This is a genomic window from Microbacterium sp. SORGH_AS_1204, assembly GCF_030818935.1.
In the GTDB taxonomy this organism is placed as follows: Bacteria; Actinomycetota; Actinomycetes; order Actinomycetales; family Microbacteriaceae; genus Microbacterium.
Genome location: NZ_JAUTBD010000001.1, coordinates 3314821 through 3430163 on the forward strand (window position 1 = coordinate 3314821; position 115343 = coordinate 3430163).

The window sequence follows — 115343 nt, forward strand, 5'->3', positions numbered from 1 at the left end:
GCGGGAACGTCACGACCGGCTCGCCCCCCTCGACGATCGGGAGGGTGCCGTGCAGGATGCCGTCGCGCTCGGCGACCGCGGTGAACACGCTGACGTTGTGCTCGCCGCGCGGCAGTTCGCCCACGAGTGCGCCCTTGCCGTGGCGGTTCGAGATGACGCCGTACGGCACGCGCGGGACGAGCGTCTCGACCGTGATCTTGAGCAGGTCTCCCGGGTGGGCGCCGGCGACGTGCACCGGACCGACGACCACGTGGGGGCCGTCGGCGAAGGGGTCTCGAGCGACGGATGCCGCGATCTCGATCGCGTCGTCGAGCACCTGGCTTCGCGGCACACCGTGGCGCGCGAAGAACGAGGCGGGGTCTTTGCCCTGGTCGTCGAGAATGCCCTCGTGGCTCACCGTGTCGAAGGTGACGCTCTCGCCCGAGGCGATCTCGAGCACGGCGTCGTCGGAGGAGCAGGGCAGGCGCCCCCAGAGCACCGTGTCGGCGGTGGCGCGGAGGTAGTGGTCGCCGGGGATGGGACCGACACCGGGTTGGAGGATCGGGACGGGGGTGGGGCGGCGGTCGCCCGGCGCCTCGGTCGCGTCACCGGGCGCGACCCCGCCGACGGGCTCGGGAACCGGGGCCGTCAGGGCGCTCACGACTGCACCGCCGCGGGCGCGCGCAAGATCTCGCGGCCTTCTCGCTCGGTCACGGGCGCACCGCGACGGTAGGTCGACTCCCCGCGCAGCCAGGTCTCGCGCACCACGCCGGTGAGCGTCTTGCCGTGCCACGGCGAGACGGGGTTGCGGTATTCGAGCGCTGCGGCATCGACGACGAACGTCTCGTCGGGGGCGAAGGCGACGAGGTGGGCCGGAGCACCGGGCTCGATGACACCGAGCCCCTCGAGGCCGGCGATGCGCGCCGGTCCCGTCGTGAGCAGCGGCACCAGGCTCTCGAAGGCCAGGCCGCGCTGGCGCGCCGTGGTGTGCACGGCCGACAGGCCCGTCTGAAGGCCCGCGATCCCGCCCCAGGCGAGGCCGAAATCGGGGTTGCCCTTCAGCTCCACGGTGGCCGGTGAATGGTCGCTGACGATCGCATCGATCGTGCCGTCGACGACGCCCGCCCACAGCAGATCGCGGTTGTCGCCGCCGCGGATGGGCGGGCAGCACTTGAAGGCGCCGGCGCCGTCGGGCACGTCTTCGGCATCGAGGGTGAGGTAGTGCGGACACGTCTCGATCGTGAGGCGCACGCCCTCGGCCTTGGCGGCGCGCACGTCGTCGAGCGCCCCACCGTCGGAGACGTGCACGATGTGCGCGCGGGCGCCGGTGCGCCGGGCCGCGTCGATCACCCGGCGGATGGCGGCACGTTCGCTGACCGGCGGACGGCTGGCCTCGAAATCGCGGTAGCGCGGACCGAGTGCGCCGTCGGCGTGCAGGTGTGCCGGATCTTCGGCGTGAACGATGAGGAGCCCGTCGAAGGCGGCGAGTTCGGTGAGGCACCGCTCGAGCTGATCGGCGTCGAGGTGGACGAACTCGTCGATGCCGCTCGGCGACAGGAAGCATTTGAAGCCCACGACCCCGGCGGCGGCGAGCGCACCGAGCGACCCGAGGTTCTCGGGGACTGCCCCTCCCCAGTACGCCACGTCGACGGCGAGCTTGCCCACGGCGGCGGCGCGTTTGGCATCCAGCGCCTCGACGGAGGTGGTGACGGGCGAGCTGTTCAGCGGCATGTCGACCACCGTGGTGATGCCGCCGGCGGCCGCGGCAGCGGTGCCCGTGGCGAAGCCCTCCCACTCGGTGCGGCCGGGTTCGTCGAGGTGCACGTGCGAGTCGACGAGTCCGGGAAGCAGCACGGCGTCGCCGGGCAGTACAGTGTCGGCCGTCGCGTCGAACGGCTCGACGGCGGCGATGACCCCGCCGTCGATCACGACCGTGGCGGCGGTGAACGCACCGTCGAGGTAGACCCGTCGTGCGGCGATCCGTGTGCTCATGTCGTTCACGCTATGCGTCCCTCGTTTCGCCAATGTAACCGTCATCAACATTCAGGCGAAAACCGTGGCATCCGACGCCTGGGGAGGAGGCGTCGATGCCGCCGAGCCGGCGACCCTGACGTCGGCGTTCGGGGCGACATCCGCACCGTGGGGCGGGAAATCCACGCCCCGAACGGCGGATTCCGCCCCGAACCCCTCGTTGGAAGCCACCCCCGCACCCGGCGCACCCGCGCCGGCATCGGCGACAGTCCCCCGCCCCGCGACGAACGCCCGCGCGGGCGTGGCGTACTCGTCGCGCTTGCTCGTGCCGAGGCCCATGCGCACCATCCCGGATGCCATGCCCACCGCCGCTGCGACCCCGTCGACGACCGGCACTCCGATGCGCGCCGTCAGCTCGGTGCACAGGTCGGCCATGCCGGCGCAGCCGAGCACGATGACGTCGGCCCCGCCCGCGGCGGCCTCGACGCCGTGCCGCTCGATCAACGAGACCGCCTCGGATCCCGTGTCCTCGAGGTCGAGCACCGGGATGCCGGTGGCCGCGAGCGACACGCACGCCCGTTCCATGCCGTACCGCGCGACGAGGTCGTGGGCGCGGCCCAGCGTCCGGCTGAGGGTCGTGACGACGCCGAAGTGCCGGCCCGACACCGCGGCCAGGTGCATCGCGGCCTCGGCGATGCCCACCACGGGCGCCTCGACCAGTTCTCGAGCGGCGTCGAGACCCGGATCGCCGAAGCACGCGATCACGTAGGCGTCGGCGGGGTCGACGCGGGCGAGGTCGGCCGTGATCGCCTCGATCACGGCCGCTGCCGCCGCGATCTCGTCGGTGTGGCTCTCGATCGCCGCAGCGCCGTTCGCGGGACACACGGCGTCGATGAGCACGTCGGGTCCCGCCACCCCCCGGGCGGCTTCCGCGATCTTCGCGGTCATCGCCCGGGAGGTGTTGGGGTTGATGAGCAGGATCCTCACGCGGTGGCATCCGTTCGCGGTGCGTTCGGCGACGCCTGCACGGGAACCTCGGCCGAGATCGCGGCCGGCTCGGATGCCGCGGTCGCGGCGGCTCCGTCGACGGTGCCGTCGGAGATGCCCTCGGTCTCACCCTCGAACGTCGGGATGCGCGGGTCGAGGCGCTCGAAGAGCAGGAACAGCACGTAGCCGAGGCCGCAGCCGATGAACCAGCTGTAGTCGCTGATCGCCGAGAGGTTGAACAGGCCCAGGTCGGCGAAGAGCTTCGGGAAGATCGCGATCGCGACGGTCGGCACACCGGCGGCGACGACGGCCTTGACCGCGTTCGGGTTGAAGCCGTTGCGGTACCAGTAGGGGCCGGCAGCGTCCATCGTGAACATGGCGTCGACCTTCACGCGCTGACGGGCCGAGATGTAGTAGCCGGCGATCAGGATGCCGAAGAGCGGGCCGATCAGCGCGCCGAGCACGCCGAGGGAGTAGTGGATGGCGTCGGCGTTGGAGTACCAGTTCCAGGGCATGAGGAACGTGGAGCCGACGGCGGCGATCATGCCGCCCGCGCGCCACGAGATCTTCTTGGGGGCGACGTTGGAGAAGTCGAAGGCGGGCGAGATGAAGTTGGCGACGATGTTGATGCCGACGGTGGCGGTGACGAAGGTCAGGCCGCCGAGCAGGATCGCGAAGGGCGTGTCGATCTGCTCGACCGTCTTGATCGGATCGGTGATGAGCGCGCCGAAGACGGGCACGGTGGCCGACGCCGTGATGACGGTCAGCAGCGAGAAGAACATGAAGTTGATCGGCAGGCCCCAGAAGTTGCCCTTCTTCACCGCCTCGAAGCTCTTGCCGTAGCGGGCGAAGTCTCCGAAGTTCAGCATCGGACCCGAGAAGTACGACACCACCAGCGCGATCGCGGCGAACATCACGGGGATCGACGCCCAGAAGTCGAGCTGGGTGGTCGACAGGGTGAAGGAGATGTTCTGGATGCCGGCCTGCGACACGAGGTAGATCGCCAGGATGATCATGACGACGTAGACGGCGGGACCCGCCCAGTCGATGAAGCGGCGGATGACCTCCATGCCGTTCCAGAACAGCAGGAACTGCGCCACCCACAGGATCGCGTACGAGATCCACCCGAGCGCCGACAGCCCCGCGAACGAGACGTCGAGCAGCGCCGCGGAGCCGGGCACGAACTTCAGGAAGATGATGTTCAGCGACTCAGCCGCGAGGAACGTCTGCACGCCGTACCAGGCGATGGCGATCAGGCCGCGGATGATCGCGGGGATGTTCGCCCCCCGGATGCCGAAGACCACACGGTTGATGACGGGGTAGGGCACGCCGGTCTTCTGACTGGGCTTGGCGACCATGTTGGCGAAGACCTGCACGATGACGATGCCGGCGATCAGGGCGACGAACACCTGCCACGACTGCAGGCCGAGGGCGAAGAGCGAACCCGCGGTGACGTAGCCGCCGACCGAGTGCACGTCGCTCATCCAGAACGCGAAGATGTTGTAGCTCGACCACTTCTGCTTCCGCAGCGGTGCGAGGTCTTCGTTGGCGAGACGCTCGTCGTAGTGGGGCTTCATGTTGCCGCCCCCGTGGGGGTGGCCTGCGGCCTCCACGAGATCGTGGGGGCCGGTGAGCGGGGTGGAACTCATGTCATTCCTCTCAGGGCGATGGATGCCACGACGTGGAGTCCGCGGCCGGAGTGGAGCTCTGATGTGAAGTTATGGGTTCACACGACCGCGATGGTTTCGTCCATGTAACAGGTATGTGAAGTCGATCCTTCACATGCCCCGCCTCCTTAGACTCGGGACATGCCGCAGCCGCACCTCGCCGAAGACGCCGTCGAGCACCACACCGTCGCGGCGATGGAGGCCGACACTCCCCCCGAGCCCTCGGCATCCGTCGGCGCCCGCGTCCGCGACCTGCGCCAGGCCCGCGGCATCTCCGCCCGCGCCCTCGCCAAGACGCTGGGGATCTCCCCCAGCGCGGTCTCGCAGATCGAGCGCGGCGTGATGCAGCCGAGCGTCTCGCGGCTCATCGCCATCACCGACGCCCTCGGCGTTCCGCTCGTCGCCGCCTTCGATCCGGCATCCGACCGCGCCGTCGAGCCGGTGGGCCCCTCGGGCTTCACGCTGCAGCGCGCGGGACAATCGCCCGACATCGTGCTCGACAGCGGCGTCTCGTTCCGCCGCCTCACTCCTGGCTCGGCCCCCGGCGTCGACTACTTCGAGTCGGTCTACCCGCCCGGCACCTCCGCGCACGGCGCCGACGGACTGTTCCACCACGAGGGATACGAGGTCGGCACCGTCGTCTCGGGCGAACTCACCATCGACTTCGAGGCCGAGCGCGTGATCCTGCGGGCGGGGGATGCCATCAGCTACCCCTGCTCGGTCCCCCACCGCCTGCACAACACCGGCACCGTGGATGCCGTGGCGCACTGGCTGATCGTGCACGCCTGAATGTGACGTAGCGCCCGCTGCTCCATGCTTCGGGGCGGATTTCGCCGCTCGGGGCGTGAGAAATGCGCCCCAAGCCGCCGAATCCGCCCCGAGCCGGAGAGGGACCCCACCGGCCAGCTCTCCCCGCATCGCGGCGAGAGCGCCGAAATGTTCCTCACAGCAACATCGCCGACACATCCCGCCACAGCGTCGTAACGCGCACGGCATAGCGTGGCCGGCATGCACCTCTCCGACTTCAACGCCGCCGACGACGCCGAAGCGGTCGCCGTCGTGCGCGTGTGGGCCGACATCCCGGGGTGGGTCGACGCCGTCGTCGCGGGCCGCCCCTACGCCGACGTCGACGCCCTCGCCGCCTACGCCGGCGACCTCGCCGCGGCCTGGTCACCGCAGGACCTCGAGGCGGCGCTGCACGCCCACCCGCGCATCGGCGCGAAAGTGTCGGGCGGCGGCGCCGAGGCCGTGGCATCCCGTCGCGAACAGGGCTCGATGGCCCACGCCGCCGATGACGACGTCGCCGCGATCGCCGCCGGCAACGCTCTCTACGAGGAGCGCTTCGGTCGCGTCTTCCTCATCCGCGCCGCGGGCCGCACCCCGAGCGAGATGCGCGCCGAGCTCGAGCGGCGCCTCGGCAACGATCCCGACGCCGAGACCATCGAAGCCACCCGCCAGCTCGCCGAGATCGCACTGCTGCGCCTCGGCACGACCTTCGCCGACGACGCCCCCGCCGAGCCCGAGGACGCCGAATGACCCACCTCACCACGCACATCCTGGATGCCACGGCCGGCACGCCCGCGGTCGGGGTGACCGTGACGCTGGCCCGACTGGGCGGCGACACGATCGCCGAAGCCACCACCGACGCCGACGGGCGCCTGGCGCTCGGCCCCGACCGGCTCGACGACGGCGACTACGCCCTGACGTTCGCGACGGGCGCGTACTTCCGCTCGCGGGGCGTCTCGTCGTTCCACCCGATCGCGACGATCGCCTTCACCGTCTCGGGGGAACAGCACCTGCACGTGCCGCTGCTGCTCAGCCCCTTCGCCTACTCGACCTACCGCGGCAGCTGAGGAGAACGCTCCATGAAGGTCATCGTCATCGGCGCCGGCGTCGGCGGAACCTCCGCCGCGCTCGCCCTGCAGAAGCTCGGGCACGAGGTCGTCGTGTACGACCGCATGCGCGAGAACCGCCCGGTCGGCGCGGCGCTGTCGCTGTGGTCGAACGGCGTGAAGGTGCTCAACTGGCTCGGCCTCGGCCCCCAGGTCGCCGCCCTCGGCGGTCGCATGGACGACATGGCCTACTACGACGGCCACACCGGCGAAGAGCTCTGCCGCTTCAGCCTCGCCCCGGTCACCGCCCAGACCGGCCAGCGGCCCTACCCCGTCGCCCGCGCCGACCTGCAGCAGCTGATGATGGATGCCGTCGGCTCGGCGAACATCCACCTCGGCAAGCAGCTGGTCGAGGTCGCCGACGACGGCGAGACCGTCACCGCCACCTTCGCCGACGGCACCACCGACACCGCCGACATGCTCATCGGCGCCGACGGAGCCCGCTCGATCGTGCGCGACTACGTCACCGAGCCCACCGGCATCCGCCCCGAGCGCACCTACTCCGGCTACGTCAACTACAACGGCCTCGTGAAGGCTGATGAGCGCATCGGGCCAATGGATCAGTGGACGACGTACGTCGGCGACGGAAAGCGCTGCGCCGTCATGCCGGTCGCCGGCGACCGCTTCTACTTCTTCGTCGACGTGCCCGGCCCCTCGGGCGTCGTCGAAGACCGCATGGCCGCGATGGAGGAGGCCTTCGGATCGTGGGGAGCGCCCGGCGTACGGGCCCTCCTCGACGGCATCGACCCCGACGAGTCGCTCAACCGGGTGGAGATCTGGGACATCGACCCGTTCGACACGTGGGTGCGGGGGCGCGTGGCGATCCTCGGCGACGCCGCGCACAACACCGCGCCCGACATCGGCCAGGGAGCCTGCTCGGCGCTGGAAGACAGCTTCGCCCTCGGCATCGTCTTCGCCACCGCCACGCTCGGCGTCGAGGACTCGCTGAAGCGCTACGAACGCATCCGCACCGAGCGGGCGGGCGACCTGGTGCTGCGCGCGCGCAAGCGCGCTCATGAGACGCACGCGTTCGACGTCGCCGCGACGCAGGCCTGGTACGACGGCCTTCGGCGTGAGGACGGCAGCGGGGTCATCCGCGGCATCGTCGGCAACATCGAGGGCAGCCCCGTCGAGCTGGGTGCGAGCGTGATGCGCTGACGCGTCGGCGCGGCCGGAGAACCGTGTCGCCCCTTGTGCTGTCTGAGGGGGCACCAGCCAGCAGAGAGCGGGACATGGTCCACGCACCCGGGGACACGGTCCACGCACCCGGGGACATGGTCTGCACACAGCGGGACACGGGGAGGCCGGCGCGCGCGAGACGTGTGACCCCGCGTGACACCCGCGGACGGGCCCGCCGCACTGCGCGTGGCACCGTGGGAGCGACGCAACCGACGCCCCCGGGAGGCACCATGTCCGAGTACTTCGACCGCACCGCCGACAAGACCTACACGAAGGTCTACAAGGCCGAGACACCGGACATCCTCGCCGCATTCGCCGCGTTCGATCAGGCCGTCTTCGCACCCGAGGGCCGGGCGATCCCGCTGAAGTACCGCGAGCTGATCGCGCTGGCCGTCGGCATCACCACGCAGTGCGTGTACTGCATCGACGGGCACTCGCAGAACGCCGTCAAGGCGGGGGCGACCGAGGCCGAGCTCGCCGAGGCCGCGTGGGTCGCGACGGCGATCCGCGCGGGCGGCGGCTACGCGCACGGGCGCCTCGCGTTCAAGCTCGCCGACGACGCCCGCCCCCACCAGCACTGATCGCCGTGCCCGACGCCACCTCGCCCCCGCCAGGCCCGCTCGAGATCGAGGCGCTGGCGCACATCCGCGCGCTCATCCGCATCGACAGCGTCAACACGGGCGAGGCCGCGACCATCGGCGACGGCGAGACGCGCGCCGCACGGTACGTGCAGACGCAGCTCGAGGAGGTCGGCTACGACACCGTCTTCGTCGAGCCGCGTCCGGGGCGCGCGAGCGTCATCGCGCGGCTCGCCGGGTCGGATCAGGATGCCGGGGCCCTCGTGGCCCACGCCCACCTCGACGTCGTGCCGGTCGACGCCGCGGACTGGACGCACCCGCCCTTCGGGGCGGAGATCCACGATGGCATCCTGTACGGCCGCGGGGCGGTCGACATGAAGGACTTCGCCGGGATGCTGCTCGCGGTCGCCCGCGCGTTCCGACGCGACGGCGTGATCCCCCGACGAGACATCGTCTTCGCCTTCTTCGCCGACGAGGAGGCGGGCGGCGTCTGGGGCGCGCGGTGGCTCGTGGACAACCGCCCCGAGCTCTTCGCCGGGGCCACGGAGGCCATCAGCGAAGTCGGCGGCTTCTCGATCCCGCTCGCCGGCGACCGCCGCACCTACCTCGTCGCGACAGCGGAGAAGGGCGTGACCACCGCCACCCTGACCGCACGCGGACACGCCGCCCACGGCTCCCGGCCGACCGCCGACAACGCCGTCGTCCGTCTCGCGCACGCGGTCGCAGCCGTCGGCGCGCACCGCTTCCCGGTCGCACGCACCGCCACGCTCGAGCGCTTCCTCGACGTCTACGCGCGGGCGGGCGGCGACCTCGGCGACCTGGGCTTCGCGGCATCCCTCATCGACGCGGGCAGCCGCAACACCGCATCCCCGACGGTGCTGGCGGCCGGCGGCAAGGCCAACGTCATCCCGGCCGCGGCGAGCGCGACCCTCGACGTGCGCATCGTGCCCGGTCAGGCCGAGGTCGTGCGCGAGCAGCTCGCCGCCGTCGTCGGCGCCGACATAGAAATCGCCTGGGCGCGCGACATCCCGGCCATCGAGGCACCCGCTGACGGACGGCTCGTGGGCGTGCTCCAGGATGCCGTGACCGCCGAGGACCCCGACGGCACGGTCGTGCCGTACCTGCTGCCCGCGAGCACCGACAACAAGCACCTCGCTCGCCTCGGGATCCGCGGTTACGGCTTCGTGCCGCTGCGCGTGCCGGCGGACTTCGACGTGTTCGGGCAGTTCCACGCGGCCGACGAGTGCGTGCCGGTGGAGGCACTGCACTTCGGGACGAGGGTGACGGCGCGCATGCTGCGAGAGGCGTGAGGACTCCGGGCCGCCGAGGCCGCAGCGCCGCCGCGAGGTGCTCGACGCCCGGGGCCCGGAATCGGACGGCGAGAATGGATGCCATGACCTCGTCGCCCGTGTCGTCGCTCACCATCCGACTCGTCGCCCCGCACGAGTACGCGGGTGCCGGGGCGCTCACCGTCGAGGCCTACCGTCACAGCTACGAGGGTCTCTCCGAGGGCTACCTCGTCTCGCTCGCCGACGTGGAGGGCCGCGTGGCTCAGGGCGAGGTGTGGGTGGCGCTCGACGGTGACGAGATCGTCGGAACCGTCTGGACTCCCCGGCCCGGCGAGCGCCTGTCACCGCTCGCCGCCGACGGCGAGCTCGATTTCCGCCAGCTCGCGGTCGCGCCGTCGGCGCGCGGCCGGGGCGTGGGCGAAGCCCTCACGCGCCACGTGATCGCGCTGGCCCGCAGCAGGGGCGCGCGTCGCGTCGTGATGAACAGCGGCCCCGAGATGCTCGGCGCGCACGCGCTGTACCTCAAGCTCGGCTTCTCCCGGCTCATCGAGCGGGAGCATCCCGTCGAGGTGGAGCCGGGGCGGTTCCTCGATCTGCGGGCGTTCGGGTTCGACCTCTGACGCGCGACGTCTCGTCAGGCTGCCGTCAGCCGCGACGCCACCCGCGCGATGCGCGAGCGCAGTTCGGCGACCGTGTCATCGAAGGCCGCGGTGCTGCCGATGCGCGCCGGGTCGCGGATCGACCAGTGCACGTCGTCGCGTCCGTCCAGCTTCTCGTGGGCGTGGTCGCAGACGCTGATGACGAAATCGCCCGATGCGGCGACGTCGCCGAGCGCCTGCGGAGCGGCCGCTTCGTCGAGCGCGATGCCGTGTCGGCGGGCGGCGGCGATGGCGCCCGGGTTCACCCGGTCGCCGGGATCGGTCCCCGCGGAGGCGGCGGGGATGGAACTGTGGGCGGCCCAGATGGCCCGAGCCAGCTGCGAGCGCGCGGAATTGGCCGTGCAGACGAAGACGACGCGGCCCTTCACCGGGCGGGGGCCGAGCGCGAGAGTCGAGAACGCCTCGGGGATGAGCTGCAGGTAGCTGCGGCGACCGTCGGATTCCGATCGGACGCGACGCGCGATGCCGCGGTCCTGCAGCACGTTGGCGTGGAACGCGACGAGGTTGGACTTCACACCGAGCGCGGACGCGATCTCGCTGGGTGACATGTCGCCGACCGAGAGCAGGTCGACGATGCGCAGGCGAGCGGGGTCGCCCAGCGCGGCGAAAGCCTCCGCCCGCCGGTGAAGATCGTCCATTATGCACCCCCCTCAGCCATCGTGCCACGGGTCGGCGCGGACACAGTTAGCTCAGTAGCGTTTGAGCGACCAAGACGGTGGCTCCACGGCCCGTCCGTTGCAGCCACAGCTCGAAAGGATTCCTCATGGGTATCGGAAGCGGCATCGCTCTGTTCGTCATCGGAGCCATCCTGGCCTTCGCCGTGGATCTCGACCTCGGGGGTGTCGCCGACCTCACCGTGATCGGGTACATCCTCATGGCGGCCGGCGCGCTGATCTTCGTGCTCAGCCTGATCTTCCTCCTGCGGCGTCGCTCGGTCGACTCGACCACGCGCACGACCGTCGACCCCGCCAACGGAGAACGAGTCACCACGCGTCGCACCCGCGACAACGGCGACCCGATCGTGTGAGTCAGCAGATCACTCGCGACCGCAGCCGCGGACGCCCCCGGAGCACGTGGCCGCAGCCTTTCCTCGGCGACGTGTTCGCAGGACGGTACCGCCTGACCGGGCCGCTCGGAGACGGCGACGGTGGTCGACACCTGTTCCGCGCGCGCGACGACGTCCTCGCCCGCGACGTCGCGGTCGCCGTCTTCCCGGTGGATCCCACGCGGCGCCGGCGCCTCTCGGGCGCGAGAACCCTCGCTGCGCTCGACCATCCCGCTCTCATCACGCTCTACGATGCCCAGGTCATCGGCGACGGGAACGCCTACGTGATCATGGAGTTCATCACGGGACCGTCGCTCGCACGCCGCATCGAGACCGAGGGTCCGGTCGCGGCGGGCGTGGTGGCCGGCGTCGTGCAGGACCTGGCCGGTGCCCTCGCGACGATCCACCGGGTCGGCATCGTGCACGGGAGGGTCGACTCGTCGACTGTGCTCCTGCGCCCTCGTCGCGACGTCGACCGTGCTCTCGCGCCCGTGCTGACCGGCTTCGACATCACGCATCTCGGCGGAGCACACCCGGCATCCCCCGATCCCGGCCCACTGTCGTCGTACCTGACGCCGGAGCAGGTGCGCGGCGAGCCGGCGCGCGCCGCGTCCGACGTCTACGCCCTCGGGCTGCTGGCCCTCGACGCGCTGACCGGTGAGCCTCCACTCCGCGGCGGCCCGATGCAGGAACTCGTGCTCGCGCCCCTCGCGTACGACCCCGAGATCCCCGCCCGCGTGGGGCACGGCTGGCGCACGCTGCTGACGGCGATGACCGATTCCGACCCCGCCTCGCGGCCCACCGCCGCGGAGGTCGAGAGCCTCGCCGGGGAACTGCGCGAGAACGGCGGCGTCTCACGCGACGCGCCTGACGCCGCGGCATCCGTCTCCGAGCCGGTCCCGGCGCTGCGGGCGGTTGACCTCCTGCGCGCCACGTCGCGCCGGCGCCCGGCGATCTGGCAGTGGGTCACGCACTACCGCTGACGCCGACCCCACCTCGGCGCCCGGCGATCCAGCCGTTCGCCATGGGCCGGCGCGCTATCGTTGCCCGTCGGTCGTCCGCTCCCGCCGCGCATGCCCCCACCGCGCCAGGAAGTACAGCCCCACGCCGACGGCGAGCAGCACCGCGCCGAAGATCCACACCGTGCCACTCTGCTGACTGAGCAGCAACAGGCACGACGCGATGCCGAGCACGGGCACGACGGTCCACACCCGGAAGTGCGCGTGATCGACCCTGTCGCGGCGCAGCACGAGCACCGAGACGTTCGCGCTCAGGAAGACGAACAGCAGCAGGAGCACGACCGTCTCGGCCAGCAGACTCAGGTCGCCGACGAGCGTCAGCAGCATCGCGACGACGGTCGTGGCGAGGATCGCGACCCAGGGCGTGCGGCGCTTCGGCAGCACGCGCGACAGCACGCGGGGCAGCAGACCCTGCTCGGCCATGCCGTAGGTGAGGCGACTCGCCATGATCATCGTCAGCAACGCACCGTTCGCCACGGCGATCAGGGCGATGAGGCTGAACAGCCACGACGGCACGCCGACGCCGCTCGCCTCGACGACCGCGAGCAGCGGCCCGCTCGAGGCCGCGAGCTCTTCGGGCGGCAGCGCGATGCTGCTGGCGAGTCCGACCAGCACGTAGACGAGGCCGGCCGTTCCGAGAGCGGCGAACAGCGCTCGCGGATACACCTTCGACGGCTCCTTGACCTCCTCGATCATGTTCGCCGAGGTCTCGAAACCCACGAACGAGTAGTAGGCGATGATCGCCCCGGCCAGCACCGCGGCGCCCACACCGGTCCCCTCCGGCGGCTGCGCGATGCGGGCGAGGTCTCCGCCGCCGTTGCCGACGAGCACCGCGACCACCACGACGACGATGACCAGTCCGCTCACCTCGATCACCGTCATCACGACGTTGGCACCCAGCGATTCCCGGATGCCACGGGCGTTGAGCGCCGCGACGACGGCGAGGAAGACGATGGCGACGGGGATCACGGGCAGGTCGACGAAGGTCGAGAGGTATTCGCCCGCGAAGGCGATCGAGAGCCCGGCGGCGCTGGTCACCCCCGCGGCCAGCATGCTGAAGCCGATCAGGAACGACACCAATCCGTTCTTGAACGCCCGCTCCGCGAACACGGCGGCACCCCCCGCCCGGGGGTACTTCGTCACCAGCTCGGCGTACGATCCGGCGGTCAGCAGAGCCAGCAGAAGGGCCGCCAGCAAGGGCGCCCACAGCATGCCGCCGACCCGCTCCGACAGCACGCCCATCAGCGCGTAGATCCCGGCGCCGAGGACGTCGCCGAGGATGAACGCGAACAGCAGCGGACCGCCGATTCCGCGCCGGAGGGTCGATGGCTCGGAGGTCTCGGTGCTCATTCCGCCGACCGTAGGTTGGGCGCGGGCGTTCCCCGAAGCGGGTTGACGCGGCACGCGCCGGGTGTTCGCCCGCGGCGGGTTCGTCACGTGGCGTCGCGAAACGTCACGCACCGACCACGGAGCACCGCGGGTTTGCGCGCCCGCGCCGACCGGCGCAGAGTGTCTCGGTGACCGCCACCTCGCCCTCCGTCATCCCGCACGCCGACGCCACCGTCCTCGACAACGCCGCGTGGCATTCGCTCGCCGGGCCGCACGCGCGCTTCGCCACCGGCGGCGACCTGGTCAAGCGCTACCCCGACGACGTCGCTCCCTTCGTCGCGGTGCGCACATGGGACGAGCCCGGGGTGTGGGACGCCCTGCGCGAGCTCGTCGGGCCGGGCGCCGACGTCGGCCTGTCGGGTTACGACGGCGAGATCCCGGCGGGATGGCAGTACGTCGGCGGCGGCGAGGGCGTGCAGCTCGTCGAGACCGATGCGCTGCAGACGCGTCCCGACGACGAGGCGATCGAATTGGATGCCGCCGACGCGGCAGACATGCTCGCGATCGTCGACCGCAACCAGCCCGGGCCCTTCCGCCCCCGCACCTACGAGCTCGGCCGGTACATCGGCATCCGCCGTGAGGGTCGCCTGGTCGCCATGGCGGGCGAGCGCCTGCACCCCGCGGGGTGGACCGAGATCAGCGCGGTGGCGGTGGATGCCGATCATCGCCGCCAAGGGCTCGCGTCGCGCCTCGTGCTCGACGTCGCCTTCCATATCCAGCAGCGCGGCGACCGCGCCCTGCTGCACGCGGCGGCGACGAACGTCGGCGCGATCGCAGCGTACGAGCGGCTCGGCTTCGCACTGCGGCGCCGCAATCGATTCGCGGCCGTGCGGACGCCGGCATGAGTCGTGTGGCTCGAGCACGTTCACACGAACCACCCGAACGAGACGAAGTAACGCCTCAGTCCCGCGCTGCAGAGAACGGCACGACGTTCGACGTTGTCACCGTGACGGTGCATGACCGGGCTCTGCGCCCCGAAGCGCGCGCCCGGCTAGCGTGACCGAATGACCCGCCCGCTCCGCTCCCTCGGCTTCCTCACCATCGGCCTGTTCGACCGCGAGAACCCGCGCGCCGGGCACGAGACGACCCTCTCGATCATCGAGCGCGGCGAGCACCTGGGCTTCGACAGCGCGTGGCTGCGCGACCGCCACCTGCAGTACGGCATCTCCTCCCCCGTGGCGGTACTGGCCGCGGCGTCCCAGCGCACGAGCCGCATCCGCCTCGGAACCGCGGTGATCCCGCTCGGGTGGGAGAACCCGCTGCGCCTGGCGGAAGACCTCGCGACCGTCGACGTGCTGTCGGGCGGGCGCCTGGAACCCGGCTTCTCGGTCGGGCCGCCGCGCCGGTTCGACGAGATCGCCCCCGCGCTGTACCCCGACACCGCCGACGGCGAGGACTTCGGGTACGAGCGCCTCGCGCGCCTGCGCCGCTTCCTCGCGGGCGAGCGGGTCAGTCCGTTCTCGGGCACCGAGGGCATCGAGGAGTACTCGGAGCGCATCGAACCGCACTCCCCCGGTCTCGCCGAGCGCCTCTGGTACGGCGCCGGGAGCCCGGCATCCACCACCTGGGCCGCCGAGAACGGCTTCCACCTGCTCACCAGCAGCGTCATCCAGGCGGTGGACTCGACCGACTTCGACGTCGAGCAGGACGCGCAGATCCGCCTGTACCGCGAGACGCACCCCGATGGCGAGAACGCCCGGGTGTCGCAGGGGCTCGTGGTCGTGCCGACCGACTCGGCGACGCCGGATCAGCGCCGACGCTACGAGGCATATGCGGAGTCGCGGCGCGGGCGGGTCGGCATCCCCCAGGGTCCGCGCCGGATGCTGTTCGCCGAGGACATCGTCGGCACCTCGGAGCAGATCGCCGAGCGCCTGCTGTCATCGCGGTCGTTCCCGCAGGTCGACGAGGTGGCCTTCGCGCTGCCCTTCGCCTTCGCCCCCGACGACTACGCGCAGATCCTCGAAGACACCGCGGGGCGGCTCGGACCGCTGCTCGGGTGGGCGCCGGCGACCTGATGCCCGGGACGGGCTCTTACGCCCGCGGCCTGAGCGATCGGCGAGGCGAGCGCGAGCCCCTCGCGTCAGGCAAATTCCCGCAGCTCGGCGGTCATCTCGCCGCCCGCGTCCCCCGTGTTGACGGTGCCCTGAGGCTCGAACAGGAGGGCGTGCACTTCCTCGGTGGCCCGGGGGCAGTGCTCGACGCCGCGGGGGACGACGAAGACGTCATTCGGCCCCAGGACGACATCTCGGTCGCGGAGCTGAATCGTCAGCTCGCCACTGATCACCATGAACAGCTCGTCGGTGTCGGGGTGCGTGTGCCAGACGAACTCACCCTGCAGCTTGACGACCTTCACGTCGTAGTCGTTGATGCTCGTCAGCCGGTGGGGCTGCCAGTGCTCGCTGATCGTTGCGAGTGCCTGCGCGATGTTCCGAACGTCGTCCGCCATGGGGGCGAGCCTAGCGACCCGCGTCGAGCGAACTCCGCGAGCCGGTGCGCCTGCGACACAGTCCCCCCGCCCGCGGCACGGTCACCGCACGGGGGCGCGCGTCGCGAGGCCGACGCCCACCACCGCGGAGCACGCGGCGACGCCCGCCATGACGCCGAGCGCGACCGGCAGGACGGATGCCGCGGCCACGGCGCCGACGACGATCGGGCCGCACGCGTCGCCGATCTCGCGCCCCAACTCGGCACTGCCCATCGTGCGCCCCATGCGGTCTTGCGGGGTGGTGGCCACGAGGCGGGCGAAGCCGAGAGGGGTGATGACGCCGACACCGAGCCCGACGAGCACCGCGGCAACGAACAGCGTCGGGAGCGACGGTGTGAGAGCCACCAGCGCGAGTCCCGCGACGAGGAGCGCGGCGCCGAGGACCATGGCCCGCCCCACCAGGTGGACGGCGGAATCGTGGATGTCGCCGACGCGAGGCTGCACGACGGCCGACACGACCGCGATGACGCTCATGATGCCCATGCCGACCACGGGGTTCACGTCGAGCTGCGCTGCGATGAGCGGAAAGAGGCCCACCGCAACGCCGAGCGTGGCGGTCGCCGTGGCGAGCAGGACCACCGGCCCCAGGAACCCGGGTGCGGTCGACTGCCGGAACAGCTCGACGACCGTGACGCGCTGCTTCGGCAACACCGGCAGCGCGGGGATGCGCCACGCCGTCAGCGCCGCGGCGACCAGCGCGAGCACGGCGAGCGCGATGAACAGCGCCGGCAGCCCGAGCCACAGGATGAGCGCCCCACCGAGCAGCGGTCCACCGGCGTAACCGAGGCTCTTCCACGAGCCGTAACGGCCGAAGTACTGCCCGGCTTGCCCGGGGCCGACCAGCCGCGCGACCGCGGAAGAGGATGCCGGTGAGAACGCCGCCGCAGCTCCGCCCTGCGCGAGGCGGGCCAGGGCGAGCAGCACGGGGGTCGTGGCGAACGCACCCAGCACCGACGCCGCGGCGAAGACCAGCAGGCCCCCGACGATCACGGGCTTGGTGCCGATGCGGTCGCTGAGTGCGCCGAACAGCGGCTTGAGGATGACCTCGGCGATGTCGTACAGCGCGAGGATCAGCCCAAGCCCCCAGAACGTCAGGCCGATCTCCTCGGTCTCGGTGCCGAGAGCCGCCGCGACGCCGTGCGCCCCGAATGCGGTCGTGAAACCGGCGAGGTACAGCGGGCCGAGTCGTGGAGGGGCGGTCACTTCCCTCATCGTAGGGAGCAGAGGTGCCGTGGGGGACGCGCAGGTGGCACGCGCGATGAGGGGGCGGCGCGGCCCAGGCATCCCGTGGCCCGCACCACCTGGCCCGGCGCGGCGCGGCCGCGTAGAATTGCGTCCCACCACGGCGCGAAAGGACACACGATGAAAAGCACGGTGAGTCCGGACGCCCTGCGCCGGGCTGTCGAGCGGTCCACCCGTCTCAGCGCCGCGTTGGAACGTCGGTCGGTGCCCCCGGGCCACGAACGGTCCGCCAATGTGCAGAAGTTCCTGGCGTCGCGCCGCTCGGCGTGAGTCCTCTTCAGCCCGGCTACGGCGAAACCCCCCTCGATCCTGACGAGGCAGATGCTCTTACCCCGCGCGCGCGAACACTTCTGGGTGACGACCCCACCCGAGCCGACATCTACGACGCGGAGCAGGCGATCAGCGATGAAGTGGCTCTGGAGCTCGCGGGTGCCGTGGTCGAGGGTCGGCTCGATCTGACAGACCTTCTCAGCGACGCGTTCGTTCGAGATCTTCACCGCCGACTTTATGAAGACATCTGGCAGTGGGCGGGTGTCTACCGCCTGACCGAGAAGAGCGTCGGCATCGATCCGGCGTACGTCCCCGTCGAGGTCCGATCGTCACTCGACACGATCATGTATCGGTGGACGCACACAGAGGACTGGAACATGCGGCAGCTCGGGATCGCGGTCCACGCCGAGCTGGTCCGCATCCACCCGTTCGTCGACGGCAACGGAAGGACCACCCGACTTCTCGCAGATCTCGTCTTCTACGCCGCCCAGAGCCCGTCGGGTGGTCTGCTGACCTACGACTGGGACCTCGACAAGAAGACGTACATCACGCTGCTGCGGAAGTATGACCAGACGCGAGACCCTACCGCTCTGGCGGCGTTCATCCCTGTCGCTGAGGTCGTCTGACAGGGCCGCCGCACCCCCTCAGCGCTGCCGCGCCACCGCCCGCGCCAGCCGCGCCGCCGCCTCGCGCAGCAGCTCCTCCGACGTGTCGCCGTAGGCGAGGCGCAGGTGCCGGTCGGCATCCGTTCCGGGACCCGAGGGGAAGAAGGAGCCGCGCTGATACTCTACGCCCCCGGCGCTGGCGTCGGCGGCGAGGCGGTCGGCATCCAGGGAGTCGTCCCTCAGACGCGGCCACAGGAACAGCCCGCCGTCGGGCACGGTGACGTCGAAGAAGCCGGATGCCGAGAGCGCGTCGGCCAGAGCGTGCGCCCGCGACCGGTACAGCTCCCGCGCCGCCCCCAACACGCGCGGGAACAGTCCGGCATCGCTCGTCAGCAGCTCGGCGACGACCGCCTGCACGAGAGTCGACGAGTGCGAGTCCTGGCGGCTGCGCAGGGCCACGGCATCCGGAATCAGGCGCTCGGGCAGCACGACCCAGCCGAGGCCCAGTCCCGGGCCGAGGGTCTTGGTGAAGGTGTTGACGTGGATGACGTGGTCGGAGTCGTGGAACGGCGCGAGCGACTCGGGCTCGCCGTGGAAGCGCAGCTCGCGGTACGGGTCGTCGGCGAACACGACGAAGCCGTACTTCTCGGCGAGATCCACGAGCTCCCGACGCCGGGCGGTCGGCAGCGACGACTGCGAGGGGTTGTGGAACTCCGGCACCGTGTACACCGCGGCCGGGCGCGCGCCGGCGCGCAGCTCGGATGCCAGGGCGTCGACGTCGAGCCCGTCGGCGCCGACGCGGATGGGCAGCACGCGCGCGTCGGCGAGCTCGAGCCCGCGCAGGAACAGCGGGAACACGGGGTTGTCGACGGCGACGAGGTCGCCGCGCTCGAGCACCGTCTGCACGGCGATCGCGAGGCCGTGGAAGCCGCCGTTGGTCACGAGCACGCGCTCCACGGGCACGCCCTCGTGAGCGGCGATCCACTCGCGCAGGGCGGGGATGCCCTCGGTGCGCGAGTACTGCAGCGACGGCGCCCCGGCGCAACCGAGTACCCGGGCGGTCGCCTCGGCGAGCTCGGCGCTCGGCAGCACGGAGGGGTCCGGGATGCCGCCGAGCAGCTCGATCGCATCGGGGCGGCGGTCGCGCAGGGTCTGGTCGCCGAAACCCTTCGGCGCGGTGAACGCCTCGATGAGCGCGGGGCGCGAACGGGGCGGGGAGAGGAGGGTCATGAGGGACTCCGGAGGTCGGGGGTGGGGATGGCGGCGACGAGGGCGCGCGTGTAGTCCTCGCGCGGGTGCGAGAGCACGTCGGCGACGCGGCCGGCCTCGACCACGCGACCGTTTCTCAGGACCGAGACGGTGTCGGCGATCTGCCGCACGAGCGCGAGGTCGTGCGAGACGAAGAGGTAGGTCAGCCCGCGCTCGCGCTGCAGCCGGAGCAGCACCTCGAACACCCCCGCCTGCACGGTCACATCCAGCGCCGAGGTCGGCTCGTCGAGCACGATCACGTCGGGCTCGAGCACCAGGGCGCGGGCGATCGCGACGCGCTGACGCTGACCGCCCGACAGCGCGTCGGGGCGGCGGCGGGCGAGCTGCGGCGGCAGGCCAACGGCATCCAGGGCCTCCGCCACCTTCGCCGACCGCTCGGAGCGGGTACCGACGCGGTACTGGTCGAGGGGTTCGCGGACGATGCGCCCGACGCTCCAGGTCGGGTCGAGCGAGGTGAAGGGGTTCTGGTACACGAGCTGCAGGTGGCGACGGATGCCGCGCAGCTCCGCCTCGGTGCGCCCGGTCGCGGCCTCGCCGTCGACGAGGATCTCGCCGGCGTCGGGGGTCTCAAGGCCCAGCAGCAGCCGCACCGTGGTGGTCTTGCCCGAGCCCGACTCCCCCACGAGGGCGTGGGTCGTACCCGGCCGCACACGGAACGACACCGCCGACACCGCCGGCCGGTCGGCTCCGTCGACGACGAAGCTCTTCGAGACCTCGCGCACGTCGATGCGGGTGGAGGTGGTGTCGGTGGTCCAGGCGTCGACGCCCCGGTCGGCGGAAGGCCGCCGGTAGCGGTCGGGGTTCAGTGCCGGAGCGTCGGCCTGCAGCTGCACCGTGTACGGCGCGGTCGGCGCCGCGAAGACCTCGCGGGTGCGCCCGGCCTCCTGCACGCGCCCGTCTTTCAGCACGACGATCTCGTCGGTGCGCTCGGCGGCGATTGCGAGATCGTGCGTGATCAGCAGCAGGCCGATGCCGAGCTCGTCGCGCAGGTCGCCGAGCAGGTCGAGGATGCGCTTCTGGATGGTGACGTCGAGCGCGCTCGTCGGCTCGTCGGCCACGAGCAGCTCGGGTCGCGGCAGCACCGCGAGACCGATGAGCACGCGCTGCAGCATGCCGCCCGACAACTGATGCGGGTACGACTCGTAGACGCGACCGGGGTCGGGCAGGCCCACGCGGGCGAAGACGTCGAGGATCGCTTCGCGCCGGGCGTCGGCATCCGTGATTCCGGCGAGCGCCGCGGCCTCGTGCGCCTGCGAGCCGACGGTGCGCACGGGGTTGAGCGCGTTCGAGGGGTCTTGCGGCACGAAGCCGATGCGCCGGCCGCGGAAGGGGCGGAACCGCGCCTCGCTCAGTCCGAGCAGCTCGTCGCCGCCGAACTCCACGCGCCCTTTCGCCCGTCCCGTGGCGCGTGGCAGCAGCCGCAGCACCGATCGCGCGATCGTCGACTTGCCGGAACCCGACTCGCCGATGAGGGCGAGGCTGCCGCCCGCCGCGATCGAGAACGACACGTCGTGCACCACGGGGGTACGGCCGTACGCGACCGAGAGGTCGTGCACGCGCAGAAGGGGTGCCGGTGTGGTTGGTGTCTCCTCGCGGAGAGGCAGGGTGATGGTCATGACGTCCTCCGAAGCCAGCGGCTGATGCGGTTGATCGACAGCACGGTCGCCACCGTGACCAGCGCCGGCCACACGACGAGCCACGGCGCGCGCGGGTAGTCCTTGCCGGCCGAGATGAGCAGACCCCAGTCGGATGCCGGGGGCGGATCGCCGTAGCCGAGGAACGCGAGTCCCGCGATGACGAGGATCGACAGGCCGAACTGCAGCACGGCGAGCGGGATGAGCGAGCGCGGCGTTGATCGTCTGGAAGCCGAGCGAACTGACGATGACGACCGCGAGCAGGAACGCCGGGATCGCCAGCAGCACGTCGACGAAGCGGGCGAGCACGGTGTCGGTCCACGACCCGAGGAAGCCCGCGAGCAGCCCGATGAGCCCGCCGACGACGACCCCGATCGCCACCGCCACGAGCGCGCTGGTCACCGAGGACTGCGCGCCGAACACGATGCGCGCGAACAGGTCGCGACCGAGGTGGTCGGTGCCGAGCAGGTGCGCGGCGCTCGGCGGCTGCAGCTTGTCGGCCGGCACGCCCTGCGCGGGGTTCTGCGACGTGAACAGGGTCGGCGCGATCGAGAAGGCGAGCACCACGGCCACGACCGCGAACGACACGACGACGCCGACCGGGACGGCGAGACGGATGCCGCGGGCCCGGGCGATCGCGGGGCGCGACGGCGAGACGAGCGCGGTCATACGATGCTCACCTCTTCGCGCAGCAGCGGTGCGGGCTCGGGCCGGGTCGCGACCGCGGTGGAGCGGGAGCCGATGGAGACGCGGGGGTCCAGCAGCGGATACGTCAGGTCGGCGAGGAGGTTCACGACGACGAACACGATGGCCGCGAGCGAGACGACCGCCTGCAGCACCGGGAGGTCTTGACCGGCCACGGCCTGCTCGACGAGGGTGCCGATGCCGACGCGGCCGAAGATCGCCTCGGTGATGAGCGCCCCGCCGAGAAGCTCGCCGACGATGAGCGCGAGCACGGTCACGGTCGGCAGCGCCGAGGGCTTCACGAGGTGACGCGCGAAGAGCGCCCCCTGCCGCAGGCCCCGCGAGCGGGCGACCGCGACGTACTCCTGCCGCGACTCGTGGTCGAGCGAGGCGATGAGCACTTCGGCCAGCTGCGCCGAGACGGGGATGCCGAGCGCGACCGCCGCGAAGAACGTGCCCCAGGGGGTCTCGGTGTCGATCATGCTGAACAGTCCCAGCCCGAACGCGAACACGTGGATGAGCAGCAGGCCGATGACGAAGTTGGGCACCGACAGGAACAGCGAGGGCAGCGAGCGCAGCACGCCCTGGCTGAACCGCGGGGGGAGGAACTGCGTGCCGTACGCGATCGCGACGGCGAGCACCACGGCGACCAGCAGCGCCGCGGCGGCGAGACTCAGCGTCGACCCGAGCGCGTCGAGCACCAGGGCGCCGACGGGCAGGTTCGACCGCAGCGAGACGCCGAGGTCGCCGACCACGAAGCGTCCGAGCGACGAGCCGAGCTGCACCCACCAGGGCTGGTCGAGGTCGTAGTACGCCACGATGCGGGCGATGTCGTCTTCGGTGAAGCCCGCGTCGGGCGTGCGCAGGATGCTCGAGATCGGGTCGCCGGGCAGGATGCTGAGCACGAAGAACGTGAACAGGTACGCCAGCAGCACGACGACGAGCGCGTGACCGGTGCGCCGCAGCGCGAAGCGGCCGTAGGTGCGGAGCATGGTTTCCTCCTCTCGGGTCGGGAGGGGCGGACGCCGTGGCATCCGCCCCCGGACGTCAGTCGTTCAGCCAGGCGTCGAGGTAGTACGCGTAGGCGAGGCCGTTGTAGGCGACGCCGCTGACGTCGGGCGCCTGCACGTAGACGCGCTGGACGATCTGCGTGAGCGGCACGAAGTACCCCTGATCGAGCACGTAGCCCTGCAGCTCGTCGGCGACCTTCGCGCGGGCATCGCGATCGGTGGCCGTGGCGATCCGGGTCGACAGGTCGTTCAGCGTGGCATCCGAGGTTCCTACCTTGAACCAGTCCTCGTCGCCCTTCTTCTGCGAGGTGAGCACGCCCGCGACGGTTCCGACGTCGACGAAGCTGCGCGTGATCTCGTTCGCGGGGATGCCGGCGTTGCCGATCACCTTCTCGCCGTAGGTGGGCACGTCGTAGGTCTCGAGGTTCACCTCGAAGCCGAGCGTGGTCAGCTGCTGGTCGACGAGCTCGTCGACCGCCTGGGAGGCCTGCAGGTACGGGTTGGGGTAGAGCGTGAACGAGAGCTTCTGACCGTTCTTCGTGCGCACGCCGTCGGGACCCTTCACCCATCCGGCCTCGTCGAGGAGGGATGCCGCCTCGTCGGGGTCGTACGCGAAGTCGGCGCTGTGGTCGGTCGCCTCGGGCACCGTGCTCTGGATGAACGACTCGGCCGCGAACCAGTCGTCGGTGTAGACGGTGGAGAGGATCTCGTCGCGGTCGATGCCGTGCTGCACCGCCTGGCGCACCGCGATGTCGTCGAACGGCGCCACCGAGGTGTTCAGGGCGTAGCCGTTGACGAACCCGAGATAGCGGGGGGTCTCGACGGTCAGCCCCTCCTCCTTGAGGGCGTCGAGGTCTTGCGGGCTGGCGTTGTACGCCACCTGCGCCTGGCCCGACTCGACCGAGGCCGTGCGCAGCGTCGGCTCGGCCACCTGCTTGTAAGTGATCGTGTCGAGGTAGGCGGGGCCGTCGTGGCCGAGCACCTCGGGACCCCAGTCGTAATCGTCGCGCTTCTTCAAGACGACGCTGTCGCCGTCGGCGACCTTCTCGACGACGAAGGGACCGCTGCCGATGTCTTTCGTCAGGTCGGCCTGCTGGTCGGCGGGGAGAGCCAGGGCGGTCGGCGAGATGAGGATCGAGCCGTGATAAGCCAGGGTCGGGATGAAGCTCAGCGTCGGAGCCGAGAACGACACCTTCACCGTCGTGGCATCCACCGCTTCTGCCCCCACGTAGTTGGCCGAGGGGAACAGACCGATGCGCTTGATGCCCTCATCGGGGCGCCCCTTGGCCCAGATGTCGATGTTCGCGACGACCGCGGCGGCATCCAGCGCCGTGCCGTCCGAGAAGGTCACGCCCTCCTTCAGGTGCAGTGTGAACTCCGTCTTGTCGGCGTTCTCGTCCCAGCTCTCGGCAATCCACGGGCTGAGGTTCCCCTCGGCATCGACGTAGATCAGCTTGTCGGTCAGGTGACCCCAGATGTGGCCCTGGTAGCTCGAGATGGAGCTGTTGTTCGGGATCCAGGTGGCACCGAGCGAGTCGATGAGGAAGACGAGGTCGCCGCCGGGTTTCGGCGTGGAGCTCGTGGCGGGCGCGGCGCCGGTGGAGGCACCGCATGCGCTCAGCACGAGCGCACCGACGGTCAGGGCGGAGGCGACGCCGGTGAGGCGTCGAAGGCGAGTGGTCATGAGGGTCCTTGTGCTGTGGGATGCGGTTACAGGGCTTTACCGGGGTTGAACAGGCCGCTCGGGTCGAGCGCGTCCTTCACCGCGAACTGCGCCGAGCGCACGCGCGCGGCGAGTTCCTCGGCGGCGAGCGCGCGCTTGACCGTGCCGATGCCGTGCTCCCCGCTGACCGTGCCGCCCACGGCGAGCGCCGCGCGCACCAGGTCGTCGGCAGCGTCGTGGAGGGCGGCCGGGACGACCGCGGGGTCGGCGCCGGCGGGGATGGGCAGGGTGACGACCGGGTGCAGGTTGCCGTCGCCGGCGTGGGCGACCGCGCTGAGTGCGACGCCGTGGCGGGCCTCGATCGTGGGGAAGCTCGCGAAGATCTCGGCGATGCGCGACTTGGGCACGGCGATGTCACCGCCGGCGTACCAGGAGCCCTCGTCGAAGCGACGGCCGGAGCGCCGCAGCTCCCAGAGCACCTCGGCATCCGTGTCGCTCTCCACCCGCACCCGGGCGCCGGCGGCCTCGAGAGCGGCGGTCAGTTCGGCGGTCTGCTCGTCGATGCCGAAGCCGTCGAGCTCGATGAGCAGCAGCGCCGCGCCGCGGGCCCGCAGCCCCGATCGCTGAGCGGCGTCGATGCCCTCGAGGGTCGGCTGGTCGAGGAACTCGATGACGCTGGGCCGCACGCGCGAGGCCGTGATCGCCCCGATGGCAGCGGCACCGGCCGCGGTGGAGTCGAAGAAGGCCGTCACCGTGCGGCGGGCGACCGGAAGCGGACGGATGCGGACGGTGGCCCCGACGACGATGCCGAGCACGCCCTCCGAACCGACGAACAGCGAGACGAGGTCGAGGCCCGTGACGCCCTTGATCGAGCGGTGGCCGACCGAGACGAGGCTGCCGTCGGCGAGGACGACGTCGAGGGCGAGCACCGACTCGCGGGTGACGCCGTACTTCGCGCAGCGCAGGCCCCCGGCGTTGGTGGCGATGTTGCCGCCGATGGTCGAGATGCGCCAACTCGCCGGGTCGGGGGCGTAGAACAGGCCGAGGGGGGCGAGCCGGTCGTTCAGCGCGGCGTTGAGCACGCCGGGTTCGACGACGGCGACCTCGTCGGCGGGTGAGATCTCCACGATCCGGTTCAGGCGCTCGGTCGAGACGACCAGTTGGTCCGACGTGGCGACCGCACCGCCCGACAGACCGCTTCCGGCGCCCCGCGGCACCACGCTCACGCCGTGACGGGCGGCGAGGCGCACGAGCCGCTGCACCTCGGCGACCGTGGTGGGGAAGGCCACCGCCGGTCCGTCCGCCAGGGGCGAGCCGTGGCGCGGGGCGGTCCCGGCGTCGTGGCCGAACACCGCCGTCTCGCCCGAGGGCGGCCGCACGTCGATCTCGGCGACGTCGCGCCCTACGTCGTCGAGCAGGGCGGACAGGCCCGTGAACGGGGCGGTCGCGGTGGGAGCGCTCATCGGCTGGCCTCTCTGGGTGGGGACGGGAGTGCAGCCGAACGTAGGACCAGGCGGCGGCGGGTTCACCTCGTCGGGAAACGGTGCGTCGCGAGGCGTCACCGATCGACGCGGGGTGTCGCGCGGCGTCACAGTCGCGCGCTCCGCGAGCCGGGCCGCTAGGTTCCGCGGCCTCCCTCGCGTGGCGCCGTGCACCCCCGGCATCCGTGACGCCCGCGCCGCGTTGCCGGCGGCGCGACTGCCTTTCATGACGTTCATGACGCCGTGAGGCGTTGTGTGACGACATGCGTTGAGACCCGCTGCGCGCCCGGCGACAGTGATCAGCACCCCGCCCGAGAGAAGGAGCCGCCGATGCCCGACCGCATCCACCTCGCCGTCGCCCTGGACGGCACCGGCTGGCATCCGGCCGCCTGGCGCGAGCCGTCGGCCCGGCCCACCGAACTCGCCTCGGCGCGCTACTGGCGCGACCTGGCCGCCACCGCCGACAGCGGCGGCATCCTCTTCGCCACGATCGAAGACGCCCTCTCGCTCGGCGGGCGCTCGTTCGAGCCGGGTGCCGAGACCCGGCGCGACCGCGCCCGGGGACGTCTCGACGCGGTGCTGGTGGCGTCGTTTCTGGCTCCGGCCACGCGCCGCCTGGGCCTCGTGCCGACCGTGACCACCGCGCACCCCGAGCCGTTCCACCTCGCCACGGGCCTGCAGACGCTCGATCATGTCAGCCGGGGCCGTGCGGGCGTGCGGATCGTCGCCGGATCGACGCCGCAGGAGCGCGCGAACTTCGGCCGCCGCGCCGACGGTCCCACCGTGCGCCCCGCGTCGGGGCGCATCGAGGACGATCCCGCGATCGTCGCCGCGTTCCGTGAGGCGGGCGAGGTCGCCGACGTCATCCGTCGCCTCGCCGACTCGTGGGAGGACGACGCGATCGTGCGCGATCTCGAGTCGGGCAGGTTCCTCGACCGCGACCGGGTGCACAACGTCGAGTTCGCGGGCGAGTTCTTCTCGATCACGGGCGCCTCGATCGTGCCGCGCTCCCCGCAGGGCACGCCGCTCGTCACCGCGCTCGCCCATCAGACGGTGCCGTACCGCCTCGCGGCCGAGCACGCCGACCTCGTGTACGTCACCCCCTCCGACGCGGCGGCGGTCGCCGGCATCCTGAACGAGATCGCGGATGCCGCCGACGCGGTGCGCACGCTCGACGAGCCGCTGCGCGTGTTCACCGACCTGCTCGTGCTCGTCGAAGAAACCCCGGCCGCGGCCGCCTCGGCCTTCGCGCGACTCCAGGACCGCGCGCCGCTCACCACCGACGCCCGCGTGGTCGTGGGAACCGCCGACGATGTCGTGGACGAACTGCGCGCCCTGGCCGAGGCCGGTGTCGACGGTGTCCGTCTGCGTCCCGCCCGGCTCCCGGCCGACCTCGAGGCCATCGCCAACCGGGTCGTGCCGCGCGCGGCGGCCGCCGGCATCCTGCTCCCCGACGACGGTGCTCCGACGCTGCGCGAACGCCTCGGACTCCCCCGCCTCGCCAGCCGTTACGCCCGTCAGGAGGTCGGCGCGTGACCCGTCGTCAGATCCATCTCGCCGCGCACTTCCCGGGCGTGAACAACACGACCGTCTGGACCGACCCGACTGCGGGCAGCCAGATCGACTTCGCATCCTTCGAGTACTTCGCCCGCACCGCCGAGCGCGGCTTCTTCGACTACCTCTTCCTCGCCGAGGGGCTGCGTCTGCGCGAGCACCGCGGACAGCTGCACGACCTCGACGTCGCCGGCCGCCCGAACACGCTCGCGATCCTCACCGCCCTGGCCGCGGTGACCGAGCACATCGGCCTCGTCGGCACGCTCAACACCACCTTCAACGAGCCCTACGAGCTCGCCCGTCAGCTGGGCACGCTCGATCTGTTGTCGAACGGGCGCGCCGGATGGAATGCCGTGACCAGCTCCGACGCGTTCCATGGCGCGAACTTCCGCCGCGGCGGCTACCTCGACCACGCCGACCGGTACGTGCGGGCCTCGGAGTTCGCGGCGCTGTCGAAGGCGCTGTGGGCGTCGTGGCGCGACGACGCCATCGTGGCGGATGCCGAGACGGGTGAGTTCCTGCGGGAGGACGCCATTGCGCGGGTGCGGCACGCATCGCGCCTGTTCGACATCGACGCGGTGTTCGACGTCCCGCGGTCGCCGCAGGGCCGGCCCGTCATCGTGCAGGCCGGCGACTCCCCCGACGGCCGTGACTTCGCCACCGAGCACGCCGACGTCGTCTTTTCGATGCACACGGCGTTCGACGACGCGCAGCAGTTCTACCGCGACGTCAAGGGGCGTCTGGCGGCGAACGGCCGCGACGAGGACTCGCTGAAGATCCTGCCCGCCGCCACCTTCGTGCTCGGCGACACCGCCGACGAGGCCCGCGAGCGCTCGCGCCAGATCGCCCTGCAGCAGGTGCGGCCGCAGACGGCGATCACCTACCTCGAGCAGATCTGGAACCGCGACCTCAGCGGGTACGACGCCGACGGCCCCCTGCCCGACGTCGAGCCCGACACCGGCATCGAGACGGCGCAGGGCTTCGCCGGACGCCACGCGGCGATCCGTGCCCGCGTCGGCCAGCTGCGCGAGCAGGCGGTCGCCGAGAATCTCAGCATCCGCGAGCTCGTCATCCGCCTGACCGCGAAACACACCTTCGTCGGCACGCCCGAGCACGTGGCATCCGAGATCGACCGCTACGTGCAGGAGCGCGCCACCGACGGCTTCACGGTGGTCGGTCACGTCACCCCGCACGGCCTCGACGAGTTCGCCGACCGGGTGGTGCCGCTGCTGCAGGAACGCGGCTCGTACCGCCGCTCGTACGACGAGGGCGCGACGCTGCACGACCTGCTGGGCCTTCCCCCGGTGCTCACCCCGGCGCGGCGATGACCGACGTCGTCCTCGTGGGTGCGGGCCCGCGCGCGGTGATGCTCGTCGAGCGTCTGCTCGCGCGGCGGCTGCCCGGCCCCCTTCGTCTCACACTCGTCGACCCCTACCCGCCGGGGGCCGGCCGACTCTGGAGACACGACCAGTCGCCGCTGCTGAAGCTCAACTCGATGGCGCGCGACGTGACCGTCTTCACCGACGACTCGTGCACGATCGCGGGGCCGATCCGCCCCGGGCCCTCGCTGATCGAGTGGGTAGAGCGCGTGCGCGAGGGCCGCGTCCCCGATGCCGCGATCGACCCGTCGCTGCTCGACGAGCTGCAGGCGCTCCGCGCTGACAGCTTTCCCACCCGGCGTCTGCAGAGCGCCTACCTCGAGTGGTTCTGGCGCCGCACCATCGCGATCGCGCCGCCCGGAGTCGAGGTGCGCTGGCACCCGGGCACGGTGCAGTGGGTCGAAGACGTGCCCGACGGGTACGAGGTCGCCCTCGCCGACGGCATCCGTCTGCCCGCCGACCTCGTCGTCTACGCGCTCGGCCACAACGGGCGCGAGCCCGACAGCGACACCCTCGACCTGCTCGAGGCGGCAGCGCGCTCGGGCCTGACCTACCTCGCGCCCACGTTCACGGCCGACGCCGACCTGTCGGTGCTCCCCGCGGGCGCCGACGTGATCGTGCGCGGGATGGGCCTGGCGGCGGTGGATGCCGTGGTGCTCCTCGCCGAGGGACGCGGCGGCCGCTTCGTGCGCGCGGAGGACCGGCTGCGGTACGAGCCGTCCGGGCAGGAGCCGGTCCTGCACCTCGGGTCGCGGCGCGGCGTGCCGTACCGCTCGAAGGTGTCGTCGCAGGTGCGCGGAGAGGCGCCGGTGCGCGAATTCCTCACTGCCGACGCCATCGCCGGGCTGCTGGCTCGCCCCGGCACCGTCGACTTCCGCGACGACGTGTGGCCGCTCATCGCGCGCGAGCTGGTGTGGGGCCACTACCGCGAGCTGTTCACGGGCCATCCCGAGCGCGTGACGACGACGTGGGCGCAGTTCCGCGAGACCCTCCGGGCAGTGGATGCCGACACTGTCGCCCTCCGCCGCGCGGTGGCCGAGGTGGTCCCCGACCCGCTCGACCGCTTCGACGTGCCCGCGCTCGATCGCCCGCTCGCCGACGAGGTGTTCGCCGACGCCCACGCCGCCCACGAGCGGGTGCGCCGACACATCGTCGACGACCTGCACCTGCGCACGGCGCCGGAGCGCAGCACCGCTCAGGCGGTGTTCCTCACGACACTGCTGGCATTCCTCGCGCTCGCCGAGATCCCGACCGAGCGATGGAGCGCCCGCTCCCGCGCGGTGGACCTGCCGGTGACCTGGCACACGTTCTTCAGCTACGTCGCCTCGGGCCCCCCGGCCCACCGCCTCGAAGAACTCCTCGCCCTGGCCGACGCCGGCGTGGTGCGCTTCCTCGGACCCGACGTCGACGTACGCGTCGATGACCGCCGCGGCTTCGTCGCGGCCTCGCCCCGCGTCCCCGGCGAGACCGCGACGCGACACCTCGTCGACGCGTGGTTGCCCGCCTCGGGCGCCGCCGCCAGCGTCAATCCGGCGCTGCGCGAGCTCGCCAGCCGACACGGCCGCGAGGTGCACATCGCGGATGCCACGTTCTCGGGCTCGCTCGGACGCATCGACGTCGACGCTGACGGGCGCGTGATCGCCCGCGACGGCCGCGCGCACGAGTCACTGTTCGCGCTGGGGCCCTTCACCTCGTTCACCGAGGCGGGCGCCTTCACCCGCCCCGGATCGAACGCCCTCTCGCTGCGCCAGACCGACCGGGTCGCCGGTGCCGTGGCCGCGGCGATCGCGGCACGCGCGGTGGTCGCCACGCACTGAGGCGTATTCGCCCGGGGTCCCCACTCGAGACCGGCGCCGCGCAGAACGCCGCGCGACATCGGCCCCGCCCCGCCGCGCAGCCTCAGCGATCCGCACGACCTCAGCCCGAAACCCCCGCCGCGACTGAGGGTGCGCAGATCACCGAGCCGACGCCGCGCCCACGCGCGGCCCACACAGCCTCACCGGCATCCGGGACCGACTTCGGGTAGATCAGAGAGGTCACGCCGACGCCCGCACCCCGCGCGGTCACCGCGCAATGCGCCTCGTACCGCGCGGGTCAGACGTGGAAGACCGCGTGCACGTCGCCGCCGAGCGCCTCGCGCCCGCCGAGGCCGTCGATCTCGAGCAGCGTCGCGATGCCCACGACCTCGCTGCCGACCGCCTCGAGCAGTTCGCGCCCCGCGGCCAGCGTGCCGCCGGTGGCCAGGACGTCGTCGAGCAGCAGCACCCGGGCGCCGGCGGCGTTGTCGTCGTGCATCTCGATCGTCGCGGAGCCGTACTCGAGGTCGTACTCGACGCTGGCCGCCGGCCGGGGCAGCTTCCCGGCCTTCCGGATCGGCATGAGCCCGACGTTCGCGACGATGGCGGCGGCACCCGCGAGCAGGAACCCGCGCGCCTCGACCCCCGCGACGGCGTCGAAGCGTCCGGCGAACGGCTCGACGAGCGCCTCGACGACGGTGCGCAGGGCCGCGGCATCCGTCAAAAGGGGCGTGATGTCGCGGAACACGATCCCGGGCTTCGGATAGTCGGAGATGCTCGTGATGAGCGATTCGGCGCGGGTGAGGGCGGAGGCGTCGGGCACGGCCCCAGCCTAACCGCGCCCTCGCTCCCGCGCCCCTGCCCGATCGCGCCCCCGCGCCCGCGCAGCGCGCGCCTCCAAGCACGGCCCCCGTCGTGACGTGCGCCGAATGCCCACCGGAACCCACCCGAACGACATGCGACGCAACCAACCGCAGCCGGCCGAAACGCCAACGCGTCCCCGCACGGGCTAGCCGTGACTTGCGCCACATGCTCGCCGGAACGCACCACGCGCGAACGTATGACGCAACTCACCGCCGATGGCGAACGGCGACGCGAGCGCGCACCGGCGACGGCGACGGCGACGGCGACGGCGACGGCAGCGACAGCGACAGCGACAGCGAGGGACGGCTTGACAGGAATGCAAGCGCTTGCACTAACGTTGCCGCATGACTTTCACGCAGGAAGACGCGCGCACCGACCTCGCCTCGGCGCCCGGCTCGGAGTGGTGGCGCACCGCCGTCATCTACCAGATCTACCCCCGCTCGTTCGCCGACGCGTCGGGCGACGGTCTGGGCGACCTGCCCGGCGTCACCGCGCACCTCGACGACCTGCAGACCCTCGGAGTGGATGCCATCTGGCTCAGCCCCTTCCAGACCTCGCCGCAGAAGGACGCGGGCTACGACGTCGCCGACTACCGCGACGTCGACCCGATCTTCGGCACCCTCGACGACTTCGACGCGATGCTCGCGGGCGCGCACGAGCGTGGCATCCGGGTCATCGTCGACCTCGTCCCCAACCACTCCAGCGACCAGCACGTCTGGTTCCAGGAGGCTCTGAAGGCCGCGCCCGGCAGCCCGGAGCGCGCGCGGTACATCTTCCGCGACGGCAAGGGCGAGAACGGCGAGCTCCCCCCGAACAACTGGGAGAGCGTCTTCGGCGGCGGCATGTGGAAGCGCGTCACCGAGGCCGACGGCACTCCGGGCCAGTGGTACCTGCACATCTTCGACGAGAGCCAGCCCGACTTCGACTGGACCAACGAAGAGGTGCGCGCGGAGTTCCGCGACATCCTGCGCTTCTGGCTCGACCGCGGCGTCGACGGGTTCCGCGTCGACGTGGCGCACGGCCTCATCAAGGCCGACGGCCTGCCCGACTTCACGCCCGACCCCGACGGCGGCTCGATGGGCGGCGACGCCGAAGAGGTCCCGTACTGGGGCCAGCCCGGTGTGCACGACGTGTGGCGCGAGTGGCACGAGGTGCTCGCCGCGTACGACGGCGACCGCGCGCTGTGCGCCGAGGCGTGGCTGCCCACCGTGAAGCAGACGGCGCTGTGGGTGCGCCCCGACGAGATGCACCAGGCGTTCAACTTCCACTACCTCGAGACGAAATGGGATGCCGCCGCGCTCCGCGCCGTGATCACCGAGTCGCTCGAGGAGTACGGCGCCGTCGGCGCGCCCAGCACGTGGGTGCTGTCGAACCACGACGTCGTGCGCCACGCGTCGCGCCTCGCGCTGACGGCCGAGAACCCGCAGGGCGCCGGCATCGGCCCGAAGTCGCCGGGGCAGCCCGACCCGGTGAAGGGCCTGCACCGCGCCCGCGCGGCGACCTCGCTCATGCTCGCCCTCCCCGGCTCGTCCTACCTCTACCAGGGCGAGGAGCTCGGCCTGCCCGAGGTCATCGACCTGCCCGATGACGCCCGTCAGGACCCCACGTGGTTCCGCACGAACGGCGAGCGCTACGGGCGCGACGGATGCCGCGTGCCGATCCCGTGGACGGCCGACGCCCCGGCGTACGGCTTCAACACCACGGGCGAGTCGTGGCTGCCGCAGCCCGCGGAGTGGGCCGAGCTCGCGCACGACGTGCAGATCGACGACCCCTCATCGACGCTGACGCTCTACCGTGCGCTGCTGGCCGAGCGCCGCAGCCGCAACCTCGGCGCGGGCGACATCGAGTGGCTCGACGGCTTCGGCGACGACGTCGTGGCGTTCCGCAACGGCGGCCTCACGGTCATCGCCAACCTGGGTGACGACGTGGTGGAGCTGCCCGCGGGTGAGGTGCTCGTGGCGAGCGCCCCGCTCGACGGCCACCGGCTGCCCACCGACACGACCGTCTGGATCGCGGCGGCGTAAGCCGCGGCATCCCCCTGCGACACCGTGGTCGGCATCGACGACGTCGCGCGCGCGGCGGGTGTGTCGACGGCCACGGTCTCGCGGACGCTGAGCGGGCGCGGACCCGTCTCGACGGCGACGCGCGACCGCGTGCTCGCCGCCGCCGACCGGCTCGGGTACGTCGTGTCGGCCGCGGCGTCGAGCCTGGCCACCGGGCGCACGCGAGCGGTCGGGGTGGTCGTGCCCTTCCTCGACCGATGGTTCTTCAGCACGGTGCTCGCGGGGATCTCCGACGCGCTCGTGCGTCGCGGCTACGACATCACGCTCTACAGCGTGAGCGCCGACGCCGCCGAGCGCCGCCGCGTCTTCGACGACCATCTGCGGCGTCGCCGCATCGACGCGGTCATCACCATCGCCCTCGAACTGGATGCCGAGGAGTCGGCGTCGCTGCGCGGCCTCGGCGTACCGATCGTCGCGATCGCCGGGCCCCACCCCCTGCTGACCACGCTCACCGTCGACGACCTCGCCGTCGGTCGCCTGGCGACGGCGCACCTGCTCGGGTTGGGTCATCGCCGCCTGGCGCACATCGGGGCGGATGCCGTGACCGACGCGGCGTCGTCGGTGCCGACGCTGCGGCGCCGCGGATTCGAGGACTCCCTCGCCGAGGCGGGGATCACGCAGTACGACGTCGAACCGGCCGACTTCACGATCGACGGCGGTTCGAGGGCGGCGGCGCGCCTGCTGGCGCGCGATGATCGCCCGACGGCTCTGTTCGCCGCCTCCGACGAGATGGCGATCGGGGCCATCCTCGCCGCGCGCGAGCTCGGCCTGCGTGTACCCGACGACGTCTCGATCATCGGCGTCGACGGCCATGAGCTCGGCCGGTGGTTCGGTTTGACCACCGTCGACCAGTTCGCCCGCGGTCAAGGAGAACGCGCGGCCGAGGCCGTGCTCAGCGCACTCGACGGCGCACAGCCCGCACCCGGTCGGGGAACGCTGCCTTTCGAGCTGGTCGACCGCGGCTCCACCGCTGCGCCGCACGACTGACGACGTCACCCGGGCGTCGCCTCGGCGCACGCCGGGCATCACCCTCGGCGCACGCCGGGCGGTGCTCCCGAGGCGCCGAGCCGCTCGGCTCAGCGCGCCGCGCCGCGCAGGGTCGCGGTGACCGGCCCCACCGGGTCGGTGACGAAGCACGACACGCTGCGGTCGCCGATGGGCCAGGACTTGCGGCTGGGGCTCAGGTAGACGTAGTCCAGTGCGGATCGGTCGTAGGCCAGGCCGACGAACCCGGCGAACGCCTCGACGCAGCCGGCTTCGGCGCTGTGCGCGACCTCGTCGTCTCCCGGGTAGGCGTCCGTCTCGCCCGCCACCGGGAACCGGGCATAGTCGCACGACGCGACCCCGGCCGCCCCCGCGTCAGAGCCCGGAACCGGCCAGCGAGCCCGTCGTCTGCTCGACCTCGGGGTCGTAGAGCAGGCAGAAGATCTCGCGGTCGCCGACGGCCCACGTCTGCTCCGTCGGGCCCACGAAGTAGTAGTCGAGGCGCGAGTCCTGGTACGACACCCCGACGTACCCGGTGTAGGCGGCCTCGCAGCCGTCGAGGGCCGCCGCCTCGATCGCCGCGTCGCCGGGGTATGCCGAGCCCGGCACGTCGAATCCGCCGAACGCCTCGTACGAGTGCGGCAGCGCGCAGTCGACGATGTTGTCGGAGGTCACGAACCCGCCGGGCAGGTCGTCGAGGCAGGCGCCGACGACGAGGGCGGAGGGGTCGAACGGGGCCTGCTCGTCGGGTGCGACGGACACGCCGCCTTCCTCCGGCGGCGCGTACGGGTCGGCCGACCGACCGGCGGCCGTGAACACCGAGAGCAGCAGAGCGCCGATGATGACGGTCGCCAGGAACAGGGTGAGCACCCCGCCCGCGACGATGCCGCCGAGGGCGAGACCACGGCCCTTCTCACCGGTGCGCTTGATCTGCGACAACGCCACCGCGCCCGTCACGATGCCCGCGACCGGGACGATGACACCCAGCACGAGGGCGACGATCGCGAGCACGTTGGTGCGCGCCGTCTCCGGAGCCGCGGGGGCCGCCGGCCTGTCGACCACCGCGGTGGCCGACGCGGGTGCCGAGGAGGCGCCCGGGTAGCCCGAGACCGAGGGGAACGCCGATCCCGTGTCATGCGGCGCAGCCGGAATGGGCGGGAGGCTGCCGGCCGCGGGGGCGGCGAAGGCGAGCAGGCCCTGTTGCGCCAAGCGCGCGCCGACGAGGCGGGCGGCCTCGTGGGCCTCGGCGTCATCGCCCGCCGAGCCGAAGACGGCGAGCGTGCCCTCGGGCGCCTCCGACAGGTGCACCGCGAGGGCGACGGGTGCGGCGCCGCCCGCATCGCGGGACACGGCGAGCGCGTTCGACGACGCATCGACGTCGAACCCCTGCTCGGTCAGCGCTGCCACGACGGCATCCTTCGCGCGATCGACGGGAAGGGAGAGACGCAGTTCGGCGGCTGCCATCGGTGCTCCTGACTTCGCTCGCCGCGGGCGTGCAGCGTTCGTCCAGGGTAGCCCGCCCCTCGCCGGCCTCAGCGGATGCGGCCCACCAGGTCGTCGCGGGTCAGGGTGTCCGACGCGGCGAGCACCGAGCGGGCGGCATCCCGTGCATCTTCGACGTTCCACAGCAGCACGCCGACGACCCGGTCGTCGTCGAGGTAGTAGACGACCCCGCGCTCGGCGTCGATCCAGTCTTCGACGGTCTCGAGCGAGGAGTCCAGGGTGCCGACGGCCTCGTACCGGATGCCGAAGACCGCGGAGTAGTAGTACGGCGTGTGCGTGTACGCCTCGGCGGCGCCGGCGAGGTTGCGGCCGGCGGCCTTGCCCTGCTCGTTGGCGTTGTCGACGTGTTCCACGCGACGGCGGCCGAGCAGCCGGTCGGGGTAGCTGGCGACGTCGCCCGCGGCGTAGACGTCGTCGACCGATGCCCGCAGCTGCGCATCGACGTGCACGCCGTCGTCGACCTCGAGCCCGGCCTCCTCGGCCAGCTCGGCGGCGACCTCGATGCCGAGCCCGCTCACCACGGCATCCGCGCGCACCTCGTCACCGTTGTCGAGCTCGAGGCGGGCGCCGGTGGCATCCACGTCTCCGCCGGCGACCTTCGACCCGGCGACGATCTCGACGCCCGCGTCGCGGAACAGCTTCTCGAAGCGCTCGGCGAGGGCCGCGGGGAACACGGCGTCACCGAGCACGGCACCCGTGTGCACGAGGACGGTGTCGACGCCGTTCTGCACGAGCGCGGCGGCGAGCTCCGAACCGATGTAGCCCCCGCCGACGACGGCGATGCGGTCGACCTCGCCGGCGAGCGCGCGCAGGCGCCGGTAGTCCTGGGCGGTGCGGAAGCTCAGGGCGCGCTCGCCGTTCGAGCGATCCTCGACGGGCAGGGGCACGGGCTTTCCCCCGGTGGCGAGCAGGAGCTTGCCGTACGAGAACGTGTCGCCTGCGGCATCCACCTCGTGCGCGTCGGGGCGGATCGCCGTCGCGCGCGTCTGCAGCCGGATGTCGGCGCCGGTGTCGTCGGCCGTGCCGAGCGGCACCTCGTCCCACGTGAACTCGTCGTCGGTCCACAGCTTCTTGCTCAGGGCGGGGCGCGTGTAGGGCTCGTCGACGTCGTCGCTCAGGATGCCGATCGACCCGTCCGCGTCGATCTCGCGGATGCCACGGGCAGCGGTGTCGGCGACCATCCCGCCGCCGACGATGAGGTAGTCGAAGTGTGTCGTCGTCATGCGGCCAGCATCGCCGCCGCGCATGGCCGAGCCGGACGGCTTGCGGGCGCCCACGGCATCCGGTAGCGGATGGGGCGACCGCGGCGCCGCCGCCGCGGAGACCGTCACGCCACGCGGACCCGCGCCGCTGTCGGGGGTGCGAACTAGGCTCGGGGCATGAGCGTCGACCTCGAGAGCCTGTACACCGACCTGCACTCCCATCCGGAGCTGTCGTTCCAGGAGACGCGTACGGCCGGCATCATCGCCCGCCATCTCGCCGACCTGGGGCTCGAGGTCGAAGAAGGCATCGGGCGCACGGGCGTCGTCACGCGCATCGACAACGGCGACGGACCGGTCGTGTGGTTGCGCGCCGACATGGACGGCCTCCCCGTCGAAGAGCAGACGGGTCTGGCCTACGCCAGTACGGCCCGCGGCACCGACCCCGCCGGCAACGCGGTGCCCGTCATGCACGCCTGCGGTCACGACATGCACGTCACCGCCCTCATCGGCGCGCTCGAGAAGCTCGTCGCGACGCGCGATGAGTGGTCGGGCACGATCGTGGCGGTGTTCCAGCCCGCCGAGGAGTACGGCGCGGGCTCGCAGGCGATGATCGCCGACGGCGTGCTCGAGCGCTACCCGACGCCCGACATCGTGCTCGGGCAGCACGTCACGCCGCTGCCCGCCGGCGTGATCGGCGTGCGCCCGGGCACCCAGATGGCGGCATCCGACGGTCTGACCGTCGTCATGCACGGCCGCGGGGGCCACGGCTCGCGCCCGCACTCGACGATCGACCCGATCGTCATGGCGGCCGCGACCGTCATGCGGCTTCAGACCGTCGTCTCGCGCGAGGTCGACCCGCGCGATGTCGCCGTCGTGACCGTGGGATCGATCCACGCAGGACTCAAGAACAACATCATCCCCGCCGAGGCGAAGCTCGAGCTGAGCCTGCGCTACCCCGACGACACCGCCCGCGCGCGCGTGATGAGCAAGGTCGAACGCATCATCCGGGCCGAGGCGCAGGCCTCCGGCGCCGAGAAGGAGCCGACCATCTCCACCGACCACACCCTGCCGCCCACCATCAACGACGCGGATGCCACGGCCCGCCTCACCGCGGCGTTCCGGCGCTCGTTCGGCGAGGCGTCGGTGGTCGACCCGGGCATGTTCACCGGCAGCGAGGACGTGTCGTGGTTCGCCCGCGAATCGGGCGCTCCGCTGGTGTTCTGGTTCTGGGGCGGCGTCGATCCGCAGACCTTCGCCGACGCGCTGGCCGGCGGCACGATCGAGCGCGACATCCCGACCAACCACTCGCCCTTCTTCGCGCCCGTCATGCAGCCGACGATCGACCGGGGCGTCGAGAACCTCGTGGTCGCCGCCCGCGAATTCCTCGGCTGAGGGCGCTGGCTCGGCTGGTTCCGATCCCTCCGAGAAGCTCTCGGACCTCCCCGTCAGACGGCTGAGCCCGTCGAAGCCACCGGGCCCCGCGTACCGCGGCGCGGTCCCTTCGACACGCCAGGGCCCTCCCCGCCAGGTGGCTGAGCCCGTCGAACCACCGGGCCCCGCGAGTCACTTGATGCCGCTGCGCGCGAAGCCCGCCACGAAGTACCGCTGGAAGACGAGGAACACGATCGCGATCGGCACGACGTTCAGCAGGGCGTAGGCCATCGTCGCGCCGTAGTCGCTGCCGAACTGCCCCTGCAGGTACAGCAAGCCGATCGGCAGGGTGAACAGCCGGTTCTCCCGCAGCGCGATGAGGGGCCAGGCGAAGTCGTTCCACGACGACAGCAGGCTCATGAACACCAGCACCGCGATGAGCGGCTTCGACAGCGGCAGCACGACGCGCATGAATGTCTGCAGGTGTCCCGCACCGTCGAGGCGCGCGGCCTCGATGAGTTCGCGCGGGATGCCGAGCATGAACTGCCGCGCGAGGAACAGACCGAACGCGGATGCCGAGACCGGCAGGATCACCGCCCAATAGGTGCCGTACAGCCCCGACGCCGTGACGATGCGGAACAGCGACACCATGATCACCTGCACCGGCAGCACGAGGGTCGCCAGCGCGAGGAAGAACAGCGCCGTCGACCCGCGGAAGCGCAACTGCGCGAAGGCGTAGCCCGCGAGCAGGCTCGTCGTGACCGAGATCAGCGTCACGACCACCGCGATCGCGACCGAATTTCCGAACCACGTCGCCACGGGGAACGACGAGAACACCCGCTCGAAGTTCTCGAGAGTGACCTCGCGCGGCCAGAGCCGCAGCTCACGACCGCCGAGCAGTTCGGCGCGCGACGAGAAGGCGACCGCGAGCATCCAGTACAGGGGCGACACCGACGCGAGCCCGATCACCGCGACGATGAGCGTGCGCACGAGCAGTCCCCCGCGCCGCGACCGGTCGCGGGTACGGCGGCTCGGACTCCCCGCGGGAGGGGCGAGAGGAGCCCCGGATGCCGTGGCATCCACGCGCTCGCCGATGCTCACTCGACCACGTCCTTCGTGCGGCTGGCGCGGTACTGCGCGGCGGCGAACACGAGCGCGAAGACGAACAGCACCATGCCGATCGCCGCGGCGTACCCCTGGTCGCGCGTGACGAAGCCCGTCTCGTACGCGTAGGTGACGAGCACGCTGGTGGCCCCTCCGGGCCCTCCGCCGGTGAGCACGAACACGATGTCGAACACCTGGAACGAGAAGATGACGTTCAGCACGACGAGGAAGAACGACGTCGGCCCGAGCAGCGGCACCGTCACGTGCCGGAAGCGCTGCAGCCGGTTCGCCCCGTCGAGCGTGGCGGCCTCGACGAGGTCGGGGCCGATGCCCTGCAGCCCCGCGAGGTAGATGAGCATGTTGAAGCCCGTGCGCCACCACACCGTCGCCAGCACGATCGTCGCGAACGCGGGAACGGCATCCGACTGCCAGGTCACGGGCGAGAGCCCGACGGCGGTGAGGATGCGATTCAGGATGCCGGAGTTCTGATCGAACACGAGCACGCCGATCAGGGCGGTGGCCACACCCGACACCGCCATCGGCAGGATCAGCAGCGAGCGCCAGAGCGGCCGGGCGGGGAGCGCCGTGTTGAGCAGCGTCGCCGCGATCAGGCCCAGGAGCATCGACAGCGGCGTCACGAGCAGGGTGAACAGCACGGTGTTGCCGAGCGCCCGCCAGAACAACGGGTCGCCCGCGAGCCGCGCGTAGTTGTCGAGGCCGGCGAAGGTGCCCGCACCGAAGCCGTCGGTGCGCTGCAGGCTCACGAGGAACGCTCCCCCCAGCGGCACCAGCACGAACACCAGCAGCAGCAGGTAGTTCGGGGCGACGAACCCGTACGCGGCGAGCAGCTCGCGCCGGGCGCCGGGGCGGCGGGCGCGAAGCCGCTCCCCCGACGTCGGGCGACCCGGTCGCGACACGCGCGCCCGGGCGACCGCGGTGTCAGCCACCGGTGGCCGCCCCGATCCCCACCTGCAGGTTGGTCACCGTCGTCGCGGCATCCTGCGCCCCCGTGAAGGCGAGGTCGAGCTGCTCCTTCAGCACCGGGATGATCGCCGACATCGACGGACTCGCGACCTGTGCCACGTCTTGCGGCTGCACCAGTGACGCCTGGCCGGCGAACACGGGTCCGAGATCGGGGCGCACGTCGAAGGTGAGGTCGTCGGTGAGCAGGTCGGCGCGGGTGGGGAGGAGGGATGCCGCGCGGCAGAAGTCGCGCATGGGGTCGGCGTCCGTGACGAACTCGAGGAAGGCCGCCGCGAGTTCGGGCTGCTGCGTGTTCGCGGTGGCGACGAGCGCGTTGCCACCGAAGTCGCTGCCGGCGCGGACGTTTCGCGGCGCGAACGTCGCCGTCCATTCGAAGTCGGCGGTCTGCTCGGCATCCGGGATCTGGAAGGCTCCCGACCACACCATCGCGACCGACTGCGAGAACCACGATTCCGCCGCGTAGCTCGACGAGGCGATGGTGTTGTTGGCGGGCACGTAGTCCTTGGTGAAGAACGAGCTCGAGAACTCCACCGCCTGTCGCGCGGCGTCGGAATCGATCGCAGGAGTCTTCTGGTCGGATTCGAGGAACGCGCCGTCGGACTGGAACAGCAGGCTGAACCAGCGCGTGACGCCGTTGCCCTGCCAGTTGTAGGCCCACGGCCAGCGGTCGGCGGCCAGGCCCGCGCGCAGTCGTGCGCCGAGGGCGTCGAGCTGGTCCCAGGTCCAGGCGTCCTCGGCCGAGGTGGGGATCTCGGAGGCGTCGATGCCCGCCTGCCGGAACAGGTCGAGGTTGACGAGGATCGCCGAGGTGTCGGTGTGGTGCGGAAGGCCGAAGGTGCCGTCGCCGTTCTGGACCGCGGCCCAGGCTTGAGGGGTGAACTGGCTCTCACGGTCGGCCGTGAGCAGCGGCTGCAGGTCGAGCAGCTGCCCCCGCCCCGCGTACGCGCCGAACGTGTAATACGGCACGCGGAAGATGTCGGGCGGGTTGCCCGCCTGCAGCTGCGCGTCGATGTTGGTGAACATCTGCTCGTACGGCACGGCATTGAGCTCGACGGTGACGCCGTCGTTCGCGGCCTCGAAGGCGGCGATGGCGGCGCGGAAGCCCGCGAGCTCGGCATCCGTACCCCAGGTGGTGAAGGTGAGTGTGCCCTGGCGTCTCTCGGCGGGGGCGGACTGGACGAACCCGCAGCTCGCGAGGACGAAGGGCAGCGCGAGCGCCCCGGTTCCGGCGAGGAAGGTACGGCGTGTGACTGGCATGGCGATCTCCGTGTCTCGTCTCGAGGAGCGGACGCCGGGGCCGCGTTGCTCCTCGGGTGCAGACGCTACGCCCGCCCTGTGGCGTCCCCGAGGGGTTGCGCGCAACGCCCGAGACTGCGCCGACCACGTGCCGATCGAGACGATGTTTCGGCACCCTCCCGCGAGGCGGCGTCGTCGCGGCCGAGATGGTTCGGCTCGCCGCCCGCTACCGCACAACGCGCTCCGGTACAGCCCCTGTCGCGAGAAGAAATCGAGCGAGTACCGTGACCGTCGTGACATTCAATGACAATGCGCGCGTGGGCGGGAACAGTGCCAAGCGTCGGGGCGGGACCGTGGCGGCCATCGGCGGCGGCACGGTCGGCCTCGGGGCGATCGTGGTGCTGCTCATCCAGGCGTTCACCGGCGCTGACCTGAGCGGACTGGTCGGCGGCGGAGCCCCCGCCGGCCCTCAGACCGGCGGGGAGCGAATCGCCAGCTGCGAGACCGGACAGGATGCCAACCGCGACGACGCCTGCCGCCTGGCCGCGGCGTCGCTCAACATCGACCAGTTCTGGGCCGAGCGCCTGGAGGGGTACCGCGAGCCGCAGTTGATCATCGTCGACCAGGCGACGTCGAGCTCGTGCGGCACGGCGTCGAACTCGACGGGCCCGTTCTACTGCCCGCCGGATGAGGCCGTGTTCGTCGACCCGACGTTCTTCTCGATCCTGCGCGAGCAGTTCGACACGACGGCCGGCCCCCTCGCGCAGCTCTATGTGCTCGCGCACGAATACGGCCACCACGTGCAGAACCTCACCGGCGTGATGCAGCAGTACCCGAACAACGGCACCGGCCCCGACAGCAACGGCGTACGCACCGAGCTGCAGGCCGACTGCTACGCCGGGGCGTGGGTCGCCGCGGCGGGCGAGCAGGTCGACGAGAACGGCACGCCCTACCTGCAGCCGCCCACCCCGCAGCAGATCACCGATGCCCTCTCGGCCGCCGCCGCCGTGGGCGACGACCACATCCAGGCCGAATCCGGCGGGGTGGTCACCCCCGAGAGCTTCACGCACGGCTCCAGCGAGCAGCGCACGCGCTGGTTCGACGTCGGCTACGACAGCGGCGTCAACGCCTGCGACACGTTCTCGGTGCCGGGGCAGAGCCTCTAGCTCGCGCAGGACGCCGGCGTCCCCGGCGGGAGGCCCTTCGCGCATCACTCCGCGAGATCGCGCTCATCCGACGGGATGTGTGAACTCCCGGCGCACGCGCGAGATGCTCAGGAGCAGGCTCGCCCCGTATCCACCGTGGCAGTCGACCTCTGAAGCACGAGGGCGGGCCCGGAGACGGGATTGCCGTGCTGGCCGACCTCCCACGTGGCGGCCAGGGGGTCGGCATCCATCAGGGTGGCGACAGACGGGAAGAATCCCGCACCCATCCCGCTGGAGGAATCGGACCAGCTCAGGACGAGCTCGTCGTCGAACGAGGTGTGCATCGAGGGGTAGCGCGAGAGCTGCAGCGACGACGTGAAGGCGCCCTGGAGAGGGTTTCGGGAGCCGGCGGCCGTCAGCGCGGGCGCGCACGTGCCGTCGCTCAATGCGACAGCTGATGTCGCATTGGCGATCGCGCCGTGCAAGAGGTCACCGGTGGCTGCCGCGTCGAGCGTCACGACCACACGAAGGGACTCCGTGGTGTCATAGTCGTCATCGCCCGCGTAAGGCGTGATCTCTCCCACGAGAACGGCCCCGCCGAGGACGTGTGCGAGCGTGACGCCGGAGGGAACGGTCAGGACCGGAGTCACGGACGTCACCGTGCCGTCCGAGACCTGTGCCTGATAGATGCTGATCGCATATGCGTCGCCCTCCAGCACGCTGTCACGCGCACTGTCGGTCATCGCGAGGCGGGCACCCGTGCTCGTGACGAACTCCTCTCCCCCGCGCGCGACGGCTCCGACCGCGCCGGCGGCCGTCTCGGGAAGACGTACCGCCACCCCCGTGTCGTACGGGCGTTCGCACGTCGGCGGGGTCGTGGTGGTCGACACGGAGGCGCACGCGGACGACACGTCGACGGGCTGAGCCGGTGCAGCGCAGCCCGAGAGCAGGACTGCACTGAACAGCGCGAGCGCGGCGAACGAGGGCAAAGCGACGGATGTCTTCATGGATGACTTTCTGCAGGGAGCGACGGAAGGGTGTGGAGGCGCCGCAGACAGCGCGACGACGGACACTATCGCGCTTCGGCATGCTCGTGAACGCCTCGCCTTGTCCGTTCATGGCCGGCAGCGCGCCGATTCTTCCATGGAGATCGCCCGAATCTTCTCGTCCGTCGCGCGGGAGGTGAGCGGCTCAGGGGCCGCGACGTCAAGCGCGTGAAGCTCGCCAGTCGGACGGATGAGGCCCAGAGAGGAGCAGGCCCTCCGCGTACTTCGTGATGACCTGCCGACGATCGCGGCGTCTCACCACCCATGCCATGACCCGGCGCCCGCCACGAGCGCCGGGTCATGGCATCCGAGGATCAGTCCTTGCGCGTGCGCAGGATGACGACGATCAGCACGCCGACGAGCACCACGACGCCGCCGCCCAGCACCAAGCCCAGGGTCAGGCCCGAGATCCCGCCGGTGTCCCGCGGCGCAGCCGCCTCGGCGACACCGCTCGCGCTGGCGCAGGGTGACGCGTCCGAACCGGCCGACACGCTCTCGCCCGTGGAGGTGAACGGGATGACGCCCGACACGGGGTGCCCGTCGCTCGACACCGCGCGCCACTCGACCGAGTACTCCCCCGGCGCGCCGAGGGCGACGGGCACCGTCAAGGTGGGCCCCGCGAGTTCCGCACAGGCGTCCTCGTAGTGACGCCCGTCAGGCCCCACGACGATGACGATGTTGCCGCCGTCGGCGCCCAGCAGGTTGGCGCTGAAGTCCAGCCGTACCTCCGACAGCGCCGAGACGGACTCGCCCTCGGCCGGCGTCGACGACACGAGGGAGTCGTGGGCGGATGCCGCGGACGCCCCGCCGAGGGCGGCGGTCAGCGCCGCGCCGACCACCACCGCCCCGGCGAGCGCCCGGCGGAACAGATCGCGCGAGGCCACGATCAGCCGCGCTTCGGACGGCGCGTGAAGGCGAGCGCGCCGAGCACGGCACCGGCCGCAGCCACCACCAGCGCGGCGATGCTGAGCCCCAGCGCGACGCCGGACGAGTCGCTCGGGGCCGCAGCCGTGGCATCCTCCATCTCGGGCGCCGCGGAGGCGGTGCCGTGGCCGTGGCTGTGCTCACCGCTCGGCGGGGCGTCGTTGACGTAGAGCACCGGGGCGGGCTCGAGCGTGTCATCGGCGGCGACCTCGTCAGGCGTGGCCGCCCAGTCGACGACCTCGCCGTCGGAGTAGGTCTGCGCGGCGGGCAGCACGAGGTGACCGGTGTCGGGCACCGGGCCGAGCACGGCCGAGAAGATCTGGAACTGGTCCTGACCGATGCCGACGCCGGGGTCGGCCTGCCAGACGATCTTCAGCGGGGCGTCGGTGAGGGTGTTGCCGTCGACCTCGACGGGGGCCGGCAGCGCCCCCTTCTCGACCGTGGCGGTCCAGCCGGCGACGGGCTGCACGAGCACGGCGCTCAGCGGGGTGTCGGTGGGCAGCGTCACCTCGAGTCTGACGGTGGATGCCGTCTCCGACTCGGTCGGGACGCGGAAGTTCACCGTCGCGTAGCTGCCCGGAGTGGCGGTGTTCGGGTTGACGGTGACGTGGGCGGATGCCGCCAGGGGCGCGGCCAGCGCGAGTGCGGCGCCGGCGGCCAGGCCCACGAGGGCACGACGAAGAGTGGTCTTGCGAGACATGGATGCTGCTTTCGGAATCTGCGCACGCCAAAGGGGCGTCGAGCGCGAGGGATGAGGGTCGGGGTGTCACGCCGCGAGCGGCGGACCCCGGTGCCTCATCGTCGACAGCACGGTGAGCGCCCGCGGCAGCACGAGGGGCGCGGGCGCGGGAGGCGCGGCATCCGTCGGTCCGAGACCGCGCACGGGGCGGAGCACGCGCAAGGCCCGCACGAAGAAGCGCGCGACGGCGCGGAGCGTCTGCTCCCCGCGGCCGACAGCCAGCACCGTGACGACGGCGGCGAGCGCGTGCGCGGCCCACATCCACGGGGAGTCCGTGTGGGCGGTGGCCGCGTGCGCAGGGGCGGCCTGCAGGAACGTCGTCGTCGCGTGGTGGCCCCCGCCGACGACCTCGGCGCCCTCGAGATCGAGCACGAGCAGACCGTGGAACAGCGCTTGGCTCACCGCCACCGCGAGAGCGAGCCGCCCCCACGACAGCGCCCGGCCCGCGAGCATCACGCAGACGGGAGCGGCGAGGCAGAGCGCGAGCACGATGTTCGCGAACGGCGGCAGCTCGCCGCCGACCGCGGAGTGCGAAAGCGTCGCCACGAAGGTCGCCACGGATGCCGCGGCGACACCGCGACCCACGCGCTGCGCGCGCCCTGCTCTCGACGACATCCCGTCCAGCCTAAGCGGCCGGTCAGGCGCCTCGGCCCCGGTGCACCGGCGTCGAAGCAGTCCGGCATTCGAGCATGCCCGGTGTGCAGTCGGCATCGCGTCCGGGCGCGACGCGGGTCCGACGGGCCGGCGTCGAAGCAGTCCGGCATTCGGGCGTACCCGGTCTGCGGCCGGCATCGCGCCCGGGCGCGCCGCGGGTTCGACCCGCCGCCGTCAGCGCCGTCGCACCGCCGCACCGCGGTCGGCCGTCGGGCTCACCACACCGGCCCGATCGTCGACGAGGCGGCGACGGCCCAGCCATCCGGTGAGTCCCCGGCCGTCGCGCCAGACGAACAGCAACGCGACGGTCGCAACGCCCAGCACGAACGCCGACAGCGACCACGGCGCCGGCAGGGCACTGAGCACGGTGAACGCCCCGGCACCCGTGACGAAACGCAGCGGCCGTGCCACCCACCGCGGCAGCACGCCGTCGGTGAAGCGCACGCGCGTGGCGATGTCGCCGATCGAACGTCCCGTCGTCAGCACCACACCCAGCCAGAGCCCGGCCGAGACCACCGTGCCGGCGCCTGACGCGACCTCGTCGGTCGCGAAGGTCGCCGCTTCCCCGAGAGCGAGGCTGATCACCGCCTGCACGACGACGCCGACCGCGAAGCCGACGAGCCAGATGCCGACGACGTCGCAGACGATGCCCAGCACGCGACGGCGACGGGTCACCGGGCGGGGCTTCTCGGCATCCGGGGTCTTCTGCACCCCGCGGTGCTGCGCCGGTACGGCGAACGCGAGCACCGACCCGAGCAGTGCCCCCGACGTGTTGGCGATGAGGTCGTCGACGTCGAAGACGCGGTAGGCACACGGGAAGAGGCCCCAGACACCCGTGAGCTGCGTCGTCTCGATCACCGCCGAGATCGTCAAACCCGCGAGACCCGCGATGAGGATGCCACGACCCCCGAGCACCCGCAGGAAGAAGCCGAGGGGCAGGAACAGCAGCACGTTCAGCGCCACCTGCAGCACGACGGGGTCGGTGAGATAGCGCCCCGACACGGCGACCGCGGCACGGATGTCGTCGATGAACTCGAACGGTCGCAGGTTCACCCCGCGGCAGCGGTAGTCGTCGGACTCGGGAAGCGGAATGAGCGTGTAGGTCCAGATCGCCCAAAAGTACACCGCCGCACCGGCCCACGCCGCGGTGCGCAAGAGGGTGAGGCCCCCGCGACGGCGATAGCTGATCGCCACGAACGGCACGAACGCGAGCACCGCGACGACGGCACCCGCCCCCACGGCGAGCAGACCGGATCCGACGATGTTGTCCACATCGCGAGCATAGGGAAGCGCCGCACGTCGGGAGACACTGTCAGAATGACCCGCGCCGAAGACCTCCGAGACACGATCGCCGCCCGCATCGACGAGACGGGCTTCGTGGCGCACGGTCTGCACGTGCGCGTGGGCGCCGACAGCGCGACCCGGCGGTGGGCCCCCGACGAGCGCGAGGAGATCCACTCCGTCGCGAAGGCCGTCGCCGTGCTCGCGGCGGGGATCGCCGCCGACGAAGGACTCGTGACCCTCGACACCCCGGTGAGCGACCTGCTGCCCACCATGCACGACCTCACGCTCCGGCACCTGTTGACGATGACCAGCGGCATCGACTTCCCGTACTCCGAGACGATGATGACCGACTGGCCTGACCTCGCGGCCGAGTTCCTCTCCCGCCCGTCGCGCGGCCGCGTCTTCCAGTACTCCAACGCGAGCACCTACACCGCCATGCACGCGTTGGCCCAGCGGGTCGGCGACATCGAGACGTATTTGCGCCCCCGCCTGTTCGCCCCTCTCGGCCTCACCGACGTCTCGTGGCGCCGATGCCCCCACGGTCGCGTACTCGGCGGCGAGGGGATCTCCCTGCGCACCGACGAAATGGCACGCCTGGGCGTGCTGATCCGCGACCGCGGCATCTTCGACGGCCGACGCCTGGTGTCGGCTGAAACCGTGGATGCCATGCACTCGGGCTGGGTGCCCACGGGCAGCGACACCGACGGGTACCGCCGCTACGCCCTCGCGGGGTGGGACGGCCCCGGCGACGCCGGGCGTCTGCACGGCGCCCACGGCCAGCTGATCGTGTTCGCCGGCGACGCGGTCGTCACCGTCACCGCCGACGACCACGGCGGCGCCGACGCGCTGTCGGCGTTCATCGCCACCCGCGCGAGCGGCGGCTGAGCTCGCCGACGCACCCCCGGCGCACCGCCGGGCCCGCCGCTTCGACGAATTCGGCGACCGCGCGCGGCGGCGCACCGAGCGACCATACGATGAACGCCGAGCGCGCCGGATTGCGCAGAACCCCCGGTGCGCGTAATGTCGCGCGCCGTGACTGACGAAAGTCGCGAGGCCGGCGAAGAGACGCCGATCGCGAAACGCATCCTGATCGGCGAGCCCCTCACCTCAGAGAAACTCGACGAGCAGCTCCTCCCGAAGAAGATGGCCCTGCCGATCTTCGCCTCCGACGCACTGTCGTCTGTCGCCTACGCGCCGCAGGAGCTGCTGATGATCCTGCTCATCGGCGGAACGGCGCTTCTGACCCTCAGCCCGTGGGTCGCGATCGCGGTCGTGGTGCTGCTGATCGTGGTGGTGCTGAGCTACCGGCAGCTCATCAAGGCCTACCCCTCGGGCGGCGGCGACTACGAGGTCGCGAGCAAGAACCTCGGCGAGGTGCCCGGTGTGGTGGTGGCCGCGGCCCTACTGGTCGATTACGTGCTCACGGTCGCCGTGTCGGTGGCATCCGGTGTCGACAACATCATCTCGGCATTGCCGGAGTTGAACCCGTTCCGCGTCGAGATCGCCGTCGGCTTCGTCATCCTGATCGTGATCGTGAACCTCCGCGGCGTGCGCGAGGCGTCGAGCGTCTTCGCGATCCCGACGTACCTCTTCATCGGCTCGGTCGCGGTGATGATCGTCGTCGGACTGGCGCGCACGCTCGCCGGCGACGCCCCCGTGGCGTCCAGTGCGAACTACGACGTGCAGGCGGAGTCGCTCACGCAGGCGGCCCTCATCCTGCTCGTGCTGCGCGCCTTCTCGAGCGGCTGTTCGGCCCTGACGGGCGTGGAGGCCGTGTCGAACGGCGTGCCCGCGTTCCGGATGCCGAAGATCCGCAACGCCCAGACCACGCTGACGCTCATGGGCGGCATCGCCATCCTGCTGTTCGCCGGTCTGACCGCCCTCGCCCTGATCGCCAAGGTGCACTACGCCGAGAACCCCTGCCACCTCATCGGCTTCGACTGCGTCAACAACCCGCAGCCCAGCCTCATGGCGCAGGTCGCCGCCGCGACCTTCGGTGCGGGCAGCATCTTCTTCTTCGTCATCCAGGCCGCCACCGCGTGCGTGCTGCTGCTCGCCGCCAACACCGCCTTCAACGGCTTTCCGCTGCTGGGTGCCGTCCTCGCCCGCGACGGCTACGCGCCGAAGGCGCTGAACACCCGCGGCGACCGACTCGTGTACTCCAACGGCATGATCATCCTCGGCATCGTCGCCATCGGCGTGCTGATCGTCTACCAGGCCAACCTCACGACGCTGATCCAGCTGTACATCATCGGCGTCTTCGTCTCGTTCTCGCTCGGGCAGATCGGCATGGTGCGGCACTGGCGTCGCGTGCTGCGGGGCCTTCGCGACCTCCCGCCCGAGGCGGCGAAGCAGCAGTCCGCCGCGATCGAGCGCCGCTCCGCCATCTCGGGCCTGTGGATCAACTCGCTCGGCGCGGCGATGACCGTGCTCGTGCTGCTCATCGTCACGATCACGAAATTCACCCACGGCGCGTGGCTGGTGTTCATCGCGATCCCGATTCTCGCCGTGCTCATGGTCGGCGTGAACCGCTACTACCGCGACGTCGAGCACGAGATCCAGATGGATGACACGGTGCACTTCGGTTCGTCGGGCGACGTCGCGATCGTGCTGGTCAACCGCCTGCAGAAGCCCACGTCGAAGGCCATCGACTACGCCCTCGCGGCCAAGCACGACAAGACTCTCGCCGTGCACGTCGCGATCACCGAGGAGGAGTCGGCCAAGCTGCAGAAGGACTGGGCCGAGCACGAGGTGCCCATCCCCCTCGTCATCATCGACTCGCCCTACCGCACGTACACGTCGCCCGTGTCGGCCTTCATCAAGAAGTACCGCGAGAAGAACGGCTCCGCCGTCGTGACGGTGTACCTGCCGCAGTACATCGTGGGGCACTGGTGGGAGTCGATCCTCCACAACCGCCGCTCGCGCCGCCTCGCCCACCAGCTCATGCTCGTGCACGGCGTCACCATCACCCTCGTACCGTGGCTGCTCGACTCCTCCGAGCTCATCTACGGCCGCCGCTCCCGGCCGCTCCCCGGCCAGCAGCGCGGCGGGCAGCCCGTGGCCAACGCCCCGGCCCCGCGCGCGCGGAAGACGCCGCCCGGTTCGGCATCCTGAGTCCGCCCCGACGCCCCCGCCCTCGTGGTGGGGGCGTCGGCGTTGCGGGCGCCGACGCCAGACCGACGAGCGGCTGAGTCGTCCCGCCCCGGGGCGCCTCCCGCAGGGCGGAGGTCAGTCGGTCGGCCGCTGACGCATCCGCTTGACGTCGGTGCGACGCTGCTTCGCCTGCAGGCGGCGCTCGGTCGAGCCGCGCGTCGGCTTCGTCGCGCGGCGGGGAGGCGCCGGCGGGCGCACCGCCTCGGCGATGACGGCGGCGAGCCGGTCGCGGGCGGCGTCGCGGTTGCGCAGCTGGTTGCGGTGCTCCGACGCGGCGATGGTCAGCACGCCGTCGACCAGGCGCGTGCGCAGCCGATTCAGAACCCGCTGGCGCTGCGCCGGCGAGAGCGCGTGCGATGCGGCGGCATCCCACATCAACTCGACCCGCGAGTCGGCCGTGTTCACGCCCTGGCCGCCCGGCCCCGACGACCGCGAGAACCGCCACGACAGCTCGGATGCCGGGATCACGAGCGCCGCCGTGACCCGCACACCGGGGTCGTCGGACGCGCGCATGCCTCCATCTTGCGCTGACGGCATGCTCGGGCGCGAGAGCACGACTCCTGCGCACGCCCACGACCGCGCCCTCCGCCCTGCCGGAGCGCGCATTCTGCAGGAGTCGTGCCCGCGGTCCCCACCGCACCGACCGGAGGTCGGCGGCCGCGCCGGGCAGGACCCGCGAACGGCGGTCGTCGGCCGGCACGGGGGCCCTGCCGGGCAGGACCCGGGAACGGCGACTGTCTGCCGGCACGGCGGTACCGCCCAGGCAACGCGGCGCACATCTCCTGCAATTCCGCGCGCCAGGCTTTCTGACCCGCGCCGGCGATCCTTTCTGCAGGAGTTGTGCTGAATCTCCCGACGAGAGCCAGGTGGCGGCGCGTAAGCACCCCGTATGCGTCCGTCGGCGACCCGTAGGGAAACCGTTAGGACGCCCGGATGCCGTGCCCCGGCCGAGTTGTATCGACACACGTGCCGCCCCGCGGCGCCCGCGGTCCGCCGCGGACACCTCCGAACCTGGAGTCGTCGTGCTCGATGCCGTCTTCCTCGCCGTGACCGTCGCGCTGTTCGCGCTGGTCATGCTCGTCGCCAAGGGGGTCGAGAAGCTGGGCCTCGAGGCCCGCCCCTCGTCCGCCCGCCCCGCCGGACGCGGAGGCGACCGCCCGTGATCTTCTCCGTCCTCGCCGCCGCGCTCGCGGTCGCCGCCGTGGTGTACCTCGTCATCGCGCTCGTCCGCCCCGAGAAGTTCTGATGGATGCCGGCACCATCTGGTCCATCGTCCTGACCAGCCTCACCCTGGTCGTCGCCCTGGGCCTGGCCTATCGCCCGCTCGGCGACCACATCGCCCGCATCTACACCGGCGAGCGCGATCTCGCCGTCGAACGCGTCACCTACCGCCTGATCGGTGTCGACGCGCGCAGCGCGCAGACGTGGCAGGCCTACCTGCGGTCGGTGCTGCTGTTCTCGTTCGTGGGGGTCGTGCTCGTCTACGCGCTCATGCGTCTGCAGGCGGCGTTGCCGTTCTCGCTGGGTCTCGAGGCCCCGGGCGAAGCGCTGTCGTTCAACACTGCGGTCTCGTTCGTCACCAACACGAATTGGCAGTCGTACGGGGGCGAGTCGACGCTCGGCTACACCGTGCAGTTCGCGGCCCTGACGGTGCAGAACTTCGTCTCGGCCGCCGTCGGCATCGGCGTCGCCGTCGCCCTCGTGCGCGGCTTCGCGTACCGCCGCAGCGGTGTCATCGGCAACTTCTGGGTCGACCTCGTGCGCGGAACCCTTCGCCTGCTCCTGCCCTTCTCGGTCGTCGCGGCGATCGTGCTGCTCGCGGGCGGCGTCATCCAGAATCTCAACGGATTCACGGATGCCACGACCCTCGCGGGCGCAGCCCAGTCGATCCCGGGTGGGCCGGTGGCCTCGCAGGAGGCGATCAAGCTGCTCGGTACGAACGGCGGCGGCATCTTCAACGTCAACTCCGCGCACCCGTTCGAGAACCCGACGCCCTGGACGAACCTGTTCCAGATCTTCCTGATGCTCGTCATCCCGTTCTCGCTCCCCCGAGCCTTCGGCCGCATCGTCGGCGACGACCGCCAGGGCTACACGATCCTCGGCGTCATGGCCGCGATCTTCGCGGCATCCACCGCCCTGCTCACCTGGGCCGAGACGACCGGTGCCGGTACCCGCGCCGACGCTCGCGGGCGGCGCGATGGAGGGCAAGGAGGTGCGCTTCGGCATCTTCGGCTCGACCCTCTTCGGCTCCACGAGCACGCTCACCTCCACCGGTGCCGTCAACTCCATGCACGACAGCTACACGGCGCTGGGCGGCATGATGCCGATGCTCAACATGATGCTCGGCGAGGTCGCGCCCGGCGGGGTCGGCTCGGGCCTCTACGGCATGCTCATTCTCGCCGTGATCGCGGTGTTCGTCGGCGGTCTGCTGATCGGCCGCACGCCGGAGTACCTCGGCAAGAAGATCGGCCCGACGCAGATCAAGCTCGCGAGCCTGTACATCCTCGTCACACCCACGCTCGTGCTCGCGGGCACCGCGCTGAGCTTCGGGGTTGCCGGCATCCGTTCCGACGTCGAGGCCACGTCGATCCTCAACCCGGGCGTGCACGGCCTGAGCGAGGTGCTGTACGCCTTCACCTCGGCAGCGAACAACAACGGTTCGGCTTTCGCGGGTCTGACGGCGAACACCCCGTGGTTCAACACGGCGCTGGCCGTGGCGATGCTGCTCGGGCGCTTCCTGCCGATCGTGTTCGTGCTGGCTCTCGCCGGCTCGCTCGCGGCCCAGGATGCCGTGCCCGCCACCGCAGGCACCCTGCCGACGCACCGCCCGCAGTTCGCGGGTCTGCTCGCCGGCGTGGCCGTGATCGTCACGGCCCTCACCTACTTCCCGGTCCTTACCCTGGGGCCCCTCGCCGAAGGACTTGCGCTCTGATGTCCACGCTCACCCACGCTCCTCACCAGCCGGCCCCTGAGCCTGTCGAAGGGTCCGGCGCCATGAGCAGTGCCCCCCGCCGCGCGTTCAGCGCCGCGCAGATCGTCGCCGCCCTGCCGGGCGCCGCCAAGAAGCTCAACCCCGCCGCGCAGTGGCGCAACCCCGTGATGTTCCTCGTGTGGGTCGGTGCGGCGCTGACCACGCTCATCGCTGGGGCCGAACCGTTTCTGGGCGACCCTTCGACAGGCTCAGGGTCCGGCTCAGCGTCCGACGGCCTCCCGTTCGGGTTCACGTGGGGCATCGCCGTGTGGCTGTGGCTCACGGTGTTCTTCGCGAACGTCGCCGAGTCGGTCGCCGAGGGCCGCGGCAAGGCGCAGGCCGCGACCCTGCGCAAGACCCGCACGACCACCTCGGCCCGCCGCGTGGTCGCGTACTCCGCCGCCGAGGACCCCGCGGCCGCGAACGCCGCAACCGACGACGTCCCCTCGGGCGACCTGCGCGTCGGCGACGTCGTGCTCGTCGAGACGGGCGAGCTGATCCCCGGCGACGGCGACATCGTCAACGGCATCGCGACCGTCGACGAGTCCGCGATCACCGGCGAGTCCGCCCCTGTCGTGCGCGAGTCGGGCGGTGATCGCAGCGCCGTCACCGGCGGCACGCGCGTTCTCAGCGACCGGATCGTGGTGCAGATCACGTCGAAGCCCGGCGAGACGTTCGTCGACCGCATGATCGCGCTCGTCGAGGGCGCATCGCGCCAGCGCACATCGAATGAGATCGCGCTGAACATCCTGCTCGCGAGCCTGTCGATCGTCTTCGTGATCGTGGTGTTGGTGCTGAATCCGATCGCCTCGTACGCCGCGTCGCCGGTGTCGATCCCCGTTCTCGTGGCGCTGCTGGTCTGCCTGATCCCCACGACCATCGGCGCGCTGCTGAGCGCGATCGGGATCGCGGGCATGGACCGTCTGGTGCAGCGCAACGTCCTCGCGATGTCGGGCCGCGCGGTCGAGGCCGCGGGAGATGTCACGACCCTTCTGCTGGACAAGACCGGCACGATCACCTATGGCAACCGCCGCGCCTCGGCCTTCGTGCCGCTCGACGGTGTCGGCGGGCCGATGCTCGCCGAGTACGCCTCGCTGTCGTCGCAGGCCGACCCCACGCCCGAGGGCGTCTCGGTGGTCGAGCTCGCGGCCTCGCAGGGCATCGTCGCCGCGATGCCGCGCGGTGCCGAGCCCGTGCCCTTCACGGCGCAGACCCGCATGTCGGGGCTCGACCTCGTCGACGGCACGCAGGTGCGAAAGGGCGCCGCATCCGCCGTCGTGGCGTGGCTCACGGCATCCGGATCCCCCGTTCCCGAGGCGCTGCGGGCGCAGTTGCAGAGCGAGACGGATGCCATCGCCCAGTCGGGCGGCACGCCCCTGGTCGTGGCGACCTGGATCCCGGCGCTTCGCCCCGCAACCCAGGTCCCTGAGCTCGTCGAAGGGACCGCAACCACGCACAGCCCGGTGGCTTCGACAGGCTCAGCCACCTCCGTCGCAACCGAGGTCCCTGAGCCTGTCGAAGAGATCGCAACCACGCACAGCCCGATGGCTTGGACAAGGTCAGCCACCTCCGTCGCAGCCCAGGTCCCTGAGCCTGTCGAAGGGACCGGACGCGTGCTCGGCGTCATCCACCTCAAAGACGTCGTGAAAGACGGCCTGCGCGAACGCTTCGGGGAGTTGCGCGCGATGGGCATCCGCACCGTGATGATCACGGGCGACAACCCGCTCACCGCCAAGGCCATCGCCGCCGAGGCAGGGGTCGACGACTACCTCGCCGAGGCGACGCCCGAAGACAAGCTGGCGCTCATCCAGCGCGAGCAGGAGGGCGGCAACCTCGTCGCCATGACCGGTGACGGCACGAACGACGCTCCCGCCCTCGCGCAGGCCGATGTCGGCGTGGCGATGAACACGGGGACCTCCGCCGCGAAAGAGGCGGGCAACATGGTCGATCTCGATTCCGACCCGACCAAGCTCATCGACATCGTGCGCATCGGCAAGCAGCTGCTCATCACCCGCGGCGCCCTGACGACCTTCTCGCTCGCCAACGACATCGCGAAGTACTTCGCGATCATCCCGGCGATGTTCATGGGCGTCTTCCCGGGTCTCGCGGTACTCAACGTCATGCAGTTGTCCTCACCGGCATCCGCCGTGCTCAGCGCGATCATCTTCAACGCGATCGTGATCATCGTGCTCATCCCCCTCGCCCTCCGCGGAGTGAAATACCGCGCGGCGAGCGCGTCGAGCATCCTCAGCCGCAACCTGCTCGTCTACGGGCTCGGCGGCGTCCTCGTCCCCTTCCTCGGCATCAAGCTCATCGACCTCGTCGTGAGCCTGCTCCCCGGTTTCTGAAAGGCCCCGTCATGCGCACCACCCTGCGTACCGCCAGCGTCGCCGTTCGCGCGATGCTCGTCTGCACCGCCGTGCTCGGTGTCGGCTACATGCTGCTGATCACGGCGATCGGGCAGGTCGCCCTGCCGTTCCAGGCGAACGGGTCGCTCGTCCGCTCGGCCGACGGCACGGTCGTCGGCTCGCAGCTCATCGGGCAGTCGTTCCAGGATGCCGACGGCCAGGCGCTCCCGCAGTACTTCCAGTCGCGGCCTTCCGCCGCCGACTATGACTCCGCCGCCTCGACCGGCTCGAACCTGGGGCCCGAGAACGCCGACCTCGTGGCGTCGATCGCCTCGAACCGTTCCGCTTTCGAGGCGCTGAACGGCCCCGGCGCGATCCCCGCCGACGCCGTCACCGCCTCGGGCTCGGGGCTCGACCCCGACATCTCCGTCGCGAACGCCGAACACCAGGTCGCGCGCGTCGCCGAGGCTCGTGGCATCCCGGTGTCCGACGTGGAGGCGCTGGTCACGGAGCACACGCTCCCCCGCGATCTGGGCTACCTCGGCGACCCGCGCGTCAATGTGTTCGAGCTCAACCTCGCGCTCGACACGCTGTGAGCGACGAGAATCGCTGACATGCCCGTGTCGCCCCTCGCCGCCGTCGCACCCTCCGTGCGGCGGCGGCGGCGCCGAGTGCCGGAAGCGGCAACAGAGCCCGGGAGCCAGTTGATTGAGCTCACAGGCCAGGTGGCTGAGCCCGCAGGCCAGGTGGCTGAGCCTGTCGAAGCCACAGGAACCCTCTCGGCACCGGTCCCTTCGACAGGCTCAGGGACCTCCCGACGCACGAGTGCGGGGGCGGACGCGTGAAGCGCGGACGCCTCCGCGTGCTGCTCGGCGCGGCACCCGGTGTGGGCAAGACGTACGAGATGCTCGAGGAAGGGCGCCGCCTCCGCGACGAAGGGCACGACGTGGTCGTCGCCATCGTCGAGACGCACGGCCGCGCCGCCACCGCCGCCCAGGCCGAGGGGCTCGAGACCGTCCCCCGCCGCGCCGTGGCGCACCGCGGTGTCGCACTCGACGAGATGGATCTGGATGCCGTGCTCCAGCGGCATCCGCGAATCGCGCTCGTCGACGAGCTCGCGCACTCCAACGCGCCGGGCTCTCGCAACGACAAGCGCTGGCAAGACGTCGACGAGCTGCTCGCCGCGGGTATCGACGTGATCACGACCGTGAACGTGCAGCACATCGCCTCCCTCAACGACGTGGTCGAGAAGATCACGGGGGTCGTGCAGCGCGAGACGGTCCCGGATGCCGTGGTGCGCGCCGCCGACCAGATCGAGGTCGTCGATCTGGCGCCGCAGTCGCTGCGCGACAGGCTCGCGGCCGGCTCGGTGTACCCGGCGGAGCGGATCGACGCGGCGCTGTCGAACTACTTCCGTCTCGGCAACCTCACGGCGCTGCGCGAACTCGCGCTGCTGTGGCTGGCCGACGAGGTCGACTCCGCGCTGCAGCGGTACCGCTCGGAGCACGGCATCGAGGGGTCGTGGCAGGCGCGCGAGCGCGTGGTGGTGGCCCTCACCGGCGGCCCCGAGGGCGAGACGCTGCTGCGCCGGGGTGCGCGCATCGCCGCGCGCTCAGCCGGTGGCGAGCTGCTGGCCGTGCACGTGTCGACGCAAGACGGCCTGCGCCGCGGCTCGCCCGGCTCGCTGCACGAGCAGCGCGCTCTGGTCGAGACGCTCGGCGGCTCGTACCACCAGGTGGTCGGCGAAGACCCCGCGACCGCCCTGGTCGAGTTCGCCCGATCCGTCAACGCCTCGCAGCTGGTGATCGGCGTGAGCCGCCGGGGCCGTCTGGCCGCGGCCCTCACCGGACCCGGGCATCGGCGCGACCGTCATCCGCCTGTCGGGCGACATCGACGTGCACATCGTCAACCACGCCCGTGCCGGCGGACGTTTCACCCTGCCGCGCCTCACCGGCCCCGCGCTCAGCGCGAAGCGTCGCATCCTGGGTTTCGTCACCGCCCTCCTCGGCGGGCCCCTCATCTCCCTTCTGCTGCTGTCGACGGGCTCCGACGACTCCATCACCACCGATGTGCTCGCCTACCAGCTGCTCGTCGTGGTCGTGTCGCTGATCGGCGGCATCTGGCCGGCGATGTTCGCGGCGGTGCTGTCGGGGATCACGCTCGACTTCCTCTTCATCGAGCCGTTGTACACGGTGACCATCAGCGATCCCGTGCACGCGCTCGCGCTGGGGCTGTACGTGGTCATCGCCCTGCTCGTGAGCATCGTCGTCGACCAGGCCGCCCGTCGCGCCCGCGCCGCCCGCCGGGCCGCAGCCGAAGCCGAACTGCTCGCCACCGTCGCGGGCAGCGTCCTGCGGGGCGAGAGCGCCGTGCCCGCGCTGGTGAGTCGTGCCCGCGAGGCGTTCGGTCTCGCGGGGGTGCGGCTCGTGGCATCCGATGGGTCGACGCTCGCCACCGACGGCGAGCCGGTGCGCGACGGCCGGTCGACGGGTGTTCCCGTGGGCGTCGATCGCGCGGTGCTCGAGTTGCACGGGCGGGATCTCGATGCCGGCGAGCGCCGCCTCCTCGACGTCGTCGTCGCGCAGCTCGCCGCCGCCCTCGAACGCACCGATCTCGCCGAGACGGCCGCCGAGGCCGACGCCCTCGCCGAGACGGATCAGGTGCGAAGCGCCCTGCTGTCGGCCGTCAGCCACGATCTGCGCCGCCCGCTCGCCGCCGCCGTCGCCTCGCTCGGGGGTCTCCGCGCCGCGGGCGACAACCTCTCCGACGACGACCGCCGGGAGCTCCTCGAGACCGCCGACGAGAGCCTGGCGACCCTGTCGGTGCTGGTGACCGACCTGCTCGACGTGAGTCGTGTGCAGGCCGGGGTGCTCGCGGTGTCGCTGACGGAGGTGGATGCCGCCGGGGTCGTGCTCGCCGCCCTCGACCAACTCAAGCTGGGCCCGGATGCCGTCGAGCTCGCCCTCGACCCCGACCTGCCCGCGCTCCGCGCCGACCCGGTGCTGTTGCAGCGCGTGATCGTGAACGTGCTGACCAACGCCGACCGGTACACCCCCGATGGGCAGCGCGTGCGAATCGCGACGAGCCGACTGGGCGGCATCGCCGAGATTCGCGTGATCGACCACGGCCCCGGGATCGCCGCGGAGCGGCGCGACGACATGTTCTCGCCGTTCCAGCGCCTGGGCGACACCGACAACACCGCCGGTCTCGGCCTGGGCCTCGCGCTCTCGCGCGGCTTCGCCGAGGGCATGGGCGGCACGCTCACGCCGGAGGACACCCCCGGCGGCGGGCTCACGATGGTCGTGGCGTTGCCGGTGGCCGCCGACCGGCCCGCGGATGACCCCTACACGGTGAGCTCCGCCACGCCGACGACGCGGCTCGGGCGATCCGTGACCAACGACCGCTCGCCTGCGGCCCAGGGCGAGGGACCCGCGGCATCCGGCCCGCCCGCGTCCGGCGACCGCACCCCACCCGAGCCGGGCGGCGCGCCCGTGGCATCCCGATTCCGAGAGGACGCCCCGTGAAGATCCTGATCGCCGACGACGACCCGCAGCTCGTCCGCGCGCTGCGCATCACCCTCGCCGCGCACGGCTACGACGTGGTCGCCGCCGCTGACGGCGCCGCGGCCATCACCCTTGCGGCCCAGTCCCACCCAGACATCGTCTTGCTGGATCTCGGGATGCCGCACCTCGACGGGGTGCAGGTGATCGAGGCCCTACGTGGGTGGACGACCGCGCCGATCATCGTCGTCTCGGGTCGCACGGGGTCGGCCGACAAGGTGGAGGCCCTCGACGCGGGCGCCGACGACTACGTCACCAAACCGTTCCAGATCGACGAGCTGCTGGCCCGCCTGCGGGTGCACGGTCGGCGGTCGGTGCCCGCGAGCGGCGAGTCGGTCGTCCGCTTCGGCGACGTCGAGGTCGATCTGGCCGCCAAAGCGGTGTTGCGGGCGGGAACCCGCGTGCACCTCACTCCGACGGAGTGGCGGATGTTGGAGTTCCTCGCCCGCAACCCCGGCTCACTCGTGACGCGTCAGACGCTGCTCAAGGAGATCTGGGCGAGCGAACAGGTCGCCGACTCGGGCTACCTGCGCCTGTACATGTCGCAGCTGCGCAAGAAACTCGAGGCCGACCCTTCGAACCCGGTGCACCTGCTCACCGAGCAGGGGATGGGGTACCGGCTGCTCGTTCAAGCTGCCCCTCAACCAAGAACCACCGGTCCCACCTGAGCTTCGCCTCGTCGGTATGACACCCGACGCAAGGTCCGACCATGCTCTGGTTGGCTCTGCAAGTCCACACCCGGCGGTCCTTGCGATGAAGAAGCGGAAGGGTAATCAGTTGCGACCTCCCTCCCGCTTCTGAATCAGCAGGTCGTTGACGATTGCGTGTAGATCGCCAGCCCGCTCCCCGCTGCGATGGTCGGGGCATTCCCCGAAACGCGCGTCCAAGCTCCTGACTGCGTCGTCATCGTCCACACGTCGGAGTCGCTCGTTCGAGCAACGAGACGCATGTAACCACCCGAACTGGTCGTCACGACCACCTGGTTGAAAGTTCCCGGCTGCGAACTGCCGAAAACACTTCCCGTGGACGCGTCCAAGACGAGACCATTCCGGATGTACACCGCCAACCCATCCGCCGCAGCGATGCCCGTTGTCTCATTCGTGATCTTCACCCACTGCCCGGACTGCGACGTCATGCGCCACAAGAAATTATCCGACGTCAGACCGAGCAAATATTTGTATCCCGCTGCATCCGTCGTCACGACGGCGCGAGCAAATGTCCCCGGCTGAGAACTGCCGTAAGCAAGTCCCGTGGACGCATCCAAGACAAGACCATTCCGAATGTACACCGCCAACCCATCCGCCGCAGCGATGCCCGTAGTCTCATTCGTGATCTTCACCCACTGCCCGGACTGCGACGTCATCCGCCACAAGAAATTATCCGACGTCAGACCGAGCAAATATTTGTACCCCGCGGCATCCGTGGTCACGACAGCACGATAGATCGTCCCCGGCTGCGCGGTTCCGAATGCAGTGCCCGTAGAGGCGTCGAGAACCAGACCATTCCGGATATACACCGCCAGCCCATCCGCCGCAGCGATGCCCGTAGTCTCATTCGTGATCTTCACCCACTGCCCGGACTGCGACGTCATCCGCCACAAGAAATTATCCGACGTCAAACCCACCAGGTATTCGTAACCCGAGGCATCCTTGGTGATGGCAACGAGCGACAGCGTCGAGGGCTGGTTCGATCCGTAGACGCTCCCGCTCTCTACATTGAACACTGTGCCCCCAGCAGGCGACGCAGAAAGCGACGACGATACTGAGGCACCGTTGCTCACCGCGGAAATGGTACCGCTGCCCCCCTGCATCGGGATGTTAATGGCGGGCGCCGAGACAATTCCCGAAGACGATGTGACCCCTGAGTAGGTCGTGCCCGACCCTGCAAAGCTATATCCCGCTGAAAGCGTCAAAGTCACCGGGGCTCCGGCACTCGCCGCGCCGTTCTTCGATACTGTGACAGAAACTCCGGTGATGCTCGAACAACCGACTCCCGAATACCGCGCGCTGTTGAATTGCACGACGCTGCCCGAGGAAGCGAAGGCGGGAGTTGCAACGGCCATGGTGACCGCTGGGATGGCCCAGGCTGCTCCGGCTACGATAGTCCGCCGGCTCAGCACACCATCAGGGGATAGCGGTTCACCGCTGCCTCGAGCGTGAGCGTATCCTGCACGCGTCATGTCGTGATCGACATACTTCGGATCTTTGTCCTTCATGTTTTCCCTTTCGCTTTGTTCTCATGGCATTCGGGGTCGCGGTATGGCGCCAAGGATTGGATGCGCGGCAGCAGAAGACTGTCGCCCGCACTCCCGTGTGCCTCGCCCGACATCTGTTCGATGCTTGACGGCCGGCCTCCGGGGACGCAACGACGCAGGCGCCATCGGCGAGGGCAATGGGCTCATCGGCGTCGGCCTAGGGTCGCCGCACCGGTGACCACGCCGACGCGAGTCGCGAAACACTTGGGCTGCACAGCGGCGGGCTGAGCACACACAGTCAGTAGCGACGGCGCAATCTCGGCCGAACCGGATGAAGAACCCCATGCGGGCGGGTGGTTTCAGCGCCTCACAGTCTTAGGCGCGCTTGGCACCTTGAGAATTTTGAAGTGCTGATCACGCATGGGGTCTACCCCGAGCGGCGCACAACTCGGGAGAGAGGAAGACCGCCGATGGTCATTGGAGCTGCTTCCGGTGGCGCCGAGGCCTGGTCATGGAATCGCATCAAGCTGCATGGGCCAGAGGCTGCACAGTGGTTCAGCGGCTCTCTTTGGTCCGTTCACGACACGGCGCGCGCGGAACAGCACGTCTTCGTTGACGAGTTCACAACCCCGACACTGACTGTGCGGCGCATCTGGCATACACCCCTGCGCCTGACGCGAGTCCCCAACCTAGCTACGTCACCGGGCGACTCACCGCTATCGATCTGGATTCACGTCGATGGAGACCTTGCCATCTCCATGCCCACGAGAACGGAGTTCACTCTTACACCTGGCGCGGCCTTTTTTCACACGCATCCTGCGGCAGCTGTCGCGAATACTCGCCCAACCGCGCGGTTTGAGATCCTTCTATCTCGTACGACTAAGCGGGGTCATCAGGTGCCGAAGGTCGTGCCCCGCGGGGACTCGTCAGCATGGTCCGCACTCACCGGCGTTGTCAACGCCGTTTTGAACGCTCGCGTAGCACCCGAGATGCGCACGCTCGCGCTTTATGCTCACTGCATCGAGACACTCGCGGAGGCCTTATGGCTCGAATCGGCCCCGGCGCTTACCTCCCCGGAAAGCGATACTTTCATCCGCGCGCTGGAATTTATAGTTACGCACGCGTCGGACGCATCCTTCACCATCGAGACGTTGGCGCGGATGTTGGGGGTGACACGCTCTCACGTGTCGCGCCTGTTTCGGCAGCGCGGCACAACGGCCAGTCGCACTCTCAAGCGCGAACGCGTGCATCGAGCCCTCAACATGCTCGCAGTCGATCCGCCCCCAACCCTTCAAGAGGTCGCACGATCATGTGGCTTCTCGTCGATACGGCATCTCCGAGAATCTCTCCCTGACCATTCTCCCCAGGAGACAATGAAGCGCCTGCGTCGCGCGTCATCGGGACCAGTCGACGAACTGAGCCCACGCGCAACTGCCACCTCACCGAACGCGACCGGTTCCCGTAACCTTCAAGAGGGGTTAATCTCCAACGAAGAGCGCACACGAGCAGGGTTCCGCTCCCGCAAGTCGCTGCGGGCTCGCGGCTAGCAACACGCCGTCGGGTGGCGCTTGCAGCCGCCGGTGCCAAGGAGCCTCCCTCAAGAAGGGGCTCCCTTCACGGGATGGACACCCCATTGTCCCGAGCTGGAACCGACACGTTCACTTCGGACGCTCTCACGGGTTTTCGACTAACGGACCGTGCGAACGTCGACTCCGCGCCAGGCGACCCGCGCTATCGGGACGCCACGGAAGGCCCAGACTGTTCCTCAGCGGGCGTATTCGATCCGTCGAGGACGGCGAGCACATCGGCGCGAGCCGCGCGAATCCACCGATACGGGTGGAGGTCGAAGGCCGTATGAATTCGGACGAGCGTGTCCAGGGTGGGGTTGACCCACGCCGCGTGCGTGAATCGAGCGCGCTCGATACGCCCGAATGCCGGAGCGGCGATACCGGCGGCATGTGCGGCCTCTTCTTGGCTATATCCCAAACTTTGGCGCGCCTGGTGAACATGGAATCCGAAGCTCCTCGATAGTCGAGCACAAAGTAAGTCGTTGTCGGATCCGGATAAGGGTCGAGTCAAGGCTGCCCCGATGATATGCATAAGACGAGTTCTTCTACTCTAGTGGAGCAGTCGAAGTCGACCCAGATCATATAAGTACTGCTCAGAGACTGGCCTCGCATCTCAACACACTCGCCCCTTTCGGAACGGACCACCTAGCCTAAGTCGGAGCGGGAGGACCTTGCTGCCAGAGCAACGGAGGCGCTCAGCTCTCTCTATTCTGGTCGGACTGCGAGAAGAAGTCGATAACAGCGGCCTCGTCGTGCAACGCAAACGTCAAGCCGTCGACTTTCAGAGCGAAAGTCGATCCATCGGCGGGCACCAGCCGCGCTGAGCGCAACCCCGGTCTCACCTCCCACCCGGAGCCGCGACGCCGGCGCCGCCACCCCCGAGCCCGCAGAAATTCGTCGAGAAGTGGCGCCTGTCCGTTGTCATCTGCCTCAGTCACGCGTGCATATTAGCGAGCACACTTTGCAATCGAATTTCATATCGGGCACCATCTTGCGACGGTGCGGAGGATTGACCCAGTAACGAGAACTGATACCGCATGACCGTTTACAGGTCCGTCACCCGTCAGAACATACACACATGCGATAATCAAAGTTCCATGCGGTGGTTCCGTATTTGGATAACGCATCTTCCGCCAACGCGTCGTCACAAGACGGAGTGACTTTGTCCTTCTGCCGTCTTGAACCCCGAGAGGGCAGCCCGCATAAGATCCTCAGCGTCCTGCCGGACGGCGTGACGCCCGGCAGGACGCTGAAGACTGCGCACGAACTAGGGCGTGTCTCCCAAATGGGTGGGGTGAGTCGGTGATGCTAGAGACGTGTCGCGGTTCCAGTTGCTTTCGGATACTCAGTGGGATCTGATCAGCGGGTTCTTGCCCGGTCCGACCGGCCGTAAGGGCCGCCCCTTCTCGGACGCGCGAACGATGGTCGAGGCGATCGCGTATCGCTATCGGACAGGGATCGCGTGGCGGGATCTGCCGGAGGTGTTCGGCCCGTGGCAGACGGTGTGGAAGTGGCACCGTCGGATGGCCGGCGATGGAACCTGGGATCGTGTCCACGCGGCGCTGCTGGCTCGCGCCGACGCGACCGGCAAGCTCGATTGGTCCGTGTCGGTGGACTCCACGATCGCTCGCGCCCATCAGCACGCGACGAACATCACCCGGGTCACGGGGGGCTTCGTCGAACTACAACAATCCGCTGATCGAGCCGCCTGATCACGGGTTCGGCCGCTCCCGAGGCGGACTCTCCACCAAGCTCCACCACCTGGTCGACGGTCGCGGCCTGCCACTGGTGATCGCGGTCACGCCGGGCCAGTCCGGGGACTCGCCCATGCTGATCCCGTTGCTGCAGCAGCTGCGCGTCGCCCGCCCGATCGGTCGCCCCCGCACCCGACCCGACCGGCTCCGAGGCGACAAGGCGTACTCGTCCCGGGCAATCCGACAGCACCTGCGTGACCGCAGCATCCAGGCCGTCATCCCGCAGCCATCGGATCAGATCGGCCACCGCGTCCGACGCGGCTCACACGGCGGACGACCCATCACCTACGACCGCGACGACTACCGAAACCGCAACGTCATCGAACGCCGCTTCGCCACCCTCAAACAATGGCGAGGCCTCGCCACCCGCTACGACAAACTCGCCACCGTCTACCGCTCAGCAGCCGTCCTCAACGCCGTCATCGCCTGGACCCGCCATTTAGGAGACACGCCCTAGGGGGCGATGTACAGCACGCCCAGTCCGTCAGTTGACGCAACGAACGTGCGGGCCCGACCGGGCAGTGGAACCCAGTTCGACGTACCGATCTGAAGCCGGTACATGTTGCCGCCCACCCCTTGGGCGTAGATGAAGTCCTTGCCGTCGTCGGTCGTCGCCAGGCTCACATTCACGGGCCGGTCGCCGTTCGGGAGGGGCGCCTGCCGCCCGCCGAAGGTGACGTAGATGTCGTTCTGGTCGGTGTACGCCGCGCCCGCTCCCTTCCGAACCGACACCGAGATCTTGCTCGCGGCCCGGCCCGACGGTTGCGGTTGCCAGGCACCGAAGGCAGACTCCCCCGACTTCAATTGCGATTTGTACGCCCTGCCGTCGTCGCCCGTGACGTAGGCGAACTCGTGCGTCTGCCGAGACAGCGTGAGCGTCGCGACCTTCACACCCGCCGGGAGGGCCGGCAGAGCGATCTGCTGCCCCTTCGGCGTCTCGTATCGAACACCGGAGGTCGTGGCGTACAGCACGCCGCCGTCGGTCTCCTCGGAGGCCGTGAGATCGTAGGCCCCCTCCCCGGCGAGCTGCCAGGTCGACCCGTCCTTCTCCCTGAGCTTGTAGACCCGGGAGTCGGTCCCGAGGGCGTAGACGATGTTGCCCGCGTCGGTGCTGACGAAATCCATCTTCACGATGCGCGCGTTTCGAGGGAGCTTGCCGAAATCGTACCCCGTCTGAGTCCCGTAGCTCGCGAAGATCGACGTGCCATCGGTGTAGATGATTCCTCCCGCCGTTCTCGAAACGACGATGTCGGAGATGCGATCGCCGCCCAGCTGCTGCCAGGCGCCGAAGGTCTTGTCGTTACCGTGCAGCACCGATTTGTAGACGTGTCCGTCACCTGCGAGCACGTATGCGAACTGATTGCCTCCTTGCGACCCCAGCTGCACGTCGACCACCCTCAGCCCGGACGGCAAAGCGGGCAACGCGGTGTGGACGGTGGGAGACGAGTATGACAACGGAGGGCTCAGGGGCCCCGTGGCGCCCGGCGTGCTCTTCGTCCAAGTCGAACTCGACGCCTGCAACGTCTTCGCCAGAGCCGGCATCGTCGCGCCGTCGGTCGTGACTTTGATGACCCAGGCGTCGGCCTCCTTACCGAGCGAAAGCGGGCTCTCGCGCTCCGCCGTCAGCGCGGCTCCGCCGTCGACGGCACGAATGTTGCCGCTCGGAAACCCGTCGGCGGTGGTTCCGATCTGAGAGAAGAAGAACTTCTGCTCGATGCGATTGGCGTCGCACGCGGTGTTCACGAGCTTCGTCTCGGGGACGACCTGGTCGAGCGCGACGGTGAGATCTTGCTTGCGGACGAGACACCTCCCGGCCCGATCGACGATCTGGAAGGCGTTGAGCGTGTCGAACCGCAGGGAGTACGGACCGGGCTCGTTCGCGGAGAGAGCGGGCTTCGCCGCGTCGGTCGACACGAACCAGCGATCCGAATTGGTTCGAAGGCTCACCCGGTCTTGTTGCGACGTGGCGGTGAGAGCCGACAGGTTACCGACGGATGCCGAGGTGGTCTTCGCAGCCCACTCCAGAACCTCCTGCGAGATCAGGGCGGAATCGACGAGGTTGTCGTCACTGCGGAAGGAGGTCAGTCCGACGATGCCCCCGAATTGCATCAGGGGGCCACCCGAATCCCCCGGGAGCGCCTGACCGTTCACCGACGACGTGACGACCTTCGTCGCCCAGGGATGCAGTCGGTAGTCGTACCAGCCCGTGTAAGCCCCCACCCGGTCGTGGTAGATCTCCGAGAGGGCGAGGCGCCCGACACGCTCCACCGACACCGTCGCCGACCGAAGGCGGTCTGCCTCGGAGCCGTTCGCCATGAACCCGTAGCCGAAGACCTGCGCGGGCCCCTGAGCACTGTAGGGGTTCAACTTGCCGTACGCCGCCACCGACGATGTCGGCACGGGACTGCTGAGTTTCATCAGCGCGATGTCTTCATCTGGGTAAGTGACCACCTGCGACACCCGTCCGATGGCCTCGACCTGGCCGGCGCGCAGCGCGCGTGTCACGGTGTAGGCGGCTCCGTCGGCACTGCAGTGCTTCGCGGTGAGCACCCACGACGCGTTGATGAGGCTTCCGGTGCACACCCGACCGCTTCCGGGGTTGATGTCGATCTTCACCACCCATGGAAGTGCGGGCGTCTGTGCATCGCCGTTCTCGATGGCGTGCGCCGGAGCCGCCAACGCGGCTGCCGCAGCCAGAGTCACCGCTATCGCTGTCGTTCCGAACCTGAGAGTTCTGCGCCTCATCATGTCTCCTCGTTCCGTGAAGGGGGGCGCGCGAAAACCTAGGGGCACCCCGACGGAAGGTCGGCGTACGGGCACACGGGTTCACGCGTCCTCGTGGCGAATTCACCCAGGCCGCCAGAACGGGCGACACTTGCAATAGGAATCGGAGTCGGCGCGGTGCAGCAGACACCGCGAAGCGTCGTTCGATCTCAGCTGTAGCGCGTCAACCACTGATAGGTGACGGTCTTCGTCGTCGCCCATGCGGCATCCGTCACCGTCACATCGGAGGCCTGCGGCTGGCTTCGGCGCGGTGGCGTGAAGGTGGCGCTCACCCGACCATCCGAGCCGGTGATCCCGGACGACGGCGAGAACACCAAGCCGCCGTCGGGTGAGCTGAAGCCGATCGACCGCCCGGACACCGGCGCGCCATTGACGGTCACCTCGGCCGTCGCGGTCGACGTGCTTCCGCCCGTTCCGACCCCCGGGTTGAAGGAGAGCTGCAGCGTGGGTGCACCGTAGGTCAAAGTCGCGGTGCCGGATGCGGCACCCGCTGACCCCGACGAGGTCGCCGTGATGACGGCACTGCCGTCGTTCGAGGCTGTGACGGTCGCTTCCGAGGAATACTCGCCGGCCCCGTTGGTCGTTCCGTTCGGGCCGGACAGGGAGACGTCGGCCGGCGCCGACAGGGAGATCGCCTGACCCGGCTGCGCGTTGCCCTGACCGTCGAGAACCCGCACGACGATGGTCGTGGAGTCGCCGGTGCGCACGGCCGACGGGGTCAACATCACGGTCACCGCCGCGCCCGAAGTGGCGAGCGCGGGAGACGCCGTCACCGCGACGATGGCCGGGACGGCGAGAAGGCCAGAGCCGACGGCCGAGCGTCGCGAGAGCGAGAGAGGGGCATTCAACGTGGGAGAGGGAACGGACATGTGAAAGGGCCTCCGACAGTGAGCTGTCGGCCTCCGGTCGCCGACCATCTCACGGTGCCGTGTCGCGAGGGCATCACATGTGCACATGTGCCAGTGGTCACCTCGTCACACCTGCAATTCACCCCGGCGGCGGGTCGTCAGCTCGATGGGTTTGCGTCCCCGAGCGCTCGCGGCGACCACCCGGCACCGCCACAGCAGGTCGATCTGCAGATGCGGACGAGGTGTCAGCTCGATGGGGCTATGTGACTCTCACGGCACCCACTCACCCCGTGCGCCGTAGCCTGGAACAGTGACACTCCCCTTCGACGTCGACGCCGTGCGCGCCGACTTCCCGATCCTCGAGACAGAGATCGACGGTCACCCGCTCGTCTATCTCGACTCCGGCGCGACAAGCCAGAAGCCGCGCGCCGTGCTCGACGCCGAACGCGACTTCCTCGAGCGCGCGAACTCTGCCGTTCACCGCGGCGCCCACACGCTCGCCGCCGAGGCCACCGAGCTGTTCGAAGACGCCCGCGTCACCGTCGCCGAGTTCGTCGGCGCCGAGCCCGAGCAGCTCGTCTGGACGAGCGGCGCCACCGCCGGCCTCAACCTCGTCGCCGGGTCTCTCGGCTACGCCGGGCGCCTGCGCGAGGACGACGAGATCGTCGTGACCGAGGCCGAGCATCACGCCAACCTCATCCCCTGGCAAGAACTCGCGGCCCGCACCGGCACGCGCCTGCGCCACATCCCCGTGCTCGACGACGGCACCCTCGACATGCACGCCGCGGCCGACCTCATCGGCGAGCGCACGAAGATCGTCGCCTTCCCGCACGTGTCGAACGTGCTCGGCATCGTGAACCCCGTCGCCAAGCTCGTCACCCTCGCCCGCGGCGCCGGCGCGTTGACCGTGCTCGACGCGTGTCAGTCGGCGCCGCACCTCGCGCTCGACCTCCCGGCATCCGGGGTCGACCTCGCCGTCTTCTCGGGGCACAAGGTGCACGGTCCGTACGGCATCGGCGCCCTGTGGGGCCGCGACGAGGTGCTCGAGTCGCTGCCGCCCTTCACCTTCGGCGGCTCGATGATCACGACCGTCACCCTTGATAAGGCCGAGTACCTGCCGCCCCCGCAGCGCTTCGAGCCCGGTACGCAGCCGGTGTCTCAGGCGGTCGCCTTCGCGGCGGCATTGCGGTGGCTCGGTGCGCATGACCTCGACGCAGCCCGGGCTCACGAAGCGGCGCTGGAGAGGCGCATGCGCGATGGACTCCGCTCGATCGACGGCATCCGTCTGCTCGGAGACACGGATACCGCCGAGCGCGTCGCCCTGCAGGCCTTCTCGGTCGAGGGGGTGCACGCGCACGACGTGGGGCAGTTCCTCGACAGCCGCGGCGTCGCCGTGCGGGTCGGGCACCACTGCGCGCAGCCGCTGCACCGTCGCTTCGGGGTGACGGCATCGGTCCGCGCGAGCGCCGCGATCCACACGACCGAGGCCGAGGTCGACACGTTCCTCGACGCGGTGTCGGGGGTTCGCGGGTTCTTCGGCGTCGCCTCTCCCGCGGTTACGACGGGTGCGGGTGGCCCGGCCGGCGGCGCAGGCACGGCGGGAGTCTCCGCATGAGCGGTCTCGAGTCGCTCTACCAGGAGCTCATCCTCGACCACGCCAAGAACCGGCGCGGCTTCGGTCTCGCCGACCCCGGCGACCACAGCGCCACCGTGCACCAGCGCAACCCCATCTGCGGTGACGAGATCACCCTCCGCGTCGACGTCGACGGCGACCGCGTGGCATCCGTCACCTGGGAGGGCGCGGGCTGTTCGATCTCGCAGTCCTCGGCATCCATGCTCGTCGCGCTGCTGCACGAAGACGGCGGAGACGAGGGGATGCCGCGCGCCGACGTCGAGGCACTGATCGGGGAGTTCCGCGAGGCGCTGCGCTCGCGCGGCAAGATCCCCCTCGACGAGGAGCGCTTCGCCGACGCCGCCGCCCTGTCGGGCGTCTCGAAGTACACGGCGCGCGTGAAGTGCGCGATGCTGGCGTGGGTCGCACTGGAGGAAGGGCTGCGGCAGGCCTGAGGACGCGCGAGCGTGGGACAGCCTCCGTGCCGGGGCCGCGCACAACCTCCGCGATGCGCACAAACTCCGTCGCCCACGACCGCACCCGGCTGAGGTTGCGCACATCACCGAGGATGCGCGCGCTTTGCGGCCCCCGTGGCGACGGCCCCGCCGCAAGACGACCGCGCGCCGGCCGCACACAACCTCCGCGATGCGCACAAACTCCGTCGCCCACGACCGCACCCGGCTGAGGTTGCGCACATCACCGAGGATGCGCGCGCTTTGCGGCCCCCGTGGCGACGGCCCCGCCGCAAGACGACCGCGCGCCGGCCGCACACAACCTCCGCGATGCGCACAAACTCCGTCGCCCACGACCGCACCCGGCTGAGGTTGCGCACATCACCGAGGATGCGTCCGCCCCGACGCGCGCTACCCTGCCGACGGCCCCGCCGCAAGACGACCGCGCGCCGGCCGCACACAACCTCCGCGATGCGCACAAACTCCGTCGCCCACGACCGCACCCGGCTGAGGTTGCGCACATCACCGAGGATGCGTCCGCCCCGACGCGCGCTACCCTGCCGTGAGACCCGAGAGGACGGATGCCATGGCCACCGGATTCAGCGACGAAGAACGCGCGGCGATGAAGCAGCGCGCCGAGGAGCTCAAGGCCATGAAGGGCCTGAAGGGCCTGGCGAAGCTGCAGAAGGAGAACGAGGCCTGCCTCGAGGCGATCGAGAAGCTCGAGGGCGTCGACCGCGCGATCGCCGAGCGCGTGCACGTCATCGTGCTCGAGGAGGCGCCGCACCTGAACCCGAAGACGTTCTACGGCTTTCCGGCGTACGCGAAAGACGGCAAGGTCGTCGTCTTCTACCAGCCGGCGTCGAAGTTCAAGACGCGCTACGGAACGGTGAGCTTCGACGAGACGGCGCGGCTCGATGACGGCCCGATGTGGCCGGTGTCCTTCGCGGTGCTCGAAGTGACGGCCGAGGTCGAGCAGAAGATCCGCGACCTGGTGCGGCGGGCGGCGCCGGCGCGCTGACGCCGATCGCCCCCGTCGCTTCGGCGGGTGAGGCCCCCCGCCGGACCGCTCCCGCCGCCGCACTCGCTGCTCGTCTACCCCGGGGATAGTCGCGGCGCTGCACAACTCCTGCAGATCGCGCACTCGCGCGTCGCGCGCAGCGGTTCGGCGGCGATTCGCAGGAGACATGCGCCGCCGCGGTTGGGCTCGGTCACGAAGGCGTCGCGGGGAGGCGGCCCCGACGCCGCGGCATCCGCCGGGCTCACGCCAGGACGACGCGCTCCATCCGCTCGAAGCTCTGCTCCATGCCGTCGACCATGCCGGTGGCGAGCACCATGTCGCGAGTCGTGGCATCCGGATACTCGATCAGCAGCGTGACGAGGGTTGCGCCGTCTTCCTCGTAGAACGACAGGTCGTTCGTGGTGGAGGGGTAGTCGGTGCCGGTCATGTGCTCGGTCTGCACGATGCGTCGGGGCTCGTCGATGAGCAGGGTCTCACCGTCGAAGCCGAAGCCTTCGCCTCCGGTGCCCGCCTCGGGTTCCCAAGCGATGCGGTAGCGCCCGCCGACGGAGACGTCGACCTCGCTGACGCTCATGCGCCAGCCGTCGGGGCCGAGCATCCACTGCCGCATGAGGTCGGGGTCGACGTGCGCGCGCCAGACGAGCGCACGGGGGCCGTCGATGAGTCGGGTGATGCGCACGTGCTGATCGTCGAGGATCTCGAGCTGCGTGCCCTTGCCCTGCGCGAACTCGCGCAAGCCGAGGAGCACCGCGTCGAGCTGGTTCATCGCCAGGGTCGAGCCCTCGACGGCCCCCATCGCCACGACCTGCTCGAGGGCGTCGGCCGAGGCGAAGTGACTGACGTTCGTGAGCCGCGAGCCCTCGGGAGTCCCCTCGAAGGTGAAGACCATGCGCATCGACGGCATCCCCTCGATGGGGTCGCCGTTCTCGTCGGCGAACGAGTCGATCGCCTCGAAGCCGCGGGGCTCGTCGATCGCGGTGAACTCCCACGCGCCGCCGGCCCGCTCCCCCTGCGGCGAAGTCATGTGGTACTTCGCCCGCCCGCCGACGCGGAAGTCGAAGGCGTCGAACGTGGCCGGCCATCCCGGAGGACCCCAGAAACGCTCGAGCTGGCGCGGATCGGTGAACACGGCCCACAAGCGCTCGGGACCGACCGGAAAGTCGGCGACCAGGGTCATGGTGAGCGCTTCGGCGTCGCTCTCGACGGATGTGACGGGCATGACGGACTCCTTCGTCGGTTCAGGGCTCGGTGGGTGGGGTGGATGCCGGGGCGTCGGACTGTGCGAGGAGCGCGTCGAGCCGGTCGATCCGGCCGCGCCAGAGGTCTTCGTACGAGCGGAGCAGTTCTTGCGCCCGGGCGAGGGCGGCGGGGTCGGCACGCACGAGCCTCACCCTCCCCTCCGCCCGCTTGGTGATCAGCCGCGCCTCGGCCAGCACGGCGATGTGCTTCGACACCGCCGCGAACGACATCGCGTAGGCCGCCGCGAGCTGCGTCACCGACTGCTCGGTCACGAGCGTGCGCCGCACGATGTCGCGCCGCGTGGCATCGGCGAGGGCGTGGAAGACCCGGTCGATGTCGGCGTCGCTCTGTTGTTCAACCATTTGGTTGCAAGTTAGCAGAGCGAATCCACGACGACAAGACACGTCTGTCGGGAACGCGTTGCGATGACACAACCCGGGCTTGCGTGACACAGGCAGGCGGTCGAATGACATCGAGTGTCACGACACGCCGATGACGACGACGGGATGTTCTTCGCTGCGGAAGAACATCGGAACTGGATAGAGGAGCGATGGGGGCTCCGATCAGCCCATCGTCCTCGCAACGTCAGACACCGATTTCGCTTGCGAGAGGTGATGCGGGTGCTCCCAGTAGCTGGACCTCAGCAGATCGTTCCCCGACGCCGCACATCGTCCACCGAGCTGCATTGGATTTCGCGCCCGGACGACAATGCACATCGCAAGCCCGGCGAGCACGAATACGCGGTCATCGGACGCGACCTTGGTGACCGAGACTGGGCGGCGATCGATCCCCTGCCCTTGCGTAAATCGAAGGGCCTCCGCTTCAGATTCACGCCTAGCCTGTACTTCTGGCAACCAACAGGAACCCATGTGTGGTGCGAGTCCCAGGAGGAGCGCTGGGAGGTCCTGTGGCTGGAGTACAGCGGACAGGTGGAACGACTCTGGGCGCAGCCGATGGCGATAACTTTCGGGCACGGATCGCGGTTGTCGGGGTACTCGCACTTCCCGGACCTGATGGCGCTCTTCACTGATGGCTCATACGGCCTGCTCGATGTGCGTCCTGCCGACCGGGTCGATGACGCGGCGCGCGTTCAGTTCGCTGAGACTGCCACCGCTTGCGATGCGCTCGGGTGGCGCTACCGAGTGCTGACGGGCCACGACAAGCGTGCGACCGGCAATCTCGACAGCCTGTCTGCGTCTCGACACGACCGGTGCCGACCTGGCCGCGAGACCGAAGTGCTCATCCTGAGCGCGGCACGCGGGGGCCGAAGCCGCGGCGATCTCTGTCAGATCGCTTCTCCCGACTGCCCGCCACTGGCGTGCGCCTGGGTCGACAACCTTGCATGGCGCCGACTCCTTCACGTCGATCTCGGTGGTGTGTTCAGCAGCGAGACGGTCTACACGACAACCGAAGCGGCATTGGCGGGAGCGGCGGCATGACCAACGAAGAATACAAGCTCAAGCTCGGCGCCAAGATCGAGATAGATGGGGAACTGTGGGTGTGGGAGCGGGTGCGCCGAGGCGTGGAGGCAGCACTTCGCCGCGACGGCACCGAGGACGATTGGCTCGTCATTTCGATGCCCGAACTCATCGCCTTCGCTGGCACCGCTCGTCGACACTCGAGTACGCCACTTCGCCCCACCTCAGGGGACTGGCCGCCTGACGTGCTCGACATGGAGAAGCATCTGCTGGAGGTCTTCCGTGGCGTGCCTATGGACCCGAACGCGGTCGGGGCGCGTCCGGGGTATGACCTCACCCAAACGACGCAGGAGCAGCGGATTTCTGCGAAGGTCGCGGAGTTGGCGGGCACATCTCTCGCGCGCAGCCGCAAAGCGCTGTTCAACTACTGGAAGGTGTACGAGTCGGAAGGTGTCGCCGGCGTAGATGCTCGGTTGCACCCGAAGGGTCAGAAGCGGCTAGTGATCAGCAAGGCGGATCCTCGCCTCATCGCCGTCATCGACCGCGAGCTCGACGATCGAATCAACCTGCACACGAGCAGTCGCCGTCACCGCGCCGCCCTAGTCCGGCGCAGGCTGGAGGCGATGTATCCGGGCGATGCGATCTGCGACGTGAAAGCCACGACGCTACAGACCTACATCAACGAGCGCGATGCTGGCCGGTACAGCTTCGCGAAGGCGACGACGCGCCGCAACACCTCGAACAGTCCGGACCGAGAGTACTTCTCTGGAAACTCCCACCGACTCGGACAGGTGTGCGAAATCGACTCGACGACGCTGGACGTCCAGGTGTGGGATGAGAAGGGCAACGAGTTCCGCCCCATCGTGACCGCGCTTTTCTGCGTCGCAAGCAGAGTTCCGTTGGCGTGGGCAATCCACGCCAACCGCCCGAACGGGTTCGATCACGCGCTGCTCTTGGCCAGAGCAATTGTCGGACGCAGGGCTGTACCTGGCTCATCCGCGGCTGCGCTCTCGGGTTCAGCGACGCTCCCCGTGAAGCTGATGAAGAGGATCAATCCCTACCTCGACGACGAGTCGCTCGCCGTGCCATGGATCTTTCCGCACGCGATCACCGTCGACGGCGGCGCCGACTTCCGGTCAGCAACTTTCGAGGCCGCCTGTCGAGCCTTCGGGATCACGCTCGTTCTCGCCCCACCGAACGCTCCGGCCACAAAGCCCCACGTCGAGCGAAACTTCGGCACGACATCGACCGACTTCGCGCAGTGGTTGACCGGCTCGACGGGTAACTCGGTCGCTAACCGCGGAAAGCACGACAATCCGACTCTCACGCTGGATTCGGTCCGGCTCGCCTTCGATGCCTGGATTACGACGGTCTTCCTGAACAAGCAGCACGGCGGACTGCGCTCTCCGCTTTTCCCGGGTCGCGAGTGGACACCGAACCAGATGTACGCGGCATTGTTCGAAGTCGGACCCGGAGTTCAGCTTCCGTTCCGAGCGGAGGACTTCCTTGCTCTCCTCCCCTCCGAAGGTCGGATCATCAGCGACGAAGGGATCGAGTTCCGGAACCGTAAGTACGACTCGCCGCTGTTGGCGGACCTTCGAAATCGCTCGCTCTCAGGTGCTCCTGCCGGCTCGCGACAGGCGCGCACGTTCTCTATCCGCTTCGATCCCTGCAACGACAATGCCGTCTGGGTCCAGCACCCCGAAACCGAAGAATGGATCGAGTGCTGGGACAAGGGGATCGACGATCGGAGTGCGTGGATGGCGTCCGAGACCGAGATCCGGCTGGTCGAGCGCTTTGGAACCGGTGCACCGGGCGAGACGCCGATGACGGCTGAGCTCCTTGACGACATCGAACGGCGTGCGCGCAACGACAAGCGAGAGCGAAGCCGCCAACTCAAGGGAGTTTCATCTGGGCTCGGCAAGGCCGCAATTCCGCCCGTAGAACCCGTCGCGTTCGAGCTCGCCGAGGGGACCGTACCGATCAGCATCGACGACATCGACTGGAGCTCGTCGCGCTACGACATCGTCACAGTGAAAGATCTCCGCGCGTGACCCTCGACGCCCTGGTGCTAGAGCACGCGAGCAAGACCACACTCCCTGGCCTGCGCGAGGCGCTCTTCGCCTTGCCAGCAGCGCCCCCCTCGATCTCGTTCGCGGACTACCAAACATTACCTGCGGACCAACGCGAGCTCCACGATCAGGCGCGGGATGACTTCGTGCGCCTGACCTTAAGGGTGCCAACCCCAGAGCAGGATCTCAGTACACGCATTCTGGCGCGACTCATCCGATCGAACCCGCGACGCAAGAACTCACGCCGCGGGCTGATGATCTCAGCCCCACTGTTCTACGGGAAGACCGAGCTCGCCCTCCTCCTCGCCCGATCCGTCGAGAATGATCACGCAAAGCACGCCCCGAACTACCGCATCGACGGCGAGGTGCCGGTTGTCTGGGTGGAGATGACGGAGAACGCAACGGGGAAGTCGCTGCTGACGCAGATCATCCGGTTCCTGGCGCCGACGGCGACCGTGGCCGCATCGAGCAATACAGATGTACTCCGAGTGCTCGCGGTGGACCTCCTCCGCGCCCATCGAACCAAGCTGCTTGTGATCGATGAGGCCCACCACTTGGGAGGAAAAGAGCCGTCCAGCGTCATCAAGGCACTGCAGAACGAGTCGACGACGACAGTCGCCCTGGTGGGAATCGACCTCGGCAGCGGCACGGCATTCGGATCGGGTCACGGCATGCAGGTCACCATGAGATGCGACATGGTCGAGTTGCGCGAAGTGAACATCAAGAACGACGCGGGACTCGCGCTGTGGACTCTCTGGGTGGCAACCTTCGACCGAAACCTCCCCCTCTGTGGTCACGTCCCAGGCCTGCTCACCCGCAACGCCCTCTCACTCCACAAAGCGACTCGAGGGCGACTCGCAGTGCTTGCCATGGTGGTCGAGCGCTTAGTCGCGTCAATCCTCGACGACCACTTCCGTCAACACGAAGAGGTCACCAAACAGCAGCTGTTCGCTGTCCTGGATGGAATCCGGCACACTACTCCGATCCGCCATAGGGTGAAACTCGAAGACTTGGTCGATGCCGCGTGACCGACATCCGAGCGTGGCCGATCCGGCCCAAGTGGCATCGACTAGAGTCACCGCGCTCATACGCCCAGCGCCAATGTCAAGCCGCGGGCATTCCTTTCCAGGACGTCGAAAGAGGTCTCACCTCCCCGGCGCAGCCGTACATCTACCGAGTGTGGAAGAACGAGGCCGCAGCAGCGGTCACGGTGGAAGCTGCCGCGGGACGCGCCCCCGGCCACTATCTTCGGCTCCGGCGCATCGCCCAGCCCGACCAAGCCGTGAAGTATCACCCTCGGTTCCTCTGTCGACTCTGCGCCGCTGGCGATCGAGTCGAACAGATTCCCCACGACCGCGAGAACTGGTGCCTGCGCCACCCTGGGCAGATGGTGTGGACGGGGCCGGGCAGCACTCCGGAAACCCAGCTCGTTGTTGTCTACGACCGCATCCAAGCGAAGGCTGAGCGCACGTTTCGGCGCATGGTCGCCTTGGGTCGCGTGAGTGCCCGGTTGCACGCCCGTGTGTGGGAGATGGTGAGGGACAGTGCCCAGCTCGCATCCCGTAGACAGCACCCGGATGGCGCCGCAACTGAGGACGAAGGCCCCGAGGTCCGAGCACGTGCGGAGCAATACCCGCTGATTGTCGCCCTCATGACTACTCTGTCCGACACAGCCACCATCGACGGCTGGAGCTCCGAGTCCCCCGCAACTCTTCGGCGCGAGATTGCACGATCCCTCCCCGTTGACGTCGACAGTTGTGAGGTCCTGGTGGAGCGGATCGTCTTGTGGCTCAGACCGACGCGCCGTGTGCGCCGCGAAACCCGTCGCGAACCGTTGGATGTGCCGATGGATCTCGTTGACACTCCCAAGATCGTCGACGCTGCAGCGCCGTATCCGAGATGGATACAGCGTCGCCCACAGGCCGTCGCCGAGTGGGACTGGGCGCGCAACGACCCGAGCTTGGACCCCTGGGAGGCGTCGAGCACGTCCAAGCGCGCTTGGTGGGTCTGCGACGCCGGCCACTCCTGGGAAGCAGTCATCGCGACCCGCGCACAGTCCGGCTGTCCCTATTGCGCGGGTCAATCTGTCTGGCCCGGGCACAACGACCTCCGCACGCGCAATCCCGCCGTCGCAGCCGAATGGGACGACTCCCCCGGCGCCAACGCGGGAAACCCCGACCACGTCGGAGCTCAATCCGCCCGCCGGGCGACCTGGAAATGCTCAAAGGGCCACGTGTGGACAGCGACCATTCGGAACCGGACGAGACTCGGCGCGGGATGTCCGTACTGCTCTGGCTACTTCGCGATCGCCGGCGAGACTGACCTGGTCACGCTCCGACCGGATCTCGCCGCCGAGTGGGACCACGAACGCAACGGCGACCTGGCCGCAACAATGGTCGGGATCGGCTCAAGCAAGAAGGCGTGGTGGACCGCATCCTGCGGTCACGGTTGGCAAGCGGTGGTCAACAAGCGCACCCTGGCTGGACAGAACTGCCCTTACTGCTCACGGAAGCGCGTGCTGTCCGGCGACAACGATCTCGCCACCGTCCGCCCCGATCTCGTCGCCGAGTGGGATACGCGTAATCGACTTCGCCCGGATCAGGTGCTCCCAAAGTCGAGGACCAAGGCGACGTGGCGATGCGCGAGAGGACATACCTGGGAGACGACGCCTCACAAGCGATCGAACGGCCGAGGCTGCCCATACTGCGCCGGCAATCGAGTCATCGCCGGCGAGACAGATTTGGCCTCCGCTAGCCCCGAGATCGCGAAGGAGTGGAGCCCCGACAACGCGCTGAGGCCAACCGATGTGAAGCCCTTCACGCTTCGAAAGGTCAAGTGGCTCTGCGCTCGAGGGCACTCGTGGGAGGCGACCGTCGCGAGTCGCTCGCACGGCGTTGGCTGCCCGCGCTGCCGTTCGAACGGCAAGCAGCGGGTCTCGTCCCACTCCGCAGTCTGACCACCACCACGCGATTCCGATCGGTCAAGCCGACCGGAGCGATGCGCGTCAGCTATCCGAGCGGTACGCCTCAAATGAGATGAGGCCACAGGAAGTACTTCCCCACTCGGGCAGAAGGGTTGCCTGGCAGTGCGCGGCTGGTCATCGCTGGGAGGCGGCGGTCTACAGCCGCTCGGCCGGTCGGGGGTTGCCCGCACTGCTCTGGTCGCTATCGACGGCCGAAGTAGGCGGCGGGCCTGGACGGCTACTGCGACTACTCCGACTCTGCCTCAGAGTCCGCTTCTTCGCGCCAGGAGTCATTGCAAGAAGGGTAGAGGTCGTCGAGCACGGCGAGAAGTTGTTCAGGCGCATCGCTCGGGTCATCGAATAGCGCGTCGGCGATTCGCTGTAGCTCTACGGCCGCCTCGGCGAGCGTGTAAAGGCGATCCGATCCGTCTGACGTTTCAGCGTTCTGCATCAGGCCTCCGTTCACAGGACTGGCAATCGGGACATGGCTTCGATGCATGGGGCGCGGACAACTGCGGCTGGAGGTCGCACCACCCGTGCAAGCAGATGGTTATCGATACCGACCTAGGGTTTCGAAGAGATAATGGTAGGCGTCGTCATCCAGCACTCCGGTGAGGTAGGCGTACTCGACAGCGTCAAAGCTATTGGGCCGTGCTTCCCAGTCATCGGTCAAACCCGTTGTGCGGTACGTCGGCTCGAACTGCCATTTCGACAGCGTCGCGACGAGTTCGTCTTGCGACATCTCACCGCTGCGGGCGCGTCGGACGATATCCATCGCCGTCGGGTTCTCGCTCATGACACCACCTCCCCCTCAGCCCCCCACACCGCCCGGATCAATTCGTCACGATGCAGGCTGGGCTAGTGCGAGGCTGCCGGGTCGCACGACTTCACCCACGCCGGCGGTGAAGCTGATCGCGCCGGTCCGACACCAGTAGAGAAGCAGCCAGTCGCGCAGTAGTTGGAGGTGCGCCTCTTGATCGCCGCGTGGTCTTTCCTGATCTGCGATGACGGTCAGCCAGTCGTGGGGTTCGAACATCGCATTCAGCAGTTCGGCAGGTGTCGGCCCCTGCGAATGCTCATCCCACCAGTCGCGCGCCGCCTCGTACGCATGCTGCGCGGTCGATAGACCGTTGGGCTCCGAGACGATCGCGATCAGGGCCTCGAGAAAGGGATCGCGCGCGACCATCTGGAAGCCGCCTACATCGACAAGATCGAAGCCCATAGGCAAGAGAATGCCATACCGATTAGGCCTACCTGAGGAGGCTTCGCGGCAAGCCTGAGAAGGTGCGCGCTGATCCGGACCCGAGCTCTGACTGGAGCGCATACGTCCGTGAGATTGGAACAAACATTCAGCGTCAGCGGCTCGCTGTTGGGTACAGTCAAGACCGGGTCGCATACGAAGCAAACCTCAGCAGGTACACGTTTCAGAAGCTCGAGAAGGGCGAGTCCCGACCAGACTCGGCCGCCAACCCACGCCTCATGACGCTGCTTGCAATTTCGCAGGTGCTGGGCGTGGAGCTATCAGCCCTCCTCCCTTCGCATCCGCCAGATCTGACCGCGCGGTAGGCACAGCCTCCATCTTCGCCCCGCTACCGCCCCGAACACGACCACACTTCACCTTCACAGAGGGGCCTGGTGCCGCCCCGCACCAGGACGACTTTCGCAACAGGGTTTTCCGCCGTGCCGACCCGCGAGACTCTGGCACGTAGTTGATCCAACCCCCGAATGGCGCAGGATCGATCGTTTTGCGCCATTTCTACTGCGGGCGGCGCCGCTCGATGAGGACGGTGTCGCGCCACTGGCCGGCCCAGGGGCCGTAGGTCATGAGGGCGATGCGTTCGCGTGTTCCGACGCGGCGGAAGCCGGCGCGCTCGTGCAGGGTCAGGCTGGCGGGGTTCTCGGGGAAGATGCTCGATTGGACGGTCCAGATGCCGGCGGCGTCGGCGTCGCGGAGGAACGCGCTTACGAGGTCGGAGCCGACGCGGCGCCCTAGGGCGTGCTGGGAGACGTAGACGGAATGTTCGACGACCCCGCGATACACCTCGCGGGTCGACACGGGGGAAGCGGCAACCCACCCCGCGACGTCGTCACCGTCAACGGCGACGAGACGACCGACCGCAAGCTTGCCGCGGTCGAAGTCTTGCCAGGATGGCGGCTCGGCTTCGAAGGTCGCGTTGCCGGTGGTGATGCCGTCGCGGTAGATCGATTCCACGGACGGCCAGTCATCCGCCCGCATGGGGCGGATGGTGAGGGCGGTCATGGTTGGAGGGCTCGAACAGCGGTGTCGAGCGCGTCGGTGACGACACGGAAGTAGGCCCAGCGTCCGCGCTGTTCACGGGTGGCAAGGCCCGCGTCGACCAGGAGCTTCATGTGGTGCGACACGGTGGGCTGGGACAGCCCCACCGGCTCGGTGAGGTCGCAGATGCACGCCTCCCCATCTCGGGATGCCGCGATGAGCGACAGGAGGCGCACGCGCGTGGGATCGCCCAGTGCCTTGAACGTGCGCGCCACCGCATCCGCTTGCTCCACGCTCAGTGCCGATGCCGCCGCAGTCGTGCAGCACGTCACGGTGTCGTCGGACGGCAGAACAGGCAACGGGGTCGGCATGAGACGATTCTGCCCCTCGTATTGACATTTGTCGATACATCAAAGACTCTCTACTCATCGACAGTCGTCGATACGAGGAGGAGAGTTTGATGGTCGCCACGTTGCCCGTCGTCATCATCGGCGCTGGCCCCCAGGGCCTCGCCGCCGCTGCACACCTGACCGAACGAGACGTCCCGGTCATGGTGCTCGAAGCAGGTGTCACGCCCGCGGCCGCAGTCTCCGAATGGGGGCACGTACGGTTGTTCTCGGACTGGTCCGAACTCGTCGACACCGCCAGCGCACGCCTGCTCGACCGCACCGGATGGACGGCACCAGCTACGGGGTATCCGACCGGCGCGCAGTGGGTGGAGAAGTACCTTGCGCCCCTCGCGGATGCGCTGGGGGAGCGAGTCACCTATGGCGCTCGCGTGACGGGGGTGTCACGTCTGGGGCGTGACCGGCTCGTGGACGCCGGTCGAGGTGACCAGCCGTTCACCGTGCACGTGCAGCCCACCGAGGGTGAGCCCTACCGGGTCCAAGCGCGCGCGGTCATCGACGCCTCCGGCACCTGGTCGACACCCAACCCCGCGGGAGCGGACGGCCTCCCCGCGCTGGGCGAGCAAGCCGCCGCCAGCCTGCTCTCGTACCGCATCCCCGACTTCCGCGATCGCGCAGGGTTCGAGGGGAAGCACACCGTCATCGTCGGCTCCGGGCACTCCGCCATCACCGCTGTGCTGGCCCTGGCCCGCATGGCTCGACGCGACCCGTCGACAACCGTGACCTGGGCGCTGCGGCGTGCAACAGCCGGCAACACCTTCGGAGGCGGGGACGCCGACGAACTCCCTGCCCGCGGGGCGCTCGGGATCAAAGCGAAAGAGGCCGTTGACGCTGGCCTCGTGTCGCTGGTGACCGGGTTCCGTGTCGAGCGCGTCGCGCGTGAGGGCGATCGTCCCGTGCTCGTCGCCGAGGACGGCCGCACGCTCACCGCCGACCGAGCCGTCGTGCTCACCGGGTTCCGGCCCGACCTGTCGTTCCTGTCGGAACTGCGCCTGGAGCTGGACCCGACGCTGCAAGCGCCGGTCCGCATCGCCGCGGAGGTCGACCCGAACGTACACTCGTGCGGGTCGGTCGCCGCCACCGGCGCCGCTGACCTCGCCCAGCCTGAACCTGACTTCTACCTCGTTGGAGCGAAGTCATACGGCCGCGCTCCGACCTTCTTGGCTCTCACCGGCTACGAGCAAGTACGCAGCGTCGCCGCCGAGCTCGCGGGAGACCACGACGCCGCACGCCGCATCGAACTGACCTTGCCCGACACGGGCGTATGCGGTGGCGCGGGCCTGTTCGACGCTTCCGGGGCACCCCTGGGTGGCGCGTGCTGCGCCCCGCCGGCGCAAGTTCTACAGATCGGCCGCGCTCCGGCCACCGTCTGACCAACTGAGGGAAGAGGGGTGGGATGCTGTGGCGTCCCGCCCCCTCGCGCTCAGCGGGTGAGGAGCGTCGCCTGGATCTTTTCGGAGACGGCTTCGCGCAGCGGGCGCACGGCGTCGGCGTCCCAGGCTTCCGGGTTGGGGAAGGACCACTCCAAGACCTCGCCCCGCGGGGTCGACGGGAGGGCCAGGCCCGGCTTCATCAACACCACAATGTCCGCCTGCTCGAGGTCATCGTCCGTGACCGCGCGGGGCGTCCGGTTCGTGATGTCCATGCCAAGTTCCGCCACGGTGGCGGCCACGGCGGGGTTCACCTCATCGGCGGGCGAAAGTCCCGCCGACGTGGCGGTGAACCTGTCGCCGGCGAGGTGTTCGAGAATGGCGGCTCCGAGCTGGGAGCGGCCAGCGTTGTGCTGGCAGATGAACAAGACGGTGGGGGAGTGATCGGTCACGGGTGCTCTCTCTCAGGTGGTCAGGATGCGACAAGTCGGGGAGCGAGTTCCGCGATCCGGCGCTCCAACTCGTCATAGGCGGTGTCGAAGGCGGCGTCGGTGCCCACTCGCACCGGATCGGGGATCGACCAGTGCAGACGCCCGGGCACGTGCAGTTCTTCGTGAGCGTTGTCGCAAACGGTGACAACGAAATCTGATGACGTCAGCACCGTCTCCAACGCCCTCGGCGCCTCATGGGGAAGATCGAGCGCGTGACGGTCAGCGGTGGCGATCGCACCGGGGGCGATGTGAGCGGCGGGATGGGTGCCACCGGAGGCGGCAGGAATGGTGCTGTGCGTTGACCACAGCGCCGCCGCAAGTTGCGACCTGGCCGAGTTGGCTGTACACACGAAGACCACGCGGCTTGCTCGTTCTTCTCGTCCCGGGACGAGGCCCTTGAGAGCGGTTTCTGTGAGGCGGACGTAGCTGCGCCGTTTGTCAGCCTCCGACCGCGACCGGGAGGCCATGCCTGCCCCCTCCAACACGTTCAGGTGATGGGCCACGAGATTCGCCGGCATGCCGAGCGTTGTTGCGATTTCGGAGGGAGACAGGTCGCCCAGTGTCAGGAGATCGACGATCCGCAGGCGCGACGGATCGCCAAGGGCGGCGTGCCGGGCGGCGCGCGCCTCCACCATGTCAGTTCGTTCGATGTTCATTGATTCAATCTTGACTGAAATACCTAGCGCGGGTCAAGATGGGGCCGACATGAACACCACCGACCTCTCCCACACTCCGGACACCCGACCTCACGTGCTGCGCCGCGCTGCCGCGGAGTTCGTGGGAACGGGCCTGCTCGTTACCGTTGTGGTCGGCTCGGGCATCACCGCGCAACGCCTCTCGCCCACCGACGTGGGATTGCAGCTGCTTGAAAACAGCCTCACCACCGCTCTGGGGCTCACGGTGCTGATCCTCATGTTCGGCCCGGTTTCGGGGGCACACTTCAACCCCGTGGTGTCGATCGCGGACTGGCTGCTCGGACGTCGAGCGGGAACCGGCCTGCCCCTGCGGGATCTCACGCCCTACGTCGCGGCGCAGGTTCTCGGCGGCATCGCCGGCACCATCCTGGCGGGGGTCATGTTTGACACCGCCCCCATGCTCTCCGGCAACGACCGTGCGACCGGTGGGCACCTGGTCGGGGAGGTGGTCGCAACTGCCGGTCTCGTGCTGCTGATCTTCGCCCTCGCCCGCACCGGGAAAGGGTCGGTGACCGCGGCCGCGGTGGGTGCCTACATCGGGGCGGCGTACTGGTTCACCAGCTCCACATCTTTCGCCAACCCCGCCGTAACCATCGCGCGCATGTTCACTGACACCTTCGCCGGCATCGCGCCCGCATCCGTGGTCCCGTTCATCCTCGCTCAACTCGTTGGCGCCGCCCTCGGGCTCGCGCTGCTGCTCGTTCTGTACCCGACCGCTGCCCGCACCGCCGGTGAGGTCGTCGTCCCCACGTACTCCGACACCACGTCCTGAAAGGCACCCCGTGCACCTTGTAGCCATCGGCGGAAGCGACGCCGGCATCTCAACTGGCCTCCGCGCCCGCGAACTCGACCCCTCCGTCGACGTCACCGTCGTCGTCGCAGACGCCTACCCGAACTTCTCCATCTGCGGCATCCCGTACTACTTCTCCCGCGAGGTGCAGCCCTGGCAGTCCCTCGCCCACCGCACCCACGCCGACCTCGAAGCCACCGGCATGAACCTGCGTCTCAACACCCTCGCCACCGGAATCGACGTTGACGCCCGCGCGCTCACCGTCCGCGACGCCACCGGCACGGAATCCACGATCAGCTACGACGCCCTCATGGTCGGCACCGGGGCATCGCCCTCCACCGCCGGTATCGCCGGGCTCGACCAGCTTGGCCCCGACGACGGGGTGCATCTGCTGCACTCCATGGGCGACACCTTCGCGCTCGAGCGCTACCTCGATGAGCAGCAGCCCGAAACGGCGATCATCGTTGGCGCCGGCTACGTCGGCCTCGAGATGGCCGAAGCGCTCACCGTCCGCGGCCTGCACGTCACCCAGCTCCAACGCGGTCCCGAAGTGCTCTCCACTCTCGACCCCGAACTGGGCTCCCTCGTCCACGACGAACTCACCCGCCACGGCGTCGACGTCCTCACCGGCACCCGCATCCACGCTGTCACCCGCGACGACGGGCGCCTCACCGTGACCGGTACCCGCGACAGCGACCCGTTCTGCCGCAGCGCCGACCTCGTGCTCGTCGTAGTCGGTGTGCGACCCAACACCAGCCTCCTCACCGCGGCCGGCGCAGCGACAGGAGCGGGCGGTGCTGTCGTCGTGGACGAGCAGATGCGCACCGGTCTGCCCAACGTGTGGGCAGCTGGCGACGGCGTGATCACCCACCACCGCCTCCTCGGCGTCACCTACCTCCCGCTGGGCACCACCTCCCACAAGCAGGGCCGCGTCGCCGGCGAGAACGCGATCGGCGGCAACGCCCGCTTCGCGGGCAGCCTCGGAACACAGGTCGTCAAGGTCTTCGATGTCGTCGCCGCGCGGACGGGCCTGCGCGACCACGAGGCCACCGCCGCCGACTACGCCCCGCTCAGTCACACCGCAATCGCGGACGACCACAAGCGGTACTACCCCGGCGCGACCCCCATCAGCATCCGCATCACCGGCGACACCCGAGACGGTCGCCTCCTCGGCGCGCAGCTCGTCGGCGCCCGCGGCGCTGAGATCTCCAAGCGCGTCGACACCTACGCCACTGCCCTGCACCACGGCATGACCGTCGCGGGGATGAGCGACCTCGACCTCTCCTACACGCCCCCGCTGGGCTCCCCGTGGGACGCCGTGCAGGTCGCCACCCAAGCGTGGGAGCGGGAAGTTCGATCGGCATCGGTCACCGTCTGAACGTCATCAGCTCGCACGCAGAGAGGGCCTGCACGAGTGAACGTGCAGGCCCTCTTGCGGGATCAGATCAGACGCGCTGGCTGATCGTGCCTCCGGGGTTGCGGTTGGCGGTGGACTCGGTGACGAACCGGCCCGTCGACGCGGAGCGGTGCACCGTGGTCGAGTTGCTCGTGCCGGAGCCGACACGTTCGGTGGTGGTCTTTCCGGGCCAGCGGGCCGCGGCGGCCTTGGTGACGAAACGACCGGTGGATGCAGAGCGACGTACAGTTCCCACAGGAACTCCTAACTGTTTGTGCCGGGTGCCGTGAGACGGAGCGCCGCTCGTGTGCGGCTGCCAACTCCGGTACAGTCAGTGCTCTGGATGAGACCTGACACTCTCAGGGCTTGTGAGCCGTCCCGTTCCCGCGGGGCGGCTCTTTTCTGTTGTGATCCCGACACCTCGGTATATGTACGACCGCGGCTACTTCCCCTCGCGGCCGCGAAAGTTTTTCGACGAGATGGCGTTCGCCGCCGATCGGGAGACGAGGGACTGCGCTTTGCTGGCGGGGACGGATCGCCGCGCTGCCTTCGCGCTCTGCGTGCCGAAGGATGACCTTTCGACCTTGCCCCGAAATTGATCGCTCATGCCGACTCCAGGTTCTCTCGTACTTGCTGACGTGCTCGCGCGATCGCGGATTCGACCGCCTTCGCGGTCATCCCCAGCTTCTCCCCGATCTGCGCATGTGTGAAGCCGTGCGTGACACTGAGGTAGAAGGCTGAGCGGACGCGCTCATCGGTGATCTTCCCAAACGCGCGGCGCAGCTCGTCCCGCACCTGGGCGGCCTCGCTGGCATCCGGGGCGAGCGGCGTCGACGGCCCATCCTCGAACTCATCCGCCCATTCCGCCGTCGCTGGCGGCGCCTGCGGCTCCGTGTAGGAGCGCAACTCCTCCCGTCGCCACCGCTTATAGACGTTGCTGAACTGTCTGAGGCATTGGCCCACGAAGAACGTCCGAAGAGAAGCGCCTTTAGCGGGGTCCCACATTCCCGGGACGAGGACGTTATCTCGGAACGCCCGCAACGCCAGCACGACCGTCTCGTCAGCCAGCCCTTCGGCGTCGTCGATCATTGCGCCCAGTCGAGGTTCGGGCTCCAGCGCACCGAACCCCTTTCGTGCGACCTCGGCTCGAATCTGTCCCTTGAAGATCCATCCGCAGATAACGGCCCACCCGTACTTCGCAATCTCCGCTGCGAAGAAGTCGTAGTTGCGACCTGCGAACCCCTCGGCGCGCAGAGCGGCGGCCAGATCACGGTCACCCGCGAGACGGTCTACCCGTTCCTCGGCACTGATCCGATCTTGGTCGACCAGCTTGGCCTGCTGTGCTGCCCAAGCGTGGACGGAAAAATCACCATCAGACGACGAATGCTCTCCGAGCTCATCGGTACCGGTCATGGCAATCCTCGCGATCCTGGGTCAGCTCATAGTCACCACGATCCCTCATATGTACGACACTGCGCGCTTCCCCTCGCGGCAGGTTGAGAAAGTTCTCATCAGCAGCGCCGGTGACGAAATCGCGGCACGCCCCACACCACAAAGCCCGCCGTCCTCTTCGGATCGACTTCGACGGGATGAGCCGGAACGAGAGGATCTAGCGGAGTCTAGGAAATCGCTAGACATCGCTAGACATCGCTAGATTCGCCAACCGTTTCGGTAATCGCGGTGATCAGCGTGGGCGGACGCGAGCTCCCGCAGCACCACCTTCAGCGTCTTCGCCTGGGCGGGCGCGGCCGTGAGGAAGGCGTCGATGATCCGGCGCTTGGCAGCACACTCGGCGAACACGCGCTGATAGTCGACAGCGACGATCATCCGCTCCGCATCGAACGCGAACTGCGTTGCCCACACGCAGAATCCTGAGTCAGTCGTCGGCGACACCGACGCGACGTGATCCGCGATCCTCTCATCCTCCTCGACCCGGGACAACAGGAACTCCACCAGCGCTGACGACTCCTCCGTCATGGCCACCTCCTCGAGAGCAACCTGCCAGCATTCCACATTCCGGGATCTGTGCCACCACTCGTGCGCAAATCAGGACAGTGATCTCGGGCGCGATGTCGGAGAACTGCAGCAAGATAGGCATCGCCGACAATCCGTCTCGCAGCCAGGGGGGAGCCCGCACCGCGCACAAGGACTCGCCACCTGGAGATCACTGTCAAACCAAGCGGCGAAAATGCCCGGCAAACGACGCACTTCTTATGCTAGATTCGGCACGGAGGTGACTGATGGCGGATGCGGCGATTTCGATGATCACGCTGCTGCGTGAGGCGAAGGGCTGGAACCAGACCGAACTGGCACGTGAGGCAGGCGTGTCGCAGGCCGTCATTTCGCGGCTGGAGACCGGGGCGCTGGAGCTCACCCAGGATCGCCGGGATGCGCTCGTGAAGGCATTGGACTGCCCGCCGGAGATCCTCGAGGAGCAGCCCACCGTCCCGGGCCTCGCGATCAGCTGCCTGCACCACCGCCGCCGGGCGAGCACGATGACGGTCCGCACGATGCGACGCATCGAAGCACTCACCCACCTGACCCGACTCACGATGGAAGGACTGCTCACCGGGATCGCGCCGCAGCCGCAGCGCACCCTGCTTCGTGACCCAATCGGCCTGGACGGCGATCCCCGTGAGGTCGCCCGCCGGCTCCGGGAACGCTGGGACCTCGGCGACGGACCGATCCGCAACCTCGTCGGCATCGTCGAGTCCGCCGGCATCATCGTGATCGAACGCCCCCTCTCGACCCCTGGGCAGGACGCCGTCTCCACCTGGCCCGGCGACCAGTCCCGGTTCCCGATGATGCTGGTCACCAAGGGCCTCGCCCCCGACCGGCTCCGGTTCACGGTCGCGCACGAGCTCGGGCACCTGCTCATGCACGACATCCCCGGCTCCGAGCAGGAGGACCAAGCCAACAAATTCGCCGGCGAGATGCTCGCGCCCTCCGACAGCATCCGCCCCGACCTGGCAGGGCTCCGCACCGGAGAATTCCGGCGGCTGCTGACCCTGAAGGAGAAGTGGGGCATGTCGATCGGCGCGTTGATCCGCCGCGCCTACGACCTGGAGATCATCACCGACCGGCAATACCGCGAGTTCAACATGCGCCTCGGCCAGATGGGCTGGCGCAACAGCGAACCCGGCGACGTCGCCGTCGAGACCCCGTCCACTCTCACCCAGATCATCAACGCCCACAAGAACATCCGCCACCAGAGCGTCGCCGACATCGCCCGGCTGGCCGGCATGACCGAAGACGGCTTCCGCCGTCACTACCTCGGGGAGAACGCGCAACCCGAGAACCTCGTTCCGATCACGTTGGGAGCCGCGACATGACCGATCTCATCCCGCCCTCCGGGCACCATCCCGCCCCGGTTCCCGCCGGGACGGGCATTGACAGCGCCATCCTCATCCACGCCCCGCAGTCCAAGGTCGACCGCGTCGCCGCGTTCAGCCGCAACGCCGGGATCACCGCCCTATACACCGTCGCCGGCGGCAACAAGATCGCCGCCGCCGACAAGCTGCTCACCACCCACCGCTCCATCGCCGGCCCTGAATCGCGGATCCTGTTCGACGCGAACCGCTACTCCGGCAAGAACCGCGCCACCGGTGACGCCCCGCTCAGCCTGGAATGGGTCACCTGGCAGCTCGACCACGGCGCGCCGGTAGCGCTCACCGACACTGGCTACATCAGCCTCGAGCACATCGCGCGGGTCGACCTCGCGCTCGGCCGCGGCGCAGATATTGCGAGCCAGACACCCGGGACCGTGATGACGATGCTGCCCATCGAGTCCCTCATTTTGAAGAACTCCGCCGACCAGCTGCGCGCCGCGATCGACCGCGCCGGCGTCCCCGTCGCCCTCGCGCTCGAACACAGCACCGACCCGTTCGGCGCCGTCGACGCCGTTCGCGGCCTGCTGCACGTGCTGGGCTCATCAGTGAGTATCGCGCTGCTGCGCACCGATCTCTCCGCCGTCGCCGCGGTCGCCGCCGGCGCCCGGTTCGGCGCGGTCGGCACCAGCAGCACGCTCCGCCACATCTGGCCATCCAAGGGCGGCGGCCGCAGCCCCGGAACCTCCGTGCTGGTCCCGCGGCTGATGTCCTACCACCTGCTCGAGCGGCTCCCGCTCGTCGCAGCGCAGGTCCCCGCTGACTACTTCTGGTGCGACTGCAACATCTGCGAAGGCGGCGCGGTCTTCGACCACGTCACCGAGCACACCGCACCCGAGCACAGCATCGGCTCGATCGCCACGTTCGCGGCGAACCTGCTCTCCGGAACCCGCGAGGAGAACCTCAAGTCGTTCCGCGAGAAGGCGATGAACGCCCAGACCCTGCACTCCGAGATCCAGGTCGAGATGGAAGACGTCCGCTGGGCTCCTGCCCGCTCACTCGACTCCTGGGTGAAGGCTCTCGACGGCCGGTAACGCGCACGGCAGCGCATCCGACCGGATCGCCCACTCGAACAACCTCTCCTCGTACACCCGCCGCCACAACGGGCTCAACACCGAGCCCGCCCGCACGCCGGCATCGCCGCCTACATACACCTCTATGCTCGTCCCGTCGCACGCGACCAGCGCCGTCCCCTGCGCGTCGAACTCCTCCGCGACCAGCGGGGACCGGCGCGGGAACGCCGGGAACATCCCGATCGTCCTGGCCAGTGACCGCAGCGGCCGCAACGCCCGTCGCGTCGGCGTCGGCGCGCCCACGCCGATCATCGCCGCGACCCGCAGCACCGTCGGGGATCCCGCATCCAGCAGGTCACGCACAGCATCCGTCGACACTGCCGGGCCATCCATCCTGCTCAGCCGCAACGACAACGCACGCCGGTCCCAGACCACTACCGGATAGACGTTCGCGTCGAGGAACGTCGTCAACGGCAGCACCGCCGCGCCCGGCAACATCGTCGTCGTCGCGCGAGCGGCCGCGGCATCCCGCAACTCGAGCTCACCCCACGCGCGATCAGCAGTGCTCCGGCGAGGAGTCTGCAGCACGTTCGTGATGCTCATGCCGCCCCCTCCAGATCAAATTGCAGACGAGACCCGGCCAGGACCTCCACGACGGCGTCAGTCCGCGGCCGAGCATAGATTGCGGCGCCCACACCAACCCCGAGAGTCTGCATCACCCAGGGCGGAGTCACAAGCTGGCCCACCTTCGACACCATCTGAGCACCCTCCTCACCCTCCTCCGCGCGACGCACACACACCACCCCATCGGTCACCTCGAATCGAACCCGACCCGGCACATCGATCCCCGCCGACACCAACACACGCCGCGGGATCGACAGCTGCCGCCGCGCGCCGATCATCCGGGGTCCATGCACCAACAGCCCACTCATGCCTTAACTTTAAGAGCAATAGCGACAGCAGTTCCTCACCTCCGAACGTTCGATGCCACGCTGAGACCATGAGTATCCCCGGCCAGCCGCCATCCAATGCCGACAGCGTGGCGGGCTTCGACCGCACGATTCCGCTCGCCGTCGAAGCACTCGAGCACCGGGCGAGCGACGTCGAGAGTGTCGCCGGCGCCGGCGACGAGGCCGCGGTTGTGAAGGCATACGCAGCCGCTCGGTTCTTCATCGTCCAGATCGACGTCGACATGCGCGTGCTGCTGCGCGCCATGGCCGCAGACCCCGCTGCGCGGGTCACGACCGAGAAACTCCTCGCCCTCGTCCTCCGCGAGAGCATCGAGGGCGTCTACCGAGTCCTGGGAGACCTACACCGCACCGCACGCGCACAGACCGGTCGATTCGCTGACTTCATCGACATCGGCGAGCTCACCGCCGCACAGAATGTCTATAAGGCGAGCATCCGAAACATCGCCGACGACCGCTCCTTCAAGGAGACGCTCGTGAAGATCCGCAACGAGGTCGCCGCACACATGTTCAGCGACGACGTGGGCATCGAGTCAGCGGCCGCCTGGGTGGTATCCCGCTCTGTCATACCCAAGACCGACGACGCCATGTTTGACAGCCTGATATTCAGCCGCTCGATCCAGGTCCTCCTCGCGCTCCACACACTCGACGAGGCACTCGCGACGATCCGCCGAATGTGATCACGGAGCGGGCACGGTCATCGCAAGGACGCCAACGCGCCCAAAACTTTCATCCGCTCGACGAATCAGAACTCGTTGACGACCTTGAGGCTTGCTCGGATACGGCCAAGTGGGCCATGAGCGCGGTGGGATGCGGCTGGGTAAGCTCGTCTCATGTCCACCGCAGGCGGACGGCCGGACCAACCTGATTCTTTATCGCTCGGTCGATCGACACCCTCGATGATGGTGTCGATCGACGCGGCGCTCCGACACATCGGCGTGCCACAGGCCTTGTCGCGCTCTGTACCGCGATTGCCCTCAGATGCGCAGGCGGTTCTCGTCTACGGCAGTCAAGCGCGCGGAGATGCGGTGCCCGGGTCAGATTTGGACCTGCTTGTCCTCGTACCCTTCTCACGCCCGTCATTGAACGCTGGCGATGTCAGCGTCAGTTACTACACTCCTGTCCAACTCGAGACAGGCGTTGGCAGTCTCTTCGGCGCTCATCTGAGGCGCGACTCGAAAGTCGTTTGGGATCCGAACGCACACATCGCCCCAATCGTTGCGAGTATGGGCGATGTTGACACCGAGCGTTTGTTCTCCCGCGCCGCACGCATGTCAGTTCTTTTCAGCACACCGGATCGGGACCTACCGAAGTACTTGCCCGGTCTCCTTCGCCACGCGCGCTATCTCCTTCGGAGTTGTCTTTACGCGCAAGCGATCGCGAGCGGGCGGCCGTGTTTCTCAGTACGCGAGATTGCGGACCGCCACAGCGACCCGGAACTCGTGGAACTACTCGCCTCACGGCAGAAGGTCGCCCCAAGAGAGGAGCATCTTCAGGAGTGTCTACGACGGCTGGAGAAACTCCTTGGTGAGTTTGCGCAGAACGTTCATGGGTCTCTGGAGGCAACGATCGTGAACGAATGGGGTCGACCAAGCGACCTGCTCTCGGCAGCGTTCCTTGCGCTCGGTTCAACTGGTCACGGCTCCATGTATGCCGAAGTGGAGAAGATTCTTCTATGAAGAGTCAGACCGCGTTCGTCGGGGACGTGCACGGCAACATAGCAGCCCTTCTGGGCATGTGGCCCTTGATCTCAACTCATCCCGTCGAGAGGGTCGTGTTCCTCGGCGACTACATCAACAAGGGCCCGAAGTCGGCGCACGTGATCTCGATGCTCCGACAGATCGCGGACGATGACCGGGTGACTCTCCTCCGGGGCAACCATGAAGTCGCCCTGCTCGATGCGCTGGCGAGAGAGGATCTCGCGCCCTTCCTGAAGATGGGTGGGGCAATGACCATTCGCTCGTATATCGAGCGCCCCGTCGGTCCAGACGTGTTCCCGGAGTTCGTTGCTGCGCTGCCACAGGAGGACGCCGCTCTGCTGCGCGGTCTCGAGGAAACCTACGAGACGCACGAGCTCATCGCGAGGCACAGCCCTTGGAAAACACCACCAAGAAAGTACGCGATCTCAGCTCATAGGCCGATCGGCAGGGTGCCTAGGATCGGACCGGGCGGAGCTCAGATTGACACCGACTGTGGCAACCCAGGCGGGCGTCTGACGGCACTGATGTGGCCTAGTCTGAACTACTTGCAGGTCGATGAATATGGAGAGCTCATCCGCTCATAGAGAAAAGTCGACTGCAACCCTTACTCTCCGTTTCGCGCTGCGTCGAGTTGCCAGCGAGCGTTCTCGACGCCCTTCGTGTTACCAATCCGAAGATTGATCTCGAGGCAGTCCTGGGCACTCTGGGTAGCGTGAGCAAAGTCACCCGTTGCGCGGTAGCACTGAGCCATAACGTGTAACGCGATCGCCTCGCCGTTTGCACTTCCGAACTGTCGATTCAGCGCGAGCGATCGCTTGGCATGCTCGATAGCGGCTGCCGCCTCACCCTGCCGCAGCAGCACTTGTGCGACAAGGATTGCGGTGTTGGCGTGAAGCGCCGTTGGGGCAACGTTCTCGAGTGCCGACAGCGCTTCGTCGGCGTAACCTCTCGCTGTCGCGAGATCGTGTTCATCCACGGCCAGACGTGCGAGATTCGTCAACGACTGAGCGACCTCTGATGCCTGACCACCCGCACGTCGCAACTCGAGTGCTTCGAGGAAGACCGCACGCGACCGCGAGAGATCGTTTGTCGCCTGGCAGGCGAGACCGATCTCATCCAAGATCCGGCATCGAACCCGCCGAGCCTCTGCATCGTCGCCGGTCACTAGCGTGATTGCCTGCTCAAGCCGACCAATAGCGGCGACCGGGTCGCGGCGCCGCCTGAGCACGCTGGCCTGAGCAGCAAATGCCTCGGCCGCCGCCGCCGAAAAGAGACCTGAACCGCTCGTTTGTGACATCTCAATCGCGGCCTGCGTGGTGGTGTGCGCTTCCTCGAGATCACCCTCTCGCGCGAGTTGCCGCGCATGAGCGAGCAACTCGACTGGACCGCCTATTGCCGCCGCGCGGCGCAGGTTCGCGCTCCCCGCATCGGCTTGTCCAAGTTCTATGAGCTTCTCCCCTTCAATACGGAGTCTCGCTGCTCGAAGAACCTCGCGTCCGGTTGACGACACGAGTTCGATGTGACGGGGAGTCTTCACAGTTGATTCCGCACCCCATCCGTCCAGTCGCGCCGAGATCTTGTCGGCAAGATCGAGCGCGTCGGCAACTGACTCGAAGAGCATTGAATGAAGCTCGATCATCTGCGCCTTGAAGGTTGACACCGCGGGTTCAGGAGCGGGGCTGTCGACGAATCCGATCCATACGTCGCGCATCGGTTGGCCGGCTTGTCCAAGCTCGAGCAACCCCGTGAAGATCTCCTCTTCGGTACCTGACGTGTATCCCCACGAACTCCCTGTCTCGGAACCCCAACGCTCCTTGAATACAGCCACCAGAAAGTGGCACTCGCTGATGAGTTCATTGATGGCCGCTTGGGCGCGTCGCGCCGTTCCTCGCTTGTTCTCCCACCCAACGACGCTGAAGCGTACTCGACCGCTCGATTGCCGCTCGTTCCACTCATCCACTGTCCGGCGGAACACGTCGCGTTCTCGATCGGCGTCGCTCGGCGTTGCAAGAAAGATGTTGAGCGGAAGCACGTCGGTCACGGCGTGACCATACCGCGCGAACGCGCCCGCGGCGACGCGAACGACTTGCAAGAGACGTCAGCTCGACGAGAAAGTGTCACGACAAAGAGGCCCTGAGGGTGCGCGTAATGCCCGAGATTCTTGACATTCGGTGTCATCTCGCCGCGTTCCCGACAACGTCGACGACGTCGACATGCTCTGGCACCCGCGCGCGCAGAGTGCCCCCGTGAAGCAGCCGTTCTCGAGTCGCGTGCTGTGGGACATGGTCGACGGCCCGATGCCAAGGGGTCTCCTCGGCGTGGGCAGCGGCGACGTCGTCGTCACCCGCGAGGCGCGCAGCCTCTACCTGGGCGGCTACTCTTCGAGCTTCCGCAATCGGCTCTACGTCGCCGACGGGTCGATCGACGGGTCGCTCGCGGAGGCGTCCTGGCGAGTGCGGACCGACAGACGCGGTCGCGCCGCCGCTCTCGCGCCGGACCCGCCGCGGTCGGCCTGGGACGGCGGCGGTATGCACACCCCCTCGTATCTGCCCGCGACGGACACCCACCCGGAGCGCATCTACTACGCCGGTCGCAGCGGCCGACGTCACGTGGGAGCGGGGAGCTCATACGCCATCGGCGTGCTCGAACGCCTCGACGGCCGCTGGCGCCGAACCAGTGACCCGCTCCTTCGCGGCGCGGGAGGCAGGCCCAGCCTGCTCGAGCCCCGCGTCGTGCGAGACGCCGGACGGCACGTGATGTGGTTCCTCGCGGCGCCGCACGAGGTGGCCCCCGGCGAGCAGCCCGATTACGAGCTGCGCTGCGCGACGAGCGCCGACGGAGTGACCGACTGGAGCGAACCTCGTGTCTTCGCCACCTCGACGGAGGGCTTCTTCGATGTGGCACTCACGCGCACGGGCGAACGGTGGTCGTTGATCCTCGCGAGGGGCAGGAACCTGCACGGGACTCGGCCCTACCCGCCCCAGGGCCTCTGGGCGATGTCGGCGCCGCGGCTCTCCCCCGACAGGGCGGACTGGAGCGAGCCCAAGAGGATCCTCGACACCGACGCCCCGGACGTTCCGGCGTGGATGGGCGCGGGAGTGTGCGATCCCGCCGCGCACGTCGATGCCGCGGGACGTCTCACCGTGTTCGTCACCGGCACACGCCGTCGTCGATCGTGGCTCGAACTCGCCCAGACCCGACTACGCCGCGGGCGCCGGCCGCCGCCGCCCGCGCCGTTCTTCCTCGCCACGGGCGTGCTGAGCTTCGACGCTTTCACCGCCCTGGTGGAGTGAACACGCGCCGAGCACCCGATCGCGCACCGCTCACCCATCCGTGTCCAGCCACGACGCGATGTCGACGCCGTGGTTGTCGGGCGAGGCGATGCTCCAGTACGCCGGCGCCTGCGAGTCGTCGACCAGGCGTCCGCCCTCGGCGAGCGCAGCATCCACTCGTCCCTGCGCGTCGGAGGCGGGGACGAACACGTCGAGGTGGGTGCGCCCGCGCTTCGGCCGGTCGCCGGTGAGGGGATTGAACGCGAGATCGGGCGCGATGCGCAGGGGGTCGACGGCATCCGTCTCGCCGACGGGGTCGTAGCCGAGCACGGCGAGGAAGAACGGCCGCACGTCGGCCTCGGAGTGCTGCGCGACGTAGATGCTCAGCGACTGTACCGCGGTGGGGTCGGCGCGGAGTCCGAGCCGGCCGGCCGCCTGCGACACCGCGGCCGCGAAGAGAGGAGCCGCGGGCGCGATCCCACCCGTCGCCCACAGGGGCACCCGCACGACGACCGCCTCGGGCCGCACGTCGATGTCGGGCAGGATGCCGTGCTCCTCCGCCGCTGCGGATGCGGGCTCCACGAGACTCGCCGCGTGACGGAGCGACGATGCACGGAAGACCGCCTGCACACCGGAACTGACGACCCGCCAGTCGGCCACTCCGGCCGCGTCGTGGAACTGCTTCGAGCTGATCGTCTGCGCGTCCTCGGTCATGTCGACCATGAGAGGCCATTCCGGGTGCAAGCGCAAGCAGCCTTGCGGCTGGACCGGTTCGCTCGTGTGCATGCCGTGTGCGAGACGGCGGAGGACGGTTGCAACGTGCGCACGACGCGTCGGCGAGACGCGGTCTCGCGATCAGCGGCTCAGGGGCGGGCGTCCCGGAGCGGCCGGGCCTCAGCGTGCCGCGATCAGCGCCTCGAGCGGACCCTCCGGCAGCACGACCCACCCCTCGCGCCGGGCGACCCCGAGCATTCCGGATGCCGGGGGCTCGAACAGCCGCAACGCTCCGGCCCGCGTCGACAGCGCCGCGATGACCGCGTCGAAGGCGTCGGCCTTCGCAACGGCGAGGGGGCCGAAGGATCCGAGGTCGAGCCATGGAGCCCGCTCGCGCAGGGAGTCGAGCAGGGTCGCGCGGCGCGTGGCATCCACTCGATACCCCGTCGTGTCGAAGCCCCACAGCCGCAGCGAGCCGCCGGGGTAGACCTCGAACAGGCGCCCTTCCGCCGCGCGGTCGACCGGGAAGCCGGCCTCGGCGAGACGAGACGTCAGTCCCGCCCCGCGCAACGCCGTCACGCCGAGGCGGTCGGTCGACACGCTCAGCGGCCAGCGCCCGATGCGGTCGCGCACGACGTGGTCGGTGTGGCGATAGACGAGCGTGCGTCGCCAGTCGGCGCCCCCGTCGACGGATCCGAGCGATGGCTCGACGTGGTGAGCCCGGATGAAGTCGACGAAGGCGTCGGGCCACCCCAGCGGACAGTCCACACCGAGCCACGCGTCGCCGGAGGAGACGGATGCCACGATGTCGGCATCCTGGATCCCGATCTCGAGCCGCGTCAGGTGGGCGACGCCGTGGGCCCAGTCGATCTCGGCGAGCGCGGTGCCGGGGACGGCGGCGGCGAGGTCGACTCCGATGGTTCTCATCGTGAGGAGCTTAGGCGGGCGGGGCGGGCACGGGCGGGGGCGAGGCTGAGGGGAGGCACCCGCTGCACAGCCCGCGCCCGTCGGCAACACACCCCCCGATCGGCCGCGCGACCTGGGAGGATCGGGGCATGGCAGACGACGATCTTCCCGATTCGCTGGAACCGGCGATCGACGTGCCGCCGCGCGACGAACCGCCCCCGCCCCCGACACCCAAGGGCGACCTGCGCGTGGCCTCCGTGGTCGCGATCGTCACGGGCGTGGTCGTCATCGCGTGGTACCTCTTCGTCGTCACGGCCAGCACCATCTCGGAGCTCGACAACCTGGCGTGGATCCAGATCGGCATGTGGGTGCTCGCGGGAGTGTCGTTCGTGTGCGGCATCCTGAGTCTGAACGCCCGCATGGCGCGCGAGCTCGCCGCGGCCGGATTCATCGCGGGCGTCGCGGCGGGGCTGCTGTCGATCTCGATCGGCTTCTTCAGCGGGCTGGAACTTCTGAACTGAGGCGGCCCCGGGTGACGGCACGGGTGAGCCGCCGCGCGTCGCGGAATATCGCCCGGGCCGTCGCGGTTCGCGGTGACATGACGCCGGAGCCCGCTCTCGAACGCGCCCTGTCGACGATCGACGTGCATCCCGGCCGCGGGTGGCAGCAGCAGTTGACCGTCGGCGAACGCCTCACCCTGCCGCGTGGGGCGGCCGCGCTCGTCTACGTGCGGGCGGGCGAGCTCACGGGGGCCACCCACCGCTCGGCCTGCACGGTCGACGCGGCGGCGGGCACGGCGACCACCGTCGACGGCGGGCGCACGCTGCTCGCCGGCGACGCCTTCCTGTCGCTCGGATGCCACGACCTCGCCCTCGCTTCCCGGTCGGGGGCCGAGGTCACCGTCGTCCCGCTCGAACTGACCCCGACGGCCGAGACGCGAGCGCTGCCGCCGCTGGTGTTCGTCAGCGGCTTCGCGCACGCGGAGCCCGCCGCCGCGGGACTCGCCGCGCACCTCGGCATCCCTCACGACACCGGCGGGCGCACCGGTGACGACACCATCTGCAAGCTCATGGTCACGACCGTGCTGCTGACGGCCCTGCGCCTGTGGGCCTCAAGCGACGGCGACGCGACGTGGCCTCCGCGCAGCGACGACCCGTTCCTCTCTCGTGTCGTCGCCGCGGTCGACGCGGATCCCGGACGCGAGTGGAGCATCGACCAGCTTGCGGCGCTGGGAGCGATGTCGCGTTCGGTCTTCGCGGCACGGTTCCGCGAGGTCTTCGGCACGTCGCCCGCGGCGCACGTGACCGAGGTGCGCATGCGCCGGGCGAAGCAGCTGCTGGATGCCGGGACGCCGGTGTCGGAGACGTCGCGCGCGCTCGGCTACGCCTCCGACGAAGGCTTCCGGCGTGCCTTCCGCCGGCACACCGGCGTGGCGCCGTCGGCGTGGCGAGCCGGTCGGCGGGCGCTCGTCGGCTGACGCTTCTCCGGCGCGGATTCGCGGTGCCGGAGCGACGCCGCGCCTTGCCCCGGGCGCGGCGCGAGGGGGGCGCGGCGGCGAGCGCACGGTTTGGGGCGGATTTGGCCGATCGGGGCGAGAAATTCCTGCCCCGAACGGCGGGATCCGCCCCGAACCCGTGGGCTCCGCTCAAGCCCGCGCGGGACGCGGGGCACGCAGCGACAACCCGAACAGCAGAGCCCCGACGACCAGGAGCGCGATGCCGATGGCATCCACCGTCATGACGCTCGTCGCATCGACCAGGATGCCGCCGACGCTCGCCGCGATCACGATGCCGAGCTGGAACCCGGTGACCATGAGGCTGCCGCCGGCCTCGAGCCGGTCGGGCATGCGGTGGCCGACCCAGGTGTTGACGATGATCAGCCACGACGCGAAGAAGAAGCCCCACACCGCCACGGCGGCCGCGACGAGCGTCACCGCCCCCGGGAGCAGCAGGACGATCGCGATCGCGACGGCGATGACGAGTGGCCCTCCCACGGCGAGACGCGCGAATGCGCGGTCGACGATCATCCCACACCAGGATGTTGCCGACGAGGCCGCCGGCGCCGAACAGCGCGAGCATCAGCACGATCGTGCCCGCGTCGACATCGGAGATGCGTTCGAGCGAGAGGCGGATGTAGGTGTACGCCACGAAGTGGCCCAGCACGACCAGGACGTGACCGATCATGCCGCTGCCCACCCCGGGGCGCCGGAGGGTGTCGATCAGGATGCCGATGCTCGACGCGGCGGCCGGCGGAACGGGCGGAAGCGCGACGCGCACCGCGATGCCGATGGCGGCCGTCAAGGCGGCGACGAGCAGGAAGACGGAGCGCCAATCGAGCACCTCGCTCAACGCGACCCCGAGGGGAACTCCGGCCACCGTCGCCAGGGAGACGCCGGCGGAGCCGAACATGACGGCGCGCCCGATGCGGTCGGGACTCGCCAGTCGCGCGGCGACCGTGATCGACATGGACCAGAAGGCGCTGATCGCGGCTCCCAGCAGGAACCGCGCGACGAGGATCGCCGGCAGACTCGGCACCAGGGCGACCACGAGACTCGACACAGTCGCCGCAGCGGCCGCGCCGACCAGCAGCGTGCGGCGGTCGAGGCGGGGGAGCAGCAGTCCGACGGTGGGGGCGAAGAGCAGGCCCGCCAGTGCGGTGACGGCGACCGTCTGGCCCGCCTGGCCCGGAGTGACACCGAGCGACGAAGCCATCTCGGTGAGCACCCCGTTCGGCAGGAACTCGGCGGTGACCAGCAGAAAACTCAGCAACATCACGACGATGAGGCCGCCGTACCGCAGGACGGACGGACCGGTGACGGGCGTGGGAACGGGGGCGGTGGTGGTCATCTTCCGATCGTCGCGCGACCCCTCGGTGCGCGCCGGGCCGTTCGTCCGCGGCATCCGACCGATCGTCCGGCGGGGCCCACGGCAACTTCGGCGCGCCCGCTCGTCGGCACCCGAGCATGCGAGTCTCCGCGCGCCGTCCTCAACCGGCGCGCGAGGCCCGCGACACCGCCCGCTGCGCCCGCCACACCAACAGCAGCCCGACAACCCAGAACGGCACCTGCACGAGCTCGGCCAGCCGGAAGGCGGCGGGCGAGTACTCCGCCCCACCCGCCTGCAGGGTGAGCGCGGCCCCGATCGCCAAGATGACCAGGATGCTCGACGAGAAGCCCGCCCCGTTGACCACGCCCGAGGCGGTGCTGAGCCGTTCGCGCGGGTTGTGGTCGCGCACGATGTCGAAGGCGACCATCGAGGCCGGACCCCCCGCGCACATGGCGAGGGCCAGCACGACCAGGAGCGCCAGCGGCGCGCCAGCGGGGAACGCCAGCACCGACGCCCACGACGCCGCCTGCACTCCGACGACGCCGACCACCAGCGGCGTGCGCGCGTGGGGGAAGCGTCCCGACGCCGCGCCGACCAGCGGCCCGAGGACGATGCCGCCCACGACGTAGACCGAGAACAGGGCGCCGGCGGTGCCGGCATCCACTCCCTGCCCGGCGGTGAGGAACGGGAAGCCCCAGAGAATGGCCCCGAAGGCGTTTCCCGAGAACGACGTGACGAAGTGCACCCAGAACGCCAGGCGGGTTCCCGGCGACCGCCACGCCTCGCGCACCGCGCGCACCACCGAGGTGCGCTCGACGACCGCGGGCCGGCGTTCGCGCACGGCCACCGCGACCAGCACCGCCGTCAGCGCCGTGAGCCCACCGAGCGAAAGGAAGGCGGCCGTCCAGCCCGAGAATCCGACGAGGGCCGCGAAGGGCACGACGCTGATGATCTGTCCGAACTGGCCGAGGAGGCCGGTCACCTGCACCGCGGTCGGCGCGAGTCGCCGCGGGAAGCGCATGCCAATGACGCGCAGCACACCGGGGAAGATGGCGGCCTCGCCGGCGCCCATGAGCAGACGCGCGGCGATGGCGACACCGACGTCGGGGGCGACGGCGAGCAGCACCTGGGCCGCAGCCATCACGGCCATGCCGGCCGTCAGCACGGTTCCCGCGCCGAACCGGTCGAGCAGCAGACCCACGGGCAGCTGCAGTGCGCCGTACACGCCGAGCTGCACGACCGCGAGCAGCGACAGCGTCGCCGCGGTGATCGCGAACCGGTCGGCCGTCTCGATGCCCAGGGCGGAAAGAGACGTGCGATTCACGATCGACACGACGTAGGCGACGATCCCGACCGTCCACGCGGCGACGGCACCGAACCCGAAGGGCGGCACGGACGACCGCGGGACGACCGGGATGGCGGCCGTCATCCGCGCGTCAACCGAAGGGTGACGACCTGGAACGGCCGCAGCTCCAGGGCGATCGCGTCGCCCTCGTGCGCGATGTGCCGGGAACGCGCCATGTCGTCGCGGAGCGCACGCTCGAGCAGGTCGACCTCCTCGACCGACGCGACGTCGAAGCCGGGGACGAGGAGCGTCGAGGCACGACGACCGAGCGCCTCGTACACGCGCACGATCACGTCGCCCGAGCGGTCGTCGGCGAGCTTCACGGCCTCGACGCGCACGCCCTCGTCCGTCGAGCGCACGACGCTCCACGGCTCGACGGTGCCCTCGGCCGCGGGGCGACGCAGCGGCAGGTTCTGTTCGTAACCGGAAGCCACGACCGCGGCGATGTCGGCACCCGGGTGCACGGCGTAGCGGAACACGTGGTGGCCGGCATCCTGGATCGGGTCGGGCGAGTTCGCGGCGCGCACCAGGCTCAGGCGCACCTCGGTCTCGACCTCCCCCGACGCACCGACCGTGCGGGTGATGTCGTGGCCGTAGGTGGCGTCGTTGGTCACGCCGATGCCGTAACCGGGCTCCTCGACGTGCACCCAGCGGTGCGCCATGACCTCGAACTTGGCGTCTTCCCACGAGGTGTTCGTGTGGGTCGCGCGGCGCACGTGCCCGTACTGGATCTCGGCGCTGTGGTGGTGCGCGTGCACGACGAACGGCAGCGACGCCTTCAGCAGCTTCTCGCGTTCGTTCCAGTCGAGGTCGACCGTGAAGTGCGCGCGCACGTCGTCGGCGTTCACCGCGATGGTCTGCGTCAGGTGCGACGTGCCGAACGTGCGGGTCACGACGACCCGGGCGCGCAGATCGCCGTCGATGACCAGCTCGACCGCGTCGGCGGCATCCAGGTCGTCGAAGGTGTAGCGGTAGTGCGCGTCGATGTCCCACGCGTCCCAGGCGTTCGGCAGGTCCTGGTGCAGCTGCAGCAGGTTGGCGACGCGGCCGGCGGGCACGAGCTCGCGGTTCTCGGCGAGGTCGACGATCGAGGTGACGAGGCCCCGGGCATCGACCGTCACACGGACGAGGCCGTTGTCGAGCACGATGGCCTCGCCGTCGTGGCGCGCGGTCACCGGGTGCGCGGGAACGACGGGGACGAGGGATGCCACGCCCAGCGCCGGCGTCTCGACGAGTGCGAGCGGGGTGCCCTCGGCATCCAGGGCCAGAGACCGGCGCGCGTGGTCAGCGGAGTTCACGACCGCGGCGGACAGGCCCGCGGCCTCCAGCGCCTCGGCGATCGAGCGCTCGAGCTCGGCGAGCGCGATGGCGTAGTCCTCTTCGTTCTGCTCGTGCACCCACTGGATGGAGGAGCCGGGGAGGATGTCGTGGAACTGCTGCAGCAGCACGCCCTGCCACAGGCGGTCGAGCGCGTCGTAGGGGTACTCGGCGCCCTTGAGGGCTGCGGCCGTCCACCACAGCTCGGCCTCGCGCAGACGGCCCTCGGCCTCGCGGTTGCCGCGCTTCTCGCGGGCGTGCGAGGTGAAGGTGCCGCGGTGCAGCTCCAGGTACAGCTCACCCACCCACACGGGGGCGTCGGTGTACTCGGCTTGCGCTGCGGCGAAGAAGTCGTCGGGGTGCTCGATCTCGACGCGGGGCGAACCCTCGAGCGACTCCACGCGGCGTTGGCGCTCCATCATCTCGCGGATGGGTCCGCCGCCGCCGTCGCCGTAGCCGAAGGGCACGAGCGAGGTCGTCGCCTTGCCCTTGTCGCGGAACTGACGCACGGCGTGGTGCAGCTCCTCGCCCTCGAGCGTGGAGTTGTAGGTGTCGATCGGCGGGAAGTGCGTGAAGATGCGCGAGCCGTCGATGCCCTCCCACCAGAAGGTGTGGTGGGGGAACTTGTTCGTCTGGCTCCACGAGATCTTCTGCGTGAGGAACCAGTCGAGCCCGGCGAGCTTCGCGATCTGCGGGAACGCGGCGGTGTACCCGAACGAATCGGGCAGCCAGATGCCGTGCGTCTCGACGCCGAGCTCGTCGCGGAAGAAGCGCATGCCCTGCGTGATCTGGCGCACCATCGCCTCGCCGCTGGGCAGGTTGCCGTCGGGCTCGACCCACTGCGAACCGACGACGATCCACTGGCCCGCGGCGATCGCGGCCTTGATGCCCTCCCACACGTGCGGGTAGCGCTCCTTGACCCACGCGTACTGCTGCGCCGACGACGCGGCGAAGCGGAAGTCGGGGTACTGCTCGGCGAGGGCGAGCACGTTCGAGAACGTGCGGGCGGTCTTGCGCTTGGTCTCGCGGATGGGCCAGAGCCACGCGGTGTCGATGTGCGCGTGACCGATGCCCGAGAGGCGGTGGGCCGAGGCGGATGCCGGGCGCGAGAGCACGTCGACCAGCTCGGCCCGCGCGCCGGCGGCGGTACCGACGATGTCGTCGAGGCGCAGCACGTTCAGCGCCCGCTCGAGTGCCCGCATCACCTCGTGCCGGCGGGGCTCGGTCTCGGGCAGCTCCTTCATGAGCTGGTAGAGCACCTCGACGTCGAACTGCAGCGCCCACACCTCGGGCTCGAACACGGCGAGCTCGGCGGTGCGGAAGGTGTAGATCGGCTTCTCGGGCGCGGTCTTCTTCGAGCCGAATTTCGTCGGGATGAAGTCGTTGACCAGGATGTCGGGGTTGGCCGCGGCCTCGACGAAGAAGTGCACGGGCTCGCCGCCGGCGGCTTCTTCGGTCAGGCGCACGTAGTGGTTGCGGGGGTGGATGCCCTTCACCTGCACGCCGTCAGCGGTGTGCACGAGCGCCTCGGCCTGGTTGCCGGGCCAGTCGCCCTGGAAGCCCGGGTCGAGCAGCAGCTCGACCGTGCGGCCGGCCCAGTCGGTCGGGATCTCGCCGGTGACCTCGAACCACCACGTCGACCAGGCGCGGCCCCAGCTGTCACCCACGGCGAAGGGCGTGTACTCGGCGGCGAGGGCCTCGGATGCCGGGACGGGCTCGTCGGGCACCATCCAGGCTTTCAGCGCGACGGGGACGCGAGCCGAGTACACGGCGGGGACGATGCGCTCGGTGAGGACGCGGTGGATGCGCTCTTCGACGAGGGTGAGGTTCTGGTGCACGGTGGTCTCCGGTTCGGGGCTACGCGGGTTTCGGGGGCGCGGGTTCGGGTCTCGCGCCGAGCGGGTCGGGGGCCGCGGCGGGGGTCGGGATCCGCGCGACACGGGGTGCGGGGAGGGTGTGGCGTGGTGCGGGGGTGCGGTGCCGTTCGGGCCGACGCCGCACCCCCGGGTTCAGCGGAGGTACGACAGGTCGGCGAAGCTGGAGCCGGCGTCGTCCAGCAGGGCGCGGGCCACGCGCACCGAGTCGATGAGCGGGTGGTGGGCGAGGGCGCGGAGGGCCGCGGCGCGCGAGCCGCCGAGCGCGGCCTCGATGGTCTGCCGCTCGACGTATTTCACCGTGGTGACGAGGCCGAGCCCGAAGGCGGGGACGGCCGCGCTCTCGATGGGGCGCGGGCCGTCGGCACCGACGATGCACGGCACCTCGACCACGGCCTCGCTGTCGAGGCCGGCGAGCACACCGCCACTGGGGACGTTGAGGATGAGACGGGCCGACTGATCGTAGGCGATCGCGCGCATGAGGGCGATCGCGACGTTCTCGTACCCGCCGGAGACGAGGTCTTCTTCATCGCGGTCGCCCATACCGGCGGAGTCGCGGTTGGTCGCCATGTAGGTGACCTCGCGCTCGTGGCGGCAGGCCTCCCAGGCCGCGTGCGGGCGGGGTGCGGTCGCAGCCGTGTCCCAGAAGCCGGCCTGCTGGTCGAGCAGATACCGCCCGCGGGTGGTCGCGGCGTACTGGTCGGCCTGCAGCACGTCGCGGCGGTACGAGTAGTAGTGCAGGTATTCGTTGGGCAGGGCGCCGAGCGTCTGGATCCAGTCGGCGCCGAACAGCGCCCCCTCTTCGAACGACTCGATGCGCTCGGGCGAGGCGAGCAGCTCCGGCAGCAGGTCGACGCCGTCACGGCGGAGGGCCGTGAGCCAACCGAGGTGGTTGAGGCCTGCGTACTCGATCTCGACGTCGGCCGAATCACGGATGCCGAGGGCTCCGAGCGCACGACGGGCGAGGCCGATCGGCGAGTCGCAGATGCCGATGACGCGCTTGCCGAGCACGCGGCCCATGGCCTCGGTGACGACGCCGGCGGGATTGGTGAAGTTGATGACCCAGGCGTCGGGGGCGACCCGCTGGATGAGCTCGGCGAGCTGCATGGCCACCGGGAGGGTGCGCAGCGCATAGGAGATGCCGCCGAACCCGACGGTCTCCTGGCCGATGACCCCGTGCGACAGGCCGATGCGCTCGTCGGTCGCCCGACCCGCCATGCCGCCGACGCGGATGGCGGAGAACACGAAGTCGGCGCCGCGCAGTCCCTCTTCGGCATCCGTGTGCACGCTCACGCGCGGCGCGTCGGGGAAGTCCCGCGCCTGATCCTCGAGGATGCGGGCCATCGTGCGCAGCCGCGTGCCGTCGGTGTCGATGAGGGCGACCTCATCGACCCGGCCCGGGTCGCGGTCCAGGAGGAGGGCTCGGTAGACCAGAGGGGTGCGGAATCCTCCGCCACCGATCATGGCAAGCTTCATGCGGTCACAATCTCGACATTCCGTCGGCCCAGGGACTCGACGATCGGGCCCTCGAGCGGCGCATCGGTGATGAGCCGCCGCAGGGCGAGGGGCAGGGCGATACGCCCGGCGCCGGTGCCGGGAAACTTGCTGTGGTCGGCGAGCACCGTCGCCGCGTCGCACGCGGCGAGCATGGCCTGCTTGATCGGCACTTGGGCGAGGGTGGTGTCGCGCAGATCGCCCTGCGGCGACATGCCGCTGACGCCGAGGAAGGCGTGATCGGCGCGGATGAGGCGCAGCGATTCGGTCGTGAGGTGGCCGGAGACGCTGCGATACACCGGGTCGTAATCGCCGGGGAGCAGCACCAGGTGCGTCTCGCGCTCGTCGCGCAGCACGTCGTAGATGGCGAGGTTGTTCGTGATGACGGTCACCGCGCGGCCGCGCAGAAGGCGGGCGAGCTGCAGCGTCGTCGTTCCCACGTCGAGGATGACGGCCTGACCGTCGTTGATGGTCGCGGCCGCGGCCTGGGCGATGCGCTCCTTGCCCTCGCGGTTGACCGGCTCGACGGTGGCGAACGGGGCGTCGCCCTCGCTCATCACCGCACCGCCGTGCGTGCGGCGCAGCAGCCCCGCGTCGTCGAGGCGCTGCAGATCGCGACGGATCGTGGCGATGCTCGAACCGGTGGCTTCGGCGAGCTCGGCGACCGTGGCGGCCCGAGCGGAACGCAGGTGCTGGAGGATCTCGCGATCTCTGACGTCTTTCATGGTGCGATCACCATAGCGCTCAAAATCGCTCAGTAACAAAATGTTTACACGCAAAAATTTGCGCGGTCCTGATCGCTCGGTGCTATAAACGGTGCAACGCCCCCGGTCGTCACCGCAGAGAGGAGGGGCTCATGACGGTTGCATCCCGCCCCACCCCCCGCCTCCTGACGGCGGGACAGCTCTTCCTCGATCTGGTCTTCGCCGACCTGGCCGCAGCCCCGCGCCTCGGCGAGGAGCACTGGACCCCCGCGTTCGGCTGGGGGCCCGGCGGCATCGCCAACTACGCGATCGCCGCCGCCCGCCTCGGCGTCGACACGGTGCTCTGCGCCGACGCCGGCACCGACGCCCTCTCGCGCCTGGTGAGAGAGCGGATCACCGACGAGGGCATCGCCGACGGCATCCGCGAGGTCTCCGACTGGGCCCTGCCCGTCACCGCCGCGATGAACTACGACGGCGACCGCGCGCTCGTCACCGGCGGGCGCCCCGCCGCCCCGCTGGCCTCCCTGCTCGCCGACGCACCGGTCACCCCGGTGGCGGCCCTGCACATCGACGACTCGGTGTCGGAGTGGGTGCGCGAGCGCGCCGCCGCCGGCACGAAGGTCTTCGCCGATATCGGCTGGGACGCCGACGACAACTGGGATCCCGCAGCCCTCGACGTGCTCGACGGATGCCACGCCTTCCTGCCCAACGAAGCCGAGGCCCGCGCGTACACCCGCGCCGACGACGCCCGCGCGGCCGCCCGCGCTCTCGCCGAGCGCGTACCCCTGGCCGTGGTCACCCGCGGCGGCCACGGCGTGATCGCCGTCGACGCGGCGACCGGAACCGAGGTCGAGATCGGCGCCGTCGCCATCGACTTCGTCGACGCGACCGGCGCCGGCGACGTCTTCGGCGGCGCGCTGGCCGCCGCCGAGCTGACGACGTGGACGCTTCGCGAACGCGTCGAGTTCGCCACCCTCGTCGCGGCCATCACGGTGTCGCGTCCCGGCGGCGCGGCAGCCGCTCCCCGCCTCCACGAGCTGCTCCCCTGGCTCGACGCCCACCCGGCGGCCGCCGACCCGGCGCGCTTCGCCTTCCTCCGCGCCGCGCTGCACGACGGCGCATCGCCCTTCGCCGCCCCACCCCGCCCCACCCCGTCCTCACACCGCACCCGAATCTAGGAGTGAACCACCCATGATCACCCTCACCCCGCGCCACCGACGCGCGCTCGGCACCGTCGCCGTCGCCGCCGTCGCCGCCGTTTCCCTCTCGGCCTGCTCCGGCGGTGCCGGTGGTTCCTCCGACGGGCCCCTGACCCTGTGGACCTGGCCCGGCGGCATCGGCGAGAGCGTCGTGGACGCGGCCAAGACCGAGTTTCCCGACGCCAAGCTCGAGGTCACCACCATCGGCGACGACGTGAAGCAGAAGCTCGTCACCGTCTTCACCGGCCGAAGCGGCATCCCCTCGATCACCGGCATCAAGGGCGAGGACATGCCGTACTTCCTGCAGCAGGCCGACCTCTTCACCGACCTCAAGACCCTCGGCATCGACGACAAGCTCGCCGACTTCCCCGCCTGGAAGCTCGCCGAGGCCACGACCCCCGACGGCAAGCTCATCGGCCTTCCCACCGACATCGGCCCCACCGCGCTGTATTACCGCACCGACGTGCTGGCCGCCGCCGGGCTTCCGACCGATCCGGCCGCCGTCGCCGCGGCCACCAAGACCTGGGACGACTACTTCGCCTTCGGTGAGAAGCTCAAGGCCGCCACCGGCGCCTACCTCGAGGTGTCGATGGAAGACGTCTTCACGAAGGTCATGGGCCAGGGCGAGACGAAGATGGTGTCGCAGGACGGCGAGTTCCTCGGCGACAGCGCCCAGGTCAAGAAGGCCTGGGACACCGCGATCGAGGCCAATGAGCGCGGCCTCGTCGCCGGCATCCAGGACGGCAGCCCCGACTGGGCCGCCGCGGTGAACAATGGATCTCTGCCGACGCTCCTCGGCGCCGCGTGGTACCAGGGCGATATGAAGAGCAACGCGCCCGACACCTCCGGCAAGTGGAACGTCACCGCGATGCCCGGTGGCCCCGCGAACATCGGCGGCTCGTTCCTGACGATCCCGGCCTCGACGGGCAACACGGAAGAGGCGGTGAAGATCGTCGAATACCTCCTGGATGCCGAAAACCAGGCCACCACGTACACCGAAGTGGGCAACTTCCCGTCCTCGACCGCGGCACTGAGCCAGCCTGCGCTGCAGCAGCCCGACCCGTTCTTCGGCGGCCAGGTGACCACCGACGTCTTCAAGACGGCCTCCGAGAACATGCCGATCAGCTACACCAGCCCGATCGACAACGAGCTGCAGGCTCCCTTCATCACGGAGCTGACGAACGTGCAGTCGCAGGGCAAGGACCCGAAGCAGGCGTGGAACGACGCACTGGCCGCCGCCCAGCAGGTGTGGGAGCGCTCTAAGTGACATCCGCCACGCGCGTCATGACGGCCTCGGGGGTGCGCCCCAGCGCGCGCCCCCGGGGCCGGGGCCTCATCCGGCACTGGCCGATGTACGTGGCCATCGCCCCCTTCTTCCTGCTGTTCCTCGGCTTCGGCCTCTTCCCGACGGCCTACTCGCTCGTGCTGTCGTTCCAGGACTGGAACGGCCTGGGGGCGGCCAAGTGGACGGGCATCGACAACTACACGCGCCTGTTCACCGACCCGACGTTCTGGCTGTCGGTGCGCAACACGTTCGTGATCTTCGTGCTGTCGACATTCCCGATGCTCATCATCGCTGTGGCCGTCGCCGCGATGCTCAACAACGCCGTCCGCTTCAGCACCGCTTTCCGCATCGCCTACTTCGTGCCCAACATCACCTCGGTGGTGGCGATGGCCGTGCTGTTCGGCTCGATCTTCGGTGAGAACTTCGGTCTCGCCAACGCCGCCCTGCACTCACTGGGACTCCCCGGCGTGCAGTGGCTGTCGACGCCCTTCGGCATCCAATTGACGATCTCGATCCTCATCACGTACCAGTGGACCGGGTACAACGCGATCATCTTCCTCGCCGGCATGCAGTCCATCGGCGGCGAGGTCTACGAGGCCGCCAAGCTCGACGGCGCCGGCCCTATCCGCAGCTTCTTCTCGATCACGCTGCCGCTTCTGCGCCCCACGATCATCTTCGTGCTCGTCGTCTCGACCGTCACCGGCATGCAGAGCTTCACCGAGGCCCAGGTGCTCACGGCGAGTTCCAGCACCACCAACCCGAACAGCGGCGGAGCAGGTCAGGGCGGCCTGACGATGGTCCTGTACTTCTACCAGCAGGCCTTCAGCTACAACCGCTTCGGCTATGGCGCCGCGATCGCCTGGGGCGTGTTCCTCATCGTCGTGATCTTCACCATCATCAGCTGGCGCTTCACCGCCGGCAAGAAGGAAGACCAGGCCCGCGCATGACCGTCACCACGCCCCCGCCCGCCACGGTCACCGAGCACATCACCACCGCCGGTGTGCCCGTGCGCCGCCGCCGCAAGGCGACCCCCGGCCGCGTGCTGCTGTACGGCGTGCTCACCGCCGGCGCGGTCGTCTCGCTCTTCCCGCTGTACTGGCTGGTCGTCATGGCCAGCAACTCCACGAGCGACATCTACACGACCCCGCCGACCTTCGTCCCCGGCCCGCGCCTCTTCGACAACATCGGCGCGGTCTTCTCGCGCATCGACTTCGCGGGCTCGCTGCTGAACACGGTCATCGTGGCCTGCAGCGTGACGTTCCTGGTGCTGCTGTTCGACTCGCTCGCCGCCTTCGCGTTCGCGAAGTTCGAGTTTCCGCTGCGCCGGACGCTCTTCACGATCACTCTCGTGACCTTCATGCTGCCGATGCAGCTGGCCGTCATCCCGCAGTTCATCACCATGACCAACCTCGGCTGGGTGGGCCAGCTGCAGGCGCTCATCGTGCCCGCCGCGGCCAACGCGTTCGGCATCTTCTGGCTGCGGCAGTACATGGTGGCATCCATCCCCGACGAGCTCATGGATGCCTCGGTGCTCGACGGTGCGGGCTTCTTCCGCCAGTGGTTCACGGTGTGTCTGCCGCTGATCCGTCCGGGCTTGGGCTTCCTCGGCATCTTCACCTTCATCGCCGCGTGGAACGACTACCTGTGGCCGTTGGTCGTGCTGACCAACCCCAACCAGGTGACGCTGCAGGTGGCGATGGCGCAGCTGAACACCGCGTTCGGTCAGGACTACGGCATGGTCATGGCCGGCGCTCTGCTCGCCGTGCTGCCGCTGCTCATCGTCTTCCTCATCGGTGCCCGCCAGTTCATCGGCGACATCGCCAAGGGCGCGATCAAGTGAGCGTGATCGTTCCTCCCGCCCTGGTTCCGGTCTCCCCGACCACACGCGTGATCTCCTGCGCGGCCGACGAGATCGGCGAGGTCGCCGCCGCGATCGTCGCGACCGTCCCGTCCGATGGCGTGCTCGGGGTGGCGACCGGCTCCTCCCCGCTCGCGCTGTACGCGGCGCTGATCCGTCGCCGCGCCGAGGGCCTGCGCACCGAGGGGCTGCGCCTGCTCGCCCTCGACGAGTACGTCGGGCTCGCCGCATCCGATCCCCGCTCGTACGCGGCGTACGTGCGCTCGGTGATCGCCGAGCCGCTCGGCATCCCGGCCCACAACGTCCGCGTGCCGAGCGGCTCGACCGCCGCCGACGGCGCGGCGTACGAGCGCGCCATCGCCGAAGCCGGCGGCGTCGACGTGCAGATCGTCGGCATCGGACGCAACGGCCACATCGGCTTCAACGAGCCGGGTTCGGATGCCGAGACCCGCACGCGCGTGGTCGAGCTCGACGAGAGCACGCGCCGCGCCAACGCCGAGCATTTCGGCGGCGACCTCTCCCTGGTGCCGACCCACGCGATGACCCAGGGCGTCGCAACGATCCTCTCGGCCCGGCGGATCGTGCTCGTGGCCGCCGGCTCCACGAAGGCGGCCGCCCTGCGCGCAGCCCTGACCGGCCCCGTCACCGCCGACAACCCCGCCTCCTTTCTGCAACGGCATCCCGACGTCACCGTCGTCGCCGACCCCGACGCCCTCCGAGAGGACCGATGACACACCTCGGCGATCCCACCCCCGGATCCGACACCCGCCTCCCCCCGCGTGCCTGGCTGCGATCCGACGCCCCGGTCCAGAGCCTCGACGGCGACTGGGCCTTTCTTCTGCACGACGCCGACCCGGGCGACGACCTCGACGGACCGCCCCCGTTCGCGGCCGTCGACGCCGACGTCACGGGGTGGGACCGCATCCCCGTGCCCTCGCACTGGGGCCTCTACGGGCACGGGCACCCCACGTACACGAACATCCGGTACCCCTTCCCGCTCGACCCCCCGCACGTACCCGACGCCAACCCCACCGGCGACCACCGGCGCACCTTCGACTGGCATCCCTCTTTCTGCCCGGGCGGACGCACGCTCCTGCGCTTCGAGGGCGTCGAGTCGCTCGCCACGGTGTGGCTGAACGGCACCGAGATCGGCTGGTTCACGGGCAGTCGGCTCATGACCGAGTTCGACGTGACCGACCACCTTGTCGACGGCGAGAACGTGCTCGCCGTGCGCGTGCACCAGTGGTCGGCGGCGAGCTACCTCGAAGACCAGGACCAGTGGTGGCTGCCCGGCATCTTCCGCAGTGTCTCGCTGCAGGGCCGGCCCCTGAACGGCCTCGACGACGTCTTCGTACGCGGCGACCGCGACCCCGCGACCGGCGTCGGAACCCTCGACGTGCGCCCCCGCGGCGGCTGGCCCGTGACCGTGACGGTGCCGGAGCTCGGCATCCGTGAGACGTGGGCCTCGGAGGGGGCCCCGGCCCCGCTCGCGATCGGTGCGGTCGACGCCTGGACGGCCGAGACGCCCCGCCTCTACGACGTCGAGGTGTCGACGGATGCCGAGACCGTGCGCCTGCGCGTCGGCTTCCGCCGCATCGAGATCGTCGGCGACCGGCTGCTCGCCGACGGCCGCCCCCTCATCTTCCGCGGCGTGAACCGCCACGAGACCGACCCCGACCGCGGCCGGGTGTTCGACGAGGACTACGTGCGCGGCGAGCTCGAGCTCATGCGGCGGCACAACATCACCGCGATCCGCACCGCGCACCAGCCCCCGCACCCGCGGGTGCTGGAACTGGCCGACGAGATCGGCTTCTGGGTCGTGCTGGAATGCGACCTCGAGACCCATGGGTTCTGGGACGTCGAGTGGACGGGCAACCCCGCCGACGACCCCGCCTGGCGCGACGCGTGCCTCGACCGCGTCCGCCGCACGGTCGAGCGCGACAAGAACCACGCGAGCGTGGTGATGTGGTCGCTCGGCAACGAGTCGGGCACCGGTCGCAACCTCGCCGAGATGGCCGGGTGGATCCGCGAGCGCGACGACTCTCGCCCCATCCACTACGAGGGCGACTACGGCGGGGCGTACACCGACGTGTACTCGCGCATGTACCCCACGATGGAAGAGATCGCCTCCGTGTGCGGCGATCAGACCATGGCCGTGCACGAGATCGGCCCCGCCGAGGGCGCACGCCAGCGGGCGAAGCCCTTCGTGCTGTGCGAGTTCGCGCACGCGATGGGAAACGGCCCCGGCTCGCTCGCCGACTACGAGCGGATGGTGGAGCAGTACCCCCGCCTGCACGGCGGGTTCGTGTGGGA

Annotated in this window: 102 protein-coding genes and 4 pseudogenes (2 of these 106 only partly in view); 54 read left to right on the forward strand and 52 right to left on the reverse strand. The window is 69.7% G+C overall.

Annotation, left to right across the window (positions count from 1 at the left end; translation table 11 throughout):
* The 4 genes from QE410_RS15275 to QE410_RS15290 form a co-directional block, all read right to left on the reverse strand.
* On the reverse strand, positions 1-541 hold the 5' end (the start) of the coding sequence (locus tag QE410_RS15275; protein WP_307334576.1) for an acetamidase/formamidase family protein. 587 nt of this gene lie to the left of the window's left edge; 541 of the gene's 1128 nt are visible here — the first part of the coding sequence; it begins with the start codon at positions 539-541; the stop codon falls past the left edge of the window.
* Between the two features lie 95 nt (positions 542-636).
* Positions 637-1971 (reverse strand): allantoinase AllB, encoded by a 1335-nt coding sequence (allB, locus tag QE410_RS15280; RefSeq protein ID WP_307333570.1) that lies wholly within the window; start codon positions 1969-1971, stop codon positions 637-639.
* A gap of 51 nt (positions 1972-2022) precedes the next feature.
* Entirely contained in the window at positions 2023-2937 is a 915-nt protein-coding gene (locus QE410_RS15285) for an aspartate/glutamate racemase family protein (RefSeq protein WP_307333572.1), read from the reverse strand.
* Positions 2934-4586 (reverse strand): NCS1 family nucleobase:cation symporter-1, encoded by a 1653-nt coding sequence (locus QE410_RS15290; RefSeq protein WP_307333573.1) that lies wholly within the window; start codon positions 4584-4586, stop codon positions 2934-2936. The genes QE410_RS15285 and QE410_RS15290 overlap by 4 nt, the downstream gene beginning before the upstream one ends.
* A gap of 159 nt (positions 4587-4745) precedes the next feature.
* Between QE410_RS15290 and QE410_RS15295 the strand changes: the two genes are divergently transcribed.
* From QE410_RS15295 to QE410_RS15325, 7 genes are all read left to right on the forward strand, one after another.
* Complete coding sequence (locus tag QE410_RS15295; protein WP_307333575.1) at positions 4746-5393, forward strand: helix-turn-helix domain-containing protein; 648 nt, start codon at positions 4746-4748, stop codon at positions 5391-5393.
* A gap of 219 nt (positions 5394-5612) precedes the next feature.
* The gene (uraD, locus tag QE410_RS15300; RefSeq protein ID WP_307333577.1) at positions 5613-6140 is read left to right on the forward strand and encodes a 2-oxo-4-hydroxy-4-carboxy-5-ureidoimidazoline decarboxylase; all 528 of its coding nucleotides are present in this window, start codon (positions 5613-5615) and stop codon (positions 6138-6140) included.
* Positions 6137-6457 (forward strand): hydroxyisourate hydrolase, encoded by a 321-nt coding sequence (uraH, locus tag QE410_RS15305; protein WP_307333578.1) that lies wholly within the window; start codon positions 6137-6139, stop codon positions 6455-6457. Before uraD ends, uraH begins: the two co-directional genes overlap by 4 nt.
* A gap of 12 nt (positions 6458-6469) precedes the next feature.
* The gene (gene hpxO, locus QE410_RS15310; protein WP_307333580.1) at positions 6470-7654 is read left to right on the forward strand and encodes an FAD-dependent urate hydroxylase HpxO; all 1185 of its coding nucleotides are present in this window, start codon (positions 6470-6472) and stop codon (positions 7652-7654) included.
* 251 nt (positions 7655-7905) lie between these two features.
* Complete coding sequence (locus QE410_RS15315) at positions 7906-8256, forward strand: carboxymuconolactone decarboxylase family protein (protein WP_055959812.1); 351 nt, start codon at positions 7906-7908, stop codon at positions 8254-8256.
* A 5-nt stretch (positions 8257-8261) separates the two neighbouring features.
* Positions 8262-9563, forward strand: coding sequence for a M20/M25/M40 family metallo-hydrolase (locus QE410_RS15320; protein WP_307333582.1), 1302 nt, complete (start codon positions 8262-8264; stop codon positions 9561-9563).
* 83 nt (positions 9564-9646) lie between these two features.
* Positions 9647-10162: a GNAT family N-acetyltransferase gene (locus QE410_RS15325; protein ID WP_307333584.1), complete on the forward strand. Its 516-nt coding sequence runs from the start codon at positions 9647-9649 to the stop codon at positions 10160-10162.
* A gap of 14 nt (positions 10163-10176) precedes the next feature.
* Here QE410_RS15325 and QE410_RS15330 read toward each other — a convergent pair whose 3' ends face one another.
* On the reverse strand, positions 10177-10839 hold the full coding sequence (locus tag QE410_RS15330; protein ID WP_307333586.1) for an ArsR family transcriptional regulator: 663 nt from the start codon (positions 10837-10839) through the stop codon (positions 10177-10179).
* 125 nt (positions 10840-10964) lie between these two features.
* On the opposite strand from QE410_RS15330, the gene QE410_RS15335 reads away from it, so the two are divergent.
* Together QE410_RS15335 and QE410_RS15340 are read left to right on the forward strand one after the other, a co-directional pair.
* Positions 10965-11228, forward strand: coding sequence for a DUF6458 family protein (locus QE410_RS15335; RefSeq protein ID WP_307333588.1), 264 nt, complete (start codon positions 10965-10967; stop codon positions 11226-11228).
* A 71-nt stretch (positions 11229-11299) separates the two neighbouring features.
* Positions 11300-12229, forward strand: a complete 930-nt coding sequence (locus tag QE410_RS15340) for a protein kinase (RefSeq protein ID WP_307333591.1) — start codon at positions 11300-11302, stop codon at positions 12227-12229.
* A 54-nt stretch (positions 12230-12283) separates the two neighbouring features.
* Here QE410_RS15340 and QE410_RS15345 read toward each other — a convergent pair whose 3' ends face one another.
* Positions 12284-13615, reverse strand: coding sequence for an APC family permease (locus QE410_RS15345; RefSeq protein WP_307333593.1), 1332 nt, complete (start codon positions 13613-13615; stop codon positions 12284-12286).
* A 167-nt stretch (positions 13616-13782) separates the two neighbouring features.
* Between QE410_RS15345 and QE410_RS15350 the strand changes: the two genes are divergently transcribed.
* Together QE410_RS15350 and QE410_RS15355 are read left to right on the forward strand one after the other, a co-directional pair.
* The gene (locus tag QE410_RS15350) at positions 13783-14499 is read left to right on the forward strand and encodes a GNAT family N-acetyltransferase (protein ID WP_307333595.1); all 717 of its coding nucleotides are present in this window, start codon (positions 13783-13785) and stop codon (positions 14497-14499) included.
* Positions 14500-14658: 159 nt separating this feature from the next.
* The gene (locus QE410_RS15355; protein ID WP_307333597.1) at positions 14659-15669 is read left to right on the forward strand and encodes an LLM class flavin-dependent oxidoreductase; all 1011 of its coding nucleotides are present in this window, start codon (positions 14659-14661) and stop codon (positions 15667-15669) included.
* A 65-nt stretch (positions 15670-15734) separates the two neighbouring features.
* Here the strand turns inward: QE410_RS15355 and QE410_RS15360 are convergent, their stop codons facing one another.
* The gene (locus QE410_RS15360) at positions 15735-16100 is read right to left on the reverse strand and encodes a cupin domain-containing protein (RefSeq protein ID WP_307333598.1); all 366 of its coding nucleotides are present in this window, start codon (positions 16098-16100) and stop codon (positions 15735-15737) included.
* A gap of 81 nt (positions 16101-16181) precedes the next feature.
* Entirely contained in the window at positions 16182-17351 is a 1170-nt protein-coding gene (locus tag QE410_RS15365; protein ID WP_373459352.1) for an MFS transporter, read from the reverse strand.
* Between the two features lie 296 nt (positions 17352-17647).
* Between QE410_RS15365 and QE410_RS15370 the strand changes: the two genes are divergently transcribed.
* Positions 17648-18277 carry a Fic family protein gene (locus QE410_RS15370; RefSeq protein ID WP_307333603.1) on the forward strand — a complete coding sequence of 210 codons (630 nt, stop codon included), beginning with the start codon at positions 17648-17650 and terminating at the stop codon, positions 18275-18277.
* A gap of 18 nt (positions 18278-18295) precedes the next feature.
* On the opposite strand, the gene QE410_RS15375 is transcribed toward QE410_RS15370, so the two are convergent.
* The 5 genes from QE410_RS15375 to QE410_RS15395 form a co-directional block, all read right to left on the reverse strand.
* The gene (locus QE410_RS15375; RefSeq protein ID WP_307333605.1) at positions 18296-19486 is read right to left on the reverse strand and encodes a PLP-dependent aminotransferase family protein; all 1191 of its coding nucleotides are present in this window, start codon (positions 19484-19486) and stop codon (positions 18296-18298) included.
* Positions 19483-21141, reverse strand: a complete 1659-nt coding sequence (locus QE410_RS15380; RefSeq protein ID WP_373459382.1) for a dipeptide ABC transporter ATP-binding protein — start codon at positions 21139-21141, stop codon at positions 19483-19485. Before QE410_RS15380 ends, QE410_RS15375 begins: the two co-directional genes overlap by 4 nt.
* Positions 21142-21824: 683 nt before the next feature.
* Entirely contained in the window at positions 21825-22835 is a 1011-nt protein-coding gene (locus tag QE410_RS15385) for an ABC transporter permease (protein WP_307333609.1), read from the reverse strand.
* 55 nt (positions 22836-22890) lie between these two features.
* The gene (locus tag QE410_RS15390; RefSeq protein WP_307333611.1) at positions 22891-24537 is read right to left on the reverse strand and encodes an ABC transporter substrate-binding protein; all 1647 of its coding nucleotides are present in this window, start codon (positions 24535-24537) and stop codon (positions 22891-22893) included.
* A 26-nt stretch (positions 24538-24563) separates the two neighbouring features.
* Positions 24564-25979, reverse strand: coding sequence for an FAD-binding oxidoreductase (locus tag QE410_RS15395; RefSeq protein ID WP_307333612.1), 1416 nt, complete (start codon positions 25977-25979; stop codon positions 24564-24566).
* Positions 25980-26327: 348 nt separating this feature from the next.
* On the opposite strand from QE410_RS15395, the gene QE410_RS15400 reads away from it, so the two are divergent.
* The 3 genes from QE410_RS15400 to QE410_RS15410 are packed head-to-tail and all read left to right on the forward strand — an operon-like array spanning position 26328 to position 30747.
* On the forward strand, positions 26328-27533 hold the full coding sequence (locus QE410_RS15400) for an LLM class flavin-dependent oxidoreductase (protein ID WP_307333613.1): 1206 nt from the start codon (positions 26328-26330) through the stop codon (positions 27531-27533).
* Positions 27530-28879 carry an NtaA/DmoA family FMN-dependent monooxygenase gene (locus tag QE410_RS15405; protein ID WP_307333615.1) on the forward strand — a complete coding sequence of 450 codons (1350 nt, stop codon included), beginning with the start codon at positions 27530-27532 and terminating at the stop codon, positions 28877-28879. The genes QE410_RS15400 and QE410_RS15405 overlap by 4 nt, the downstream gene beginning before the upstream one ends.
* On the forward strand, positions 28876-30747 hold the full coding sequence (locus tag QE410_RS15410; RefSeq protein WP_307333617.1) for an FAD/NAD(P)-binding domain-containing protein: 1872 nt from the start codon (positions 28876-28878) through the stop codon (positions 30745-30747). The genes QE410_RS15405 and QE410_RS15410 overlap by 4 nt, the downstream gene beginning before the upstream one ends.
* Before the next feature lie 277 nt (positions 30748-31024).
* On the opposite strand, the gene QE410_RS15415 is transcribed toward QE410_RS15410, so the two are convergent.
* On the reverse strand, positions 31025-31549 hold the full coding sequence (locus QE410_RS15415) for an adenine phosphoribosyltransferase (protein ID WP_307333619.1): 525 nt from the start codon (positions 31547-31549) through the stop codon (positions 31025-31027).
* Positions 31550-31934: 385 nt separating this feature from the next.
* Here QE410_RS15415 and QE410_RS15420 point away from each other — a divergent pair, with 385 nt between their 5' ends.
* Positions 31935-33614 carry a glycoside hydrolase family 13 protein gene (locus QE410_RS15420; protein ID WP_307333621.1) on the forward strand — a complete coding sequence of 560 codons (1680 nt, stop codon included), beginning with the start codon at positions 31935-31937 and terminating at the stop codon, positions 33612-33614.
* Positions 33615-33638: 24 nt separating this feature from the next.
* On the forward strand, positions 33639-34640 hold the full coding sequence (locus QE410_RS15425; protein WP_307333623.1) for a LacI family DNA-binding transcriptional regulator: 1002 nt from the start codon (positions 33639-33641) through the stop codon (positions 34638-34640).
* 89 nt (positions 34641-34729) lie between these two features.
* On the opposite strand, the gene QE410_RS15430 is transcribed toward QE410_RS15425, so the two are convergent.
* From QE410_RS15430 to QE410_RS15440, 3 genes are all read right to left on the reverse strand, one after another.
* Positions 34730-34966: a septum formation family protein gene (locus tag QE410_RS15430; protein ID WP_307333625.1), complete on the reverse strand. Its 237-nt coding sequence runs from the start codon at positions 34964-34966 to the stop codon at positions 34730-34732.
* 46 nt (positions 34967-35012) lie between these two features.
* On the reverse strand, positions 35013-36101 hold the full coding sequence (locus QE410_RS15435) for a DUF4190 domain-containing protein (RefSeq protein WP_307333627.1): 1089 nt from the start codon (positions 36099-36101) through the stop codon (positions 35013-35015).
* 68 nt (positions 36102-36169) lie between these two features.
* Positions 36170-37363, reverse strand: coding sequence for an NAD(P)/FAD-dependent oxidoreductase (locus QE410_RS15440; protein ID WP_307333629.1), 1194 nt, complete (start codon positions 37361-37363; stop codon positions 36170-36172).
* A 156-nt stretch (positions 37364-37519) separates the two neighbouring features.
* Between QE410_RS15440 and QE410_RS15445 the strand changes: the two genes are divergently transcribed.
* A complete protein-coding gene (locus tag QE410_RS15445) occupies positions 37520-38734 on the forward strand; it encodes an amidohydrolase (protein WP_307333631.1) in 1215 nt (404 codons plus the stop codon).
* A gap of 171 nt (positions 38735-38905) precedes the next feature.
* Here the strand turns inward: QE410_RS15445 and QE410_RS15450 are convergent, their stop codons facing one another.
* The 3 genes from QE410_RS15450 to QE410_RS15460 are packed head-to-tail and all read right to left on the reverse strand — an operon-like array spanning position 38906 to position 42058.
* Positions 38906-39814 (reverse strand): carbohydrate ABC transporter permease, encoded by a 909-nt coding sequence (locus QE410_RS15450; RefSeq protein WP_307333633.1) that lies wholly within the window; start codon positions 39812-39814, stop codon positions 38906-38908.
* Positions 39811-40764, reverse strand: coding sequence for a carbohydrate ABC transporter permease (locus QE410_RS15455; protein ID WP_307333635.1), 954 nt, complete (start codon positions 40762-40764; stop codon positions 39811-39813). Before QE410_RS15455 ends, QE410_RS15450 begins: the two co-directional genes overlap by 4 nt.
* Positions 40757-42058, reverse strand: a complete 1302-nt coding sequence (locus QE410_RS15460) for a sugar ABC transporter substrate-binding protein (protein WP_307333636.1) — start codon at positions 42056-42058, stop codon at positions 40757-40759. The genes QE410_RS15455 and QE410_RS15460 overlap by 8 nt, the downstream gene beginning before the upstream one ends.
* Positions 42059-42330: 272 nt before the next feature.
* Here QE410_RS15460 and QE410_RS15465 point away from each other — a divergent pair, with 272 nt between their 5' ends.
* Positions 42331-43203 (forward strand): neutral zinc metallopeptidase, encoded by an 873-nt coding sequence (locus QE410_RS15465; RefSeq protein ID WP_307333639.1) that lies wholly within the window; start codon positions 42331-42333, stop codon positions 43201-43203.
* 107 nt (positions 43204-43310) lie between these two features.
* Here QE410_RS15465 and QE410_RS15470 read toward each other — a convergent pair whose 3' ends face one another.
* The 5 genes from QE410_RS15470 to QE410_RS15490 form a co-directional block, all read right to left on the reverse strand.
* On the reverse strand, positions 43311-44189 hold the full coding sequence (locus QE410_RS15470) for a hypothetical protein (RefSeq protein ID WP_307333641.1): 879 nt from the start codon (positions 44187-44189) through the stop codon (positions 43311-43313).
* A gap of 353 nt (positions 44190-44542) precedes the next feature.
* On the reverse strand, positions 44543-45112 hold the full coding sequence (locus QE410_RS15475) for a copper resistance CopC family protein (RefSeq protein WP_307333643.1): 570 nt from the start codon (positions 45110-45112) through the stop codon (positions 44543-44545).
* Positions 45113-45114: 2 nt separating this feature from the next.
* Entirely contained in the window at positions 45115-45852 is a 738-nt protein-coding gene (locus QE410_RS15480; protein ID WP_307333644.1) for a YcnI family protein, read from the reverse strand.
* A 66-nt stretch (positions 45853-45918) separates the two neighbouring features.
* Complete coding sequence (locus QE410_RS15485) at positions 45919-46506, reverse strand: hypothetical protein (RefSeq protein WP_307333646.1); 588 nt, start codon at positions 46504-46506, stop codon at positions 45919-45921.
* A gap of 213 nt (positions 46507-46719) precedes the next feature.
* A complete protein-coding gene (locus QE410_RS15490; protein WP_307333648.1) occupies positions 46720-47817 on the reverse strand; it encodes a VanZ family protein in 1098 nt (365 codons plus the stop codon).
* A gap of 45 nt (positions 47818-47862) precedes the next feature.
* On the opposite strand from QE410_RS15490, the gene QE410_RS15495 reads away from it, so the two are divergent.
* Together QE410_RS15495 and QE410_RS15500 are read left to right on the forward strand one after the other, a co-directional pair.
* Positions 47863-48714: a serine hydrolase gene (locus tag QE410_RS15495; RefSeq protein WP_307333650.1), complete on the forward strand. Its 852-nt coding sequence runs from the start codon at positions 47863-47865 to the stop codon at positions 48712-48714.
* A gap of 135 nt (positions 48715-48849) precedes the next feature.
* Complete coding sequence (locus tag QE410_RS15500; protein ID WP_307333652.1) at positions 48850-50943, forward strand: APC family permease; 2094 nt, start codon at positions 48850-48852, stop codon at positions 50941-50943.
* Between the two features lie 114 nt (positions 50944-51057).
* Here QE410_RS15500 and arfB read toward each other — a convergent pair whose 3' ends face one another.
* On the reverse strand, positions 51058-51495 hold the full coding sequence (gene arfB, locus QE410_RS15505; protein WP_307333654.1) for an alternative ribosome rescue aminoacyl-tRNA hydrolase ArfB: 438 nt from the start codon (positions 51493-51495) through the stop codon (positions 51058-51060).
* A gap of 376 nt (positions 51496-51871) precedes the next feature.
* Here arfB and QE410_RS15510 point away from each other — a divergent pair, with 376 nt between their 5' ends.
* The 6 genes and pseudogenes from QE410_RS15510 to QE410_RS15535 all read left to right on the forward strand — a co-directional run bounded on the left by QE410_RS15510 (position 51872) and on the right by QE410_RS15535 (position 60529).
* On the forward strand, positions 51872-52228 hold the full coding sequence (locus tag QE410_RS15510) for a potassium-transporting ATPase subunit F (protein ID WP_307333656.1): 357 nt from the start codon (positions 51872-51874) through the stop codon (positions 52226-52228).
* A pseudogene (gene kdpA, locus QE410_RS15515) lies at positions 52228-53914 on the forward strand (potassium-transporting ATPase subunit KdpA). The gene QE410_RS15510 and the pseudogene kdpA overlap by 1 nt, the downstream one beginning before the upstream one ends.
* Entirely contained in the window at positions 53914-56301 is a 2388-nt protein-coding gene (locus QE410_RS15520; protein WP_307333658.1) for a potassium-transporting ATPase subunit KdpB, read from the forward strand. Before kdpA ends, QE410_RS15520 begins: the two are co-directional and overlap by 1 nt.
* 11 nt (positions 56302-56312) lie before the next feature.
* Complete coding sequence (gene kdpC / locus QE410_RS15525) at positions 56313-56897, forward strand: potassium-transporting ATPase subunit KdpC (RefSeq protein ID WP_307333660.1); 585 nt, start codon at positions 56313-56315, stop codon at positions 56895-56897.
* Between the two features lie 245 nt (positions 56898-57142).
* A pseudogene (locus QE410_RS15530) lies at positions 57143-59624 on the forward strand (ATP-binding protein); the annotation flags it as partial.
* Between the two features lie 197 nt (positions 59625-59821).
* Positions 59822-60529, forward strand: coding sequence for a response regulator (locus QE410_RS15535; protein WP_307333662.1), 708 nt, complete (start codon positions 59822-59824; stop codon positions 60527-60529).
* A gap of 134 nt (positions 60530-60663) precedes the next feature.
* Here the strand turns inward: QE410_RS15535 and QE410_RS15540 are convergent, their stop codons facing one another.
* The gene (locus QE410_RS15540; RefSeq protein ID WP_307333664.1) at positions 60664-62076 is read right to left on the reverse strand and encodes a hypothetical protein; all 1413 of its coding nucleotides are present in this window, start codon (positions 62074-62076) and stop codon (positions 60664-60666) included.
* 1139 nt (positions 62077-63215) lie between these two features.
* Here QE410_RS15540 and QE410_RS17175 point away from each other — a divergent pair.
* Positions 63216-63602, forward strand: a complete 387-nt coding sequence (locus tag QE410_RS17175) for a helix-turn-helix domain-containing protein (protein WP_373459383.1) — start codon at positions 63216-63218, stop codon at positions 63600-63602.
* Positions 63603-64939: 1337 nt separating this feature from the next.
* A protein-coding gene (locus QE410_RS15545) for an IS5 family transposase (protein WP_307327282.1) occupies positions 64940-65834 on the forward strand; the annotation gives its coding sequence in 2 pieces (ribosomal slippage) (positions 64940-65290 and positions 65292-65834; 894 coding nt in all).
* Here the strand turns inward: QE410_RS15545 and QE410_RS15550 are convergent.
* Together QE410_RS15550 and QE410_RS15555 are read right to left on the reverse strand one after the other, a co-directional pair.
* Entirely contained in the window at positions 65831-68080 is a 2250-nt protein-coding gene (locus QE410_RS15550; protein ID WP_307333666.1) for a trypsin-like serine protease, read from the reverse strand. The genes QE410_RS15545 and QE410_RS15550 overlap by 4 nt on opposite strands.
* Before the next feature lie 230 nt (positions 68081-68310).
* On the reverse strand, positions 68311-69030 hold the full coding sequence (locus QE410_RS15555) for an Ig-like domain-containing protein (protein ID WP_307333668.1): 720 nt from the start codon (positions 69028-69030) through the stop codon (positions 68311-68313).
* A 289-nt stretch (positions 69031-69319) separates the two neighbouring features.
* Here QE410_RS15555 and QE410_RS15560 point away from each other — a divergent pair, with 289 nt between their 5' ends.
* The 3 genes from QE410_RS15560 to QE410_RS15570 all read left to right on the forward strand — a co-directional run bounded on the left by QE410_RS15560 (position 69320) and on the right by QE410_RS15570 (position 72094).
* Entirely contained in the window at positions 69320-70624 is a 1305-nt protein-coding gene (locus QE410_RS15560; RefSeq protein WP_307333670.1) for an aminotransferase class V-fold PLP-dependent enzyme, read from the forward strand.
* Positions 70621-71076 (forward strand): Fe-S cluster assembly sulfur transfer protein SufU, encoded by a 456-nt coding sequence (sufU, locus tag QE410_RS15565; protein ID WP_307333672.1) that lies wholly within the window; start codon positions 70621-70623, stop codon positions 71074-71076. Before QE410_RS15560 ends, sufU begins: the two co-directional genes overlap by 4 nt.
* A 583-nt stretch (positions 71077-71659) precedes the next feature.
* Positions 71660-72094, forward strand: coding sequence for a hypothetical protein (locus QE410_RS15570; protein WP_307333674.1), 435 nt, complete (start codon positions 71660-71662; stop codon positions 72092-72094).
* 241 nt (positions 72095-72335) lie between these two features.
* On the opposite strand, the gene QE410_RS15575 is transcribed toward QE410_RS15570, so the two are convergent.
* Together QE410_RS15575 and QE410_RS15580 are read right to left on the reverse strand one after the other, a co-directional pair.
* Positions 72336-73313, reverse strand: a complete 978-nt coding sequence (locus QE410_RS15575) for an SRPBCC family protein (protein WP_307333676.1) — start codon at positions 73311-73313, stop codon at positions 72336-72338.
* Between the two features lie 19 nt (positions 73314-73332).
* Complete coding sequence (locus QE410_RS15580) at positions 73333-73695, reverse strand: helix-turn-helix transcriptional regulator (RefSeq protein ID WP_307333678.1); 363 nt, start codon at positions 73693-73695, stop codon at positions 73333-73335.
* Between the two features lie 258 nt (positions 73696-73953).
* Here QE410_RS15580 and QE410_RS15585 point away from each other — a divergent pair, with 258 nt between their 5' ends.
* The 5 genes and pseudogenes from QE410_RS15585 to QE410_RS17180 all read left to right on the forward strand — a co-directional run.
* A complete protein-coding gene (locus QE410_RS15585) occupies positions 73954-74772 on the forward strand; it encodes a hypothetical protein (protein ID WP_307333680.1) in 819 nt (272 codons plus the stop codon).
* The gene (locus QE410_RS15590) at positions 74769-76805 is read left to right on the forward strand and encodes a Mu transposase C-terminal domain-containing protein (protein ID WP_307333682.1); all 2037 of its coding nucleotides are present in this window, start codon (positions 74769-74771) and stop codon (positions 76803-76805) included. Before QE410_RS15585 ends, QE410_RS15590 begins: the two co-directional genes overlap by 4 nt.
* Positions 76802-77851, forward strand: a complete 1050-nt coding sequence (locus QE410_RS15595; RefSeq protein ID WP_307333684.1) for a TniB family NTP-binding protein — start codon at positions 76802-76804, stop codon at positions 77849-77851. The genes QE410_RS15590 and QE410_RS15595 overlap by 4 nt, the downstream gene beginning before the upstream one ends.
* A gap of 149 nt (positions 77852-78000) precedes the next feature.
* Positions 78001-79779 (forward strand): zinc-ribbon domain-containing protein, encoded by a 1779-nt coding sequence (locus QE410_RS15600; protein WP_307333686.1) that lies wholly within the window; start codon positions 78001-78003, stop codon positions 79777-79779.
* Positions 79718-79954, forward strand: a pseudogene (locus QE410_RS17180) (zinc-ribbon domain-containing protein); the annotation flags it as partial. The gene QE410_RS15600 and the pseudogene QE410_RS17180, both read left to right, overlap by 62 nt.
* Positions 79955-80032: 78 nt before the next feature.
* Here the strand turns inward: QE410_RS17180 and QE410_RS15605 are convergent.
* The 5 genes from QE410_RS15605 to QE410_RS15625 form a co-directional block, all read right to left on the reverse strand.
* Complete coding sequence (locus QE410_RS15605) at positions 80033-80236, reverse strand: hypothetical protein (RefSeq protein ID WP_307333687.1); 204 nt, start codon at positions 80234-80236, stop codon at positions 80033-80035.
* A gap of 99 nt (positions 80237-80335) precedes the next feature.
* Positions 80336-80581 (reverse strand): hypothetical protein, encoded by a 246-nt coding sequence (locus QE410_RS15610; protein ID WP_307333689.1) that lies wholly within the window; start codon positions 80579-80581, stop codon positions 80336-80338.
* 45 nt (positions 80582-80626) lie between these two features.
* On the reverse strand, positions 80627-81007 hold the full coding sequence (locus QE410_RS15615; RefSeq protein ID WP_307333691.1) for a hypothetical protein: 381 nt from the start codon (positions 81005-81007) through the stop codon (positions 80627-80629).
* Between the two features lie 534 nt (positions 81008-81541).
* The gene (locus tag QE410_RS15620) at positions 81542-82045 is read right to left on the reverse strand and encodes a GNAT family N-acetyltransferase (RefSeq protein WP_307333693.1); all 504 of its coding nucleotides are present in this window, start codon (positions 82043-82045) and stop codon (positions 81542-81544) included.
* A complete protein-coding gene (locus QE410_RS15625) occupies positions 82042-82392 on the reverse strand; it encodes a helix-turn-helix transcriptional regulator (RefSeq protein WP_307333695.1) in 351 nt (116 codons plus the stop codon). Before QE410_RS15625 ends, QE410_RS15620 begins: the two co-directional genes overlap by 4 nt.
* 56 nt (positions 82393-82448) lie before the next feature.
* On the opposite strand from QE410_RS15625, the gene QE410_RS15630 reads away from it, so the two are divergent.
* Positions 82449-83801, forward strand: a complete 1353-nt coding sequence (locus QE410_RS15630) for an NAD(P)-binding domain-containing protein (protein WP_307334579.1) — start codon at positions 82449-82451, stop codon at positions 83799-83801.
* Positions 83802-83851: 50 nt separating this feature from the next.
* Here the strand turns inward: QE410_RS15630 and QE410_RS15635 are convergent, their stop codons facing one another.
* Complete coding sequence (locus QE410_RS15635; RefSeq protein WP_307333697.1) at positions 83852-84250, reverse strand: low molecular weight phosphatase family protein; 399 nt, start codon at positions 84248-84250, stop codon at positions 83852-83854.
* A gap of 20 nt (positions 84251-84270) precedes the next feature.
* Positions 84271-84945, reverse strand: a complete 675-nt coding sequence (locus QE410_RS15640; RefSeq protein WP_307333699.1) for a helix-turn-helix domain-containing protein — start codon at positions 84943-84945, stop codon at positions 84271-84273.
* 49 nt (positions 84946-84994) lie between these two features.
* Here QE410_RS15640 and QE410_RS15645 point away from each other — a divergent pair, with 49 nt between their 5' ends.
* Together QE410_RS15645 and QE410_RS15650 are read left to right on the forward strand one after the other, a co-directional pair.
* Positions 84995-85756 (forward strand): MIP/aquaporin family protein, encoded by a 762-nt coding sequence (locus tag QE410_RS15645; RefSeq protein WP_307333701.1) that lies wholly within the window; start codon positions 84995-84997, stop codon positions 85754-85756.
* Between the two features lie 10 nt (positions 85757-85766).
* Positions 85767-87152: an FAD-dependent oxidoreductase gene (locus tag QE410_RS15650; RefSeq protein ID WP_307333702.1), complete on the forward strand. Its 1386-nt coding sequence runs from the start codon at positions 85767-85769 to the stop codon at positions 87150-87152.
* Positions 87153-87219: 67 nt separating this feature from the next.
* Here the strand turns inward: QE410_RS15650 and QE410_RS15655 are convergent, their stop codons facing one another.
* The 3 genes from QE410_RS15655 to QE410_RS15665 form a co-directional block, all read right to left on the reverse strand.
* Positions 87220-87426 carry an ABC transporter ATP-binding protein gene (locus tag QE410_RS15655; protein WP_295791396.1) on the reverse strand — a complete coding sequence of 69 codons (207 nt, stop codon included), beginning with the start codon at positions 87424-87426 and terminating at the stop codon, positions 87220-87222.
* Between the two features lie 347 nt (positions 87427-87773).
* Positions 87774-88583: an RNA polymerase sigma factor gene (locus tag QE410_RS15660; RefSeq protein WP_307333705.1), complete on the reverse strand. Its 810-nt coding sequence runs from the start codon at positions 88581-88583 to the stop codon at positions 87774-87776.
* 237 nt (positions 88584-88820) lie between these two features.
* Positions 88821-89147, reverse strand: a complete 327-nt coding sequence (locus tag QE410_RS15665; protein WP_307333707.1) for a DUF6221 family protein — start codon at positions 89145-89147, stop codon at positions 88821-88823.
* A 263-nt stretch (positions 89148-89410) separates the two neighbouring features.
* Here QE410_RS15665 and QE410_RS15670 point away from each other — a divergent pair, with 263 nt between their 5' ends.
* Positions 89411-90502 carry an XRE family transcriptional regulator gene (locus tag QE410_RS15670; RefSeq protein WP_307333709.1) on the forward strand — a complete coding sequence of 364 codons (1092 nt, stop codon included), beginning with the start codon at positions 89411-89413 and terminating at the stop codon, positions 90500-90502.
* The gene (locus tag QE410_RS15675; protein WP_307333711.1) at positions 90499-91590 is read left to right on the forward strand and encodes a hypothetical protein; all 1092 of its coding nucleotides are present in this window, start codon (positions 90499-90501) and stop codon (positions 91588-91590) included. The genes QE410_RS15670 and QE410_RS15675 overlap by 4 nt, the downstream gene beginning before the upstream one ends.
* On the opposite strand, the gene QE410_RS15680 is transcribed toward QE410_RS15675, so the two are convergent.
* Both QE410_RS15680 and QE410_RS15685 read right to left on the reverse strand, forming a co-directional pair.
* Positions 91552-92172: a hypothetical protein gene (locus QE410_RS15680; RefSeq protein WP_307333713.1), complete on the reverse strand. Its 621-nt coding sequence runs from the start codon at positions 92170-92172 to the stop codon at positions 91552-91554. The genes QE410_RS15675 and QE410_RS15680 overlap by 39 nt on opposite strands.
* Positions 92169-92501, reverse strand: coding sequence for a hypothetical protein (locus tag QE410_RS15685; RefSeq protein ID WP_307333715.1), 333 nt, complete (start codon positions 92499-92501; stop codon positions 92169-92171). Before QE410_RS15685 ends, QE410_RS15680 begins: the two co-directional genes overlap by 4 nt.
* A gap of 107 nt (positions 92502-92608) precedes the next feature.
* On the opposite strand from QE410_RS15685, the gene QE410_RS15690 reads away from it, so the two are divergent.
* The 3 genes from QE410_RS15690 (at position 92609) to QE410_RS15700 (ending at position 94821) form a co-directional block, all read left to right on the forward strand.
* A complete protein-coding gene (locus QE410_RS15690; protein ID WP_307333717.1) occupies positions 92609-93217 on the forward strand; it encodes a hypothetical protein in 609 nt (202 codons plus the stop codon).
* Between the two features lie 153 nt (positions 93218-93370).
* Positions 93371-94216: a nucleotidyltransferase domain-containing protein gene (locus QE410_RS15695; protein ID WP_307333719.1), complete on the forward strand. Its 846-nt coding sequence runs from the start codon at positions 93371-93373 to the stop codon at positions 94214-94216.
* Positions 94213-94821: a metallophosphoesterase gene (locus QE410_RS15700; RefSeq protein WP_307333721.1), complete on the forward strand. Its 609-nt coding sequence runs from the start codon at positions 94213-94215 to the stop codon at positions 94819-94821. The genes QE410_RS15695 and QE410_RS15700 overlap by 4 nt, the downstream gene beginning before the upstream one ends.
* A 20-nt stretch (positions 94822-94841) precedes the next feature.
* Here QE410_RS15700 and QE410_RS15705 read toward each other — a convergent pair whose 3' ends face one another.
* A complete protein-coding gene (locus tag QE410_RS15705) occupies positions 94842-96278 on the reverse strand; it encodes a lipopolysaccharide assembly protein LapB (RefSeq protein ID WP_307333723.1) in 1437 nt (478 codons plus the stop codon).
* Between the two features lie 130 nt (positions 96279-96408).
* On the opposite strand from QE410_RS15705, the gene QE410_RS15710 reads away from it, so the two are divergent.
* A complete protein-coding gene (locus QE410_RS15710) occupies positions 96409-97530 on the forward strand; it encodes a hypothetical protein (protein ID WP_307333724.1) in 1122 nt (373 codons plus the stop codon).
* Positions 97531-97560: 30 nt separating this feature from the next.
* Here the strand turns inward: QE410_RS15710 and QE410_RS15715 are convergent, their stop codons facing one another.
* Complete coding sequence (locus tag QE410_RS15715) at positions 97561-98223, reverse strand: VOC family protein (protein WP_307333726.1); 663 nt, start codon at positions 98221-98223, stop codon at positions 97561-97563.
* 180 nt (positions 98224-98403) lie between these two features.
* Entirely contained in the window at positions 98404-99150 is a 747-nt protein-coding gene (locus tag QE410_RS15720; protein WP_307333727.1) for a DUF429 domain-containing protein, read from the reverse strand.
* Between the two features lie 128 nt (positions 99151-99278).
* On the opposite strand from QE410_RS15720, the gene QE410_RS15725 reads away from it, so the two are divergent.
* Positions 99279-99650, forward strand: coding sequence for a hypothetical protein (locus tag QE410_RS15725; RefSeq protein ID WP_058230596.1), 372 nt, complete (start codon positions 99279-99281; stop codon positions 99648-99650).
* 77 nt (positions 99651-99727) lie between these two features.
* Complete coding sequence (locus QE410_RS15730; RefSeq protein WP_307333729.1) at positions 99728-100606, forward strand: helix-turn-helix transcriptional regulator; 879 nt, start codon at positions 99728-99730, stop codon at positions 100604-100606.
* A gap of 168 nt (positions 100607-100774) precedes the next feature.
* Here the strand turns inward: QE410_RS15730 and QE410_RS15735 are convergent, their stop codons facing one another.
* The 6 genes and pseudogenes from QE410_RS15735 to QE410_RS15760 all read right to left on the reverse strand — a co-directional run bounded on the left by QE410_RS15735 (position 100775) and on the right by QE410_RS15760 (position 108709).
* On the reverse strand, positions 100775-101155 hold the full coding sequence (locus tag QE410_RS15735; RefSeq protein ID WP_307333731.1) for a hypothetical protein: 381 nt from the start codon (positions 101153-101155) through the stop codon (positions 100775-100777).
* Positions 101156-101222: 67 nt separating this feature from the next.
* A pseudogene (locus QE410_RS15740) lies at positions 101223-102029 on the reverse strand (MFS transporter); the annotation flags it as partial.
* An 85-nt stretch (positions 102030-102114) separates the two neighbouring features.
* Positions 102115-103383, reverse strand: coding sequence for a nitrate/nitrite transporter (locus QE410_RS15745; RefSeq protein WP_307333733.1), 1269 nt, complete (start codon positions 103381-103383; stop codon positions 102115-102117).
* Positions 103380-106454 (reverse strand): glycoside hydrolase family 38 C-terminal domain-containing protein, encoded by a 3075-nt coding sequence (locus QE410_RS15750; RefSeq protein WP_307333735.1) that lies wholly within the window; start codon positions 106452-106454, stop codon positions 103380-103382. Before QE410_RS15750 ends, QE410_RS15745 begins: the two co-directional genes overlap by 4 nt.
* A gap of 171 nt (positions 106455-106625) precedes the next feature.
* Complete coding sequence (locus tag QE410_RS15755) at positions 106626-107966, reverse strand: 6-phospho-beta-glucosidase (RefSeq protein ID WP_307333737.1); 1341 nt, start codon at positions 107964-107966, stop codon at positions 106626-106628.
* Entirely contained in the window at positions 107963-108709 is a 747-nt protein-coding gene (locus QE410_RS15760) for a DeoR/GlpR family DNA-binding transcription regulator (protein ID WP_307333739.1), read from the reverse strand. Before QE410_RS15760 ends, QE410_RS15755 begins: the two co-directional genes overlap by 4 nt.
* Positions 108710-108840: 131 nt before the next feature.
* On the opposite strand from QE410_RS15760, the gene QE410_RS15765 reads away from it, so the two are divergent.
* The 6 genes in view from QE410_RS15765 to QE410_RS15790 are tightly spaced (at most 13 nt apart) and all read left to right on the forward strand, a layout consistent with a single transcriptional unit that may run on beyond the window.
* Positions 108841-109866, forward strand: coding sequence for a PfkB family carbohydrate kinase (locus QE410_RS15765; protein WP_307333741.1), 1026 nt, complete (start codon positions 108841-108843; stop codon positions 109864-109866).
* A gap of 13 nt (positions 109867-109879) precedes the next feature.
* A complete protein-coding gene (locus QE410_RS15770; protein ID WP_307333743.1) occupies positions 109880-111154 on the forward strand; it encodes an extracellular solute-binding protein in 1275 nt (424 codons plus the stop codon).
* Entirely contained in the window at positions 111151-112119 is a 969-nt protein-coding gene (locus QE410_RS15775; protein ID WP_307333745.1) for a carbohydrate ABC transporter permease, read from the forward strand. The genes QE410_RS15770 and QE410_RS15775 overlap by 4 nt, the downstream gene beginning before the upstream one ends.
* A complete protein-coding gene (locus tag QE410_RS15780; RefSeq protein WP_307333747.1) occupies positions 112116-113012 on the forward strand; it encodes a carbohydrate ABC transporter permease in 897 nt (298 codons plus the stop codon). Before QE410_RS15775 ends, QE410_RS15780 begins: the two co-directional genes overlap by 4 nt.
* Before the next feature lie 2 nt (positions 113013-113014).
* The gene (locus tag QE410_RS15785) at positions 113015-113761 is read left to right on the forward strand and encodes a glucosamine-6-phosphate deaminase (protein WP_307333749.1); all 747 of its coding nucleotides are present in this window, start codon (positions 113015-113017) and stop codon (positions 113759-113761) included.
* A protein-coding gene (locus QE410_RS15790) for a glycoside hydrolase family 2 TIM barrel-domain containing protein (RefSeq protein WP_307333751.1) crosses the window boundary here: on the forward strand, positions 113758-115343 show its 5' portion. Its footprint extends 1372 nt past the window's final position; the window shows 1586 of its 2958 coding nt (coding positions 1-1586); the start codon lies at positions 113758-113760; the stop codon falls past the right edge of the window. The genes QE410_RS15785 and QE410_RS15790 overlap by 4 nt, the downstream gene beginning before the upstream one ends.

Bases quoted from the DNA above. Each gene is read 5' to 3' on its own strand.
- allB (WP_307333570.1), bottom strand. From the start codon at position 1,971: ATGAGCACACGGATCGCCGCACGACGGGTCTACCTCGACGGTGCGTTC.
- QE410_RS15290 (WP_307333573.1), bottom strand. From the start codon at position 4,586: ATGAGTTCCACCCCGCTCACCGGCCCCCACGATCTCGTGGAGGCCGCA.
- QE410_RS15295 (WP_307333575.1), top strand. From the start codon at position 4,746: ATGCCGCAGCCGCACCTCGCCGAAGACGCCGTCGAGCACCACACCGTC.
- uraD (WP_307333577.1), top strand. From the start codon at position 5,613: ATGCACCTCTCCGACTTCAACGCCGCCGACGACGCCGAAGCGGTCGCC.
- uraH (WP_307333578.1), top strand. From the start codon at position 6,137: ATGACCCACCTCACCACGCACATCCTGGATGCCACGGCCGGCACGCCC.
- hpxO (WP_307333580.1), top strand. From the start codon at position 6,470: ATGAAGGTCATCGTCATCGGCGCCGGCGTCGGCGGAACCTCCGCCGCG.
- QE410_RS15315 (WP_055959812.1), top strand. From the start codon at position 7,906: ATGTCCGAGTACTTCGACCGCACCGCCGACAAGACCTACACGAAGGTC.
- QE410_RS15325 (WP_307333584.1), top strand. From the start codon at position 9,647: ATGACCTCGTCGCCCGTGTCGTCGCTCACCATCCGACTCGTCGCCCCG.
- QE410_RS15330 (WP_307333586.1), bottom strand. From the start codon at position 10,839: ATGGACGATCTTCACCGGCGGGCGGAGGCTTTCGCCGCGCTGGGCGAC.
- QE410_RS15335 (WP_307333588.1), top strand. From the start codon at position 10,965: ATGGGTATCGGAAGCGGCATCGCTCTGTTCGTCATCGGAGCCATCCTG.
- QE410_RS15345 (WP_307333593.1), bottom strand. From the start codon at position 13,615: ATGAGCACCGAGACCTCCGAGCCATCGACCCTCCGGCGCGGAATCGGC.
- QE410_RS15355 (WP_307333597.1), top strand. From the start codon at position 14,659: ATGACCCGCCCGCTCCGCTCCCTCGGCTTCCTCACCATCGGCCTGTTC.
- QE410_RS15360 (WP_307333598.1), bottom strand. From the start codon at position 16,100: ATGGCGGACGACGTTCGGAACATCGCGCAGGCACTCGCAACGATCAGC.
- QE410_RS15365 (WP_373459352.1), bottom strand. From the start codon at position 17,351: ATGAGGGAAGTGACCGCCCCTCCACGACTCGGCCCGCTGTACCTCGCC.
- QE410_RS15375 (WP_307333605.1), bottom strand. From the start codon at position 19,486: ATGACCCTCCTCTCCCCGCCCCGTTCGCGCCCCGCGCTCATCGAGGCG.
- QE410_RS15380 (WP_373459382.1), bottom strand. From the start codon at position 21,141: ATGACCATCACCCTGCCTCTCCGCGAGGAGACACCAACCACACCGGCA.
- QE410_RS15385 (WP_307333609.1), bottom strand. From the start codon at position 22,835: ATGCTCCGCACCTACGGCCGCTTCGCGCTGCGGCGCACCGGTCACGCG.
- QE410_RS15390 (WP_307333611.1), bottom strand. From the start codon at position 24,537: ATGACCACTCGCCTTCGACGCCTCACCGGCGTCGCCTCCGCCCTGACC.
- QE410_RS15395 (WP_307333612.1), bottom strand. From the start codon at position 25,979: ATGAGCGCTCCCACCGCGACCGCCCCGTTCACGGGCCTGTCCGCCCTG.
- QE410_RS15400 (WP_307333613.1), top strand. From the start codon at position 26,328: ATGCCCGACCGCATCCACCTCGCCGTCGCCCTGGACGGCACCGGCTGG.
- QE410_RS15410 (WP_307333617.1), top strand. From the start codon at position 28,876: ATGACCGACGTCGTCCTCGTGGGTGCGGGCCCGCGCGCGGTGATGCTC.
- QE410_RS15420 (WP_307333621.1), top strand. From the start codon at position 31,935: ATGACTTTCACGCAGGAAGACGCGCGCACCGACCTCGCCTCGGCGCCC.
- QE410_RS15435 (WP_307333627.1), bottom strand. From the start codon at position 36,101: ATGGCAGCCGCCGAACTGCGTCTCTCCCTTCCCGTCGATCGCGCGAAG.
- QE410_RS15440 (WP_307333629.1), bottom strand. From the start codon at position 37,363: ATGACGACGACACACTTCGACTACCTCATCGTCGGCGGCGGGATGGTC.
- QE410_RS15445 (WP_307333631.1), top strand. From the start codon at position 37,520: ATGAGCGTCGACCTCGAGAGCCTGTACACCGACCTGCACTCCCATCCG.
- QE410_RS15460 (WP_307333636.1), bottom strand. From the start codon at position 42,058: ATGCCAGTCACACGCCGTACCTTCCTCGCCGGAACCGGGGCGCTCGCG.
- QE410_RS15470 (WP_307333641.1), bottom strand. From the start codon at position 44,189: ATGAAGACATCCGTCGCTTTGCCCTCGTTCGCCGCGCTCGCGCTGTTC.
- QE410_RS15480 (WP_307333644.1), bottom strand. From the start codon at position 45,852: ATGTCTCGCAAGACCACTCTTCGTCGTGCCCTCGTGGGCCTGGCCGCC.
- QE410_RS15485 (WP_307333646.1), bottom strand. From the start codon at position 46,506: ATGTCGTCGAGAGCAGGGCGCGCGCAGCGCGTGGGTCGCGGTGTCGCC.
- QE410_RS15495 (WP_307333650.1), top strand. From the start codon at position 47,863: ATGACCCGCGCCGAAGACCTCCGAGACACGATCGCCGCCCGCATCGAC.
- QE410_RS15500 (WP_307333652.1), top strand. From the start codon at position 48,850: ATGTCGCGCGCCGTGACTGACGAAAGTCGCGAGGCCGGCGAAGAGACG.
- arfB (WP_307333654.1), bottom strand. From the start codon at position 51,495: ATGCGCGCGTCCGACGACCCCGGTGTGCGGGTCACGGCGGCGCTCGTG.
- QE410_RS15510 (WP_307333656.1), top strand. From the start codon at position 51,872: ATGCGTCCGTCGGCGACCCGTAGGGAAACCGTTAGGACGCCCGGATGC.
- QE410_RS15520 (WP_307333658.1), top strand. From the start codon at position 53,914: ATGTCCACGCTCACCCACGCTCCTCACCAGCCGGCCCCTGAGCCTGTC.
- kdpC (WP_307333660.1), top strand. From the start codon at position 56,313: ATGCGCACCACCCTGCGTACCGCCAGCGTCGCCGTTCGCGCGATGCTC.
- QE410_RS15540 (WP_307333664.1), bottom strand. From the start codon at position 62,076: ATGAAGGACAAAGATCCGAAGTATGTCGATCACGACATGACGCGTGCA.
- QE410_RS17175 (WP_373459383.1), top strand. From the start codon at position 63,216: ATGTTGGGGGTGACACGCTCTCACGTGTCGCGCCTGTTTCGGCAGCGC.
- QE410_RS15555 (WP_307333668.1), bottom strand. From the start codon at position 69,030: ATGTCCGTTCCCTCTCCCACGTTGAATGCCCCTCTCTCGCTCTCGCGA.
- sufU (WP_307333672.1), top strand. From the start codon at position 70,621: ATGAGCGGTCTCGAGTCGCTCTACCAGGAGCTCATCCTCGACCACGCC.
- QE410_RS15570 (WP_307333674.1), top strand. From the start codon at position 71,660: ATGGCCACCGGATTCAGCGACGAAGAACGCGCGGCGATGAAGCAGCGC.
- QE410_RS15575 (WP_307333676.1), bottom strand. From the start codon at position 73,313: ATGCCCGTCACATCCGTCGAGAGCGACGCCGAAGCGCTCACCATGACC.
- QE410_RS15580 (WP_307333678.1), bottom strand. From the start codon at position 73,695: ATGGTTGAACAACAGAGCGACGCCGACATCGACCGGGTCTTCCACGCC.
- QE410_RS15590 (WP_307333682.1), top strand. From the start codon at position 74,769: ATGACCAACGAAGAATACAAGCTCAAGCTCGGCGCCAAGATCGAGATA.
- QE410_RS15605 (WP_307333687.1), bottom strand. From the start codon at position 80,236: ATGCAGAACGCTGAAACGTCAGACGGATCGGATCGCCTTTACACGCTC.
- QE410_RS15610 (WP_307333689.1), bottom strand. From the start codon at position 80,581: ATGAGCGAGAACCCGACGGCGATGGATATCGTCCGACGCGCCCGCAGC.
- QE410_RS15615 (WP_307333691.1), bottom strand. From the start codon at position 81,007: ATGGGCTTCGATCTTGTCGATGTAGGCGGCTTCCAGATGGTCGCGCGC.
- QE410_RS15620 (WP_307333693.1), bottom strand. From the start codon at position 82,045: ATGACCGCCCTCACCATCCGCCCCATGCGGGCGGATGACTGGCCGTCC.
- QE410_RS15625 (WP_307333695.1), bottom strand. From the start codon at position 82,392: ATGCCGACCCCGTTGCCTGTTCTGCCGTCCGACGACACCGTGACGTGC.
- QE410_RS15640 (WP_307333699.1), bottom strand. From the start codon at position 84,945: ATGAACATCGAACGAACTGACATGGTGGAGGCGCGCGCCGCCCGGCAC.
- QE410_RS15645 (WP_307333701.1), top strand. From the start codon at position 84,995: ATGAACACCACCGACCTCTCCCACACTCCGGACACCCGACCTCACGTG.
- QE410_RS15660 (WP_307333705.1), bottom strand. From the start codon at position 88,583: ATGACCGGTACCGATGAGCTCGGAGAGCATTCGTCGTCTGATGGTGAT.
- QE410_RS15665 (WP_307333707.1), bottom strand. From the start codon at position 89,147: ATGACGGAGGAGTCGTCAGCGCTGGTGGAGTTCCTGTTGTCCCGGGTC.
- QE410_RS15670 (WP_307333709.1), top strand. From the start codon at position 89,411: ATGGCGGATGCGGCGATTTCGATGATCACGCTGCTGCGTGAGGCGAAG.
- QE410_RS15675 (WP_307333711.1), top strand. From the start codon at position 90,499: ATGACCGATCTCATCCCGCCCTCCGGGCACCATCCCGCCCCGGTTCCC.
- QE410_RS15680 (WP_307333713.1), bottom strand. From the start codon at position 92,172: ATGAGCATCACGAACGTGCTGCAGACTCCTCGCCGGAGCACTGCTGAT.
- QE410_RS15685 (WP_307333715.1), bottom strand. From the start codon at position 92,501: ATGAGTGGGCTGTTGGTGCATGGACCCCGGATGATCGGCGCGCGGCGG.
- QE410_RS15695 (WP_307333719.1), top strand. From the start codon at position 93,371: ATGTCCACCGCAGGCGGACGGCCGGACCAACCTGATTCTTTATCGCTC.
- QE410_RS15700 (WP_307333721.1), top strand. From the start codon at position 94,213: ATGAAGAGTCAGACCGCGTTCGTCGGGGACGTGCACGGCAACATAGCA.
- QE410_RS15715 (WP_307333726.1), bottom strand. From the start codon at position 98,223: ATGACCGAGGACGCGCAGACGATCAGCTCGAAGCAGTTCCACGACGCG.
- QE410_RS15720 (WP_307333727.1), bottom strand. From the start codon at position 99,150: ATGAGAACCATCGGAGTCGACCTCGCCGCCGCCGTCCCCGGCACCGCG.
- QE410_RS15725 (WP_058230596.1), top strand. From the start codon at position 99,279: ATGGCAGACGACGATCTTCCCGATTCGCTGGAACCGGCGATCGACGTG.
- QE410_RS15730 (WP_307333729.1), top strand. From the start codon at position 99,728: ATGACGCCGGAGCCCGCTCTCGAACGCGCCCTGTCGACGATCGACGTG.
- QE410_RS15735 (WP_307333731.1), bottom strand. From the start codon at position 101,155: ATGATCGTCGACCGCGCATTCGCGCGTCTCGCCGTGGGAGGGCCACTC.
- QE410_RS15745 (WP_307333733.1), bottom strand. From the start codon at position 103,383: ATGACGGCCGCCATCCCGGTCGTCCCGCGGTCGTCCGTGCCGCCCTTC.
- QE410_RS15755 (WP_307333737.1), bottom strand. From the start codon at position 107,966: ATGAAGCTTGCCATGATCGGTGGCGGAGGATTCCGCACCCCTCTGGTC.
- QE410_RS15760 (WP_307333739.1), bottom strand. From the start codon at position 108,709: ATGAAAGACGTCAGAGATCGCGAGATCCTCCAGCACCTGCGTTCCGCT.
- QE410_RS15765 (WP_307333741.1), top strand. From the start codon at position 108,841: ATGACGGTTGCATCCCGCCCCACCCCCCGCCTCCTGACGGCGGGACAG.
- QE410_RS15770 (WP_307333743.1), top strand. From the start codon at position 109,880: ATGATCACCCTCACCCCGCGCCACCGACGCGCGCTCGGCACCGTCGCC.
- QE410_RS15780 (WP_307333747.1), top strand. From the start codon at position 112,116: ATGACCGTCACCACGCCCCCGCCCGCCACGGTCACCGAGCACATCACC.